Source organism: Nonomuraea sp. ZG12 (genome assembly GCF_052068115.1).
Lineage (GTDB): Bacteria > Actinomycetota > Actinomycetes > Streptosporangiales > Streptosporangiaceae > Nonomuraea.
The window spans coordinates 1-113,886 of sequence record NZ_JBQHCW010000002.1; the positions used below are offsets into that span (position 1 = coordinate 1).

Here is a 113,886-nt window from a genome sequence, read left to right on the forward strand (position 1 = left end):
CCGTCCTTGGTCGTATGGCTGACGGGGTTCAGGAAATCGTGTTCGCCGCCTACTGTCTGTGTCGAAATCCTCATGGCTCCAAGAATTCGGGTTCGAGTCTGACCCTGCTGGCCGGGCCCCGCCATCCGATCACCGCCCAGGCCCCGGACACCCTGCGCCTGCGTCGCCTGCTGCATGCGACGCACCCCACCGCCTGACCAGCCCTCAGCATCGCCGGACACCAGCGGCGTCACGGTCGGCGCCGCCCGTGTTCCGGTCACCACGACCTTCAACTGGAGATGGGTTCTCCCACACCACCGAGTGTCGGCGTACTTCTTGCAGTGCTGAGCCCGGGTGGTCTTCACTCTGGTGATCCTCCGGGCTATCAGGGCGATCGCCGCGACGGTCGGGGCCACCGCGGTCACTCGTCAATCAGCCCCATCTTTGCCTTCCGATCCTCAAGCGTGCCTGCAAAGGACTTCGGGAAATCGACACAGACGGTCTGTACGCCCGCAGCGTGCGGACCACTTCGCGCATCCGTGCGAACGACTTCGGAAACTGACACCCGTCCCGAGACATCATCTATGAATCTTGATTTTCGGGACCCTTTTCGGGACGCTCACGCGCCCGTGGACGGGCAGAGCGGAACACCATGGGGCCACCGGTTGCCCCGGGGCGGTGGTATCGACGCCAACCTTCACCGCCCGCGTCAAGCGATATCCGCTGGTCACATTTCTGGGCCACTCAGGCTCCGCGCAGGGGTGCCCCTCGCATGTTGTGATGGAAGGAGGCCGGCCTCACGCAGATGGACACCCACTGATTGCAAGGCGGCGGGTTCCCGGCCATCGCGAGCGGGGCCGATCAGATCCAGCCGCGCTCTTCCGCGAGGAGTACGGCCTGCTGGCGGGTGTCGACGGCGAGCTTGCCCAGCACAGTGGAGATGTGGTTGCGGACGGTGCCGGGGGCGAGGGACAGGGTGCGGGCGATCTGTCCGGTGGTCTCGCCGTGCCGGCCGGCGCGGAGTACGTCGAGCTCGCGGTCGGTCAGTGGTGAGCGTTCGTCGCTCAGCGCGTCGGCGGCGATCTCGGGGTCGACGTACCGACCGCCGGCGGCGACGCGGCGGATGACGGCCGCGACCTCGTCGGCGGAGCGGGACTTGGGCAGGAACCCGGCGGCTCCGGAGGCCAGTGCTCGGCGCAGGACGCCGGGTCGGGCGTGGCGGGTGACGATCACGCACCGGGTGGCCAGGGTGCGGTTGAGCTTCTCGGTGACCTGAACGCCGTCCAGGTGCGGCATCTCGAGGTCGAGCAGGCAGACGTCGGGCTTGAGGCGTTCGGCGGTGGTGACCGCTTCGGCGCCGTCGGCGCACTCGGCGACGACGTCGATGTCCGGTTCCAGGCGCAACAGCGCGGCCAGTGCGGAGCGGATCATGCCCTCGTCGTCGGCGAGCAGCACGCGGATCATCCGGCAACCTTTCCTTCGGCGGGGACTTCTTCGGCAGGGACTTCTTCGGCGGGGACCGTGACGACCACGGTGAATGTCTCGTCCTCGCGCCGTGCTTCGAGGTCGCCGCCTGCCCCGGCCGCGCGTCGCGCGAGTCCTTCCAGGCCGGAACCGCCGCCTGTGCTCTCCGGTGCGCTGTCAGCGACGTCGTTGGAGATCTCGTAGCGCCACGACCGGTCCGAGCGGGTGAGGGACAGGCGGGCCCACCGGCCGCCGCCGTGGCGCAGCACGTTCGTCGTGGTCTCCCGGATGACGGGTCCGAGGGCGGACGCCGGTGCCAGCGACGCGTCCGGATCGACGACGGCTTCGGCTTTCGTGCCCGCGGCGCGCAGCAGGTCGACGGCGTTGGCGAGCTCGTCGCTCAGCGGGACGGCGCGGAACCGGGTGGCCAGGTCGCGGGTGCCCTGCCGTGCGTCGTCGACGCTGGCGCGCGCGGCGCGTAGCTGTTCCATGCCCGCTTCGGGGTCGCGGGGCATGAGTCGTTCGGCGAGCTCGAGCTGGAGGGCGATGACCTGGAGGTGGTGCCCCTGGAGGTCGTGGACGTCCGTCGCCAGCCGTAGCCGCTCCTGGGTCGCGGCGAGCTTCGCCTCCGAGGCCCGGGCCCGGTCGAGGGCGACGAGCACGTCCCACCACCACAGCGAGGAGACGGTCATGGCCGGAAGGAATACGGACAGGGAGATCAGCTGGAACCAGTTCGTGTCGGCGCTCGGTCCCAAGGTGAGGCGGACGTCGATCACTGCCAGCGCGACGAGCAGGGCGGTCGCCGCCAGCACCACGCGAAGGCGTACCCCCGGCGGCCAGTTCAGCAGCACGAGCACCTGGGTCACGGGCAGGACGCCCACCACCCAGACGCCGGTGACGAGCCCGGCCGCGAGACCGTAGGCCGCCGCGATCAGGAGCGGCGCGAGGTGGCGCCGCCAGTTCACCAGCGGCGTGTCAACCGTCCGATGCCGGTAGTCGAGCAGCGGGCGCAGCGTCGCGAGCCACCACAGCAGCCCGCCGACGCCGACGGCAGCGGCCGTGAGGTCGCCGAACCCGCCCTCGACGAGGGCGGCCACCAGGAGCAGGACGACGACCGGCTCGAAGAGCAGGACCGCCAGCGCGACATACCACCAGGTCGCGCTGATGCTCCGGGTGAGCCGTAGCGCGGTGCGGGCTTCCGCTGCCGCCGATACGGCGGCCGCGGACTCGGGCTGGCTGCTCATCCGCCCAAGCTACCGGCATGACACATGTCATGGATGCGGCGTGCGAAGGTCCCGGAAGGCGGTGACAGCGAGGCACTTCTGAGCTGTGTTCCCGAGCGGTGGACTGGAGTCAGGACGGAGGAAACCCCGACGCCCACACCGACAGGAGCACACCATGAGCCTCATCGACACCCTCCAGGATCTCGTCGGGCAGGTGCCGGACGTCGTCCAGTCGCTCATCGTCGCGGCCGCCGGCGCCATCCCCTTCATCGAGGGAGAGGGCGGCGTCGTGATCGGCATCATCGGCGGCATCCCGCCGGTCGTCGCCGCGATCGCCGCGATGGCCGGCAACTTCCTCAGCGTGGCCGTGCTCGTACTGCTCAGCTCCAGTGCGCGCGACGCCGTCGTGACCCGCCGCCGCGAAAAGGTCCTGGCGCGCGACGGCATGCCGGCCGGCAGCGACTCCACCCCGGCAGCGGCGCCGGCCGAACGCTCCGACGGCTCTCGCAGCGCCGCGCGCCGCGCGAAGTTCCAGCACGCCTACGAGCGCTACGGCGTACCGGGCGTCAGCCTGCTCGGACCCCTGCTGTTGCCCACGCACTTCACGGCCACCATGCTCGCCGCCTCCGGCGTCGGCAAGACCCGCATCCTGATCTGGCAGGCACTCGCGATCATCGCCTGGACCACGCTCACCGCGCTGATCGCGAGTGGCGTCATGAACGCCGTCGGCTGAGAACCCGCTCTGTTCGGCGCCGTATCGCTCGATCCAGCAGGTGTTCCTACCCCGCGCACACCCCTGTTGACGCACGCCTTCTCGAGGAGACACACCATGCCCCACCTGTCCGAGACCTCGTCCGCCGCACCCTCGTCCGCCGGCGGCTCGGCGGGTCAGCCCGGATCGGTCCCTGAAGGGGCGCCGTATCACCGGGTGCTCGCGGGGGAGAAACGCCGCATCGGCCGCGGCATCCTCGCGATAGTGCTGCTGCACGCCGGCCTGGTGGGCTTCGGCGTTGCCTTCGCCCAGCTCGGGGGTCAGGTCGACCTCCTGCTCGGGCGGGACAGCGTCGTGACGGGCGGTACGGAGTTCACGCCGGTCACGATGGCCACCACTTATGCCTCCACCGCGCTGCTGATCCCCTGGAGCATGCTCATCCAGCGCTGGTTGTACGGCGTCGAGGGAGGTTCGCTCCACTCCGTCGTCGGGGCGTTCCGACCCGCGGTCCTCGGCCGCGCGATCCTCTTCCTTGCACCGGTCTGGGCGATCTACATGACGGTTTTCGCCGCCCTGGAGTCATCCCCGGCAGGGAGCTGGGCGGTTGCCGACCTGCTGTTGATGTTCGCGGTCACGAGCGTCATCGTTCCGCTGCAGAGCGCGGGCGAGGAGTACGGCTACCGCGGGCTGATCTTCCGGGTCGCCGGGAGCTGGGGCCGCGGACCGCGATCCGCTCTCGCCCTGGGCGTCGTCGTCTCCGCGGTCCTGTTCGCCACGATCCACCTGTCCACCGACGTCTGGCTGAACCTCCAGTTCCTGGCTGTCGGCGTAGCGTTCGCGCTCATCACGTGGCGCACCGGCGGCATCGAGACCGCAGTCGTACTGCACGCTGCCAACAACGTCTTCGGGCTCCTGCTGGCGCTGGCGCTGCACGCTGACCTCGGCGCCTCGACGGACCGCTCGTCCGGTGTCGGCTCCGTCGTCTACCTGACCCCGGTCGTTCTGCTGGCGGTCATCACCGCGGCGGTCTGGTACCGCACCCGCCGCGACGGGCCGGCAGTCACCCCCATGCGCGCGTCGAGCCAGGACGCCATACCCACCGCTGGAGCCCGCTGAATCACCCGAGGCGGGTACGTGCCGTATCGCCCTGTGGCCACGGCAGGTGTAGGACGGTGCTGGCGGCGGCCTGACCATCGTCGTGATCACCCTGACCGGGCCGGTGTGGCCCGGTCAGGGTGCACGCCACCGACAACGCGTACTCGCTGGTCGTCCCGGCGATGGTGAGCTCACGGGTGGGTGCAAGACCAGGACAACGATCACGAGCACGAGGATCACGGCGGTCAGGGTGACGGGGACGGGGAGCAACGGATCGCACAGGACGAGGACCGCCGCCAGCGGGACGACGGCGTTGACGAGCGGGTCGGCGTGGTCTCGGATCGCGATCCACCAGATGCCTGCCAGGAAGACCGCGATCGGTATGGTCACGGTGAAGGAGGCGGCCAGGTCGCTGAGCTCGCTGTGCCCGGTCAGAACGTCGATCTGGACCTCGATGCCCGCGGAGAACGCGCCGGCGGCGGCGAACACGAAGTAGTGGACGTAGCCGTAGCGCAGCGATCCGCGGAAGCTGGTGATGGACCGGTGGTGGGGCGGCCAGAAGTAGATCCACCACAGGGCGGCGGTCACGACGAACGTGAGCGCGGCGATCGCGATCAGCGGCCCGAGGGCATCGGTGTCGTGGACGGCCTTGATGATCGCGTTGGAGGAGGCGAGCAGGCTCTCGCCGAGCAGGATGAGCGTGAACAGGCCGTAGCGCTCGGTGATGTGATGGGGGTGCCACGGAGTGGTGCCGCGTCTCTGGGCGATGACCGGGATCGCGACCTCGACGACGATGAGCAGGACCAGCGTGATCCTGCCCGGTACGTCGGGCAGCGTGAGCTGCAGGAGCCAGAGGACCTGGACCGCCGCGATACCCCCTGCGTAGACCCGGGCGGTGCGGCGGATGGACGCGTCAGAGCGTGAAGCGCGCAGCCACTGGGCGACCATGGCCAGGCGCATGACCACGTAGCTGAGGATCGGCAGGGTGTAGTCCGCGTCGGTGAAGGCGGGCTCGATCCCGGTGGCGAGCACGAGCACGCCGGCCATCTGGACGATGGTCAGCACCCGGTAGAGCCAGTCATCGGTGTCGAAGGACGTGGCGAACCAGGTGAAGTTCATCCAGGCCCACCAGATCCCGAAGAACACCAGACCGTACGTGACCAGGCCGTCGAGCACGTGCCCCTCGGTCAGGGCGTGGTGGAGCTGGACGGAGGCGATGCTCACTGCGACGACGAAGACGAGGTCGAAGAACAGCTCGAGCACGCTGGCCGACCGGCCCGGTTCGTGAGGGTCGCGAGCTGCCATCGGGATGAGGCGGAACCTGCTCGCCGGGGGCGGGGGTGCGGGCATCGTCGCGGGGTCCTTCCTGTCGCAAGCGCGAGAGCGTCGTGGCGGATGGCTCTGGTGCGCGCTCGTGCACGGTTCAGCGCAGAGCGCGGAGATGCTCCCGGCTCACGGGGTCGGTGGCATCGTCGAAGTCGTGGTGCGTGGAGAGCCACTTCTTGACGTAGGGGCAGACCGCCACGATGCGATATCCGGCTTGGACGCTGGTCTTCAGTGCGGTGCGAGTGAGCGCGCCGGCGAGACCGCGGCCTTCGAATTCATCGAAGATCACCGTGTGGTAGAAGATGCGCTGTATCTCTCCGAAGTCCTTGTACACGGAGAACCCGGCGTGGGTGTCCTCGACGAGGACATCGAAGCGGCTCTTGTCGGGGTTGTCGCGGATGGTCACTTCTTGCTGGTTCTGATCGTTCATCGCTGTGGTCCTCTCGTTTCGGGAAGTGACGTATATGGGTTCACACCATGGGGTGACCGCTGGCCGTTGACTCAGTCGGGGTGAGGTCCTGTACGACGTCCCGATGCTCGACGATGCGACCCATCTGCATGGTCATGGAGTTCCCTCTCGTGATGCACGCGCTACGGCTCGAGGCCGAGATGTCGGCGTAGCGCCTGAGTGAACTCGTCGACCTGTACCAGCTGTTCCGGGGAGAGCGCGTCGACGAAGAGCTCACGCACGTCACGCAGGTGCGGCACCGAGCTGCGCCGGAACGACTCCGCTCCGAGGTCGGTCAGCAGCACGTCGATGCCGTGGACGTCGTCGGGGCACGGGGTTCGGCGTACGAGCCCGCGCTTCTCCATCCGCCCCAGGTGGTGTGACAGGCGGCTGCGTTGCCAGCCGATCAGTTGGGCCAGCTCGGAGGAACGCAACGTCCTCCGATCCGCCTCGCTCAGTACGAGCAGCACTCGATAGTCAGCGGAGGACAAGGACGACTCGCTCTGGAGCCGTCCCTCCAGGAGGGTGCGCAATGTTTCGGCGGTCTCGATGTAGTTGCGCCAGATGCGCAGCTCCTCGCGCGTGGGCATCACGCGACGCTTCTTCTGAACCATGGCACCTCCGGGAATTGACACGTCAACTCTGCACGTTACAGGATTGACACGTCAATCCCCATCACGGTGAGACCCGGATCCCACAAGGAGCGAACCCATGACCGACAGCACCGCCGTCCAGTTCGGTATCGACAGTTTCGGTGACCTACCTCGCGACGATCAGGGAAACGTCGTCTCCCATGGTCAGGCGATCCGCGCTGTCGTGGACGAGGCGGTGCTCGCCGACCAGGTCGGCGTGGATGTCATCGCCCTCGGTGAGCACCACCGCCCCGAGTACTCGATCTCCACTCCCGAGACGGTGCTGGCCGGCATCGCCACCAGGACCGAGCGCATCCACCTCGCCTCGGGTGTGACAGTCCTGTCCTCCGACGACCCGGTGCGCGTCTTCCAGCGTTTTGCCACGGTCGACGCGCTCTCGAACGGGCGCGCCGAGGTGATCCTGGGCCGCGGGTCGTTCACCGAGTCGTTCCCGCTGTTCGGGTATGACCTGGCTGACTACGAGATCCTCTTCGAGGAGAAGATCGACCTGTTCCACAAGCTGCTGGACGAGGGACCGGTCACGTGGGAGGGCACCACGCGCGCGGCGCTCAAGGACGCCGACGTGTTCCCCAAGACGGAGTCCGGGCGGCTGACGACCTGGGTCGGTGTGGGCGGGTCGCCCCAGTCCGTCATCCGTACCGCGCGGTACGGGTTCCGGCTCATGCTCGCGATCATCGGCGGCGCGCCCGACCGGTTCGCCCCGTACGTCGACCTGTACCGGCGCGCCACGGAACAACTGGAGACCACCGCCTACCCGGTCGGGATGCACTCGCCCGGCTTCGTCGCCCAGACCGACGAGGAGGCCAAGCGACTTTTCTGGCCCGGCTACAAGGAGGTACGCGACCGCATCGGCGCCCTGCGCGGCTGGCCCCCTGTGCGGCGTGCGGAGTTCGAGGCCGACGTCGAGCACGGCTCCCTCTACGTCGGTTCGCCCGAGACCGTCGCGCGCAGGATGGCCCGTGCCATCCGCACGCTCGACGTCGGGCGCTTCGACCTGATCTACTCCGCCGCCGGCGCCGTCTCGGCCGGCGACCGTCTGCGCGCCGTCGAGCTGTACGGCACCAAGGTGATCCCGATGGTGCGCGAGCTGCTCGCCGAGAAGCCCAGCACGCTGGAGGTGGCCCGATGACGGTGCGCACGGCCGTACGCACCATCGGCGTCCTCGGGGCCGGCAAGGTGGGCACGGTCCTGGCCCGCCTCGCTCTCGCCGCCGGGTATCGAGTACTCGTCGCGGGGTCGGGGGACCCCGCGAAGATCGCCCTCACCATCGACGTCCTGACGCCCGGCGCCACCGCCGTCTGGGCCGTCGAAGCCGTACGGGACGCCGACGTCGTGATTCTCGCCCTCCCGCTCAGCAAGTTTCGGGCGCTCCCGACCGACGAGCTGCGCCACAAGCTCGTCATCGACACCATGAACCACTGGTGGGAGGTCGACGGGCCCCGCGAGCGGTTCCTCGAGCCCGGCGTCTCCTCCAGCGAAGAGGTACAGCATTTCCTCGACGGTGCACGCGTCGTCAAGGCCTTCAACCACATGGGGTACCACGACCTGGAGGACGAGGGCCGGCCCGCCGGGACGCCGGGCCGCAAGGCGATCGCGGTCGCCGGTGACAGCGAGGCAGACGTCACCGAGGTCGCGGCGCTCGTCGACGACCTGGGCTTCGACCCCGTGCCTATCGGACCTCTCGCCGAGGGTGTCCGACTCGAGCCGGGCACCGCCGCCTTCGGCGCCAACGTCCAGGCCGCCGAGCTCCGACTTCTGACCCAGACAGCCGTGCACAACACGATCGTGGAGTGGTCCAAGTGAGCAATCAAGAAGCGGCCTCGGAAGTGATGCGATCCAGGACACAGGTCGGAAACACCACCGGGGTCGAGGTGCTCTCGGCCCGCGACGTGCCCCTGGGCGGACCGCGGGCCTTGCAGGTGCGGCGCACGATTCCCCAGCGGGCTCGGACACTGATCGGCGCCTGGTGCTTCGCCGACCATTACGGACCGGTCGAGGTGCCGGCGGGCGGCATGGACCTACCGCCGCATCCGCACACGGGGCTGCAGACGGTGAGCTGGCTCTTCAGTGGCACCATCGAGCACCGCGACAGCCTCGGCACCCACTCGCTCATCCGTCCAGGAGAGCTCAATCTCATGACCGGCGGCCACGGCATCGCCCACTCCGAGGTCTCCACTGCGGACACCACGGTCCTCCACGGCGTCCAGTTGTGGGTGGCCCTGCCCGACGCGGACCGGGAAGCCGGGCGTGACTTCCAGCACCACGTGCCGGAGCCCGTGCGGATCGACGGGGCCGAGCTGCGGGTCTTCCTCGGCTCGGTGGAAGGCGAGACCTCTCCGGTGCGGACGTTCACACCCCTGCTGGGTGCGCAGCTCGACCTCGAGCCGCAGGCCACGGTCACGCTGTCCATCGACCCCGAATTCGAGCACGGCCTGCTCGTCGATGCCGGTGACGTACGCCTGGACGGTACCGCGGTCCCCGCGGGGGAGCTCGGCTACGTGGCGCCGGGCATCGACGTCCTGACGGTGACGAACCGCTCGGACGGCCCGGCACGCACCATCCTGCTCGGTGGCCCGCCGTTCGAGGAGGAGATCGTCATGTGGTGGAACTTCGTCGTCCGCGACCACGAGGAGATCCTGCGAGCCCGCCAGGACTGGGAGGCCGCTTCGGACCGCTTCGGAAGCGTCGAGGGCTACCACGGGCACCGTCTGCCCGCGCCGCCGGTGCCGGACGTGATCATCAAACCACGGCGCAACCCGCCGGGGCGCACCGATCGGGCATGAGGAGCATCGCACCAACGACAGATCCTCCGACCCCGGTCATGCCCGGGGACCCGGGACCTCGTCCGCGTCCGACCCAGCCCGCGCGAGTTCTGCGGCTCGCCCCAGGACATCCAGCTGCGCAGGGTTGTAGCTCGCGCGCATGGCCTCGACCATGGTGACGGCGGTCGACATCGGCGTTCGCCGCAGATGCGTTTCTCGGCCAAGGTGCCATGCGCCCAGACCTCCCGGCCTGCGGCGGCAGGCCGGGTAGCCAGGACGATCAGTGGAAGTCGAACGGTTGGCGTGGGTGGGCGATCGGGACGGCGGGTCTCCGGTGATCAGCCGATGGCGGGTTCGAGGCCGAAGTCACGCCAGGCCGTACCGAAGTCCTGGTAGATCAGACGCTTTCCGCTGCCGCCGCTCACGATGCCCTTGGCGATCACCCGGGGATCGCCGGACTCGCCGGAGGCGAAGGTGAATACGGGGCCTCCACTGTCGCCGGGGCGTGAGGCCACCACGTTGGCGATGTTCTCGCCGAGGATCATGTCCGAGAGGCAGAGCCCGGGGATATTTGAGGGACAGTACGACATGGCGTAGGTATCGGTGTTGCGGGTGCCGCAGACGGTGCCGGAGGTGGCCCCGGACTGGCAAACGAGTTCACCGGGCCAGGCCCAGTCCCACCCGACCACGGCTTTGGACATCTCCACCGACTTGATCGCGTCCGCATCGCCGAAGTAGATCCGGCCTTCCGCGTTCGTGGGGATCAGCAGCAGGTCGTGGGCCGTGTGCTTGTTCCTGGCCCAGCCGAAGGTGACGGACAGGTCGCCGTTGGCGAACTCGTTCCCCCGTTGGCCGCAATGCCCGGCGGTCAGCATGCCCGCGCCGCCCGCCACCGCGAACCCCGCGCTGCAGCCCGAGCCGGCCGTCTTGTTGATGATCCTCCCGCCGCCCCAGAAGTCCATCGTGTCGCCCTGCCGCCAGGTGTGGGCCCGCCATTCGGGTGAAGTGATCACTTTGACCGGGAGCCGGCCGGCCAGCCGGACCAGCGTCGGGCGTATGTCGGCTTCCTTGGCGGTGGTCTCGACGGTGACGCCGCTGCCGTCCACGAGGTAGCGGATGGAGTGCAGAGAAGACTTCGGGTTGTCACGCATGTCCGCCTCGAGAGCCGCCGCAGCCTTGATGAGGTCGTTCTGTGAGTACGCGGCTCTGTGCACGCTGATCTTGACGTCCGTCACCGAGTCGGCGATCCTGCGGATCGAGTCGGGGAGCTTGCCCTTCCACCAGACGTCGAGCGCGGCTCCGTCGAGCGCGATGCCGGCGAGCCCGGTGCGACCTTCCTTCTCCACCGCCATTCTGATCTTGTGCGCCACCTCGGCGGCGGGCCGCTGCGCCAGCATCTCGGCGCGAATCGCCGCCGGGACGCCGAAGGACGCGTCGCCGGCGCGCCCCGCGGTCGAGGAAGCGGGCATGACCTGTGCGGAAACTGACTGCAGGACGGTGAGGACGGCGAGCGCGAGAACAGTGGCCGTCATGGTGATGCGTTTCATGCGTCGGTGATAATGGGGCGCTCTTACGAACGACTTGTTAAGTGCTTGACAATCCCATCGGGTGTTTCTAGCCCATATCACTCGTTTGGGTGCTGATCGACCGCCGCATTACCACTCACCTCCGCCCCGGGTGAGCAGGCCCGTTCAGGGACAGCAGTGGCGAGATGGAAACAGAAACAAACGAACACTCCGGAGAGTCTCGCGCCATCATGAAGAGATGGCTCGAATCATCGCGATTCACGGTGTGGCGAAGCAGTTCCTCGGCGCGGCCTCGCTCCACCGAACCTGGTATCCGGCGCTCGCGGACGGCGTCAGCCTGGCCGGCGGAGCGCTCACGCCAGGCGATCTCGCGTGCGTCGCGTACGGAGACATCTTCCGTAAACCAGAACGGACGCTCAGCGCCGGGCTCCCCGAACTGACCGCCGACGACGTCGAGAAAGGCTTCGAACTCGACCTGTTGTACCTCTGGTGGGAGGACGCGGCTCGCACCGACCCGGCGGTGAGACCTCCGGACGCACGGACGCTCAACGCTGCCACCCGGAGCGCACAGCGAGCACTCGCGGCACTGCTGTCGTCGCCGCGCTTCGCCGCCGTGGGCGAGAAGGCTCTGGTGTTCTCGCTGAAGCAGGTCCGGCGCTATTTCACCGAGCTCGACGTCCGCCCCACCGCCCGACACCGCCTGGAAGCCCTGGTGACCGAGGACACCCGGGTCGTCATCGCGCATTCACTCGGTTCGGTGGTCGCTTACGAGGCGCTGTGCGCGCACCCCGAATGGAAGATCACTACGCTGGTCACCCTCGGCTCGCCTCTCGGCATCCGCAATCTGATCTTCGACCGTCTCTGGCCGTCTCCCCGGCGAGATCCGGAGGACGGCAAGCTGACAGCGCACTGGCCGGGCGGTGTCACCTCCTGGACGAACATCTCCGACGAGAACGATCCGGTCGCTCTCGTCAAGGATCTGCGTCCACTGTTCGGCGACCGCATCACGAACGTCATCGTCGACAACGGGGGCAACATGCACGACGCCCATCGCTACCTCACCGCCAAGGCCACCGGGGTGGCCATCCTGCCCTGAGCCGCCCCTCAGTCGGGCAAGGGCAGATTGATGACGACTGTCCCCTGGTCGGTGCCGATCACCAGCGTCGAGGTGTCATGCAAGGCGATGCCGGTCACCGGTACGTTGAGATCGATCACGCGGCCGGCGCCGTCCAGAGGATCGAACTCCACTCTGGTCCCCCGCGCCGCGATGCGCGCCCTTGAGATCCGAGCTCTTCATGTCCGCCGAGAACCCGGCCGGCAACCGATGACCTAGATCATTGATGAAGAGATCCTGCATGATCTCGATCTCACGGAGCAGCTCGGGTCGATTCTCGATCTCATCGACCCCTGGGTATGCGGTGGTGGCCACCGGAATGAACCAGTGCCGGAACTTGGACATTCGACGAGTCACCCGAGAATGGAAGTTGCGATAAGGGCCCCTATTTTCACCGATCCTAGCCCGCGCGATCACGCGCCCAGGTAACGATCCGGCACTCAACATCTCCGAACCCGGAGGTCATCGGACTGCTCACCACTGCGGGGGCTTATCCGAAGAAGGAGCCTCTGCGCATTCATCTGCATATCTCACGACCGAATTGACCCTATTTAAGTTTTTTAGTCGATGGTTATAGCGTGCCCGCCACGGTGCCATGGAAATAGCCGCTCGTGAAGCCTCAGGCGGCCTGATGCCGCGCTCCTGGGTGGGCGGCAGCGACACCATCGCCGTCGAATCGGGCAACGCCATGTGTTACGGGTCCTGAGCTGCGGTTAAGCGGCGTGGTCGTACTCGCTGATCATGCCGGCGACTACCGGTTCTCGGTGGATGGATGCCGGTGATCCGCCGGGCGGCTGCCGCGGCTGCGGCGCCGAGCGCGATCCCGCCGGCCAGGGCGAGTACCCAGTCGCCCAGCCGAACGTACGGCGTCTCCTCGACGGACAGCGGCACGTCCACCACGAACGCGCCGCGGTACTCGGGCGGGAACCAGGCCAGCCGCCCGCCGCGCGCGTCGAACGCCGCCGAGGTGCCGTCCAACTCGATCAGCACCGCCGGCCGGCCCGACTCGACCGCCCGCAGCGCCTCGAAGCTCGCCTGCTGCGCGTGCGCCCAGCTCCCGTGGAAGGTCGTGAGCGACCCCTGCGTGATCGTCACGTCCACGCCCCTGCGGGCCAGGCCGCGCCGCAGGTCAGGAAAGGTCGACTCGTACGAGATCAGCGGCCCCACCCGGCGGCCGGCCACCTCGAACACGACCGGCCCGGTACCGGTGATCCGGTCCTTCTCCGCCGCCTCGGTGTGCCCCGCGATCCAGCCGAGCACCGGCCGCAGCGGGATGTACTCCCCGAACGGGGCCAGTCGCTGCTTGACGTAGGTGTTCACAACCCCGTCCGGCGTGTACTGGTAGGCCGACTTGGCGATCCGGCCGGAAGAATCCGTGGCATCCACGTTCACCAGCAGGTCGGCGCCCGCCTCGGCGGCTGCCCGGCGCAGCATGCGGTCCACGTCCGGGCGCCGGCCGGGGTCAAGGGCGACGCTGCTCTGGCCCCAGACCACCACATCGGGTTCACGGCCGGTGAGTTCGCCGGTCAGCCGGAGGTGCGCGGCCACACGCCGCTCCGCGCCGGGCACGGGGCCCGGCTGCACGCCCGCCACGCGCATGACACCCGTCACGACGGGATCGGGCCGTACCAGCCCGGAGCACACGGCGAGCGCGGCCAGCGCGACGGCGGCTCCCCCGCCGGCCAGCCGGGCCCGCCGGCCGGCGTCCGGCAGCACAGCGATCGCGAGTCCGACATTGACCGCGACCAGGGTGAAGCTGAGCAGCCATACCCCGCCGAGCGCGGCCAGCCCCAGCACCGGCCGCACCTGCCACTGGCTCGACCCGAGCAGTCCCCAGGCCCCGCCGAGGTGCTGCCATGAACGCAGCGCCTCAACGACCACCCACACCGAGGGCAGCACCAGCAGCGCCACCCCCACCCTGACGGGGGAAACGCGCCGCAGCAGCCCGTACGCGACCAGCCCGAACGGCACCCACACCAGCCCGATGACCAGCACCGCCAGCGGCCAGAACACGCCCAGGAACGGCAGCACCCAGTGCTGCAGCGTCCCGAAGAAGCCCGCCGAAGCCCACCAGCTCCGCCACCCCGCCTCACGGAACGTCCCCGCCGTGGCCACCAGGAGCAGGAACGGCACGAGGCCGAACCACGCCCACCACCAGGCGTTCACTGCGGGGAAGGCAAGGGCCAGGCACGCACCGGCCACCGCGGCCAGCAGGCGCGGCGCCCAGCGGCGCGCCAGGCCGGCGCGCTCGGCCGTGACGGCGGCGGACGCGGTTCGCACACTGCCCCGCTACCCCACCCGGCGCCTGTCACCGGCCCCCAGAAGTACGGCGAGACTCATCGCCTGGAGTCCGGCCGCCCCGGATACGGCCCCGGGACTTGGCCACGGCCAAGACGGTGGCGAAGACCAGCGTGGTCAGCAACTCCCAGCTGATCGTGGGACCGAAACGCGGGACGATCGAGACGAAGCCATCGCAGAACCGGCAGCCGGTCGGACGATCCCGGGGCACCTCGATGCCAGCCGCGAACCGTAGTCTGAACAGCCTCTGACCTGCCTCTTCGTAGCGTGGCAGGCATGGATGAGGCCGAATCTTCCCCAGCCGTGCACCGGACGGCCGACGTCTCCCACGGCGTGGCGAGCACCTGGCGGACCGGTCGGCCGCGGTCGTGGAACACCGTCCGTTCGTACGTGGCACTGGGACTGGTGGCCGCCTGCTACACGGCGGTTCAGCTGGCGTTGACGGTCAGGATCGGGCTCGGATGGGACGAGAGCGTGTACATCAGTCAGGTGGCCCGCGGCGTTCCCGCCGCCGAGTTCACAGCGCCACGCGCCCGCGGGGTTCAGCTCCTGGTGGCTCCCGTCGCGCTGGTCACCCCTTCGGTGACGGCCATCCGGGTCTATCTCAGCCTGCTGTCGGGAATCGCGTTGTTCCTGGCCTACCTGCCGTGGATCCGGTTGCGGGCCGGAGCGGTGGCACCGATGGCCGCCGCCTTGTTCGGCGGCCTGTGGCTGTCGCTGTTCTACGCCAACGAGGCCATGCCGAACATGTGGGTCGCCTATTGCGGCGTCGCCGGGGTGGGCCTGGCCTGCCTGGCGGAGGTGCGTCCGAGGGCGCGCCTGGCCACTGCCGGGATCGTCGCGGCATTCGCGATCGCCTCGCTCATGCGCCCCTCGGATGCGACCTGGCTGGCGTTTCCGCTGGTCGGGTATGGGGTCGTGCGCAGGAGCCCGCGGCTGCTCTTCGCCACGGTGGCCGGGCTCGCGATCGGGTGGGCGGAGTGGATGATCGAGGCGGTCATGCGGTTCGGGGGGCCGCTCGCGCGCCTGCACGCGGCGGGGGCGGAGAACGCGACGGGGCTGCGCTTCAGCCTCCCCGACCATCTGCGCGCGCTGGACGGGCCCCTGCTGTGCCGCTTCGGCGTCGAATGCGGGGGGCTGCCGCTGACGCAGGTCGCCTGGTTCGCGGCGGTGCCGGTCTTCGCGGTCCTGGGCGTCTGGATGGTCCGGCGTCGTGCTCTCGTGGCGGCCCTGGCCTGCGGTCTGTCACTCGCCCTGTCCTACGTCTTCACCGTCGGCTACGCCGCTCCGCGCTTCCTGCTGCCCGCCTACGCCCTGCTCGCTCTCCCCGTCTCGGCGGGCATCGGCTGGCTGTGCCTGCGGCGGGGCACCGCGGTGCTCGCCGTCGCCGGTGTCGCCTGCTACTTCGCTGTCCAGGCCAGGTCCGTCTACGTCTACGGCGAGCAGGTCTACGCCGTACGCGCCGCCGTGCCGGCGGTCGCCGCCCGGCTCCAGCAGGTGGGGACGCGCCCTCCGTGTTTCCTGTACGGCCACGACGCCGTGCAGATCGGATATCTGGCCAGATGTGCCTCACACGGCGTCTTCCGCCACTACGGGGGCACATCATCCGTACCGTCCTCGATCAGGGCCGCGATCGCACGGCGCGATTGGGTCGGTGTGATCACGACCTCCCGCAGACCTCCGGCCCCCTTCCTCACTTCCTGGACCCCGATCGACCTTCGCGTTGATGGGGAGAAGACCTGGTATGTGTTCGTGCCGCCCCGCGGGAACCCGTGACTGAAGCGACCACGACGTACGTGACGTTCGTCGGTTTGTGTGCGGGCGCGCTGGCGCCGGTGGCTGCGCCGGACTGGAGCCAGGTCTGCTGTCGGCGAGTGCCGGCGTCGCGGGCTCGGTTGGTGCGAACCTGCTGGCCGAGGTGTTCTAGGACGGGGCCGAGCCACGGCCCGGCTGGCGGCGATGATCGCCGAAGGAATGCACACAGAGCCCGGCCTGATCCTCATGACCGGGACGTCAGGAGCCGGGAAGTCCTCATTGCCGATTTCAGGCGGATGACACCAGGAGCAACCGACCCAGCCGTCGGCCGGCCCGTGACTTACCGTACGGGAATGCCGAGTTCGCGGCCGAGGTAGAAGTCTTCCCGCTCCTCCAGAACGTAAGGAGCCATGGTCGCACGCCGAGATGTCTCGGCCTCGGAAGCCCGCCAGGAGTCGCACGCCTCCTTGGTGTCCCAGAACGACACCCCGGTGATTTCCTGCCCGTCCTCGGTCCAGTACGCATAGGCGTGACTCAGGCCCTCCGGATACGGGTCCGGGCGCCATGCCCGTTCGAACTCTTCCAACGCGCCCGGCTTGATGCGACGCGTCGTCACCCAGACGAAGTGCTCTCTCATCGCAGCCTCCCCCGCGACACCGATGCGGCTTGATGGCACTCTCTCCATCCACCATAGGTCCGTGGCACTTGGCTTCCGTTACCCGGGGCATGCCGCTCGCCGTCGCACGGCCGGGCAGGTCAGGGGGACGCAGTACGGCGTGCCCGTCCGGCTCGCGCCAGTCGCCACCTGGCGGCGGTTCGCACACGAGAACCAACATCAACTCAGCACGGATCGGGAGTATGATGAACAAAAGTAAAGTGCCTGCGTCGATCTTACGGAAGAGAACGAAGTCAGGATGGAGGGGTTGATGAGCGCGGAACCGTCCTTGTCAGGCTGGGCCCGTGAGCGGTTCGGTGAGCGTGCCGACACCGTACGGCGGCAGCTTGCCGTCTCACTGCTGGAAGCGGTGGGCAACGCCCAGGACGCCCAGCGCTCCTCGCTCAGCGACAAGAACTTCGCCTACGGCAGCGCCCTGATGACCCGCCGCTACGAGGCGCTCGTCGAGGGCTTCCGCAACGAGCCCGACTTCCAGATGATCCGGCCGTACGGCTCCCCGCACCACCTGGTGATCCTGAACGGCAACCTGCTGCTGCCGTTCCGCTATGCCAAGGACGACCGCACACCGATCACCGAAGCCCGGGTCAGCGACGGTCGCGTCTCCGCGCTCGTGCGCGAGCTGTTCGATCGCTTCAGCCCTACGGTCTCCTACCACCAGGAAGAGCTGGACCTGTCGGCGCAGGAGGAGACCGAGCGGGCCTCGGTCCGGGTCGAGCTGGAGCGGCTGCCCGCCGATACCCGCCTGATCCCGGTGGCCTACGCCGGCAACGCCCAGGCGGGCCTCATCCGGCTGTACTGGGGTGAGGCCGAACTGATCGACGGGTTCGGCCGGATCCGGTGGCTGCACTGCGAGCCTGTCCCGCTGACGGGCCTGTCCGCCGGACCCGCTGCCTCGCTACGGCACGCCCCGCCGGCCACCGCGGCCCGCTTCGACCACGGCTCGCTGCCCGACCTGGCGTTGCACGCCAGATCGCGGATCGAGCGGAAGAATGACACGATCTTCCCCGTCAGCAGCGAGACACCCGAGGAAACCACGGTCACCGGCGACAATGAGCACCCCTGATCCCACCCGTTCCTTCACCTCCGTCGGCGCCGTACCCGCCGGGCCGAGCCCACAGGCCGTCGCCGACGCCTTCGACCCGGCCCGGCTCACCCAGGCGCGGCAGCTGGCGGCGCTGACCAAGAAGGACCTGGCCGAGCGCATCGGGGTGACCCCCGCGGCGGTCGGCCAGTACGAGACCGGCATGACCCGTCCTCGACCTGACCTCATCCCCCGCCTCGCCGACACTCTCGGCGTGCCGACGGCCTTCTTCCTCACCGGCCGCCCCCACGGCAAGCTCGACGGATCCACGGCGCACTTCCGCAGCCTGCGCTCCACCCGCGCCCACCAGCGCGCCAAAGCCGTCGCCTTCGTCGAACAGGTCTGGGAACTCACCTACGCGCTGGAGAAACAGGTCCGGCTGCCGCACGTGGAGCTTCCAGGGTTCTCCGGCGGCGAGGTCCACTCCGGCGTCGAGGTGCCGCGCGAGCCCGCCCTCGCCGCCCGCGCCCTGCGTCACCTCTGGGGGCTGGGCAGCGGGCCGGTCTCGCACATCGTGCGGCACATGGAGGCCCACGGCATCATCGTGGTCTTCCCGCCGCCCGACGAGGACGCCACGACCGTGGACGCCTTCTCCACCTCACAGCTGCCCCGGCCCATCGTGGTGCTGACCGCCAACCGGTTCGACGACATCCACCGATACCGCTTCACCGCAGCACACGAGCTGGGCCACCTGGTCCTGCACGGCGACGCCGCCTCCGGCGACTCCCAGCAGGAGCGGGAGGCCGACGTCTTCGCCGCCGAGTTCCTCACCCCCAGGGACAGCATCCTGCCCGAGCTGCCCACCCGCCTGGACCTACGCCGCCTGGTGGCGCTCAAGCACACCTGGGGCGTGTCGGTCGACTCCCTGCTGTACCGCTGCCGCGAGGTCGGTCTGATCTCCGACTCCGCCGCCGGCCGCGCCTACCAACGTCTCAAGACCCTGCGCGATCAGCCCGGCTTCGCCCCCGAGCCGATCAGCGACTACCCCGGCGAGCAACCCGTACTCCTGCGCCAAGCTTTCGATCTGGCCATCGCCGAGACCGGTTTGACCATGGCGAAACTGGCCACCCAGCTTGCCTGGCACGCCTCCCGGGTCCGCGAACTGCTGGGCGAATCGGACCAGCGTCCCACCCTGCGGGTCGTCTGACGATCCGTAGGTTCCGAGTTCGAGCCCCGGGCGCCCCGGGCGATGCCCTCGGCAAAGGCGGCGGCTCGATCGCAGCAGACGATCTCGACATTCGCCCCACCGGAGCGCCGTGATCGCAGCGCTCGCCATGATGCGTCCCTTGCGTGTCTCCAGCGGGAGCACGGGGCCTTGGACATGGTCCACTCACGAGCCGTTCACCCGGACGACCCTTTCTCGTACGCCGCCGTCCCTATTCTCTCGACCCGTGGCCGTGGATTTCGAGAATTTCGATCGGTTCCTGGACGAAGCCAGGCGCGGGCTCGACGCGCTGGGAAAGGAGCCGCCGCCGGAGAAGGAACTCTCCGGTGGCGAGGGGACGGCCGCGGACGGGCGGGTGTCAGCGAGGGTCTCCCCGGAGTGCCGGCTCACGTCGTTGAAGGTCGATCCGCGGGTCATGCGGATGGGCTCACAGGAGCTGTGCGACTTGATCATGGTCGCCGTCAACGCCGCGCTGGATGACCTGCGCGCGAACCTCGAGGCCAGGCACGAACACGTTGACGTGGCGGGACTGACCCAGGCGCTGGAGGGCGTCCAGGAGGAGTCCATGGGGAAGATGAACGCCTTCATGCAGGAGATCGGCGATCTCGCCCGCCGGACCGAGAATCGCGGATGAAACCCCTGGACGTCCGCCCGTCCACCCTGCGAACGGCGTCCGGCGGGCTCGGCGAGGTGCGGGACGATCTCGCGGCACGCAGTCGCGAAGTCGGCGGCTCGCCGGCCATGTTCGGCACCGGGCCCATCGGCGGGCTGGTCGGCGGGCTCTTCGTGCAGACGGTCGGTGCGATGCTGGAGTCGCTGGAGTCGGTCGTGGCCGACCTGGGGGACGCTGAGCAGGCGCTGAGCCAGATGGACGTCGAGTATCGCCGGGCCGACCAGCTCGGCGCGGAGGCCGTCAGCCAGGCCGCGCGTGCGGATTATCCAGCCAGTCGCCCACCGTCGTCTCCCCCTTCCGGGACGCCTCGTACGGACGGGCTCGCGTGATGTAATCCGGGGCGACGCCACCAGGAAAGACGACCTCGTCGTAACTCGAGTTCGGCAGCCGGAGGCCGGTGCCGCCGGGCGTGCTGATCTCGTACACCCACCCCTGTCGCCCGTACTCGTGCCACGCCTGGTGGATATTGGGGTCGTAGCTGGTGCTGACGAAGGGGGAGCTCCTCGCCCGCGCGTCCACGAAGTCGACGTACCCGTTCAGGTCGGTGTTGCGGTGATTCCTTGGCTGAAAGCCCTCGGAGAAGATCTCGTCGGGGTGGCGGGTGTCGGACCGGTAGACGGGTCGGTTGTCCTGGCGCCACACCGGCCGCGCGCTGGGGAAGAGCGAACCGCGAAAGCGCGGCCGGGGCCGAATCGCCGAAATGTCGACGTGGCGGTTCGCGGCGACCTTGAGGGGGTCCCAGTCCGCCGGGCGACCACGCAGCCGGCCGACGCCGGCGCGCAGGAGCATGACCGCGCGCTTCAGCGGGTCGACCACACCGCGCGAGAAGAAGCGGGCGATGTCGTCCAGCAGCTTGCGCAGGGCGGTACGGGTCGCGGCCGTACGCGCGGCGACGGCCGCCAGCGAGGCCGCCGGGGAGACCACCACCGTGGCCATGGCGCGGGCGATGGCGATCAGCAGCGCGACGAGCTGGGCGATCACCCCGAGCTTCCACAGCAGCACGATCAGCGCCGCGGTCAGCAGGGCCAGGCCGACCAGCTCGAGGGCGTCGGCCAGCCGGTTCGCCCGGTCGGCCGGCGCGCTTCGCTCCGCCCACGAGCGGTAGGCGTCCACGCCCTCGCCGGAATTCTGCTCCAACACGTGGCTCTGGTGAGCCACCGTGTCCTGCGCGGACTGCCTCAGCCGCGCCGAGAGCAGCACGTACCGCGCGCCCTCCGCACGGATCGCATCTTCGTCGGAGTCCGGCCAGACGGCCAAGCCGATCCAGGCGAGCGGGGCGGCCAGCTCCTGCGGCAGCTGAAGGGACATGGCCGATCAGCGGCCGTCCGGGCGGGGGACGCGGATGCCCGCGGGACCCTCTGCGTTGAGCACGAGATCGACACTTTCCGGCATAAGGCCCACCAGGTCAGAGCCGCGCAGCACCTGCCAGTCCGACATCTCGGCTGGCAGGCTCTCCGGCAGGTGGGCCTGCGAGGTGTAGGCCATGACGACTCCCGTGTCGTACACCGGGATCTTCCCCTTGACGCCTGCGCCCACGTAGACCCCCGCCTCCAGCAGGAGCGGTATGAGGTCTCCGCCGTCCGAATAGCCGGTTGCCGTCAGCTGGACGGCGGCTTCGAGCGGGTCGGCCGGCTCCTCGAAGCCCAGCGACACGGGCGAGGGCCGGTAGTTCGGGTTGGGGGTGAACTCCTCGCTCGCCTCGCCGCGCTCGTCGACCCGCCACGCGCCGATCACTCCGTACGGGGGGACCGCGCCGTCCGGATCGAAGAACGCGTCAATGGCGTACAGCCACTGACCGGGCATCGAACGCGCCTCGGCACGCATGCGGTCGGTGAGCGGGGGAGGCGCGGACACGATCGGCAGCCTACTCGATCAGTACGTCCCGCTGTAGCGGAGCTCGGCCTGCCCTCTGCCGTTCGGCCCCAGGTCACCTGCCGGTCACGCCGGCGTCTCCCCCGGGCAGCGGGGCCTGCCGATCCGATGCGCGCTGGTCTTGTCGCCCCAATTCCCGGTGCTCATGTGTAGGACGAATTCATGACCTTCTGCGTGGGTGCCGGTATGGGCGGAGTGTTCAGAGGACATCTTCCAATCGGATCGGCAGCCGATGCATGCGCCGGCCGGTCGCGTGGTGCACGGCGTTGGCGACCGCCGCCGCCACCCCGACCATGCCGACCTCGCCGACCCCCTTCACGCCGAGTGGATTGAACAGCAGGTCGGGCTCGTCGATGAACCCGACCTCGATCTGGTGGATGTCGGCGTTGACCGGGACCGGGTACTCCTCCAGCGTGTTGTTGAGGAATCCGCCGAAGCGGTCGTCCACGTCGCTCTCCTCGCGCAGTGCGGCGCTGATCCCCCACACCACGGCCCCTCGGACCTGGCTGGTCGCGGTGACCGGGCTGGCCACCCGGCCGCAGTCGGCCACGCTGACCACACGCGGCACCCGGATGCGTCGCGTGGTGGGTTCGATCCGCACCTCAACGAAGTGCGCGATCCAGCTGAACGTGACGAACTCGGGGTAGACCGGCCCGGCGTAGGCGAGCAGGCCGTTGTCGAGCTGCTGGAGGATCTGCGGCGTCTGGCCGGGCGCGAGCGTGGTGGCCTCGGCCGTCACCACCGGCTCGCCCGTGCCGCGGACAGCGGCAGGGATGTCCACGTCGCCGGGTTCGGTGTTGTCCAGGGCCTTGCGCAGTTCGCCGATGGCGGCCTGCACGGCGGACAGCGCGGTCGCGGTGCCCCAGGAGCCTGCGGTGAGATGCTGCGGCGCCAGTCGGGTGTCGCCGACCTCCACGATCACCTTGTTCACCGGTATGCCGAGGTCCTGTGCGACGAGCAGCGCGATGGCCGAGCGGATGCCCTGGCCCATCTCGTGCCCGCCGACGGCCACGGTGACGGTGCCGTCCTCCGCCGCCGCGATGTGCGCGATGGCGGGCACCATGCCGCCCGGATAGCAGCCGGCCGCCACCCCCCAGCCGATGATCGAACCGTCCTCGGCGATCATCGATCCCGGCTCCGGATCGCGTTCGTCCCAGCCGAATCTGGCCGCGCCGCGGCGCAGGCACTCGGCCAGGTGCCGGCCGGAGAACGGCAGACCGGTCACCGGGTCTGCCACGGCGTCGTTGGCCAGCCGCAGCTCCACCGGGTCGAGACCGGTCGCGTAGGCGAGTTCGTCCATCGCGGACTCGTACGCGAACATGGACGGGCTCTCCCATGGGGCCCGCATGAAACCGGGAGTCTGCACGTCGGTCCGCACCAGGCGCTGCCGGCCGCGGAACGCGGGCACCGCGTACAGCCGGGACGAGACCGTGGTGATCTCGCACGGGAACAGGTCGTGCCGTGAGGTCTGCTGGTCGACCTCGTGGATCGCGGCGAGCAGCCTTCCGTTCTCATCCGCGCCGAAGCGCACGGTGTGCAGTGAGTTCGGCCGGAAGCTGCCGGTGTGGAAGGTCTGCGGCCTGGGCTGCGCCATCTTGACCGGCCTGCCGAGCCGGCGGGACGCGATGGCGATCGGCCCGATATGCCCGTACAGGGAGTTCTTGTTGCCGAACCCGCCGCCGATGTAGGGCGTGGTGACCTCGACGTCGGCCGGATCCAGGCCGAGCTGCGTGGCCAGGCCGTACCGTGTCGCGTCCGCGTTCTGGGTGCTGTCGTTGACGATGAGTCTGTCGCCGTCCCAGCGTACGACGGTCGTGAACGGTTCCATCGGCACCGGGTGCTGTGGGGGGTGTTCGTAGGTGCCGATGATCCGCACCGGGCTGGCGTCGAACGCCGCGTCCGCGTCGCCGACCTTGATGTCGGCCAGTCCGGGCAGCGGGATCGCCTGCTCCTGCACCACGGTCTCGGCGCCCTCGGCGTCGATCTTCACCGTGAACGGCTCCGGCCGGTACTCGGCCGTGATCAGCTGCGCCGCCTCGGTGGCGGCGACCAGGTTGTCGGCGACGATCAGGGCGATCGGCTGGCCTCGGTAGGCGACGTGGTCGTCGCGTAGCGGCTGCAGGCTCTGCACAGCGTGCCCGCCGGCCATGATGAAGCCGACGTCGCGCAGTTCGTCCGGACCGAACGTGGTCTCCACCAGCAGCACGCCGGGCACGGCGGCGGCGGCCGAGGTGTCGATCCGCACGATGCGGCCCTTGCCGATCCGCGCGGTGGCGAACGCGGCGTAGGCGACGCCCTCGGGTACGCGATCCGCGCTGTAACGAGCCTTGCCGGTGACCTTCTCGTAGGCATCGACGCGACGGGTGTCCGGCGGCGGTGTGGTGGAAGTGTTCGTGACAGTCATAGGGTGGCTCGCTCTCCTGCGATACGCAGCGCGTCGGCGACCGTGCGGATGCCCAGTTCCACGCGGAAGCCGTTGTACCTGCCGGGCCGGGCCGCCGCGAAGGCGACCTCGCCGGCGTGGCGGGCGGTCTGCGGAGTCAGCCGCTGACCGAGCAGGCTCCGTTCGGCCTCGGCGGCCCGCCACGGCCGGGTGGCGACGCCGCCGAGCCCGATCCGGCACTCGTTGACAACGCCGTCGCCGTCGAAGGTCAGTCCGACGGCGGCTGCGGCGAGGGCGAACGCGTAGGACTCGCGGTCACGGATCTTCAGATAGATGGATCCGCGTCCGGCCGGAGTGGCGGGCACGCGGATGCGGACGATGAGTTCGTCCGGGGCGAGCACGTGTTCGCGGGTCGGGTCGTCGCCGGGTTCGACGTGCAGCTCCGCGATCGGCACGCTGCGTTCCCCGGCGGGTCCGACGACGTCCACGACGGCGTCGAACGCGATCAGCGCGACGGGGAGGTCGCCGGCGTAGGTGGCGATGCACGAGTCACTGCCGCCGAACAGGGCGTGGCCACGATCGTGACCGCCGATGGCGGCGCAGCCGCTGCCCGGTTCGCGCTTGTTGCACGGGAATTCCGAACCGCCACGGAAGTAGGCGCAGCGGGTGCGCTGCAACAGGTTCCCACCGAGGGTCGCCATGTTGCGCAGTTGCTGCGACGCGGCGCGCCACAGCGACTCGGACAGGACCGGGTAGCCGGCCTTGACCGCCGGGTGGTCGGCCACGTCGGCCATGCGCGCGCCGGACCCGAGGACCAGCTCCCGCTCGCCGACATGGATGGTGTTCAGCTCGGCGAGCCGGTGCACGTCGATGACCGCAGGGGGTGTCTCGATGTCGAGTTTCATCAGGTCGAACAGGGTGGTGCCGCCAGCGAGGATCTTGGTGCCGGGCCGGGCCGTGCGCAGCGCGTCCAGGGCGTCGTCCACCGTTTCCGGCGCCACGTAGGTGAAGGCGCGCATGACATCACGCCCCGTTCCGTGTCGCGTCCGCGGTCTGTCGCACCGCCGCGACGATGCCCACGTACGCGCCGCAGCGGCAGATGTTGCCGCTGAGGTATTCGCGGATCTCATCGTCGGTCTCGGTGTGGCCCTCGGCGATGCAGGCGATGCCGGACATGATCTGGCCAGGCGTGCAGAAACCGCACTGCAACGCGTCGTTGTCGATGAACGCCTGCTGGAGCAGGTGCGGACGGCCGTCCTCTCCCATGACGCCCTCGATGGTGGTGACGGCCTGACCGGCGACCTGGACAGCGGGCGTCAGGCAGGACAGCACCCGCCGGCCGTCCACGTGCACCGTACAGGCGCCGCAGTGGCCCTGGTCGCAGCCCTTCTTGGTGCCGGTCAGCGCGAGCCGCTCACGCAGCACGTCGAGCAGCGACTCTCTCGGGTCCACCTCGAGAGTGACCTCTCGCCCGTTGACCGTGCAGGCAAACTCCCAGGTGGCGTGCTGTGTGGACATATCGCAACCCCTTCGTAGGTCCCAGCACGAGCGGCGTCAACCGAGGTCGAGCCCGATGACCTCGGGATGACGGCGCTCGCCGGCGGTGCGCTCCGGGGGGCCTAGACCGCGGGTGCGGTGTGAGCGGCGACGGGTGTCATGAACTGTCGCTCCTCGGTCGGGTGGCCCCGGACGATTTCTCCGGTGAGCCAACAGGTTGCTCCGACCGTGCGGCGTTTATCCAGCTCTTCACTTTGCGTACGTTCGGCCAGGCTACCATCGGCAGGGTCAGGCCGACGGGTTCCGGCCCCGATGACCTGGGGCGATACTGAAGGGCATGGCCATCCATGCACTTCGACCCGCACACGGAACTGAGCGAGTTCCTGCGCACCCGGAGGGCCCGTCTGAAGCCGACGCGGAGCACGCTGGTCGGGGAACTCTCCATGAGAAGCGAGGACTTCCGGACGCTCTTCCTCCGACGCCGAACCGGGCTCGGCATGGTAAGTCGCCAGACGTTGTGGGCCGCCCACGCACTGCGTCTGCTGGCGAGCCGGGGCACGGACGCCTCCCGGGACTGGTCGGCTGCCACGCGCGACTGAGTCCGACCCTCGGTCCTTACACCACGACCCACCAGGGATCATTTCGGTCTCACCGTCTTCGTCGCCGAACTTTTCGACCGCCGGCGGCAGGGAAGCACCGGTCCAGCACCTCGATGGCCGCGTGTTCGGGTACGCCGGGCCGCGATGGGCTTCGCCCCCGGCTGCGAGCACGGCTCAGCCCCCGGTCGTGGACCGGGGGCTGAGCCGTGGCTTGAGGGTCAGGGCTGAGGACCGTCGCAGACGAGGTCCTTGGCCGGCAGGGTTCCCTTCGTCAGGAACGCGACGGTGGCCTTGTCGGCGCAGGTCGAGCCGGTGCCGTAGGCGAAGTGGCCGCCGTGGTCGACACCGACGAAGCCGGCGCGGCCACCCAGTGCCTTGCGCATTCCCCGGCCCGCGGCCCACGGTGTGGCGTTGTCGCGGCGGTTCTGCAGGATCAGGACGTTACGCGGACCGTGCGAGGTGACCTTGACCAGCGGCTCGATCGGCTTCTTCGACCAGAACGCGCACGGCGTGATGTTGTTGGGCATGCCGGCGCTCAGCGGGTACTTCGCGCGGGCGGCCGCGGTGGCCTTGGCGTAGGAGTCCACGTCGTGCGACCAGGTGGTGTCCCCGCAGATCATGGCCAGGGCCATGGTGACCTGGTTGTCCGCCGGCACGCCCGGCGTGGCCGGGGTGTCGGCGAGAACCTGCCGGAGCACGGCGACGTTCGCGTCCGCCGGGGCCTTACCGGCGGACAGGTCGGCCGCCGCCTTCCAGAACCGGGTGAGCGGGGCGAGCGTTTCGTTGTGCTGCAACATCTGGTAGGTGACGCCGCGCAGCAGCGCACCGCTGATGGCCACCGGTGTGCCCGGCACCGTGGCCGGTTTCCGGTCGAGACGGTCGGCCAGCGTGAGGAAGGCGTCGGTGACCTCGTCGACGGTGTCGCCCAGCCCGAGGCCGGCGTCGTCCGCCGCGGCGACGCGGGCGGCGTCCGGGAACCGGTCGTTCATGCCCTGGTTCCAGTTGTCCAGCATCTTCGCCCATGCCTTGCTGGGGTCGACGTTGCCCTCCAGCACCATCCGGTCGGTGTTGCGGGGGAACAGCGAGGTGTAGACCGCGCCGAGGTAGGTGCCGAAGGACTGGCCCCAGTAGGAGATCTTCCGCGCGCCGAGCGCCTGGCGGATGCGATCCATGTCGCGCGCTGTGTTCGCGCTGGTGAAGAACCGGAGCGTGTCACCGACCGTGGCGCACTGCTTGGCGACGGTGCGCGCGTTGGTGATGTTGCCCTTGATCGAGCCGCCGGCGCCGGGGTAGGGGAACAGGGTAAGGAGGCCGGCGTCGGGCACACCGCAGCTCATCGGGGTGCTGTGGCCGACGCCGCGTGCGTCGAACCCGATCAGGTCGTAGGAGTCCAGCACTGACTTCGGCAGCGTGAGGGCCATCTGGCCGGGCATGTCCAGGCCCTGCAGTCCCGGGCCGCCCGGGTTGAACAGCAGGTCGCCGCGCTTCTTGCCGTGCTTGGCGGTGGCGATCCTGGAGACCGCGACGATGATGGTCTCTCCGTTGGGGCGGCGGTAGTCCAGAGGCACCTTGACCGTGCCGCAGGTTTGCCTGGGGTCCCGTTTGGCACCCGGCGCGAGTTCCGGACAGTCGCCCCACTTGATCGAGGTCTGGACGTGGCCGGCGGTCGCTTCGGCCCTGGCGCTTTGCGGCTGCACGCCGATCAACGCCCCCGTCACCGCACTCGCGGCCAGGGTGCCGGCGACGACGTTTCGTACGCGGATGGTGCTTCCCATGGTGCTGCTCTCCCAATTCCCGTTGTGCCGCGATCCGGCTTCGTGGTTGACCGTGGTTCCGGCCGCTGGCAAGAAATGTAGGAGTTGCGAGCCCTGTCCCGAATCACCGCGCTGTGGACATTCCGTGTAGCTCGCATGAGGGACAAACGCGGCGACATCGATGATCAGAGATCGCTAGGCTCTGAGCCATGTCGGGGACCTGGGTCAGCGACCGCTCGCGAAGGTTGCGGGACGTGTGGCGCGTCTACGACGCCGCGGTGTGGGATCGGTGGCTGGCCATTGTGTTCACCGGGCTGGCGTTCGTGCCGGCGCTTTCGATCATGAGCGTCCAGTTCGGTGACCTGCCAGGACGCCCGGCCGACGCGTTCACGATCGTCCTGGTCCTGGTACAGACGCTGCCCCTCGTCGTACGTACCCGGTGGCCTGCCGCGTGTCTGGCGATCAACGGCGCGGCTTTCGTGGTCCACGAGACGCTCGGCTATCCGATGCAGTTCGGCACCGTGACGGTATACGTCGCGCTGTACTCGGTGGGCGCGCACCAGGAGCGGTACCGGCGCGTCATCGCCGTCGTGGCGTCGGCCGCGTACGTCGTGCTGTGCGTGGCCATGCTCCTGCTCGGCTCACCGGCTGTGCTGAGCGAGTTCCTGGTGTTCTACCTGCTTTTCGCCGCGTGCTGGGTGGGCGGCGCCTTCGTACGCGGGCAACGGCTCCAGGAGGCTGAGCGACGGCGGCTCGCCGCCGTGGCCGCGACCGCCGCCGAGCGGGCGCGCATCGCGCGGGAGCTGCACGACGTGGTGACCCACCACGTCACCGGCATCGTCGTGCAGGCCGACGCCACGCAGTTCGTGGTCACGTCGCCGGACCGCGTGGTCACGGCACTGTCCACGATCGGCGGCGCCGGCCGCCGAGCCCTGGCCGAACTGCGGTACCTGCTGGACGTGCTGGAGGCGACCGGAGAGTCGGCCACGCCCGTCGTAGGAAGCGTGCGAGATCTGGTCGAACAGACCCGAAGCGGCGGCCAACCGGTCAAACTGGTGGAGGACGGCGACCAGCCCGCGCTCCCGGTCGGCGTAGGACTGGCCGTGTACCGGGTGGTGCAGGAGGGCCTGACGAACGCCGTCAAGTACGCCGAAGGCCGCCCGACCACGGTGCGGGTCGGCTACCGGGACGATCGCGTGGAGGTCGAGGTGACGAACGCCGCCGCCGCGGTTTCCGTCGGAGCCAGAAGCGGCCTCTCCGGCGGCCGCGGCCTGGCCGGACTGCGCGACCGGATAGGCGCGCTGGGCGGCGAGCTGGTCGCGGGCGAGCAACCGGACGGCGGTTTCCGGCTACACGCGTCGATCCCCGTAGGTGCCGAATGACCATCCGCGTCATGATCTGCGAGGACCAGGAGATCGTCCGCACCGGCTACGTGACGGCGTTCGACGCGCAACCGGACATGGCGGTGGTCGGCGTGGCCGCCGACGGCCCGGCCGCGGTCGAGGCGGTCACCGGCCTGAAGCCCGACGTGGTGATCATGGACATCCACATGCCGCTGATGGACGGCATCGAGGTGACGAGGCGCATCGCCGGCCCCGGTGTCGTCGCGCCGCCGAAGGTGCTGGTGGTGACCACGTTCAACGTGGACGAGTACGTCTACGAAGCCCTGCGCGCCGGAGCCAGCGGCTTCCTTTTGAAGGACGCTCCCCTGCTGGAGCTGGTGAACGGCGTCCGCACCGTCGCCCGCGGCGAGTCCCTGCTGTCCCCCACCGTGACCCGCACCCTCATAGGTCGTTTCGCCGACCGCCTCCGCCCGGCGACCTCGACCCCCGCCGAGGATCCGCTGGCCGTCCTGGCCCCCCGCGAACGCGAGGTACTGCGCCTGATCGCGCGTGGCCTGTCCAACGCCGAGATAGCCGCAGAACTGGTAATAAGCTTCGAGACCGTCCGAACCTACGTCTCCCGGATCCTCACCAAACTGGACCTACGCGACCGCGTCCAAGCCGTGGTCTTCGCCTACCGCACAGGCTTCGCCGACCGCCGCTGAAAGTCGGCGAGCCACTCTGGTCGGGACCGGTCCCCGGCCCGGTCGCCCAGGGCCGTCCGCCACGCCGGTCAGCCGCCGAGCGCGGACAGGACGGGGCCCAGGTCCCAGTAGGCGCGCAGCGAGGCGATCCGCCCGTCGCCATCGATCCGGTAGACGAAGACGCCGTCGTAGCCGACGGAGGCGCCGGTGGGGAAACGGACGGAGACCGAGGCCACGACCGCCGCCTCATCCCCCGCGGGGTGCACCGCGGTGGCCTCGAAGCGCGCACCTCGTTGGGGGCGACGGTGAGCTCCCAGAAGCGTTCGAGTGCGGCCCTCCCCCGTAGCCCAGTGGCGTCGGGATCCAGCGGGGAGCCGCCGACCGGGTCGTGGAGCACGGCGTCCGGCGCGTAGCAGGCGAGCCAGGCGTCCCGGTCTCCGACACCGATCGCGCTCATCGCGGTGAGCGCGGCGACGGCCGCCGGGTGGGTGGTGTCCATCGGGTGCCTCCTCGGGAGCCTCTGCTTGACGCGTGTCAAGCTAGAGCTATGCTTGACACATGTCAAGAACGCGATCGGGCATCCTGGAGACCGCCCGGCGGCTCATCACCGAGCAGGGCCCCCAGGTCTCGATGGCTGAGGTGGCCCGCGCGGCGGGGATCTCCCGGCAGGCGGTCTACCTCCACTTCAGCTCCCGGGCGAGCCTGCTGGTGGCCATCGTGCGGAACATGGACGAGCAGAACGGGATCCGCTCGCGCTGCGAGAAGGCGCTGACCGGAGAGGAGCCCGTCGAGGCGTTCCGTGCCTTCCTGCGCATCTGGTTGCGGTACGTGGCGACGATCCACCCGGTGGCCTCGGTGCTGCTGGCCTCCCGCCGCGACGACCCCGACGCCGCCGCGGCCTGGAAGGACCGGATGGGCGAACTCCACGAGGGCTTCCTCGTCGCCGCCCACCGACTGGGAGCCGCCGGGCGGCTGCGGCCCGGCCTGGCTCCGGACGTCGCCGCCGACCTGGCGTGGGCGATGACCTCCATCCCCGTCTGGGAGCAGCTGACGGCCGACCGGGGCAGGAGCGCCGGTGACGTCGAGGAGCACCTGATCGGCGCCGTGACCGCCGCTCTCACCGGCGACCCGACGCCGCAGTCCGGCCGTGGGCCTGCCGGGCCCACTGTGCGTTGACACAATGTCCCGGAGAGCGGGAGGCGCCCGAAGCGCCCCGAACCGGTCAACGGGCCGACGCACTATGGGCGGAATACGCGCGTCATCCCAGCATTCGATCCTCATCGAAGCCGAGTTCCTCTTCTATCTCCAGCTCGAATGCGGCGTGCCATCGGACAACGTCGGGCCATGACGGCGCCGTCATCTCCCGAACGCGGTCGAGCGCCTCCACCGTGCCGATCGCACCCAACGAGAAAATCACCTTCTGGCACAGCCAGTACGCGGGCGCATCCGTCTGCACCGAACGTTCGGCCACTCTGAAGAGGCACGCGACCGCGTCCGTCGCCTGGATATCACCCAGGATGTCGACGAGGTCTTCGTTGTTGAGTCCAGGGACATCCGCATCAAGGATTTCCCGGAGAACCTCGCCGAGCCCTGGTGCCTGGAGAGGGGCAGCGAGATTGGCGAGCCGCTCCACTCTGCGCCAGTCGCGCGCACGAGCTGCTTCCCGGATCCAGGCGGCGATGGATTCCGCCGTCTCGGGATATTCGGCCGCGACAGACTGGGCGTACTGCTTGGTGATGAATCCCGCCGCAAGGGGATTCACCATATCGACCGAGGAATTGCCGTCGCTCGGGATGTTCACCAGTCATCCACCCTTCCAGATCCGACGATCCTCGAATTGAACCCGCCGCGACAGTGGTCCGGATTCCCGCGTAGCGCGTAAGGGCGTCTTCACCACTCTCCCACTGGGAAACAGGCGAGAATCCTCGTCCACGCCCGTCTCCCCCTCCGGCGTACCGGGTTCACCCGTCCGGCCGGACGGAAGCACGAAGGGCCGCCGCCATCCACGCCGAGACCCCTGCGAACTCCTCGCCCGTATCGGGCGGGGTCTCATTGATCACGGCCACCAGGGACAGGTACCTGCCATGAGTCGCGTCGTACCGGGTCGTCTCCTCGCGTTCTTCTCGTTGGAACTGCTCGGCCATGAGGTAGGCCGTGGCCAGTCGTTCACGTGACTCGGCCGTGGCCTGCCTGCCGGCGACCCCGGCGGCCGCGTCCGCCATGCGTACGACCAGCTCCTGTGCCCGTGGAGAGTCCGCCGGCAGCCCGGAACGATACTCCGCCATGATCTCCTCCATGATCGCCGTCCCCGTCCCGTAGATGAAGTCCTGGACCGGCGTGGCGGCCATGTCCCGCCCCGGGAAGGTGGAATAGGTGTCCTGGAGGTAGGAGCGGACCGCATTCCGGAACTCCTCGCCCTGGACCAGATCGGCCAGCTCGATCCAGGCTTCGAGCTGGGTGAGCGTGGGGTCCTCCGGCAGACGCGGCCGCATCGTCCGCAACCGCTCGACGAAGCCGGCCGGCACGTCGAGACCTTCGCCGACCTCGTTCCAGAAGTCGTCGATGAGCCGCTCGCGCTCCTCATCGGGCATCGAGACGAGCTTGCGCATCAGTGCCGCCTGATCGGCCGTGCCGCCTTGCTTGACCAGGGTCCTCAGCACGGCCCGCCTGGCCCGCAGGCCGCGCTCTTGACGCTCGACGATCTCCAGGTGCGCCGCGAGGAGATCGTGCAGCGACGTCTCACCGTCGAGCAGCCGGCGGATGTCGTCCAGGCCGGCGTCCAGGTCCCGGAGGGTGCGGATGAGCTCCAGCCGCGCGATGGCGCGGATGTCGTACAGTCGGTGGCCCGCGTCGGTCACGCGGGTGGGCGCGACGATTTCGGCGTCGGAGTAGTACCGGATGGCACTGACATTCAGACCGGTGCGGCGCGCCACGTCTCCTATTGGATACAGCTCGTTGTCGTCCATACGGCCACTATGAAATCTCAAGCCACTTGAGATTCAAGCCCCTGTCAGGCCGGTCCCCCACGCCCTCCACCCGGTTGCGCACGTTGAGCTCGGTCCGGGGGCCCAGGTGCCGCGCGCAGGTGACGGTCGCCGTAGATCAGCAGGCGGCCCGCTTCCCGTAACCGGGCGGTGATCTTGTTGTGGCGTGCACGCGGTGCTTGCGGGACAGCCCCCGGTCGTTCGGGCCCGGCCCCGTCGGGAAGTAGACCTTCGTGGCGAGAACGTAGTCGTCGCGGCGCGCGAAGAGCTTGGCGAGCAGCCGCCCGGTGATCTCCTCGCCGGCGCCGTCCGAGTACATGTCGGCGGTGTCGAAGAACGTCACACCGGCCTCGACCGCGCGCCGCACGATCGGGCTGTGCTCCAGGTAGCGGATGAGGGCAGGGTCAGGGCACCCGGCTCGGCGGCCAGTCGGGGCGGTCCTCAACCGGCTGCCCGCGAGAGGGGTCGGGCGGCCGCGACGGCCGCGCCCACAGCACCGCGGCGGTCACGAGCGCGGAGAGGATCAGCAGGACGCCCAGCAGGATTTCCAGGAACACGACGATCGGCATGCGGACTCTCCCTCGGCCTCACCTGGACGCATGGCCATGAGGACGAAGGTCTTCCCGCACCCTGCCCGCCGGAGCGCGAGGGCCGTCCCGCCGGGCCTTCCCAGGCGCGAAAGCCGTGATGACGGCTGGAACGTCGGACGGCGGGTACTCCCCTCCGTGCTCCCTCCACTATCGGCTCGCCCTGCACGGGCGTCAAACCCCGGGCTGGAGCCCCACCGGTGTGTCGCCTACTCTGGAAGATCGAGGGGAGTACTTCCCAAGCGCCGGCCCGGTCAATACGGACGAATCCTCGGCCCCGGGCGGCCGCCCCCGGTGGGTGAAGGAGACCTCGGACGACTGTCGCGTTCGAGGAGGTTCGATGCCCGCACCCACCGGCCTGCTGTCGGCTGCCCAGATCGAGACGATCGGCACGGCGCCGCTGTGGACGATCACTGTCGCCGGTCTCGTTTTGCTGCTGGTCCTGGATTTCGTCATGACCCGCCGCCCGCACACGGTCCGCATGCGCGAGGCCGTCGCCTGGTCGGTCTTCTACCTGGCCCTTCCTCTGCTCTTCGGCCTGTACGCGTGGTACGCGTTCGGGGCCGGCGTCGCGGTCGAGTTCTACACCGGGTACGTGGTGGAGAAGTCGCTGTCGGTCGACAACCTCTTCGTGTTCATGCTGCTGCTGTCAGCCTTCGCGGTGCCCCACGAGCTGGCCCAGCGGGTGCTGCTGTACGGGATCGTCGGGGCGCTGGTGCTGCGAGCGATCTTCATCGCGCTCGGCGCGGCCGTGCTGCAGAGCGGCACATGGGCGTTCCTGCTGTTCGGCGGCATCCTCATCGTCACCGCGTGGCGAATCCTGCGCGATGCGATGCGCGGCGAGGAGCAGGAGGTCGACATCTCCTCCATGCGGTCGATCCGGCTACTGCGCCGGTTCATGCCCGTCACCGGCGACTACCACGGCTCCCGCCTGACGGTCCTTGAGGGCGGCCGACGCGCGCTGACGCCGCTGGCACTCGCGATCGTTGCCGTGTTCGCCACCGACATCGTGTTCGCCGTCGACTCCGTCCCCGCCGTGTACGGCGTCACCGAGGACCCGTTCCTCGTCTTCGTCACCAACGCTTTCGCCCTGCTCGGCCTGCGCGCGCTGTACTTCGTGCTGCAGGGCGTCCTGGCCAAGCTGCGCCACCTGAACCACGGGCTCGGCATCATCCTCGGCTTCATCGGGGTCAAGCTCGTCCTGCACTGGGCACACGGCATCTGGCCGGCCGTGCCAGAGATCCCCACGCTGGTCTCGCTCGGCGCCATCGTCGCGACCCTGGCCACGGTCACGATCACCAGCGTGCACGCCAACCAGCGCGACGCCCGCCGCGTCCCCGCCACGCCCCCACGATGATCACGGCCGACACTGTGACGCGCTGATCGACGACTGCTGGTGTGGACGCCGCGCGGGGCCGACGCCTGTCTGCCCCGCGCGGCCCGTGGATGCCCGAAACTCCGCCGTTAGGGCTGACCTGGTGTTCGGAGTCCTGTTCTTACGGGCATGATCGCTCACAGAGGGCGGAGGACACGGCCTATCCCGGTGTGGTCGTCGGCGTGGCCGTGCGGGGCTGTGCCGCGGCGGGTAGCGGGCCGATCCCCGCCGGGATGTCCAGGGCCGGGGGGCGTGACCACGTGCACCCGTGCGGATGAGATGTCGAAGTACAGACCTACCAGCTTCAGCGTCCCGGCATCGACCTGCTCGTTCACCCTGCGGTAGGTCTTCAGGTTGTCGAGCTGCTGCTGGACGTTCAGCCGGCACAGCCTGTCGAGCGCGTCCTCCGGGCGCTCGTCACCGAGCCTGCTCAAACTCGCGTCACCGTGCCGGAGCCAGCGCTGCAACGGGGGCAGGTCGGCCGTGGTCGCGGGGCCGCCGAGCAGGGCGGCCATCGCGCCGCAGCCGGAGTGGCCGCAGACCGTAATGGTGTGGACGTCGAGGACGCGGGTGGCGTACTCGATGGCGGCGGCCACCGAGTCGTCTCCGGGGTCCGCGCCCGCGCACGGCACCAGGTTGCCGACGTTGCGCACGGTGAACAGGTCGCCGGGTCCGCTGGAGGTGATCAGGCTGGGCATGATCCTGGAGTCGGCGCAGGTGATGAACAGGTGAGTGGGCTGCTGCCCGGCGGCCAGCTCGGCGAAGATAGGCCGCACCAGCGGCGCCGTGCGGCGGTGGAACTCATCAGCGCCCTGGGCGAGCCGGCACTCGACGACGGTCGCGGCGGCGTCCTGGTGCCCGCGGTAGGTCCACGGCAGCCACCAGCGTCCGGCCGGCTTGGGCGGGCTCTTGGCCGGGGACATGCGGGCACCGCTGGCGGCCAGCGCGTACCACTCGTCGTGGAGCTCGTCGATGGTGACCGTACCGCCCAGCTGCTCGTGGTCCTGCCGCCAGTTGTGCAGGGCCTCGAAGGCGGCGTTGTCCATGAAATCGATGTTCAGGTCGAGGTCCACGGTGGCTCCGGCCGGGATGGCGCGCAGTTCCTGGGTCAGGCGGGGCACGCCGAGGAAGGTGAGCGAGCCGGAGACCGTGGTGTGCAGGCGTCCGTCGGGCTCCTCGCGCTTGTCGACGGTCACCCGGGTCAGCCGTCTCAGGGCCAGCAGCGCGGCCAGGGCGAGCCCGGCCAGCACGCCCTCGGCCAGGCCGATGAGGATCACGCCGGCCATGGTCACCGCGTAGACGGGGACCTCGTTGTGGCCGTGTACCTTCCTGATGTGGCCGAGGCTGATCGTCCGGATGCCGATGAAGACCAGCAGGGCCGCCAGCGCCTCCATCGGGATGTAGTGGATCGTTCCGCCCAGGAAGAGCGCGAACAGCAGGACCCAGACGCCGTGCAGGACGGCCGACCAGTGGCTGCGCGCGCCCGCGCGGATGTTGGTGGTGCTGCGGACGATCACGCCGGCCACGGGAAGCCCGCCGAGGAAGCCGCTGACCACGTTGGCCACGCCCTGCCCGGACAGCTCGCGGTCCAGGTCGGCGCGGCGGCCGGGGTGCATGCTGTCAGTGGCCACGCAGCACAGCAGCGATTCCGCCCCGGCCAGCAGTGCGATCAGCAGCGCCGCACCGGCGACGTGGTGCCAGTCGCCCTGCGGCAGCTGCGGCGGCGCCCACGCGGTGATCGCGCCGGACAGGTCGATGCGGGTGACGTTCCAGCCGAACACCCATGCGGTGCCGGCGGCCACGAGCAGCGCCGCCAGAGGCGCCGGAACTGCTTTGACGTGCCTGGGCAGCCGGCCCCAGAGCAGCAGGACCGTGACGGTGAGCACGCCGACCATGACTTTGTGGCCGTGCAGGTCGAGGATCTGGCCGGGCAGCTGGGTCAGGTTGGCCAGTGCCGAGTGCTGAGGGCGGCCGCCCAGCACCACGTGCAGCTGGGCGAGCGCGATGATGATGCCGACGCCGGCCAGCATGCCGTGGACGACCGCGGGCGAGACGGCCAGCGCGGCGCGCGCTGCCTTGAACACGCCGAGCAGCACCTGCACGGCCCCGGCCAGGATGGTGATGGCGCAGGTGGCGCGCCAGCCGTAGGTGTGCACCAGGCCGGCGATGACCACGGTCAGGCTCGCCGTCGGACCGCTCACCTGGACGGGCGAGCCGCCCAGCCAACCGGCGACGATGCCGCCCACGGCGGCGGCGACCAGGCCCGCCGCCAGCGGGGCCCCGGCGGCCAGGGCGATGCCCAGCGACAGGGGCACCGCGATGAGGACCACGACCAGCGAAGCCGGCAAGTCATACCTGAGAGTGCTCATAATACTACTCTGAGTAGTTCTTTTCATGTGGCACACCCTAAGGCCCGCTTCGGTATGGGAGTGCGCTGCGGCGTCGCCGGTCGGCAGGGTGGTGGTGGACCGGAGTGATGGCGTAGCGGTGAGTCGTTCAACTCGTGGGAGCTCGAAGGCCGAGGGAGCGGTGTGGCCTGTGCCGATTGTGATGATCGGCGTATCGTCCAGCACGGTGCGAAGGTGCCGTTCGCCGAAGATCGGCAGTCGGTCGGTGCATTCCGTGCGTGCGGTGCGGACCCATCGCTCGCGATGGGTGACGCTTCACTGGCCGACCAGACCCCGGCGATGCTTGAGCGGTACTGCAGAGATGGCGTCCCGAATTGGCGCGAACACGGCGGTCAGACCCGCCGCCGAAGCACCCACGACAACGATTCGAGATGGCAGGTTCACGACGGGGTCAGTGTGATCGCCAGGGCCGGGCAGATGCGGGCGGCCTCCCGGACGTCCTCCTGCAGCCCGGGTTCCGGGCTGTCGTGCAGGAGCACGACGATGCCGTCGGCGTCGCGTTGGTCGAATACCTCAGGTGCGCCGAGTACGCATTGCCCGGAGCCGATGCAGGCGTCTTGGTCGATAGTGATCTTCATGAGTTTCTCCTTGGGTGATCTACCAGGTGACGGGTAGTTCGCGGACCCCGTAGAAGACCGCGTTCTCCTTGAATGTCAGCTGTTCCAGCGGTACGGCCAGGGCCAGTGTGGGGATGCGTCGATACAGGGTGCTGTAGACGACTTGCAGTTCCACTCGGGCGAGTGGCTGGCCCAGACACTGGTGGGCGCCGAAACCGAAGGCGACATGGTGGCGGGCCTTGCGGTGGACATCGAGGGTGTCGGGGTCGGGGAAGGCCGAGGGGTCTCGGTTGGCGATGCTCTTCACCGCGATGATGCCGTCGCCTTTGCGGATGAGCCGGCCGCCGATCTCGAGATCTTCCCGCGCGACGCGGCGGGCTTCGGTGTGGGTGATGGACAGGTAGCGCAGGAGCTCTTCGACGGCGCCTGCCACCCGTGCGGGGTCGCCGCCATCGCGGACCGCGCTCAACTGGTCCGGGTGCGCCAGCAATGCGGTCGTGCCCAGCGCGATCATGGTCGCGGTGGTGTCGTGCCCGGCCACCAGAAGGAGTTGACCGGCCGTGGCGATCTCACGCCGGGTCATCGCGCCGGTCCGGTACTGCTCGACGGCCAGCCTGCTGAACACGTCGTCGCCCGGCTCGGCATTCTTCTCGTCCACCAACTCCTCCAGGTAGACGTTCAGTTCCTCGCTGGCGGACATGGCCTGTTCAGGGTCGGGTTCGTCCATGACGAGCGTGCGGGACACTCGATGGAAGAGGTCGCGGGCGGTATAGGGCGCGCCCAGCAGTTCGCAGATCACCAGCGAGGGAACCGGTAGCGCGAACGCCTCCACCAGGTCGACCGGATTCGGGCCGGCGAGCATCTCATCGATGAGATCATCAACGATCCGCTGGATCCGGGGCCGCAACGCCTCCATCCTTCTGACCGTGAAGTCCGAGGTCAGGAGCCGTCGCTGGGCGATGTGCTCCGGGGCATCCATCTGCATCAGCGTCTTCATGTGTGCGTCGCGTGCCTTGCTCACCGCGTTGGTGTGCGGGAATCCGGGTTGCGACACGTCGACGCTGACCCGCGGATCGGCGAGCAGCGCACGCACATCCGCATGGCGGGTGACCATCCACGGGGTGCTGCCGTCCCACAGTCTCACTCGCGAAACCGGCGCCTCTTCGAGTCGTCGGCTCAACTCCGGCGACGGGTCGAAGGGACAGCCCGTCGCGCGGGCCATCGGGAAGGTCGGCATCTCTGGCAGTGCGTCAGTCATGGAAATCTCCTCGCATCGATACGGGTCATCGGGTGATCTCGGGCACGTGGTGACCAGGCGATCCGAAACCCGGGCTGCTCGAACGGTTCGCCGCGCGTGCGGTGACGGCGCCGATCGCACAGATGATCGCGAAACCGAACAGGACGTACCGTGCCGAGTCGAGCATCGACGGGTCGCCGAGGTTGACCAGGGCTCCGGCCACGGCCGTACCGAACGCGATCGACAGACTCGTCACGGTGGCGATCGCCGCGGCGGCCCTGCGTCCTTCCTCCGGATCCTGGGTGCTGGACATGGCGGCCACGGACAGGTGCGGGTAGGCCAGGCCGATGCCGGAACCCGCGACGAACAACACCGGCACCCAGATGACCACCAGCCAGATCGGCGTGTCCTCGCGCTGCAGCAGCCCCTGGAGGAGGAAGCCGGCCGCCAGGAGCAGCGGGCCGACGATGCGCAAACGGCGTACCGTGCGCTCCCTGGTGGCCGATGAGCTGCCGAGCTGGGTCAGCGACCAGCCGAGCGAGATGGCCGCCCCGAACAGGCCGGCCGCGAGCGGGGGCAGCCCGCCCAACTGCTGGCCGAACAGCGGGACGAACGACTCGACCGCGACGCCGAAGGCCAGGAGCCCGAGCGTCAGGTAGATCCACTTCAGTGGTGAGCCGGCCTGGTAGGTCGTGCGCGGGAGAACCCGCAGCTCGCTACGCCGCTCGTAGGCGACGAAGACAGCCACCAGGAGCAGTGCCACCACGATGCCGCCCACCATCGCCAGGGTGCCGGGCAGCACTCCGGCCAGGCTGACAGCCACGGTGGCCGCCGTGACCAGCAGCAACGACACGGCCGGGACCGGCGCCCGCGCGTCGCTGCGTTCGCCGCGCGGCAGCACCCGGGGCACGACCGCGAAGCACACCGCCGCGATCACCGCCATCGCCACGAACGCCAGGCGCCACGAGCCGAACTGGGCGAACAGGCCGCCGAGCGTCGGGCCGACGAAGTTGCCGACGCCGTACATCGCCGACATCAAGGCGTTGCCGCGGGTCCACAGTCGGCGCGGCAGGGCCGAGCGGATGACGGCGAACCCCAGCCCGGACAGCACCCCCGCCCCGAATCCCTGGACGCCGCGGCCGGCCAGCAGTACCGGCATCGCCGGGCTCACCGCACAGGCCAGCGAGCCCACCAGGAAGACGGCGAAGCCGAGGCGGTAGGCGCCGACGTTCCCCCACCGGGCCAGGAGCCGGCTGACCAGCATCGTCGCGATCACCATGGCGACGAGGTAGATCGTCATATTCCACGCGTAGAAGCCGGCGCCGCCGATGTCGGCCACCGCGGTCGGCAGCAGGCTCGAGGCCAGATAGATATTGACCGCACCGACGAGCACGCCGCCCGCCAGCACGATCGCCGCTCCGAGATGTTCGGGGCCCAGCAGTTCCCGCCAGGCAGGCGGGGCGGGGGTTGAATCGGGAATCACGCGGTCAGCTCCCTCAGTTCGTCGGAGGCTGCGGTGGGCCTTCCGGGTTCGGACTCACTGGCCCCGGCCATGGAGGCGTTCCGCGCATCGATCCGTCCGCGGCGTGGCCGCCGGCCGCGGGTCTCGACGGCAGGCTCCGCGCCGGGCTGCTCGTTGTCACCAGCACTCATGACTTCAAGGCTGTCGTTGAACCCAGCCCGGAGACTTTTCACCGCCTTTCGCGGACGGTTCTGGGCCGGTAGCCGGGAAGTCTCAAGCCCTGGTCGAACCATGCCGCTCTGCTCGCGTGGTCGGGGACCCGATTCACCGATATCAACATCCAGACGCTTGCTACGCACTCAGTTCCGGCCTACATTCGCTACATGACGTAGCGCTACGCCAGGTAGCGAATCGAGGGAGTAGGGAAGACCCGCCTGGTCGCCGGCACCCTGGCCGCACACCTGCCGCCGGTGTCGGACGTCGACACCGGCTCGCTCCTCTCCGACATCCGGGTGTACGTCGACGACCTCGCCCGGTCGTGGTCGGCACCCTGGATGGACAGCCTGGTCGGCCGGCTTGCCGACCTGGCCGAGGACGCCGACGCCGAGGCCGTCTTCCGCACCATGAGCCTGGATCGAGGACGCTCGCTACGGTTGGCCCTGGGCCGGGCCGTCGAACGTGGCGAGATCGCGGAGCTGCCGGACCCCCAGCTGGTCAGCGGTCTGCTCGAAGGACCGCTGATGCACTGCCGGATCATCGGGCGTCGTCCCCCGTCAGCCGGCTTCCTCGACGCCGTGGCGAGCTCGGCATACCGGGTCATCGTGGCCCCGGCGGCAGCGCGATGAGCCGGCTGCACGACCTGTCCGCCGCCGAACAGCTGCGCACCCTGCGCAGCCACGACATCACAGCGCGGGAGCTGACTCCACGCGACCGCCGGCCTCGCCACGTCCTACGGTTCCGCGCCCCTGGCCGGGCACGTGCCCACCGAAGACGCCTGGACAGTCGGGCTGATCCGGCGCGCGGGGGCCGTCGTACTCGGGAAGACGAACGCGCCGGAGTTCGGCGTGGCCTGCTACACCGAGAACGCCGTCACTCCCCTGCCCTCGGTCACCCCCTTCGACACTGATCGCTACTCGAGCGGTTCCAGCGGTGGTGCGGCGACCGCGGTCGCGGCCGGTCTCCTCCCGGTGGCCCACGCGAGCGACGGGGTCGTGCTGATCCACTGGGACGAACGCCGGAGGCACCGCGACGCGAGAGCGATCGAGAGCCGCTCTCCTTGAACGGCTCTCGACCGGCGCCGGTTCATCGCGTCAGGGCGCCCAGGGCGTGGCCAGGTTCCAGGTGCTGTCCGCCGTGAGCATCTGGGGACGGTTCCACGTGCCCCCGGTGCCGTTCGCCGACCACACCTGGCTGTCGTAGTGCCGCAGGTACGAGCCGGGGAAGTTGATCGATTCCAGCGTGATACCGCCGCCCTGCAGGCCGGGCCGGGCGCACCACGTCGCGTCCTGGGCGAACAGCGGGCTCCCGTCGTCCGGGTCCATGCGGACGCGTGAGGCGGCGTGGCGGAGGTATCGTTCCGGGAAGTTGACCGACTCGAAGCTGTAGCAGCCGGAGTCCGCCAGGCCGCGGCGGACGGTCCACGTGGCGTCGTTCTTCAGCAGCCCGGCGCTGCCGGCGTCGACGACCTCCGTGCCGGCCAGGCTGTTGGCGTGCCGCAGGTACCGGTTGGTGAAGCCCCAGGTCTGCACCTGCAGCGACCGGCGAACGTCCACGGGCAGGACGACACCGCTGCGCCACAACGCGGCGCCGCTCACGTCCCAGGTGGCGTCGGCGTCGAAGGTGGCGCCGCCGTCGAACGGGTTGGGGCCGCTGGGCCGGGCCAGGTAGACGTTGTCGGAGTGGTGCCGCAGGAAGGCGCCGGGGAAGTTGGCCGACTCGAACGACGTGCCGCTCCCGGACCGTCCGGGACGGGCGCACCAGGTGGCGTCCGCCGCGAACGGGCCTCCGGCGTCGGCGTCGATACGCACCACCGAGTTGGCATGCCGCAGGTAGCGGCCCGGGAGGTTGACCGACTCGAACGAGTAGCAGCGCGGGTCCGCCAGGCCGGGTACCGTGCGGAACGACGCGTCCTGGCGGGCGAGGTCCGGGCTCGTCGTGCCGATCACGTCCGTACGGGCGACGGAGTTCGCGTGGCGCAGGTACCGGTCGGTCGAGCCGGGGGTCGTCGAGCGGAACGACCGGACGTGGCCGGGCGTCAGGTTCGGTGCCGCGTTCTGGTTCCTGGCCGTGGCCAGCAGATTCTGATGCGCGGCGCGCACCTGGTTCGTGTCGACCTTCTGCACCCGGCGGTCGTAGGTCATGAGGCCGTTGTACTCACCCTCCAGGTCGGTGATCTCGGTGTACACCGATCCGCTCAGGCCCTTCTTGGCGACCAGTTGCTGCAGATCACGCACCATGCCGGTGTAGCGGTCGTTGAGCTGGGCGGCGCTGGCCTGTTGCTCGTAGGCGAAGAAGCCGCCGTGCGGGCTGTATTCGTGACCCGGCGTACGCAGGCCAAGCCCGCCGAACTCGCCCAGGATCGAGATCCGGGTCGCGGACGGCGACGGCGCGTCGGGACCGGGGTACACATGCCAGTCGGCCATGTCGCCGTTGCCCGGGTCGCCCAGGGAGTCGCAGCAGTTGAAGCCGCTGTGCCCGTTGACCAGCCGGGTCGGGTCCTGGCTCTTGATGTTCTGGATGACACGGCGGGTGTCGGTGAGGTTCCACTCGCCCCACCCCTCGTTGAACGGGACGTAGGCCACGACCGCCGGCGAACTGCGGTGCTCGTCCACGATCTCCCGCGCCTCGGTCTCGAACTGCTGGGCGTGGGCAGCCGAGATGTCGCGGCTGAAGGCCTGCATCGACGGCACGTCCTGCCACACGAGCAGGCCGAGCCGGTCGGCGTGGTAGTACCACCGCTGGGGCTCCACCTTGATGTGCTTGCGCACCATGTTGAAGCCGAGCTCCTTGTGCTTCTGCAGGTCGAAGGCGAGCGCGGTGTCGGTGGGCGCGGTGTAGAGGCCGTCGGGCCAGTAGCCCTGGTCGAGGGTGCCGAGGTGGTAGACGAACTCGCCGTTGAGGGTCGGCCGCAGGACTCCGTTGACGACGCGGGTGCCGACCTCGCGCATGCCGAAGTAGTGCGTGGTCTGGTCGACTGTCTGACCGGAGCCGTTGCGCAGCGAGACGCGCAGGTTGTACAGGAACGGGTCGTCCGGGGTCCAGCGGCGGGCGTTCGGCACCGGCACGCTGAAGTCGGTGAACCCGCCGGTCGCGGTGCCGACGACGGTCGTGCCGTTCATCGCTTCGGCCAGGACGGAGTGGCCGCTGACGTTGCCACGGGTGAAGACGCGTACCCGCAGGGTGTTGTCGCTCAGGTTCGGGTACGTGTCCACGCTGTAGATCGAGGACGTGGGCGTCGGTTCCAGCCACACCGTCTGCCAGATCCCGGACACGGGGGTGTAGAAGATGGCCGACGGGCTGCGGGTCTGCTTGCCGATGGCCGGGTGGCTGCCGTTGTGGCCGGAGTCGGTGGGGTCGTAGACCTTGACGATCAGCTCGTTCGTGCCGCCGTTGAGCGCGTCGGTGACGTCGTACTCGAAGCGGTCGTACCCACCGCGGTGGGTGCCCATCAGGCGGCCGTTGACGTACACGGCCGCCTCCCAGTCGACGGCGCCGAAGTGCAGCTGCATGCGGCGGCCGGCCCAGTTCTGGGGCACCGTGAACGTCCGGCGGTAGAAGAGGTAGTAGCGGTTGTCGTTGATGGGGCGCATGACGCCCGACAGCGCCGACTCGACGGGGAACGGCACGTTGACGCGTTCCGGCAGCGTGACGCCGAACTGCGGCGCGTCGTTCGTCGCCGACTGCCGCAGCTGCCATTCGCCGTTGAGGTTCATCCAGTCGGGGCGGGTCATCTGGGGCCGGGGGTACTCGGGGAGGGGAGTTCCGTCGAGTGCCTGGCTCGTCCACGGCGTCGACAGGGGCGGGGTCTTCGCCGGCGCCGCGTGCGCGGGCGGCACGACGAATAACGCCGAGACGAGGATGGCCACGAGCACCGATGCTGCGGCGCGTATCGGACTGAGTGTCTGCATGGACCTCTCCGTTGGGGGGGTGGAAGCGCATGGCCGACGTGGTGGCAATCGCGAGGTGCCGCGAGCGGCACTTTTCGCCACTGAAACTCCAGGCACGGAATCACGGTGGTGCTCGGGCGCCGGACGACGGTGTCGTCGCGGGCACATCGGCGTGATGTCAGCTGACGGTCGACGTCGAGGCGGGAAGTGCCGTCGGCGTTCGGAAAGTTCTTCCTTTGCCGATGTGAGCGTGGTGCCGGGGCCTGGTTCGGTGGAGCGTTGGCAGGGCCGAGACGCCGATCGCGTCAGGTGCCTGCTTCTTTGCCGGTGCGCGCCGTGGCGGTCAGGCCGGCGTGACCAGTGCGGCCGCTCGCATGGAGCGGCTGATGGAAAGGGGCATCTGTTCTCCTGAGGTGAACCAGGACAATCTGAAGGTGATCAAAGAGTGATACGACTACATAACAAGCCGGTAACACTACTGTCGCGCACCGATCACATTCCACACTAGAACGATCGAAAGTGGTCCCATACCGATCTGTATTAGTCAAGTAGGGGTCACATCACATGCGGCTTCGCCGCTCCTATCGAGGTCACGTGCATAGACGTCATGGAGCGCCGTCCCGCCGCCGCTTTTCCATGCGGGTCCGTCGCGACCGAATCTGATCGGCCCTGCCCTGAAGGGCTGCAGCAGTGCGGTACGACGGTCCGCATGCGCTCGGTGCACTCGGCTCGTACGGTGCGCACCCATCGCTCGGCGGCGGTGCCGGCTCGGCAGGGTGCCCGGCGTCATGATCGGCAGGTGCACCGCTCGATCCAGCCGTTCAGGGAGCTCTCGGGCGTCGATCCGGTCCAGGAGCCAGGTGCCGGGGTCGAAGTCGGGCCGCCGCGCGTCGGGGGCGCTCATGTCCACCGCCAGGATGGGACGGGGCCACAGGTGAGACGGCGGGACATCCGGCATCGCCCCATGCACCCGCGATGCGGAACTGGCCGGCAGGAGCTCGCAGTCGCGGACCAGACGGCGATGGAAAATGCCGGACGATCCATCGCCTGGGTGGGGAAACGAACCCCTTGTCCGGACGCATGAAGTGCTCCGCCGCCCAGACATGCTGCCCGGGTGGCACTCGCGGACCCGCCCCGCCTCGGCGCGACGGGACGAACCGGCGACCGGACCGAAGGGAACCGGGCGGCGGAATAACAACGGGCGCCCCGAAAGCTGGGGCGATCCTTTTCCACCGGTCGGCGAGGGAGACCTGCTGACCGCCGCAGGCTTCTTACCCGACCATAAGTGAGCCTTTCGGATGATTTCCGACCTATTAGGCCGATATTTCGGCATAGTAAAACGAAGTTGTTTCGATCGTCAAGCAAAAGCCCCTACCTGTATCGCCGTATCTCTCTTCCGGTGATCATGGAAATGGGGGCGGTCACGTGTCTTGACGGCCGCCGATCCGCGTGACACGTTGACGTCACCTCAGCTGACGGCGGTGGCACGCCGGGACATAGCACATCCATCGACGCGGTCGGCGCACGCGTCCCCCTGACCCACCCCCCTCGGCCCGAGCGTTTGCGCCCCCACTGCGCTTCCGCCTGGCGCCACACCGTCAGGAAGGGACATCTCCTCCATGCCAGTCTCGAAGCCCTCAGGCTTACGCATGCGAGTCGCCGCCGTGCTCACGCTGGTGGCCGCCTCGCTCACCGTGATCGCCGGCCCCGCCCAGGCCCATCCCATCAACGCGGCCGACTTCCAGCAGGTGACCCTCGCCAAGGGGGTCGCCGAGATGGGCGAGCCGATGTCGCTCGCGGTGCTCCCCGACCGGTCGGTGCTGCACACCGCCCGCGACGGCACGCTGCGGCGCACCGACACCGCCGGCAACACCTCCGTCATCGCCACCATTCCCGTGTACACCCACGATGAGGAGGGCCTGCAGGGCGTCGGCGTCGATCCCGGATTCGCCTCGAACCGGCACATCTACCTCTACTACGCCCCTCCGCTGTCCACGCCGGCAGGCGACGCCCCCACCACGGGCACGGACTGGACCGCGTGGAAGGGCGTCAACCGGCTGGCCAGGTTCACGCTCAACGCCGATCACACCGTGAACATGGCCAGCCAGGTGACCGTGCTCGACGTGCCCGCCGACCGGGGCATCTGCTGCCACGTCGGCGGTGACATCGACTTCGACGCGGCGGGCAACCTCTACCTGTCCACCGGGGACGACACCAACCCGTTCGCCTCCGCCGGGTACTCGCCCATCGACGAGCGCACGAACCAGAACCCGGCCTACGACGCGCAGCGCAGCTCGGCCAACACCAACGACCTGCGGGGCAAGATCCTCAGAATCAAGGTGAACGCGAACGGCACCTACGCGATCCCGTCCGGCAACCTCTTCGCGCCCGGAACCGCGGGAACCCGCCCGGAGATCTACGCGATGGGCTTCCGCAACCCGTTCCGCATGAGCGTGGACAAGGCCACGGGCGCCGTGTACGTCGGCGACTACGGTCCGGACGCCGGCTCGTCCAGCGCCACCCGGGGCCCGAGCGGCCAGGTGGAGTTCGACCGGATCACCGCGCCGGGCAACTACGGCTGGCCGTACTGCACGGGGACCAACACTTCGGCGGAGACCTACAACGAGTGGGACTTCGCGACGAACACCAGCGGGGCCAAGTACAACTGCGCGGGCGGGCCGACGAACAACTCCTTCCGCAACACCGGCCTGACGACCCTTCCGTCGGCCAAGCCCGCCTGGATCCGGTACGCGGGTGACGCGGGCAGCCCGCCGGAGTTCGGCGGCGGCTCCGAGTCGCCGATGGCCGGCCCGGTCTACCGCTACGACGCCGCGAACCCATCGGCCACCAAGTTCCCGCAGAGCTTCGAAGGGCACTTCTTCGCCGGCGAGTTCGGCCGCGGCTGGATCAAGCCGATCCACGTCGCCGCCGACGGCTCGCCCGGCGAGATCAACACCTTCCCATGGACAGGCAAACAGGTCATGGACCAGGCCTTCGGCCCGGACGGCTCCCTGTATGTCCTGGACTACGGCACCGGCTACTTCAACGGCGACGTCAACTCGGCCCTCTACAGGTTCGACTACATCGCGGGCGGCAACCGCGCTCCCGTCGCGGTCGCGAGCGCCACGCCGACCTCCGGTCAGGCGCCCCTGACGGTGGCGTTCTCCTCGGCGGGCACGAGCGATCCCGACGGTGACGCGATCACGTACGCGTGGACGTTCGGCGACGGCGGCACCTCGACGGCGGCCAACCCGACGCACACCTACACCGCGAACGGCACCTACACGGCAACCCTGACGGTACGCGACTCCGCGGGGGCCACGGGCAGCGCGAACGCGATGGTGGGCGTGGGCAACACCGCCCCGGCCGTCACCGTGACCAATCCCGCGAACGGGCAGCTGTTCGCCTTCGGCGACGTGGTCCCGTTCCAGATCTCGGCCTCCGACCCGGAGGACGGCGCGGCCGACTGCGCCCGCGCGAAGATGACCTACGTGCTCGGGCACGACAGCCACGGCCATCAGATCACCTCGCAGAACGGCTGCTCGGGGGCGATCCTCGTCCCCGTGGACGGCGAGCACGACGAGGCCGCCAACATCTTCGCGGTCTTCGACGCCGAGTACGCCGACAGTGCCGGCCTCACCACCCACAAGCAGGTCATTCTCCAGCCCAAGCACCGGCAGGCCGAGCACTACAAGACGTCCTCCGGCGTCTCGCTGATCACCAAGTCCGGCGCGGAGGGCGGCGCGACCGTCGGTGACATCCACAACGGCGACTGGATCTCCTTCGACCCTTACAAGATCAGCAATGTGAAGACGTTCTCCGCCCGCGTCTCCTCCGGCGGCCTGGGCGGCACGCTGCAGATCCGGGCGGGTTCCGCGACCGGCACGGTGCTCGGCTCGGCGACGGTGCCGGTGACCGGCGGCTGGGCGAACTTCGTCCAGGTGACCGGCGCGATCTCCAGCCTTCCCGCGGGGACCACCTCCCTCTACCTCACCTTCGCCGGTGGGACCGGCGGAGCGCTGTTCGACGTGGACGCCTTCACCCTCACCACGGGCGGCCCCGTGGTGGGGCTGGCGGGCAAGTGCCTGGACGTGCGCGGCGGCGCGAGCGCCGACGGCACACAGGTGCAGCTCTACACCTGCAACGCGAGCGCGGCCCAGAGCTGGACCCGGGACGGCGGCACCCTGCGAGCCCTGGGCAAGTGCCTGGACGTGGCCGGAGCCGGCACCACCGACGGCACCAAGATCCAGCTCTACACATGCAACGGAAGCGGCGCCCAGACATGGACCCCGCAGACCGACGGAACCATCCTCAACCCCAGCTCCGGCAAGTGCCTGGACGTCAGCGGCGTCAACCCGGCCGACAGCACACCCGTCCACCTGTGGACCTGCCACACCGGCGCCAACCAGAAATGGACCCTCAGCTAGCGACCCCGGCGGGGACGCGTCAGGCGTCCCCGCTCCCCCAAGGGAGCGTGACATGGGCAGAATTCTCCGCACAGCCGTCGTCGCCGCAGTAGTGCTCGGGTGCTCCGTACCCGCGGGCCCGGCAATCGCCGCCGACACCCCCTTCGACGTGCTCGTCTTCTCCAAGACGGCGGGCTTCAGACACGACGCCATCCCGGCGGGCGTCCAGGCGATCCGCGACCTGGGCGCGGCGAACGGCTTCTCGGTCACCGCGACCGAGGACGCCGGGGCCTTCACCGCCTCGAACCTCGCCGGGTTCGAGGCGGTGGTCTTCCTCAACACCACCGGAGACGTGCTCGACAACACCCAGCAGGGTGCCTTCGAGAGCTACATCCGCGCGGGCGGCGGCTTCGCCGGGGTGCACGCCGCCGCCGACACCGAGTACGACTGGCCTTTCTACGGCGAGCTCGTCGGCGCCTACTTCGCCTCCCACCCCGCCATCCAGCAGGCCGCCGTCAAGGTGGAGAACCGGGGGCACGCGGCCACCGCCGCACTGCCGCAGACCTGGACCCGCACCGACGAGTGGTACAACTACCGCACCAACCCGCGCGCCACCGCACGCGTGCTCGCCACCCTCGACGAGTCGTCGTACTCGGGCGGCGGCATGGGAGCCGACCATCCGCACATCTGGTGCAAGACCTACCAGGGCGGGCGCTCGTTCTACACCGGCGGCGGGCACACCGCTGCCTCCTACACCGACCCCGCCTTCCGCGGCCATCTTCTCGGCGGCATCCGGTACGCCGCCGGCCAAGCCAAGGCCGACTGCCGGCCGGAGTCCGGGTACACCTCCCTCTACAACGGCTCCACCTCCGGCTGGTCGCAGGCCGGACCGGGCTCCTTCGGCAACGCCGACGCCACACTGACCTCGACCGGCGGCCTCGGCCTGCTCTGGTACAGCGCGAAGCAGTTCTCGTCGTACTCGCTGAAGTTCGACTGGCGGATGGCGGGCGACGACAACTCCGGCGTCTTCGTCGGCTTCCCGCCGTCAAGCGACCCCTGGTCGGCCGTGGACAACGGCTACGAGATCCAGATCGACGCGACCGACACCCCCGACCGCACCACCGGCTCCGTCTACGGCTTCAAGGGGCCCGACGCCGCCGCCAGGGACGCGGCGCTGAACCCGCCGCCGGAGTGGAACGCCTACGAGGTCCTCGTCGAGGGCGAACGGCTCCAGGTCTTCCTCAACGGAACCAAGATCAACGACTTCACCAACACCGACCCGGCGCGCGGCCTGGCCGGACACATCGGCATCCAGAACCACGGTGACGGCGACGAGGTGTCGTTCCGCAACATCAGGATCAAGGAGCTGGTCGCCACCGGCGCGGTGCAGGCGGAGTCGTACTCTGCGCAGAGCGGGGTGGCGCCGTTCACCAAGGCGGGGGCGCACAACGGGCAGACGCTCGGCCACATCGACCCCGGTGACTGGGCCGCCTACAACGAGATTCCGCTGAACGGCGCGACCACGTTCAGGGCCCGCGTGGTCTCGGGCGGGCCGGGCGGCACGATCCAGATCCGCACGGGATCGCCGACCGGCCCGGTCCTGGGCTCGGTGGCGGTGCCGAACACCGGAAGCTGGACGACCTTCGCGGACGTCTCGACGAGTCTGTCGAACGTCCCGGCCGGCACCGCCAACGTCTATCTGACGTTCACGGGGACCGGCTCCGGGCTGTTCGACGTCGACGACTTCACCTTCGCCAGGTCCTCAGGCTCCGGTCCGGTGGTGGGGCTGGCGGGCAAGTGCCTGGACGTGCGCGGCGGCGCGAGCGCCGACGGCACACAGGTGCAGCTCTACACCTGCAACGCGAGCGCGGCCCAGAGCTGGACCCGGGACGGCGGCACCCTGCGAGCCCTGGGCAAGTGCCTGGACGTGGCCGGAGCCGGCACCACCGACGGCACCAAGATCCAGCTCTACACATGCAACGGAAGCGGCGCCCAGACATGGACCCCGCAGACCGACGGAACCATCCTCAACCCCAGCTCCGGCAAGTGCCTGGACGTCAGCGGCGTCAACCCGGCCGACAGCACACCCGTCCACCTGTGGACCTGCCACACCGGCGCCAACCAGAAATGGACCCTCACCTAGCCCCGTGCTGATCCGCTGGGGGAACGCCGGAGGCGCCGCGGCGCGGGAGTGGTCGAGAGCCGTTCGTCCTGAGCGGCTCTCGACCGCTGCCGGCTCATCGCGTCATGGCGTCCAAGCCGGGGGTCGTGATCAGTCGCCCATCGCCTTGGACAGCAGGGTGCGCAACGAACGCTGATCGTCGGGAGTGAGCCGGGCGAGAGGGGAGCCTGCGGTCATGGCCTCGACGAGGCGGCGCCTGGCTCGGTGGCCGCTGTCGGTCAGGGCGAGGATCTTGACGCGGCGGTTGGTGGGGTCGACGGTCCTGGTGACCAGGCCGCGTTGTTCCAGCCGGTCGGCCAGAAAGGTGACGGTGGAGGGGTCGCAGCGTAGGCCCCGAGCCAATTCGCGCATCGAGGGCGGGGTGCGGGTGCCGCCGAGTTGCCAGATGGCGTTGGCCAGGGCATGGGTCAGGTCGAGCTCGGCGAGGACTTCGGTGATGAGCGCATGGGTGCGCTCGGCCAGGCTCAGGGTGAGATCGATGAGGTCATAGATCGGCGATTCGGCTTCCTCCATGCCTCCAGAATAATAGGAATCTCCAATGGTTGACACATTCAATCATTGTCTCTGATGATTGGAGTGTCCAACCTTCAGGAGTGAGGAGAAGCCATGAAGATCGCCGTGTTCGGCGCGACGGGTGCCACCGGCCGCCTGGTCCTGGCACAGGCCCTGGAAGCGGGGCACGAGGTGAGGGCCATGGTCCGGGACAGCAGCCGCCTGCCGATCTCGCACGAGCACCTGCACGTCGTCGTCGGCGAGCTGGCCGACCAGGATGCCGTCGACGCCACGGTAGAGGGCTGCAACGTGGTGATCAGCACGCTGGCGGGCTCGGCCGGGACACCGGCATGCACCGACGGGGTCCGTGCGATCCTGGCCGCCATGCGTACGAAGGCCACCTCACGGCTGCTCGTGGTGAGCGCTCATGGGGCGGCCGAAAGCCGCGACTGCTCGCCGTACGTCATCACGCTGCGAACCCTGCTGGGCGGCAGGATGCGCGACAAAGACGCGATGGAGACACTGATCCGCCAAGCGGGCGACATCCGCTGGACGATCGCACGCCCGCCCGCGCTCACCGACGGCCCGCGCACCGGCCGGTATCGCATCGGCACCGAGCTGAAGATCACGCTGACCTCGCGGCTCTCCCGTGCCGACCTGGCCGACTTCCTGGTGCGGGCCGCCGCCGAGGACACCCATGTCGGCCAGGCCCTCAAGGTCGCGGCATGACCGGCCCGTCCCTCGACTCCATGGCGGGCAGGGTCTGCCTGGTCACCGGCGCCGGAGGCGGGATGGGGCAGGTGATCGTCACCGAGCTGGCCCGCCGCGGCGCCACCGTCGTTCTCGTCTGCCGCCGCATGCAGGCGGCCCGCCTGCTGCGCGACCAGGTCACCGCGGCCACCGGCAACACCGATGTGCACGCCATGGCAGCCGACCTGTCCGACCAGCGAGCCATCCGCGAGCTGGCTGCGGCCTTCAGCGAACGCCACGCCCACCTGCATGTGCTCATCAACAACGCCGGAGCGCACTTCCACGACCGCCGGCTCAGCGTCGACGGCATCGAGCTGCACCTGGCGGTCAACCACTTGTCGTGGTTCATGCTGACGAACCTGCTCCTGGACCGGCTGATCGCCGGTGCCCCCGCGCGCGTGGTGAATGTGGCCTCCGACGCCATCTCCGACACCAGGGCCTACCGGATCGGGCCGCGCCGCATGGCCACCATCGATCTGGACGACCTGCAGTCCGAGCGCGCCTACCGGCCCATGCACGCCTACGGCAGTGCCAAGCTCGCCATGGTCATGTGCGGATACGCCCTGGCCAGGCGGCTGAGCGGCACCGGAGTCACCGTCAACGCCCTGCACCCGGGCATCGTGGCCACCGGCATCATCGCCGACAGCGTGCCCCGCGCGCTCAGACCGATCGCCGCACTGGCCCGGCCGTTCCTGCTCACCCCCGCCCAGGGCGCGCGCACCGCCGTACACCTGGCGACCTCGCCCGAGGTCGCGCACGTGAGCGGCGCGTTCTTCGCTGACCTGCGCCCACGCCGCACGCCCGAGCCGTCCTACGACACCGCCGTGCAAGAGCGACTCTGGCAGGCCAGCGCGGTCCTGACCGGCCTTGCCGACCAGGACCGCGCCGACACGACCCCATGACGCATCCGCGCGAGGTCACGAGGGCGAACTCCGATATCACGGAATCTGTCGTACCCGATCGAGCTGCCGAAGGGCCGGGCGGGCATGCAGCCGTCGCCGGCCGTCGCCTATTCCTCCGCCACGGATCCGCGATCGGGTCCGGGACACTACGCAGCGGGGCCGCTTGATCCAGGCTTCTCCAGACTCGCGCCCGCTTCGGGCAAGTCTGATGCGGCAGGTCGGGGGCCCGTTCTGACCCCGGCGAACGGTCGGGACTCATCCGGTGAAACGGATCGTGGCCCCTTGGCTGGTGATGGCCAGTACGCGGAAAGAGAGGGTGTTCTTGCCGTTTCTGCGCATGTCCCCTCGAGCGCCTTCGCCCAGGGAGGAGGTCATGCCAGGTGCCCGCACCACGACCATGTCCGTGTTGAACATGCCGCCGACGTACTCCTTCGACACGTACACCCTCGAAAAGCCGTAGCGCTTCTTGGAGATGCGAAAGCTGACGGGGTCGGAGAAGGTGAACTTACACTTCCCGTCGTAGCAGCCGCGGTAGGCGGACTGGGCTGTGGCGGTTGCCGGGGCAGCGGCCGCCACAGGCGTCACGACCACGGCGCACGCAAGGGTCAGGGCGGTGATGGTCATCCTAGGCATGGTCTTCCCCTTCGAGAGATGTGCGGCCTTTCTATCGACATCGCGCCGGGAGGGGTCCCGAAGCCTCGGCACGATACTGGGTGGCCGACGTGTCGAGCGAGCAAGGGAGACGCGATGCCGGGCAGATCGATCAAGCAGGTGACATTGATCGGCGCAGTGGCCTTCACCGGATTCATCACCGGCTGCGACTCCCCTGTCACGGGCGACACCACTCCCGAGGGCCAAGAACGGCACAAAGCTCCGGGCCTGCCGGGATGCGCATTGTGAGGTGCTCGTTTCGGACGGCCAGACCATCAAGCTGAACGACAAGTGGGGCCTGTGGCCGGTCGAGGTCACCGTCGAAGACGACTCGGTCACCTTCAGCACCGGCACGGCGTCCGGCATGCAGGTGACCATGTCCGAGCAGACGCCGGACCAAGGAGGCCCCAGCACGGTCGACGACCTCGACTTCGAGGTCCCGGCGGTCCAGGGGAAGAAGGCCGTCATCAGGATCACGCACTAGAAAGACGGTCCGGGCATCACGAAGGGGCGGGGTTGATCGTGAAGTAAGGGGCGACCTCGAGCTTGTCCGCCGCCTCCAGCAGCCTGTGCACCAGCTTGCCGTCGAAGGCCACGACGCGAACCTCGTCATCGGCGCCGTTGTCGTACTCCCAGCAGTACAGGTGCGATTCGTCGTACCAGCCGAGCACCTTGTCGCAGTCGGAGGAGAAGGTGTCCAGCCGCTTGCCGGTGCCCGCGTCCCAGAGGCAGTGATCGCTGTCGTCCTTGCCGGGGCAGTCGGTCACGAACATCTTGCCTGAGGGTGAGAAGACGTCTACGGTGCCGGACGCCAGCGGTCCGACATCGGGTATGTCTCGCGTACGGTCGCCGGAAGTGTCGAAGAAGCGCAGCACCTCGTCCTTCCCAGAGACAGCGATCACTCCTTCTTCATTGCCGTCCCAGCCGAAGTCGCCGTCCCGGATCGAGTCGTCGGCCACCTCGACCACCCGGACCTGGCCGAGGGCCACATCCAGGACGGCGAAGCCCAAGGTGGTCCAGACGTCCTTGCCCTGCTTGTCCTCGGTCTTCTTGTTGAGGTTGAGGAGGATCTTCGAGCTGTCCTTCGACCAGGCGCGGATGCTGGTGTCCATCGGTTCGCGTACGGTCTTGACCCGGAAACTCGAGCCGGCCTGCCGGTCGGTGATGAGGATCGAGTCGTAGTCGTCGGAGGTGTAGTCCTCCGGCCGGCCTGCGAGATAGCGGCCGTTGGGAGAGACCAGCGAATCCACGTTATCCGGATACTTGTGGAATGCGCCCCGTAACGACTGCCTGGCATAGTCGACGTCGTCGTCAAGCTTGTCGTCGTGGACCTCGTACGCGGTCAGCGTGATCGGGTCGGACGGGCGCTCGTAGAGGGTGATCGCACCACCGGGAAGCGGGATCTTGACGGGGGTGATCCGCGGGGCCGCGGTCGCCTCCCGCGACGGCGTGGCCGCCGGCTTGGCGGCGGCCTGCGTGGGCGGTCGCAGCCAGCCGGGCACGGCCATCGCGGCCACCACGACCGCCACGGTGATCGTCGTCCCGGCGAGGACGAGCAACGACGTGCGTGACGGCCTTGCGCGGCCGACATGCGGAGCGCTGTCCGGCGTGGCCTGCCTGGCTCCCTCCACGAGGGGATCCGTGCCTGACTCCGGGTTCCGCAGCAGCCGCGTGATGACCTCGATGGCTGTCGGCCGGTTCTTCGGTTCCTTGTCCAGGCACTGCTGCACCAGGTCGCTCAGCCGTCCGTCGAGCAGGCCCAGATCGGGTGGATCATTGAGCACCCGGTGCATCACGGCGGGTGTCCCGTCGGTGCCGAACGGCGCCCGTCCGCAGGATGCGAAGACCATGGTGCCGGCCCAGGAGAACATGTCGGCCCCGGGGCCCAGGCCGTGGCCCATGATCTGCTCGGGAGACATGTACGCCGGCGTCCCGATCTGCGTGCTGCTGGTCATGGTGGCCGGGCCGAGCGTGCGGGCGATGCCGAAGTCGATCACGCGCGGACCGCCGGCGCCCATGATGACGTTGCCGGGCTTGAAATCCCGGTGCACCACGTCGGCCTCGTGGATGGCGGCAAGCGCGGTGACGGTGCCGATGGCCAGCCGCTCCAGGTCCCCGCCCGCGAGGGGGCCGTCCTCCCTGACGACCCGCTGCAACGAGCGGCCCTCGACGTACTCGCTGACGATGTACGGCCGACCCTGCTCGACGCCCGTGCTCAGTACGGCCGCGGTGCAGAACGGCGCCACCCGCCGGGCGACCTCCGCCTCCCGCAGGAAGCGCTCGACGCTCTCATCGTCCTCGGACGGATGCAGCCACTTGACGGCCACGCGCACGTCCATGGGGGTCCTGGCAAGGTAGACGACGCCCTGGCCCCCTTGGCCCAACCGGCCGAGGAGTGCCAAGCCACCCATCTGCTCAGGGTCACCGGGCCGGAGCGGTGCGAAGTCAGCCATGCGTCATTGTGATGCCATGCAGGAGATCTTCCACAAGCCTACTGGGGAGTAACTGGTGCATAACTTCTCTTGTCAGGGGCTGCCGGCCGTCTGACGTGCGGAGGAGTGCTCAGCCCTCTTTCCAGGACCGCGTCCACGGTTGACTCTCCCGAGGCGGGTGGAGAAGATCGCGGCATGGCGGTGACGAGGCGCAGAAGTGCGAGCAAGGTGGACTTCTTGCCGAAGGACTCCGGCGACCTCTCCGACGGGCTCCCCCCGGCCGTTCCGGGCACACTGTACGTCCAGGGAACCAACGGCGGGATACGCGTCGCGCCCGACGCCGGGTTCGATGTGGTGTTCGGGCGTTGCGAGCCGGACGTCCACGTCTGCGTCGCCCCCGACGACCCCTACGTCAGCCGGCAGCAAGGATCTATCACCCGCCAGGACGGGCGGTGGGTGCTGCACAACCTCGGCAACCTGCCCATCCGCCTTCCAGGAGGGCAGCTGGTGCTCACCCGGCACCACGTGGCGTTGCCCGTGGCGTACACACCGCTGTTCATCGTCGCCCCCGAACAAGAACACCTGCTCGAAGTACGGATCGTCATGAGGCCACCGGCTCCGGTCGTGCAGAGCCGGCAAGAGGCTGACACCCGCGAACCGGCGGGATACCCCCTGAGCCCCACCGAACGGCTGGTCCTGGTCTGCCTGGGCCAGCGCTACCTCCGGCCCGAGCCCTGGCCGCAGCCGCTGAGCTGGGACCAGGTCTTCCGCGAGCTCCGCCGCATCCGTCCGGAAGAACGGTGGACCGCCAAACGGGCGGCCCACATCGTCACCGGGACACGCCTGCGGCTCAGCTCCCACGTGCCCGGACTTCTGGAGGAGGAGATCCCACCGCCGCTGGGCAACATGCTCAACCACAACCTGATCACCGCGCTGCTGGCCACCGCCACCATCAGCCCATCCGATCTCCGGCTCCTCGACGAACCCGGCCCGCCACCGTGACGATGCCCCGGTAGGCGTCGACGGTGACCCGGTCGCCGGTGTGGATGATCTCCACGGGGTCCTTGTCGAGCTGGGAGACGGACGGAACCCGGGTGACGACCGCGCCCAGCGCCGATTTGGTGGAGAGCGTGGTGAACACCATCGCGAGCGGAGCGGTGCCGAGCAGGCGGGTGCTCTGGAAGAAGGCGGACCATCCCGAGGAGCCCTTGGCGCCCGGGAAGACCAGCACCTTCCCGGTGAAGCAGACTCCGTACAGTTCGTGGCGGCGCTCGATGATGGTGCCGGTGGCGGGGTCGATGCCGCCCCAGCCTGAGATGGTCTCGTGCGAGACCAGGGCCTCTCCCTCGACATGGCCGGGCACGATGCCGCGCCCTCGGAGCTCGATGATCACTGCAGTTCCCCTCGCCAGGTTCCGGTGACGGCCGCGTCGACACAGTCCTCCAGAGTGCCGAACCAGGCCTCGATGCCAAGGATCGCGGGCAGGTAGTGCGCCTGCTTGGCCGAGTCGGTGGCGAACACTCGGGTGCCCTCGGGCGCGGACTTGGACATGGCCGGGCACGAGTCGGTCAGCAGCCGGCCGCCCGCCTTGTGGATGATCTCGGTATATCCGTTGCGGTCCGCGACGCTGCGCAGCGCACGCGGGGTCATCATCCACAGCTCGGTGCCCGGGTTGAGCTTCTTGCCGTCGAGTGCGCGAGCCGCCCTGGCGATCTGGTCGAGCGAGGCGTGCGGGCAGCCGAGCAGGATGAAGTCGACGTCGGTGGACTGGCCCTGGTCGTTCAGCCTCTGGTAGACCGCACGACGCTCGCGCTCGCCGTACACGATCTTCTCCGGTATCGCCCGCCCGCCGAACGCGGCCTCCAGTGTCGCCGCCTCGGGCGTGATGCCGGGAATGTGATAGATCTCCACGCCGCCCGACGAGGCCGTGGCCGCGCCGAAGTGCTTGAGGTCGGCCAGGTCGGGCTGCCGGAGGTGGCCGGTGACGACCGGCCGGTTCTCCTGCACGATGTCACCGACGAAGTAGCCGAACATGCCCCAGTCGAGGAATCCGTCGACGGGTACGGCGGACTCGATCAGGTGGGTGCCGTGGCGGTTCTCCGGCAGGTGGTTGCCCCAGCAGGGGATCTTTCCCGTCAGGCTCGCCGCCCCCGTCGAGGCCGTGCCTTCGCAGTTGGTGCGGGCACCGAGCACGGAGTTGCAGTACACCACCGCCGACGACTCCATCCAGGCGCAGTGCTCGCCGCGCACCGGGAGGTTGCCCACCTGGTACGGCGTGCAGGTGGCGAGGATGTTGACCCCGTGCGCCCCGTAGAACGACTCGGCGTCCCCCTGGAGCTCGATCATGCTCGGCGGGTACGGCGCCACTCCCAGCGCGTCCTCGCCGAACCCCTGCTGCAGTTGGCAGGTGGGCACTCGCATCTGCGGGATCTCGACGTCGTCGTCGCTGTCGAGGTTGAGCACCGAGAACGCCTTGTTCCAGCCGCCCTCGCGGACCAGCTTGGCCTTCACCGGCGACGGCTGCGTCATGGTCCCGGCGACGTTGCGGATGTCGCAGAGACGTTCGGCGCCGAGCGCCTCGCCGTACCGGACCAACAGGTCCATCGCGGCGGCGACCGCCGGCCCTTCGGCGCCGTCCAGCATCGCCTTCTCATCGTCCGCCAGTCTCACGGTGCGCTCCTAACCGTCGAGGTTGTCGTGCAGTCGTCCGCGCAGCTCGGCCCGGTCGATCTCCTGGACGCTGCCGTCACGGGCGAGGTCGAGCACGTGCGCCGCGGCGTGTCCCGTCGCCGCGCAGGGGCCCATCACCCGGACGCTCGACAGGGCGGCGGCGTCGCCGTCCACACAGCGGCCCACGGCGACGAGGTTGTGCGCGCCCAGGGGGATCAGGCTGCGCAACGGGACGTAATGGACGTGATCGGAGTCGAACACCTCCCACACGTATCCTTCGACCCGGTCGTGCAACTCGATGGGCCAGGCCGTACGGGCGACCGCGTCCTCGAAGCGGAAGCCGGTGCGGACCTCGTCCGCCGAGAGCTGGTGGAGGGCGGCGATCCACCGGGTCTGCCGACGGCCGGGGAAGCCGTAGGTGCGCACCTTCGCCGCGCCGAACGCCTTCGGGAACTCCTTGCGCAAGAACTCCACGACGCGGTCGGCCTGGGCCCGTCCCTCGATCTGCGCACTGGACGCCCGGACAGCCTCCAGCGGCGCCTCGACGTGCGTCATGTTCATCACCGCCGTGTTCCGGCCGGGGAAGAAGAACGCCAGGCCGTCCCGCCGGACCAGGCCGTACTCCGCCGCCTTCTCCTCGACCCGGGCGACCAGTTCGGCGGGGTCGGGCTTGAACTCCTCGCGCAGGTTCTCCAGCCGGATCTGCTGCGAACCCCAGACGGTACGCTCGGGGACCCGGCAGGCCAGGCCGGCCTCCCAGGTGAGCGAGGCGTCGCCGCTGGCGTCGACGAAGCCGCCCGCCCGTACGCGAACCAGGCCGTGCCGGGTGGCGAAGGTGGTGGCATCGATCCGGCCGTCACTCGCGTCGACGTTGAGCACCGACGCGCCGAGGACGACCTGGATGCCCAGCGAGTGCACCAGATTCTCGACCCACCGGCCGAGCACCACCTCGTCGTACGCCACGGTGATCGTGTGGCCCTTGTTGAAGTGGATGTCGTCGGTCCTGGCCAGGTCCGCGAACATGGGGTCGAAGATCCCGTGGGTGAGCCGGCGGTACTCCGGTCCGTTGCCGTACACGCCGCAGAACAGCCCGATGAGCGAGTTCACGCACTGGCCGCCGAGAACCGGCAGGGCGTCGGCGAGTACGACGGATCGGCCGAGCCGCCGCGCCTCCACGGCGGCGGACAGGCCTGAGATGCCGGCCCCGACGACGCAGATGTCGGCGGTCAGCTCCTCGGCCGGATCACCGCCCGGCTTGGTGACAGTGTTGATCTTAAGCTCGGTGAGCTCGTGCGGCATTCCTTCTCCTGAAGGTTTCGACGCTGAAGGTTTCGACGCGGCGTGGACAGGTCAGGGGCGGGTCGTGGGGTGGTCGTTGCCGCGGAGCGTCGCGCCGCGGGGAAGCGGCTCGACCGAACGCGCGTAGACGGGAAGCCATCCGGATTTCCCGCCGGGTACCTGATGCCGGGTCCGTTTCGCGTGGCGCCGTGCCAGTTCCGCGTCGTCGACGAGTAGGTCGGCGCGGCGGGCGTGCAGGTCGATCGAGATCCTGTCGCCGTCCGCCACCACGCCGAGCGGACCGGGCAGTACGCCCTCGGGCGAGACCTCGCCGACGACGATGCCCTTGTTGACCAGCCCGGACAGTTGCCCGTCGGTCACCACGGCGACCTGTTCGGTCAGGCCGGCCCCGTTGAGCGCGAAGACGGTCTGGGAGGCCATGCCCATGCCGGGTGTACCCACCGGGCCGACCCCGCGCAGGACCAGGACGTCACCGGGCCGTACCACACCGCCCTCGATGGCGGCGATCGCCGACGGGGCGTCGTCGAAGACGCGGGCGGCGCCCTCGAACGTCGGGGGCCGGTCCTCGGTGACCGACAGCTTCACGATGGCCGTGTCGGGTGCGAGCGAGCCGCGTACCACCACCACGGTCGGATGGCCGGCGCGCGGATCGCTCAGCGGCCGGATGATCCGCTCGTCCTTCACCACCGCACGGGCGACCCTGTCCCCCATCGTCTCCCCGGTGACGGTGACCGCCCGACCGACGAGGGCGTCGCCGAGCTGCTTGAAGACCGCGAGGGCGCCGCCGGCGTCCTCGAACTCCTCGATGGTGTCCTCGCCGTTCGGCCGGACGGCGGACAGCGGCCGGATCGTGTCGGCATATTCCTCGAAAAGTCGGTATACGTCGACCTCGGAGTCCGCCTCGCGGGCGATCGCCTGCAAGTGCTTGACGCAGTTGATCGAGCCGCTGACCGCGAGCACCGACATCACCGCGTTCGCGAACGCGGCCGGCGTCAGGATCGAACGCGGCCGACGGTCCGCGAGGACCGCCCCGATGATCGCCTCGCCGCTCGCCTCGACGGCCCGCCACATCGGCTCGCTGTTCGCCCGTACCGGCGCCGAGCCCGGCAGGGTCATGCCGAGCGCCTCGGCGACGACGTGCATGGAGTTCGCGGTGCCCATGCCGGTGCACACGCCGGGCCCGGTGATCGCGCGTGCGCTCAGGTCGCACAGGCCGTCGAACGTGATCCCGCCGAACTTGAGCCCGCCCGCGCGCAGGAAGACCTCCTCGATGTCCACCCGCTCACCCGTGTCGAGCACCCCGCAGCTCTGGTAGCCGCAGGAGAGGATCAGGGCCGGTACGTCGAGCCGGGCCGCGGCCATCAACTGGCCGGGGGTCGTCTTGTCGCACGAGGCCAGGCAGACCATGCCGTCCAGCTGGGCGCCCTCGACCACGGCCTCGATGTCGTTGGCGAGCAGGTCGCGGCTGGACAGGACATAACCGCCGCCCGCGCCCGCGCTCATGATGAAGTCCGTCGGCGCGACCGTACGGATCTCGAACGCCACACCGCCCGCCGCCTCGACCGATCGCTTGACCGCGGCGGCGATGGGATCCAGGTGGCTGAAGCACGGAGCCAGCCCGGACGAGGAGTTCACGATCGCGATCTTGGGCTTGGTGAGATCGTCGTCGGTCAGCCCGAGCGCGCGCCATTGCGCACGTCTGGTGGCCCAGCGCGGGCTGCCGACCGGGACTTCGCTGCGCAGCCGCCGCGTCATCGGCCGATCCCGATCAGGTCGGGTTCGGCCGCCGGGGACGGCTCGGCTGAGGGCTGTGTCTCCGCACCACGGGTGGCGGAGCGAAGCCGTGGGGGAAATGCACACTGGGTGGACATCCGGTTCCTCCAGGTCTGGGTCGGTCCGGCTCAGGTCTTGGGCAGGAGGCTGTTGTCGAACCAGGTGGCGGCGGTGCCGCCGGCCTTGACGACTCCGGCGTCCGTGAGCTCCTTGTAGCCGGATGTCCAGACCGTCTCGTCGGTGACGAGCAATGGCTTGCTCGCGTCCTCGCCGGTCCAGGCGTTCCGCAGCATGGTCAGGCTCGCCTTGGCGATTTTGTCGTCGTCGAGGGTGGAGAAGGAGTACATGCCGCGCAGTTGCTTGACGGTCTCGTCGAGTGAGTCGTCGGCCACGATCGCCGCCAGCGCGTCGCGGATGCCCGCCATGAACGCCCTGAGGACCTCCGCGTCCTTCTTCGCGGCGTCCTTGGTCGTGACGTAGACCTGCGAGTCGCAGGTGACGTACTCGCCGGGCTCGAAGACGCCGACGTCGGCGTTCTGGGCGGCCAGGATGTTGGCGGTGTCGAGGCTGACCACGTAGCCGACGATGCGGCCCTGCTCTACCAGGTTGAACGTCCCCGGGGTGAGCCCGACGACCTGACGTTTGGTCTTCTCGGGGTCGAGTCCGGCGCCGGCCAGCACGAGGGAGACCACCTTGTCGCTGGTCCCGCCCTCGGACGGGACACCCATCGTCTGGCCGACGAAGTCCTCGGGCTTCTCCAGCGGGTGTTTCTTCTTGCTGTACACGAAGCGCAGGGTCGAAGCCCGGGTGAGCGTGCCAATGTTGACCATCGGCTGGCCGGTGTCCGCGATCGCGGACATGACGTCGATCTGCCCCAGGCGGGTGATCGGCGCGGTGCCCGCCAGCAACGTCTGCATGGCCTGCGGCGATCCCTTGACCGGCTGCAGCGTCACCTCCAGCCCGTGCTTGGCGAAGTGGCCGCCCGAGACCGCGAGCAACTCGGGCGTGAGCGACAGGGTTTCCAGCGGCAGGTAGCTCAGGAACGTGGTCTTCTTGCCGCCGCCGCTCGTACTGGCGGCATCCGAGCCGCACCCGGCCAGCAGGGAAGAGCCTGCCGCGGCAGCGGTCAACATGAACAAGGACCTACGGGTGAGGGAGGACGAGGTGAACGCGGTGACGGGCACGATCCACTCCTAGATCTGATCCGGCCGGCTCACAGCCCCCAGCCGGCCAAAATGAGACTCCCGTCACATCGTCGCAACGACTACCCGTCTTTCCGCATATCGGAAGGTATCTGCGAGCGATTTTGCCTCGGAGGCGCTCCGAGAGCGCGTGAGATCCCGCGCGCGGTGGCCTGGACCAAGTGCGCGATGCTGGGCCCATGCGGCTCGACGTACGGCACGATGAGGGAGAGCGCCGCGACGACGCTGTTGTCGGGGCCGTAGATGGGCGCGGCGACCGAGGCGTACTTCGGGCTGATCTGCCGGTCGCTGATCGCGTATTCGGACCGCCGGACGTCGGCGAGCACCTGCCGCAGTTCGCGCCCGCTCGTGTAGGTCCGTGACGTGAACGCCACCAGCGGCCCGCTGATGATCTCCTCCTGCAGTTCGGGCGGCGCGTGCGCGAGCAGCACCAGCCCGACCGCGGTGGCGTGGAGGGCATAACGTCCGCCCACCCGAGGGCGATCACTGGCCACTTCCGGGCTGACGAATCGCTCGACGAACACGACCTGGTCCTGCTCCCGGACGGCGAGGTGCACGCCGCGGTGCACCGTCTCGAAGAGATCCTGCATGAACGGCAGAGCGATGCGCTGCAGCCCCACGGACCGGGGTGAGAGGGCGGCCACCTCCCACAGCCGCAGCCCGATCCGGTAGTCACCGGAGTCATCGCGTTCGAGCGCGCCCCACTCCTGCAACTCCCCGACGATGCGATGGGTCGTGGTGAGCGGTACGCCGGACCGGCGGCTGATCTCGGAGAGGCTCAGGCCATCCGCGGCGTCCTGGAAGATGTCCAGAATGCGCAGGGCACGGCGAAGAACCGACCGACGCTCGTTCGCCATCTCCACCGCCTCGTCCCGGCACTCAGCTCGCAGCCGGCCTCCCCGCGATCTGGGCAGGTCAAAGGACCCGCTCCAGGCTACCGGCCGGGCGACCGCATGCGTAGACACCGATCACCGGACCTGGGAAGTCGCGCCACCCCGTGCAACGTCCCGTCAGGCCTCGGGACTCACCGCCCGCGGATCCTGGAGCCCTGCGGCGGGAGCGAGGGCCGTCGCCGGCTGAGGCAGGGTCTCCTCCAGGCGCTGATATGCGGCTTCGATCACGCTGTCGGCGTCGATGGACGCCTCCAGCAGCGTCATGCCCCGGTCGGTGCGTCTGGTCACGGCTCGCCGCCAGCGATCGAGGTTCTCCCTGCTGAGTTCGAGGAATCTGCGGGCCGGTATCGACAGCGGGGAGGTCGAGGTGATGGCGTAGATCGCCCGTACCGTCAGCGGTTCGATCATGCGCAGGCTCGCTCCCCTGCGTCGAGCGTCCAGGGCCTGGCGCATCGGCAGGACAGCGGCTCCAGCCCCGGCGATGATCAGCGGCACCAGTCCGGCGGGTTCGCTGACATCGACGACGACGGTGGGTTCGACGCCGATGGAGTCGAGGTACGCACGCCCGAATCCCCGATCGACGATCATGGGCAGGCCGTCGAGCAGGGTGGCCGGGATCGGGTCGGGGAACTCAGCCCGCCAACTGGGCGGCAGCGCCAGCACGACCTCGCCCTCGCCGATGCGGAAGCAGTCGATTCCCTGCCGGGACACGGGCGCGACCGCATAGGCGAGCTCGGCCTCGCCCGACCTGATCAGGTGGACGAGCTCGTCGGTGTCGCCGTCGTGCTGCTTGAGCCGGACCGTGAACCCAGGATGCTCGCGGCGGAAGTGGCCTACCCACGCGGCCAGGAAGTTGGACGTGAGGGAGGTGGAGATCGCCAGGTCGACCCGTCCGCGCTCGAGCCCCCGGTAGCCCTCGGCGACCTGGCGGACATGGTGCAGGTCACGGACGACCTGGCGGGCCGGCCCGACGAGCGCCTCACCGGCCGGGGCGAGCACCAGGCCGCGCCCGACCCGGCGGAACAGTTCCACGCCGAGGTCGCCTTCCAGGCGGCGGATGATCTGTGACAGGGACGGCTGTGCCAGGTAGAGCGCGGAAGCGGCCCGGGTGATGCTGCCCTGGTCGACGACGGCGAGGAAGCATTCGAGCTCGCGGACGTTCATGGTGCGATCCAATGTAGGCCCTGCTCACCAGGTCAAGCGCCGCGCCAGCCGGGCGCACCTGAGTCGGCCCCGGCGCGGGGCACCGCTTGGTCCGCCTCGACGGTGACGCCGTCGAGGGTGAAGGGCAGCGATGGAACGGTGTAGCGGTCACCGTCCGGCCCGACCCCCGTGGTCAGGACTCCGCTGGCGAGCACGTCCGGCGCCTCGGCCACGTCGTGGTAGGTGCGCACCTCCGCCGCGACGATGCCGTGGCCGGCCAGCATCGCGAGGCACTCCTCGGTCCGCAGGACGCCGATGGCCCCCGAGATCTCCGCCAGGAGCGCCTCCCGATTGGCGACCCGGGCGGGGTTGTCGGCGAAGCGGGGGTCGTCGAGCATCCACTTCCTGTCGATGAGCCGGCACAGCCGCGCGAAGTGGTCGGCGGTGTAGGCCGACAGGACGATGGTCCCGTCGGCGGTGCGGACGAGGTCGGCGGCGGGGGCCACGGTGGCCTGGCCGTTTCCCTTGCGCCGCGGCTCCTGGCCGGAGGCGTGCCATTCGCCCCACATCGCCGACTGAAGGTGGATCGCGGCATCCAGCAGCGAGACCTCGGCGACCCCGCCCTCGCCGGTGCGCTCCCTGCGCAGGAGCGCGGCGAGCACGACCTGGACGACCGCGTAGCTGGCGGCGACGTCGGCGACGGGGAAGCCGACCCGGAGCGGATCACCGTCGAGCTCGCCGGTGATCGACATCAGGCCGCTCTCGGCCTGCGCGGCGATGTCGAGGCCGGCCCGGTCCGCCGAGGGGCCTCGGGAGCTGAACCCGCGGATCGAGACGTGAACGAGCCTGGGGTTGGCCGGCCGCAGGTCGTCGGGCCCGAGACCGAGGCGGGCCAGCGCGTCGGCCCGCAGGTTCTGCACGACGACGTCCGCCTCCGCGATCAGGCTCAGGGCGGTCTCCCTGTCGCCGGCCTGCTTGAGGTCGAGCACGATCGAGCGCTTGCCGCGGTTGTAGGCCAGCACGATGCCCTCGCCGTAGGCGCCGATGCCGCGTGCCTGGTCGCCGGTGGGCGGCTCGATCTTGATGACGTCGGCGCCGAGGTCGGACAGCATCTGGGTCGCCGCGGGCGCGGCGATGTAGTGGCCGAACTCGACGACGCGTACTCCCGCGAGAGGGGGGATCATGCCGCTCCTACTCTCCGGTGAACACCGGTTTGCGCTTTTCCAGGAAGGCTTGGGCGGCCCGCCGCGCATCGCCGCTGCGGGCACAGTCGACCATACGGGGCACCTCCCGCCGCAGGTAATCGGGCAGCGTCGCCGATCCGGCGTCGGCCAGGTTCTGCTTGGCGTACCGCATCGCCTTGGGCGCCTGTGCGGCGAGCTTGCCGGCCAGGGAGCCGACCCGTGCCGCCAGATCGGTCGTGGTCTCGGTCACGAGTCCCAGGTCGGCCGCCTCGGCGGCGGTGAGCTTGGCCGGGTCGAGCAGCAGCGCCCGCGCGCGGGCGCCACCCACCGCGCGGGTCAGCAGCCAGGCGCTGCCCAGGTCACCGGACACCCCGGCGCTGACGAACGCGGTGTTGAACACAGCCCCCCGCGCCGCGAGCCGGAAGTCGGCGGCCAGCGCGAGGCAGAGCCCTGCGCCGGCGCAGGCGCCGTTGATGGCGGCGATCGTCGGCGTCGGGAAGTGCACGAGCGTCTCCACGATGGCCGAGGCCCGGCTCAGCCGTTCGCGGTCGTCGGCCACCGAACGTCCGCGCAGTGTGCGCGTCTCCTGGTCATGAGCGCTGTCGGACCCGACCCGCGCGAGGTCGGCGCCGACGCAGAAGTCGTCACCGGCGCCCGTGACGACGAGGACGCGCAGGTCCTGTTCGGAGCCGGCCCGCTCGATGGCGGCGAGCAGATCCTGCACGAGCTGCCAGGAGATCGCGTTGCGGCGCTCGGGCCGGTTGAGTGTCACCGTGCCGATCCCGTCGCGAAGCTGGAACAGCACGGTTCCCGAGCCGATCGCCGTCCCGCTCACAGGGGAAGGCCCAGCAGGTCGCGGGCGATGATCGTACGCTGGATCTGCGCGGTGCCGCCGGCGATCCGCTGGCCGCGTACGTGCAGGTGGCGCCAGCGGAGATGGCCGAGACGCCCGCCGTCAGGATCGGCGCCCAGCTGGCCGTCCACACCGAGGATGTCGGCGCCCAGATCGGCGATCGCCAACCTGGTCCGTGACCACAGCAGCTTGGTGACCGAGGCGTCGGCGCCCAGGTCCTGTCCCTGGGCCACGCGGGTCATCGCGTCGTAGCCGCGAACGCGGAGCAGCTCCAGGTCGGCCCGGCAGCGTGCGATCCGTGTCCGGATCTGAGGATGTTCGATGGCCGGGCGGCCGTCCTTCCGGATGTGCCGGGCCGCGGCGATCACGTCGTCGAGCTCGTGGCCGAACTCCACGTACTGGCTGATCGGCGAGGCGTTCCGCTCGACGGAGAGCAGGTACCGGGCCACGGCCCAGCCGTCGTCGATCCGGCCGACCACGTTGCCGTCGACGGGCACGCGTACCTCGTCGAAGAACTCCTCCCCGAACTCGTGCGAGCCGGACATCTGACGGATCGGGCGCACGTGCACCCCCGGCAGCGTCAGGTCGATCAGCAGGAAGGTGATGCCGCGCCGTCGTGCCGCCGCCGGATCGGTGCGGACCAGGGCGAACATCGCGTCGGCGTGGCGCGCCAGCGAGGTCCAGGTCTTCTGGCCGGAGACCACCAGGACGTCGCCGTCGCGCCGGGCGCTGGTGGAGAGGCCGGCGAGGTCGCTGCCGCTCTCCGGCTCGGAGAACCCCTGGCACCAGATCGTGTCGCCGGACAGGATCCGCGGCAGGATCGTGCGTTTCTGCACGTCGCTGCCGTAGCGCAGCAGCGTGGGGCCGAGCAGTGCCGTGCCGAGGTAGGTCAGGCCGAGGAAGGGACCGATCGGCGCCCGGGCCCGTGCCATCTCCTCGTCGTGCACCGCCCGGATCTCGTGATCGGCCCCGCGCCCGCCGAACTCGGCGGGCCAGTCGACACCGGCGAAGCCGTTGTCGAACCGGTCCTTCTCCCAGCGGCGCCGCAGTTCCAGGGACTCCTCGCTTCCGTCCCGGTCGATCCAGAAACGCGGCTGGCGCCACTGCGCCGGCACGGACTCCTCCAGCCATCGACGGATCTCCCGCCGGAACCTCTCCGCCGACGACGAGTATCGAAGATCCATGCCGTGCACCACTCCTTGTCCGATTCGGCCCTGCGCGCACGCCCATCCTGAGCACCGTCGTCCTGGAGCGTCAAAGAGCAAAACCCATGACCGACTCATTGCGTAACGCAATGAGTCGGGGTGAGTTCACGTCTTTGACGTACTTCACACAGGCGATGTGAACTGTGTGCCATTCCCGAAAGTGGACCGGTGACATGGACTTTGGGCTCAGTGAGGATCAGGTGGCGATGGGCGGCGCCGTACGGCGCTGGCTCGATCGCCACCTGGACCTGGCGCGCGTGGCGACGTACGCCGACACGCCCTCGGCGGGGCTCGACGCCGGCCTGCGACGCGCGGCGGCAGACCTCAACTGGCTCGGGGTGACGGCCGCGCCGTCGGACGGCGGTCTCGGACTCGGGCTGCTCGACCTTGCCGTGGTCGCCGAGGCGCTGGGGGCCGGCCTCGCGCCGGCGGGCGTCGGAACGGCCATGGCCGCCTGCGACGTCCTCGCGACCTCGATCGACCCGGAGCAGCGGCGCCGCTGGCTCGCGCCGATGGTCGCGGGCGAGCTCATCGGCGCGACCGCCCTGCGCGCCCCGGGCGGCTCGTGGGACCGCGACGGCATCGCCGTCACCGCCACCGGCGACGGCCTGCTCAACGGTGACGCGGGAATCGTCGGCCATGCCGAGGACGCCGACATCGTGCTGGTCGCCGCCACGCCGGCGACCGGCCCCGCCGTGTTCGTCGTGGCGGCCGGACATCCCGGGGTGTCGATCCGCGCGGTCGAGCCCGTCGACCGGACCATGCGTGCGGCCCGGGTGACCTTGGCCGACGTGCCCGGTGAGCCGCTGAGCTGGGCGCGCGACGACGTCTTCGAGCACATCGTCCGGCGGTTGACCGTGCTGGTGAGCGCGGACCTCGTCGGCGCCGCGGGCACGGCGATGCGGATCACTCTTGATCATCTTCGCGGGCGGCGGCAGTTCGGCCGGGCGATCGGCAGCTTCCAGGCGATCCAGCACGAGCTGGCCGAGCTGTACGTCGCATGGACGACGATCACCCAGGCGTTGTGGTACACCGCCCACGCCCACGACACCGGGCGCGACGACGCGGTGCTGATGACGTCGGTGGTCAAGAGCCGCGCCGCCGACCTGGCCCGGCGGATGTCCGCCGCGATGGTGCAGTTCCACGGCGCGATCGGCTTCACCTGGGAGCACAGCGCGCACCTGTTCTTCAAACGGCTCCACCGAGACGCCTACGACTTCGGCGACGACGGCTGGCACGATCCGATCATCGCCACGGCCGCCATCGGACCGGGAACCCATCCTCCCCTGTCCCTCCCAGGAGGTGCCCCATGAGTGTTCTTTCGGCCGGCAGGCGCGGCCGTGCCGCGTTGCCCACGATCCTCGCGGCCGTCGTACTCCTCACCGCGGGATGCGGTGCGCCCGCTTCCCAGGGCGGCTATCCAACACGGAACGTCCAGCTCATCGTGCCCTATCCGGCCGGCAGCGCCATCGACGCCACGTCCCGTGCGCTGGTCGAGATCGTCAACGACGAGGGCAAGCTCGGCCGGCGCGTCCAGGTGGTGAACAGGGAGGGCGGCGCGGGCTCGGTCGGCACCACGGCGACGCTCGGCGCCAAACCGGACGGGCACACGATCGGCCTCGTGCCGGACGGCCCGCTGACCTTGCTCCCGCGTACCGAGAAGGTCTCCTACGACCCGGCGGCGATCTCGGTGATCAGCGAGGTCACCACGTCGCCGGTGCTGTTCGTGGTTCCCGGCGATTCGCCGTACAAGAGCATCGGTGATCTGGTCGCAGCCGCCAAGGCCCGCCCCGGAGCCATCACGATCGCCGAGGGTCCGCTCAATTACGCCATCCCGGCCGGGAAGTTCGAGCAGCTGACGGGCACGCGCTTCAAGCACGTCAAGTTCAACGGCGACCAGGCGACCGTCACGGCCCTGCTCGGCGACAACGTCGAGGTGGGCGTCATGCAACTGGCCGGCGGGATGGCGCAGCTGAAGGCCGGCAAGCTGCGCGCGCTGGCGATCGCCTCCGCCGAGCCCATCGAGCTCGCCCCCGAGATCCAGACCTTCGCCCAGCAGGACGTCGCTCTGGAGTGGGAGGCCTACAACGTGGTGATCGCGCCGCAGGGGCTGCCCGGCGACGTCCAGCGGAAGCTGAGCGAGGTGTTCGGCTCGGCCGTCAAGAGTCCGAAGTTCGCCGAGGCGGCGCGGAAGCTGGGGCTGGTCGTCAGCGGGGCCGACGGTGAGACGGCCAAGGCGCGGCTGGCCAAGAAGACCGCGGAGGCGGCGACCCTGATCGCGCCGAAATGAGAAGAACGGGTCTTGTGCGAGTGAGCGCCAAGCCGGATGTGATCGCCGCCGGGTCGCTGCTGGTGCTGGGCCTGCTGTACGGCGCGCTGGCCCTCGGTGAGGGCCTGGGGACGATGGCGGACAGTGGGGCGGGCTTCTTCCCCTTCGTCGTCGCGCTCGTGCTGGTCGCCGCCAGTGTCACCGTTCTTCTGCAGAGCCATCCACGGACGCCGGGCGGCGTCACCCCACCGGAAGACGACGCGGAAGACGTCGCGGACGGCGAGGCCGCCGGTGAGGGCGACGGCGATGTGCGCTGGTGGCGGATCGCCGGCGTGCTGGCCGCCGCCCTGCTGGTGCCGGCGGTGGGCGACACCGTGGGGATGGTCGTGACGTTGGCGATCTCCTTGGTCCTGATGGCCAAGATCATGGGGGTCTCCCGGTGGATCAACGCCGTGATCTTCGGCCTCGCCTTCGGCGCGGCCACCTGGTTGATCTTCGTGCGCTGGCTGTCGGTCCCTCTGCCGAGCGGCACGCTCGGCCTGTTCTGAACGGAAGGACGCCCCGTGGGTGACACGATCGACAACCTCGGCGCGGGCTTCGCCACCTTCGCCGATCCGACCTACGTCATCCTCGCGCTGGTCGGCGTGGTTCTCGGCACGGTGGTCGGCGTGCTGCCCGGCATCGGGCCGATCGGCGCGATGTCGGTCCTGCTCGGGATGACCACGCAGCTGGGCCCGACGGGATCGCTGATCCTGTTCGCCGGCATCTATTTCGGCTCGACGTACGGCGGGTCGACGACCTCGATCCTGCTCAACGTACCCGGTGAAGCGTCGTCGGTGGTCACAGCGCTCGATGGCCACGAGATGACAAAACGGGGCAGAGCGGGGCCCGCACTGACCATCGCGGCGGTCTCGTCGTTCCTGGCGGGCACCATCGCCATCTTCGGTCTCATGATGTCGGCGCCGTGGCTGAGCGGGATGGCGGTCAAGCTCGGTCCGCCCGAGTACCTGGCGCTGTGCGTCGCCGGGCTCCTGCTGCTGGCGGCGCTCGCCGACGGCTCCGCCGCGAAAGCGGTCGTCATGATCTGCGCCGGCCTGGCGATCGGCACGGTCGGGATCGACCCGGCCGGCGGTCAGCTGAGGTTCGCCATGGGATCCGACGCCCTGGCTGAGGGCTTCAGCTTCATCGCCCTGGTCATGGGGGCCTTCGGCGTGGCGGAGGCGCTCACGATGGTCGGCCGGCGCTGGCGCCCGGAGCCCGTCAAGGCCCCACGGCTCAGGGAGCTCCTGCCCAGCCGGCAGGAGTCCCGCCAGGCGGCTCCCGCGGCGGTGCGTGGCTCGGTGATCGGCTTCCTGCTGGGGCTGGTGCCCGGCCCCGCCGCCGTGCTGTCCACGTTCGCCTCCTATGTCGTCGAGCGGAAGATCTCCAAGAACCCCGGCAGCTTCGGCAAGGGCGCCGTCGAGGGGGTGGCCGGCCCGGAGGCGGCCAACAACGCGGCGGCAGGCGCCGCGTTCGTCCCGTTGCTGGCGCTCGGGATCCCGTTCGCGCCGACCATGGCACTCGTGCTCGCCGCGCTGCTGCTCAACGGCATCGTGCCCGGCCCGACCTTCGTCGAGGATCAGCCCGAGCTGTTCTGGACCGTGATCGCCGCGATGTACATCGCCAACCTGATGCTGCTGGTGCTCAACCTTCCGCTGGTCGGACTCTTCACCCGCCTGCTGTCCATCCCGCCGCAGGCGTTGATGCCGTTCGTGATCGGCCTGTGCATCGTGGGCGTGTACGCCGAGAACAACTCGATGTTCGACGTCGTGGTCATGCTGGTCGCGGGACTGCTCGGATTCGTGCTGCGCCGGGCCGGGTTCAGCATGGCCCCCTTCGTGCTGGCAGTGGTCCTCCAGCCCACGCTCGAAGTCTCGCTGCGCCAGACCCTGGCCTTCTCCGACGGGAATCCCGGGTACGTCCTCGGACGGCCCGTCACGATGGCGATCCTCGGTCTCGTCGTCCTGGCCGTGGCCGTGTCGGCGCGGCGAGCGCTTCTCACGCGAAGAGGCATGAGGCAACGCCCCGATCGGATCACGGACCAGCGCACGCCCACACCCAGCGGGTGACCTCGTCCGATGACACCCCGTCTCCCGTCGGAGGTCGCGTTCCGCCAACCCAAGGAGCCGCTTCTCCTCGAGACGGAAACGGAACCACAACTCAGAGCCACGACAGATTTCACATACCCCCTCCACACAGCCGAATGCTGTAGACTGCATACTGAATACATGAACAAGAAGATCGTCGACCGTCGCACCGTTCTGAGTATCGCCAGTCTGATGGCAGGCGGAATGCTGTTAGACGCCGGAGCGGCGTATGCGCGCCCCAGGTCCGCCGAGCCGGCCACGAGGCTGCCCTCCCCTGACGAGGCCTGGGCCAGGATGAGGACGGGCAACCGGCGCTGGGTCTCCGACACCGCCATCCATCCCCATCAGGACCGCGCCCGCCGGGCCGAGGCCGCCCGCAAACAGGAGCCCTACGCTGTCGTCGTCTCGTGCATCGACTCCCGGGTGGCGCCGGAGCTCGTCTTCGACACGGGAGTCGGCGATCTGCTCAGTGTGCGCAGCGCCGCCCAGACGATAGACCCGCTCGTGTCCGGAGCCATCGAGTACGGTCCCGCCGAGCTGGACACCCCCTTGATCGTGGTGCTGGGCCATCAGCGCTGCGGAGCGGTGGCAGCCGCGGCGCACGCGTTGCACGAGGGGACCACGCTCCCCGGCAATCTGCAGGACATCGTCGAGGCCCTCCGCCCCGCCTACCGGCGCGCCCACGGAAACGTGGACAAAATGATCAGAATCAACACCGCCGACGTCGTGTCCAAGCTGAAGTCCGACAAGCTGCTCGCCAAACGCATCGCCCGCAAACAACTCAAGATCGTGGGCGGCTACTACTCCCTCGACACCGGCCAGGTCACCCGAGTCGTCTAGTGAACCGACTTTGAGCACGGCGGTCGCCACATCAGACGCAATCTCGTACGCGGCGGGCGGCTCCTCACGCTCCGGGCCGGCGACCTGGGCGCGGCCGAGGAGCATGTTCCGGTGCGGCGTGGTGACCTGGCGGTGCGGCGCGGCGGGGAATCGGGCGGAGCCTTGATCCGTCGAAATCGAGAAGTGGGCGTCTCACGGCAGCGCGCGAGAATCCGCTCTCGTTCCCCCGCCGCCGGCCGTCACGCCGTCATCGTCCTGCGTACGTCTCAGCGACCAGCGCACCAGGGGCGCGGTGACCGCCGTCGTGATCACCCCGACGAGGACCAGAATCGTGTACGCCAGCTGGTTGATCAGGTTGGCCTGATAGCCGATGGTCAGCACCACGAGCTCGGTCACGCCACGGCAGTTCATCAAGAACCCGAGCCGCCACGCCTCCGCAGACGGCATCCCGGCCAGCCGGACGGCCCCGCCCGCGCCGACCACCTTGGTCACCACGGCCGCCACGGACAGTCCGACCAGCACCAGCCAAGCCGACGGATCCACGCCCAGCAGCCCCACCGCCATCTTCAGACCGACCCCGGCGAAGAACAGCGGCAGCAAGACGGTCAGCGTGAAGCCCTCCAACTGCCGGCTGATGCGTTCCACCGCCGGCGCGTCACGCGGCACCGCGACCCCGAACAGGAAAGCACCCACGACCGGGTGCAACTGGATCGAATGGGTCAGCACCGCATAACCGATCGCCCCTGAGATCAGCACCACCGTCAACGACTGGCTCGACCCCAGCCGGCGCACCAGCGTCGCCAGCAACGGACGCACGCACAACGCCGTCACCAGCACCAGCGCGGTGGCGAGGAGCAGGTTCCGCAGCCCCTGACCGCCCGCGTCCTGACCGGCCAGCAGGAACGCCAAGGTCATCCAGGCCAGCCCGTCGCCGATCGCCGCCGCCGACATCGACAACGCGCCGACACTCGTCCTCTCCAGCCCCAAGTCGGCGAGGATCCGCGCCAGCACGGGCAGCGCCGTCACCGCCATGGCCAGCCCGACGAACATCATCGTCTCCAGCGGCGTCGCACTCGTGCCCGCGAACACCCCACCGCTGGCCAGCACGATCGCCATGCCCGCCAGACAGGGCAGGGCCATGCCCCCGACCACCGTCGCGACCACCATGCCCTTGCGCTCGATCCGGTCCGTGCTTAACTCACACCCCAGCAGGAAGACGAAGACCACCAAGCCGAGCTGTGCCGTCTTGTCCAGCCCTTCGATCACCGACTGCGGGAACAAGAACGCCTCCGCCTCCGGCCATATCGCGCCGAGCATGGACGGCCCCAGCACCAACCCGCCGACCATCTCCCCCAGCACCGGCGGCTGACCGAACCGGCGCGCCAGCGCAGCCAGCGCCTGACACACCGCCAGAATCACCGCAACCGCGATCAGGAAGTGAGTGAGCGAATCCACGGCCTGCGACCCCGACGCCACCCACAAGGGCACCATGCCCGCCAGCAGAACCAGCCCCGCGGTCACCCCGATCGCCGTCGCGGCCCGGCGCGGCACGGAGATCATGACGCCGACACGCCCTCGTTCGTGGCCATTGCCTCCCGCAGCGAACACTGCTCCACGTCATTGCACAGCGCCAGACAGTCCCGGCCAACGTCCTCGAACGGATTGGACATGCGGACAACCCTCTCAATGAACAGAAACGAGGCCCAGATGCTGGCCGAGAATGGGCAGCGCCACGAATTCCGATCGGAGCTCTCCTGAATGCTGGGGCGGAATGAATTCGGTGGCATTCGCGGTCCGGTTGGCTGTGCGCATGCCGTCACGTGGTCGATCCGCCGCGGCCTTCTGCTCGGCACCCGTCCGATGCTTGTTGCGACGTCGCCGTACGGCGGCCGGTGGCGTGCCGGGAAGGCCGTGCTCCTCCGCCACCTGGAAGGCGAGCAGTATGTGACCCTCGGGCCGGCTCGACGCCCCGGACGAGGTCTGTCGCTGTGACATCAGCCGCCGCGGACCTCCCGACAGCGTCCACGACGGAATTCACAACCGACCGACCGGCGATAGGTTGCCGCTCCCGGATCGGCTCGGCCGTCCTGCAGAGGCGAACGTCGCAAGCCGACCTGACCGAGCGTAAAAGACACGCTCGATAACTGCGCGTGCCGATAAACAGGAGCCGGGAACGGTCCGACACATGGCAACCCCTATTTTCCAGTAGATGGCAGGCCCAGGTTAGGCACAGGCGCTTTTCATGCGCTATCGATGTGCTTTCCTTTTGGGCTCGGCAAGCGGCCACCGCGCTCCGCGATGGCGGCCCACAGGTCGGTCTGGTGTCGACGGCGATCATCCACCGCACGGACCGGTCACCTCTGCAGGGTCACGCGGAACCGGTGCACCGAGGGGTCGTTGACGCGGAATGCCGGCCTGCCGGAGAGAGCGTTGACGAGCTCGACGGCGGCCTCTCGTCCAGCGGCGTCGCGCGCCTCCACCGTCTGGCCGGCCATGTGTGAGTACACCGTGATGCCCTCGATGCCGCGCAGCACGCTGTCCTCCGGGAGCGGCTCGACCTCGCACACGTCGAGGGCGGCACCGGCGATGGTCCCGTTGCGGACGGCTGCGGCCAGGGCGTTCTCGTCGACGATCGCACCGCGTGCGGTGTTGACGAGCAGCGCGGTCGGCTTCATCAGACTCAGTGCTCGGGCATCGATCAGGTGGCGAGTGGCGGGAGTCAGGGCGGTGTGGATGGACACGATGTCCGAGCGGGAGAGCAGGGTGTCGAGGTCGACGAACTCCACTTCAGGTGCTGGTGAGCTGTGGTCCGGTTCGATCGCGGTGCGGCACAGCACGGTCATCCCGAATGCGCGTGCCAGCGGCACCACGGCGCGTGCCGCTGCGCCGAACCCGACCAGGCCGAGTGTGGATCCCCGCAGCTCGTGTCCGTCCGTACGCGGCCATCTGCCTTCGGCGACGCCCACGGCCAGCTCGACCAGACGCCTTGATGCCGCCAGGATCGCACCCATCGTGAATTCCGCGACGGCGTTCGCGTTGATGCCCGGCAGGTTGCTGACCAGGATCCCCAGCTCTGAGGCAGCAGCAACGTCGACGGAGTCGTAACCCACACCCGACCGCACGACGGCCTTCAAGGTCGGTGCCGAGGCGAGGACGTCAGCCGTCATCGGCTCGTTGGCGATGAGCGCGCCGTCGACGCCGTCGAGCAGTCCGACCAGCTCGTCGCGATCACGACGCCCATGCAGCGGCGCGTGCACCGTCTCATGACCATGTTCTCTCAAGTACACGTCGACCGGATCGCCCGGCTCGAGGTAGTCGGTGGTGATGAGGATGCGGGACATCGGTCGAGCACTCACTTTCGGCGGCATTCGTAGCAACGTAATGGCGGGACCTCGACGGGGTAACCCCCGCCGGCGAAAGGTCACCTTTCACCGATCGAGCAGTCGCTCAGGCAGTCGTTCACTCATGAAGTCCAGGACCGCCGTCACCCGTGCGGGGACATGATCGGTGTCGGCGTGGAGTGCGTACACGTCCGCAGCAGGTGTGGGCACGTCCGCCAGCACCTGCACGAGCCGCCCGTCCTTCAGCAAGGGGGCCACCTGCCAGGTGGAGCGCATGATGAGCCCGCGGCCCTCAAGTGCCCATCCGGTCACGATGTCGCCGTCGTCACTGGACAACGTGCCGTCGACCCGAACGCGGAACTCATCCGGACCCTGACCGAAGCGCCACAGTGCGTAGTCACCGTAGTTCTCGCGAAGCAGAATGCAGTTGTGGCCGGCGAGTTCGTCCACCGTTCTGGGCTCTCCGTGCTCATGCACGTAGGCCGGGGACGCGCACACCACCCGCCGATTCTCCGCGAGGCGCCTCATCCGCAGTGTCGAGTCGTGCATCGGACCCACGTGAATCGCTACGTCGAACTCCCGTCGATGAGGGCTGACAGGAAGGGGCGTCGTGGTCAGCTGAGCGTCGAGATGCGGATGATGCGCTCCGAACTCGCCCAGCAGCGGGCCGACATGCGCCCGCCCGATCCCGAGAGTCGACTCCACGACCAACGACCCGCGGAGGTCCCCGGAGCCGCCGGAGATCTCCTCCTCCAGCCGCTGAACGTCAGTGAGGATCGGGCCGATCCCCTTCGCGAGAACGGCTCCCTCGGACGTGAGCACCAGTTTCCGGGTCCCGCGACGAACCAGTTGCACACCGAGGCGCTGCTCCATCGCTGCGAGACGCTTGCTCACCACAGGAAGGGAACATCCAAGCCCGCGTGCAGCAGCCGTCAGCGTCTCACTCGCAGCGACGACCGTGAAGAATCTCAGGTCGTCGACAGACTCCGGCACAGCCGACCTCCGCCACGCATCTTTCCCACCGCGAAAGCCTACCTTGCTCGAATGACGCTAGGTCCCAGGTGACGACCTGCGTACGTTGATGATTCCGGCCGGTCGGACAACCGGCGGCGGCCCAGTTAGCGAAGAAGGTACGGATCCATGTCTCGCAGTTATCGCATCGCTGTCATCCCGGGCGACGGGATCGGAGTCGAAGTCGTGCCGGAGGGCCTGCGCGTCCTGCGCCGGACAGCAGAACTCTACGGTTTCACCGTCGAAACCGAGCAGTTCGACTTCGCCAGCGCCGCGTATTACCAGGCGCACGGCGAGATGCTTCCGCCGGATTGGCACGAGACCCTCATGGCATTCGACGCGCTCTTCTTCGGCGCGGTCGGCTGGCCCGAGGTGGTGCCGGATCACGTCTCGCTGTGGGGAAGTCTGCTGAAGTTCCGGCGTGAGTTCGACCAATACGTCAATCTCCGACCTGTACGCCTGCTTGACGGGGTGGTCAGTCCGTTGCGAGATCGAACGCCGGAGGACGTCGACTTCTACGTCGTGCGGGAGAACACCGAGGGTGAATACTCCAGTATCGGAGGACGGATCTTCGAAGGAACCGACCGTGAGACCGTGCTCCAGGAGACCGTGATGACGCGAGTAGGCGTGGATCGCGTCCTTCGATACGCCTTCGAGCTCGCACAACGGCGAGAAAAGAAGCATCTCACCTGGGCGACGAAGAGCAACGGGATCTCGATCTCGATGCCCTACTGGGACGAACGCGCCGAGGCGATGGCCAGGCAGTACCCGGAAATTCGTGCAGACAAATACCACATCGACATCCTCACGGCGAACTTCGTCCTCCACCCCGACCTGTTCGACGTCGTCGTGGCCAGCAATCTGTTCGGCGACATCCTCTCCGACCTCGGCCCGGCCTGTGCCGGCACGATCGGCATCGCGCCCAGTGCCAACATCAACCCCGAGAGGACCTTCCCGAGCCTCTTCGAACCCGTACACGGCTCGGCGCCTGACATCGCAGGTCGCGGCATCGCGAATCCGATCGGTCAGATCTGGAGCGCCGCGATGATGCTCGACCACCTCGGGGAGCGCGCCGCCGGCGAAGCCGTCGTCGCCGCGATCGAGGACGTTCTCGTGGACGCGTCGGCGGCGAAGACACCGGACCTCGGCGGCATCGCCACCACCGTCCAACTCGGAACCGCGATCGCGGAACGGCTCCAGGCCCCGGAGGTCGTCGAGTAACGGCCTGACCGAGCAGCCGTTCCTCCTCAGCGCCGAACCTGAGCCATATCACTTATCACCACTGCGGCCGAATACGAGTCCCCCGATCAGGGGAGGAGCCTCCCCGGTCGGCGTGATGAGCGCCACTCATCTGAGCCCTAGCCTGAGACAAGGCGAAAGCCCACCGAGGTCCGTTCAAGACATCGACTCGGCGACATTCAGGGCAGGTAGGGCCCGAGCGGAGTTCGCCGAATGGAATTCGTACTCAACCGTGCTCATAGAACTATTCCCGGAATTCTCTCGGGCATCGGTTGACCGGTCGCGAAGCCGAGCGGCTCCGTAAAAGCTGAGAGGAAGCGTACATGCTGGCTGCATTGGGCTTTGGGTCCATCAGCGTTTTCACCTTACTGGTGATGACCAAGAGGATATCGGCTGTCGCCGGCCTGATCCTCATCCCCACGGTGTTCGGCCTGCTCGGGGGTTTCGGCGCGGACCTGGGGAACATGATGGTGTCCGGAGTCGTCGATACCGCGCCCACGGCGGTGCTGTTGACCTTCGCTCTCCTCTACTTCCTCGTGATGACCGAGTGCGGCCTGTTCGAGCCGCTCATTCGCAAGATCCTTTCGATCGTCGGCGAAGATCCCGTCAGGATCGTGGTGGGCACCGCCATCCTCATCATGTGCATCGGCCTTGATGGCGACGGCTCCACGGCAGCCTTCGTCGTCATCACGTCGATGTATCCGATCTATCGTCAGGTCGGGATCAATCCGCTGATCATCGCGATGCTGCTCGCCATCATCTGTCCGACTCTCAACTGGATGCCGTGGGGTGGCCCGGCCGCGCGGATGGCCGTCTCGCTCGAGATCGATGTCGCTGACGTGGTTCTCCCGATGTTGCCGGCGCTCGTCCTCACCCTCGCGGCCGCCCTCGTCTTCGCGTATTTCGTGGGACGCGGCGAAAGGCGCAAGCTCGGCGCGCGGAAGGCCCAGGCGGCCCTCGTGGAAGAAGACGGGGAAGCGAGCATCGGTGAGCCTCGCACGCCGATCCCGACGAAGAACGTCTGGTTCAACTTCGCGCTGACGATCGCCTTCATCGTCAGCATGGGCATCGAACTGTTGCCCCTGCCGGCGCTGGCCATGATCGCGTTCTCCATCGCCGTCACGGTCAACTGGCCCAACCTGCGCACGCAGAACGAGAAGCTGAAGCCGCACGCCGGGACCGTGGTCATGGTGATCTCGCTCATCCTCGCGGCAGGCGCCTTCTCCGGCATCCTCAATGACAGCGGGATGGTCAAGGCGATGTCCGACGCCCTCGTCACCCATCTGCCGGAGGCTTGGGGCGGCGGCTTCGCCTTCGTCACCGCTCTGATCTCGGGGCCGCTGCTGTTCATCCTGTCCAACGACAGCTTCTACTTCGGCGTGGTCCCGGTCCTCGCGGAGACGGGGTCGGCGTACGGCATTCCGCCTGAGGTGATCGCTCACTCCGTGCTGCCCGGAATCTACCTTCACACGCTGAGCCCGCTGAGTGCGCCGATCTACCTCGTTGCCTCGCTCCTGCGCACAGACTTCGGTACCTTGCAGCGCTTCTCCCTCCGGTGGGCCATCGGCATCACCCTGACGGCGATCGCCGCAGCCACGATCACCGGCGCGATCTACGCCACCTGAGCCTGCGCCCACCGATGCCATCAACCAGTCGAATTCCAGGAGTAGACAGTGCGCTTCATCAGTTACGCCATCGGAGACGCGCAGGGCGTCGGGATCAAGTCCGCAGGAGGGTATCGCGGACTTCCGGTCTCTGAGCTCGGTGGCGATCTGCAGTCGTTCCTCGGCGGCGAATCCGGTCTCGCGGACCTGGCGAAGCTTCTCCAGGGTGCACCTGAATTCGCACTGTCGGACGTGACCCTGCTGCCGCCGATCCCGCGGCCCGAAAAAATCTTGTGCATCGGACTGAACTACCGATCGCACTCGGAGGAGAGCGGGTTCGACGTTCCGGAATATCCGGCGGTGTTCGCCAGGTTCGCGAACGGCCTCGTCGCGCATGGAGCCCCGTTGGTTCGACCCAACGCATCCGGCCTACTCGACTATGAGTGTGAACTCGCCGTGGTGATCGGGAAGGGCGGACGTCATATCGCCGAGCACGAGGCACTCGACCACATCGCCGGCTATTCCCTCTTCAACGACGGATCGGTCCGAGACTTCCAGATGAAGTCGCAGCAATGGACGATGGGGAAGGCGTTCGACGCCACCGGCGCGTTCGGGCCCGAGCTGGTGACAGGCGACGAACTGCCTGACGGCTGCAGCGGGCTGCGCATCCGGACCATCCTCAACGGCGAGGTCCTGCAGGATGCCAACACCGAAGACATGATCTTCGACGTGCCCCGATTGATCGCCATCCTTTCCGAGGCGATGACATTGGCGCCGGGGGACGTCATCGTCACCGGCACCCCCAACGGCATCGGTGCCTTCCGGAACCCGCAGGTCTGGTTGCAGCCGGGCGACGAATGCACGATCGAGATCGAGCGGATCGGCACCCTGACCAATCCGGTCGTCCAGGAGCCGACGCAGTGAGGCCGAGCCCCGCAGCAGGCGACACCGCCAGAGCGCCCAGGAGCCGCTCCGGCTCCGATGACCACAGATCCGATGGCGACAGAGAGGAAGGGTCGTTGGTGAGCGACGTTGCCGAGCGGTTCGCGGAGATCGTGGGGGACGCGAATCTCCTCACAGGCGAGAGGATCTCGGAGGATTACGCGCATGACGAAGCCCTGACCGCCGCCCCGCAGAAGCCCGCCTTCGTAGCGCGGCCGAAGACCGCGGAGGAGGTCGCGGCTTTACTCCTGAGCGCGGGCGAGCACGGCGTTCCGGTCACCCCACGGGGCTCGGCCACGGGCCTTTCGGGCGCGGCCAGGCCCCGGCCGGGCGGGTTGGTGATCTCCTTCGAGCGCATGAACGCCGTACTGGAGATCGACACCGAGAACCACGTCGCGGTGGTGCAGCCGGGCATCACCCTCGCCGACCTGGACGAGCGGACTGCCGCGGCCGGGCTCAGCTACACCGTGTATCCGGGCGAGTTGAGCGCGACCGTCGGCGGGAACGTCGGGACGAACGCGGGCGGGATGCGGGCCGTCAAGTACGGGGTGACGCGGCACAACGTCGTGGGACTGCAGGCGGTGCTGCCGACCGGCGAGATCATCCGGACCGGTGGCAAGATCGCGAAGGTCTCGTCCGGGTACGACCTGACCCAGTTGATCGTCGGCTCCGAGGGCAGCCTCGCCGTCGTCACCGAGGTCACCGTGAAGCTCTACCCGCGACTGCCGCACGGAGCGACGGTGCTGGCCCCCTTCAGGACCGTGGACGAGGTCTTGAAGAGCGTTATCAAGATCATCGCCAGCGGACTCGCCCCGCACATCCTCGAGTACATCGACGACCGGACCCTTGGCGCGATCAGCGACCATCTGAACCTCGACCTCGGCGTTCAGGACGCCGTCCGGGATTCCGCGGCGGCCTACCTGATGGTGGCGCTGGAGAGCCGCGACAAGGACCGCTTGCAGGCCGACGTCATGGAGCTCGGTGGCCTGCTGCTCGATTGCGGCGCGATGGACGCGTACGTGCTCGAAGGCGCCGCTGCCGGCAAGCTCGTCGAGGCACGTGAGAAGTCCTTCTGGACGGCCAAGACGATCGGTGTCGACGACATCATCGATGTCGTGGTGCCGCGGGCTGCGATGCCGGAGTTCCTGCGCCGGACCGAGGAACTCGTGCTCTCGCGCGACGCCGCCGTGGCAGGGTGCGGCCACGCCGGTGACGGCAACGTCCACCTCGGCCTCTTCTGCCCGGACGCCGACAAGCGGAAGAAGCTCCTGACCGAGATCTTCGCGCTGGGCATGGAACTGGGCGGCGCGATCTCCGGTGAGCACGGCATCGGACAGACCAGGTCCGGGTACTTCCTCGAGCTTGAGGACCCGGCGAAGATCGCGCTGATGCGCCGGATCAAGGCGAGCTTCGACCCCGCCGGAATCCTCAACCCGGGCATTCTCCCTGCTGCGGAGGTGTGAGCGCTGATGAAGATCAATGGTGCGCAGTCGCTGATCCGCACGCTCGCCGGCGCCGGGGTGGACGTCTGCTTCGCCAACCCGGGCACGTCGGAGATGCACTTCGTGGCCGCGCTCGACGGCGTTCCCGAGATGCGGGCCGTGCTCGGACTGTTCGAAGGCGTCGCCACCGGCGCCGCGGACGGCTACGCCAGGATCGCGGGCAAGCCGGCCGCGACCCTCCTGCACCTCGGACCGGGTCTCGGGAACGGGCTGGCCAACCTGCACAACGCGCGTCGCGCGCACTCGGCGATCGTCAACGTGATCGGCGACCACGCGACCCACCACAAGCGGTACGACGCCCCGCTCGAGTCGGACATCGAAGCCGTCGCCGGGACCCTCAACGGCTGGGTCCGGCGATCCGAGCACACCGAGGACATCGGCGCCGACGCCGCCGGCGCGGTCGCGGCCTCCCAGGACCCACCCGGCCGGATCGCGACGCTGATCCTGCCGGCCGATGTCTCCTGGGGCGAAGGCGGCGTGATCGCCGCTCCCGTCCCGCCCAGGGAGCCGCAGCCCGTCGACGCGGCCACCCTTCGGCAGCTCGCCGAGGTGCTGACCAGCGGCGAGCCGGTGGCCCTGCTCATCGGAGGCAGCGCCTGCCGCGAGGCCGGTCTACGCGCGACCAGCCGGATCGCCGCCGCGACCGGGGCGAAGACGTTCGTCGAGACGTTCCCCGCGCGCCTGGAGCGCGGTGCCGGCCTGCCGGCCGTGGAGCGGCTCGCCTACCTCACCGAATCGGTCGTCCAGCAGCTCGACGGGATCAGGCACCTGATCCTTGCCGGAACGAGACCGCCGGTGTCGTTCTTCGCCTACCCGGACAGGCCGAGCGACCTGGTTCCTGAGGGCGCCCAGGTCCACTTCCTGGCCGACGGTGGGCACGACGTCCCGCGAGCGCTGGAAGACCTGGCGGACCTGGTCGCGGCGGAGACCCGGCCCGTGCTCCAAGAGGCCATCCGGCCCGAGCTACCGTCCGGGCCACTGACCCTGCGGAGCTGGGCCGACGTGATCGGCGCACTGCTGCCCGACCGCGCGATCATCGCGGACGAGTCGAACACCTCCGGTCTGCTGCTGCCGCTCGCCACCGCCGGCGCCCCACGGCACGATCTGCTGACCCTGACCGGCGGTGCGATCGGCTACGGCATGCCGGTCGCCACCGGTGCCGCCGTCGCCGCACCGGACCGGCCGGTCATCAACCTCCAGTCCGACGGCAGCGCGCTGTACACGATCTCGGCGCTGTGGACGCAAGCTCGCGAAAACCTCGACGTCACCACGGTGCTGCTGAACAACCGTGCCTACGCGATCCTGCGCCTGGAGCTGCAGCGCGTCGGCGTCCAGGGTCCTGGCCCCAAGGCCGGCGAGCTGCTCGACCTCTCCCGGCCCGACATCGACTTCGTCAAGATCGCCGAGGGAATGGGCGTGCCCGCGACCCGGGCGACGACCGCCGAGGAGCTGGCAGAACAGTTCCGGCTCGCACTGGCCGAGCCCGGCCCCCACCTGATCGATGCGATCGTGCCGCCCCTGATGTAAGGCCGGCTCGACCGAGATGATTCAACCTAGGAGATCGACAGACCATGCAATACCCCACGCGTGTGCGCCCGGTGGATTTCGGCAGCCTCTCCGAAAGACAGGAAGCGGTCCGGATCAAGATGGGTCCGTATGGCGAGGAGGCGCAGGAGGGCGCCTCCGCCATGATGAAGACCTTCCTCAACTACCCCGAATTCGCCCGCTCCATCGGCAGGATCGGCACCAGGGTCACGTTGACCAGCGACCTTCCGAAGCGTCTGGCCGTCATGGCGTCACTGCGCACGGCCTGGCTGTGCGGTTGCGAATATCTCTGGGCGCATGTTCGCGAGGAGGGCGTCGCGATCGGGATCACCGACTCCGAAGTCCGCGCGATTGCCACGGGTGAATATCAGGACGCTCTGAACAGCATCGAAAAACATGTCGTCGAGGCGGTGGACGAGATGCATGACACGCATTATCTGAGCGACGAAAAATGGTACCGGGTAGGCCGGCTCGGACCGAATGCGGTCATGGACGTCATGACGACCTACGGCTTCTTCGTCACGCTCTCGGCCGCGGTCAACAGCATGGGTGTCGAGGTGGAGGACGGCCTCGCCGGGTGGGGAATGCCCAGGGACGCGAGCACCACGGCCGGCACGGATCTGACGGCTCCGCGCCAGGTGCCCAAGCGGGTCTTCGAAGCCGACTACGCGCTGCTGAGCCCCCAGCAGATCGAGCAGGCGAACCGGATGGGACGGCGCGGCAAGCCGACCACCTCGAAGCTCCAGAAGGCCATGATCAACTACCCCGAGTTCCTCAGGTCGATCGCACCGTTCGGCAAGCGCGCGATCGACGACACATGCCTCCCCCCTCGGGTGTGGCAGCTCGCGGCCATGCGCACGGTCTGGCTGTGCGACAGCGAGTATCTGTGGTCACAGCACCGTAAGGCCTGCTTGGCGCTGGGCGTGACCGACGACGACCTCGCCGGTGTGGCCGAGGGCCCGCAGAGCGCGTCGCTGAAGGACTTCGACCGGGTCGTCGTCAGCGCCGTGGATGAGATGTACCACCAGAACCGCATCTCGGATGCGAACTGGAACAAGTTCGACCAGTTCGGCTCGGAGGCAATCACCGACCTGATGCTGGTGTACGGACTCTACGTTCTCCAGTCCTGCCTGGCGCGCAACTTCGGGACGACCCTGGAGGAGAACTCGATCGGCTACCTGCCCGAACTCGAGCGATTCCGTGATGGACAGCAGAGGGGAAACCGTGGCTGATCTCCGATCACAGGATTGGTTCGGCGGCGAAGGGGCCCAGGGTTTCACCCACAGGAGCTGGGTGCGGAGCCGTGGCGTGCCGAAAGACCATTTCGACGGTCGCCCGGTCATCGGCATCTGCAACACCTGGTCCGACCTCACCTCGTGCAACTCGCACTTCCGCGAGCTGGCCCAACACGTTCGCGAGGGCATCTTGGAGGCCGGCGGCGTCCCCATGGAATTCCCCGTCATCTCGACAGGAGAGACGCTGACCCGTCCCACCGCCATGTTGCTGCGCAACCTCGCCAGCATGGATGTCGAGGAGACGTTGCGAGCCAATCCGCTTGACGGCGTCGTGCTGATGATGGGCTGCGACAAGACCACGCCGGGGCTGCTGATGGGCGCCGCCAGCGTGAACCTCCCGACGATCGGCCTGTCGGCCGGGCCGATGCTCAACGGTAGTTTCCGCGGCCGGCCCTTCGGCATCAAGGACGCCTGGAACCTGGGGGCCGACCTGCGGGCCGGCCGCGCGAGCATCGACGACGTGGAAGAAGCGGAGTCCTGCCTCAACCGCACCGTCGGTGTGTGCAACGTGATGGGCACGGGCTCGACCATGGCAGCGATGGTGGAGGCGTTGGGCGTCGGGCTTCCCGACAACGCGGCGATCCCCGCCGTCGATGCGCGCCGCCGGGTACTCGCCCGGATGGTGGGACGCCGCATCGTCGACATGGTGCTCGAGGACCTCACGCTGGACAAGGTGCTGACCCGGGAGGCCTTCGAGAACGCGATCAAGGTCAACGCGGCGATCGGAGGATCCACCAATGCCGTGATCCATCTGACCGCGATCGCCCGGCGCATGGAAGTCCCGCTGGACATCGAGGACTGGCACGCGATCGGCCAGGACATCCCGACGCTGGTCGATATCCAGCCATCCGGCACGTACCTGATGCAGGACTTCCATGAGGCCGGGGGGCTGCCGGCGGTCATCCGGGAGATGTGCGAAGGCGGGCTGCTCAACGGTGACGCCTTGACCGTGACCGGCAAGAGTCTCGCGGAGAACAACGACCAGGCGAAGTGCCACAACCGCGACGTCATCTTCAGGCTCGATGACCCTTTCAAGGCACATTCCGGGATTGCGGTCCTTCGCGGAAACCTCTGCCCCGAGGGTGCGGTCATCAAGCCGTCCGCGGCAGAACCGCGCCTGCTCAAGCACCGCGGTAAGGCCGTCGTGTTCGAGAACCAGGACGATCTCAACGCCCGCATCGACCACCCTGATCTCGAGGTAGATGCCGACTCGATCCTGGTCCTCAAGAACTGCGGGCCCAGGGGCTTCCCCGGTATGCCCGAACTGGGCATGATCCCGATTCCGGCCAAGCTCCTGGCTCAGGGGGTCAAGGACATGGTCCGGATCTCCGACGCGCGCATGAGTGGCACCGCCTTCGGTGCGGTCGTCCTCCACGTCTCGCCAGAAGCGGCGGTCGGCGGTCTGCTGGGCGTCGTGCGTGACGGTGACGTCATCGAACTCGATGTCGCCGGTCGCCGGCTCGAACTCCTGGTCTCCGGCGAGGAACTGACGCGGCGCTCCGGGGAACGGCCGGCGCCTGAACCGAAGGCGACGCGGGGCTACGCGAAGCTCTACATCGACACCGTCAACCAGGCCCACGACGGCTGCGATCTCGACTTCCTGGTCGGCAAGACCGGCAGCGACGTCCCACCCAACCAGCACTGACCCGCTGCGGCGGTAAGAAAGGATCAGCATTGGAATCGATCAGGATCTACGTGCCCCAGGGCTCCCTCGGTGTCGGGATCTTCCCGGAGGAGATCGGCTACGCGCTGGCACGCAACCCCCACGCGATCGCTCTGGACGCCGGCTCGACCGACGCCGGTGCGGCCTATCTGGCCACCGGGATGTCCAAGAACGACCGGGGCTCGGTCAAGAAGGACCTCCAGCTGTTGATGGGTGCCCAGCAGCAGGCGGACATTCCCATTCTCATCGGCACGTCCGGCCAGGCCGGAGGCGATCTGAACGTCGACTGGACCCGCGACATCGTCCTGGAGATCGCCCGCGAGAAGGGATACACGCCGAGGATCGCGCTGCTCTACTCCGAGCAGGAACCGCAGCTGATCAAGCAGAAGCTCGCCGAGGGCAAGATCTCCAACCTGCCCCCGCTGGGCGACCTCGATGAGGCCACCATCGATCAGTGCCTGCACATCGTCGCGCTGATGGGGCCGGAGCCCTACTTCGCGGCGCTGGAGGCGGGCGCCGACATCATCATCGGCGGCCGGACCTCCGATCCGGCGGTGATCGGGGCGTTCGCACTGTGGAAGGGCGCACCGGCCGGGCCGAGCTGGCACGCGGGCAAGATCGCCGAGTGTGGCGGCCAGGCAACCACGGCCAACACCGGACAGCGTGGTGTGCTCCTTGAGATCGATGCCGACGGGTTCGCGGTCGAGCCGGTCGATCCGCAGTTCAGGGCGCTGGTCGAGGGCATCGCGGGGCACCTGCTGTACGAGAACAAGAACCCGTGGCGGCTGACCGAGCCGGGTGGCGAGCTCGATGTCACCGAGTGTGAGTATGTCCAGCTGACCGAATCGAAGGTGCGGGTGACGGGATCGAAGTGGGTTCCGCGGCCGTACACGATGAAACTGGAAGGCGCCTCCGGGGACCTGTTCCAGACGATCATGATCGTCGGGATCGTCGACCCCGACGTGCTCGCCGAGCCTGCGGTGTTCCACGACATGATGCTGACGACGCTGACCAAGCGTGCCATCTCGGCCACGGGCCTGAGCCGGGATGACTTCGACATCTCGCTGCGCATGTACGGCTGGAACGGGGTGAGCGGAATGGCGCCGCCTCCCGGTTCGGTCCCGCTCGAGATCGGCATGATGTGCGTCATCACCGCCCAGACGCAGGAGCTGGCAAGCCACATCGCCAAGGCATGCAACCCGTACTTCTTCCACATGCCGCTTCGCCTGGGCATGGAGTTGCCCAGCTACGGCTGGCCGTTCACGCCGGGCGACATCGATCGCGGCCGCGTCTTCCAGTTCGTGCTCAACCACGTGGTCAGCGTCGATGACCCCCTGGAACTGGTTCGCATCCAGATGCTTGATGAGCTGAAAGTGAAGGTGGCAGCCAATGCCTAAGGTCCGTGAAGTCTGTCATCACGTCAGGTCGAAGGTGGCGGGCCCGTTCTGGGTCACCATCGACCTGATGTTCGACGGCCAGGAGAACTACGATCGCTATGCCCAGAGCCCCTCGCTGAGCGCCGAGTCGATCGCGGCGATCTATGGGGTCGAGGCGGACACGATCTCTCTCTACCCGATTCCGCAGATGAAGGTCTTGAAGATCTCCTACCCCAGGCGATCTCCTCAGGGTGGCATCGAGGAGCGGGACCTGCACTCCGGGCAGCAGTACGCCTACCTCCTCGATGTCGAGCTCACGTGATGTGTCGACGACCGGGTGAGGGGCGAATGACATGAGTCAGGCGTTCGGTGACTATCAGCTGGAAATCTACTTCAACGCTCTGAGCGGGCGCGTCTCTGATTTCCCGATGGACTACGCCGCCCTCGAACGTCGAGCGGTCGCCGCGCTCGACCCGTCGTTGCTGTCCTACATCGCCGGCGGTGCGGGGGACGAGGCGACCCAACGTCGCAATGTCGACGCTTTCGCGCAGTGGGGACTTGTGCCCCGGATGCTGGTCGGTGCGAGCGACCGGGACCTGTCGGTGACCGCCTGGGGACATACCTTCCCCACCCCGGTCTTCATGGCGCCGGTCGGGGTCGCCGGTCTGGTGACCCCTGATCGGCACGGTGACATCGCCATCGCCCAGGCGGCGGCCGCCACCGGTGTGCCGGCGATGTTCTCCACGCTCATGGAGGATCCGCTGGAGGACGTCATCCCGCATGCCGGCGAAACCCCGAGCTTCTTCCAGCTCTACACGCCCAAGGATCGTGATCTCGCGGCCAGCCTGATCGAGCGCGCGGTCCAGGCCGGCTATCGCGGGATCACGGTGACCCTTGATACGTGGCTCCCGGGCTGGCGGCCGAGGGACCTGGCTTCGGGCAACTTCCCGCAGCTGCGCGGGCACGTGCTGAAGAACTACACCAGCGATCCGGTCTTCCGCCGGCTCGTCGGTTTCAGCGAGGATCCGCAGGTGATCGTGAGCACCTGGGCACAGATCTTCGGCAACCCGCTGACCTGGGCCGACCTCGCGTGGCTGCGCTCCCTGACCGATCTGCCGCTCATCCTCAAGGGCATCGCGCACCCGGACGACGCTCGTCGCGCCATCGACGCCGGCGTGGACGGCATCTACTGCTCCAACCACGGTGGCCGCCAGGCCAACGGCGGCCTCAGCGCCCTGGAGCTCCTGCCGGCGGTCGCCGCGGCGTGCGAGGGCCGGGTCCCGGTGCTGTTCGACTCCGGCGTGCGCAGCGGGACCGATGTGGTCAAGGCGCTCGCCCTCGGCGCGACCATGGTGGGCATAGGTCGCCCTTACGTCTACGGACTCGCGCTCGGTGGCGTGCCCGGCCTGATTCATCTGCTCCGGATGTTCCTGGCCGAGGCGGACCTGCTGATGGCCGTGAACGGATACCCGAATCTCGCCGAAGTGCGGGCGAACGTCCAGCGCGCGCTGGCCGGACGGGCATGACCACCACCGACATCGCCCTGGTCACGGGCGCGAACAAGGGCCTGGGCCGCGAGATCGCGCGGCAACTGGCGGGCCGAGGTATGCGGGTCTATCTCGGCGCCCGGGACGAGGCCCGTGGCCGGGAGGCGGCCGATGAGCTGGCTGCCGGCGGCGGCGATGTTCGATTCGTCCAGCTCGATGTCACCGACGTGGGCTCCGTCGCGGCCGCGGTCGCGACGATCGACGCTGAGTCCGGCCGCCTTGACGTCCTGGTCAACAACGCGGGCATCTCAAGCGAGATCGGCACCGCGGTCCCCGACATCACCGCGGACCAGATGCGCGCCACCTTCGAGGTCAACGTTTTCGGCGTCGTCACCGTGACCTCGGCCTGCATCCCGCTGCTGCGAAAGTCGGCGAACGGGCGGATCGTCAACATGTCCAGTCGCCTCGGGTCGCTGACCGCCTTGAGCGCCCCGGACAGCCGGCAGCGCACGACCGGAGCACTCACCTACAGCTCGTCCAAGGCCGCGCTCAACGTGCTCACGCTCCTGTACGCCGAGGCCTTGCGAGCTGACGGTATCCAGGTCAACGCGGTCACTCCCGGCCGGGTACCGACCGACATCAACGCGTCCACCGACCGGCGCGGTGAACGCACACTGGCCGACGGTGCGGCGACCCCCGTCCACATGGCCACGCTCCTGCCCGGGACCATGACGGCAACGTTCCGCGGTGCCGCGGTCGATGAGTCGCCGGGGTGGTGACCGCAGCGCCCTGCGCCGTGGACGCGCGCGACACCTGCCAGGTTCTCCGCGAGCAGAACCTGGCAGGTCGATGACGTCAGCTGTCCAGTTCGTCGGCGACTCGGACGATGCCATACCGGTAGGCGTAACGCACCGCGTGCACCCGATCGCGCAGCTTCAGTTTCGTGAGGATCCGTGAGACGTGGGTTTTGACCGTCTCGTCGCCGATGTAGAGGGTCGCGGCGATCTCTTGATTGGTCAACCCCTCAGCGAGCAGCAGAAACACCTCGTGTTCGCGCGCGGTCAGCTGGGCCATCCCTGGTGGCAGCGTCTGGACCGACTGCTCGACCGGAGCGATCGCGTCGGCGATGCGTGAGGTGAGCCGCCGAACGACGGACGGGTCGACGTAGGCGTCGCCGCGACCCGCGGCTTTGACCGCGGCGATGAGCTCCTCGGCGGGCAGGCTCTTGAGCACGAAGCCCTGCACTCCCGCGGTCAGGGCACGATGGAGGTATTCGTCGCTGTCGTAGGTGGTGAGCATGAGAATGCGGACGCTGGTCAGTCCCGACGCCCTGATCTCGGCTGCTGCTGCGAGGCCGTCGAACTTGGGCATTCGGACGTCGAGGATCGCCAGATCCGGTCGCAGTCGGAGCGTTTCCGAGACCGCGGCGCGCCCGTCCGCGACCTCGGCCACGCACTCCAGGTCCGGCTGAGTACTGAGGATGGCGCGCAACCCGGAGCGGAAGGTCGCGTGGTCATCGGCGATGAGGATGCGAGATGTCACAGTGCTTCTCCTGACGATGACGCGTCAAAGCATACGTTCACCCTGGTCTCCCAAGTCTTTCCGCTGCCGTCGGGTCCGTGTGAGACGGTGCCGCCGAACAGGGCCACCCGGCTCCGGATGCCCACCAGCCCACGCCCGGTCGAGGGACGGTCGGCTCGCTCCTGGCGTGGGCCGATGCCGTTGCGCACGCTCAGCACCACGTGGTTCTCGCCGAAGTCGAGATCGACGTCCACCGTGGTCCCGTCTCCGTAGCGCAGTGCGTTGGTCAGCATTTCCTGGGCGATCCGGTACAGCGCGATGTCGACCGAGCCGGGCAGCTCGCGCGGCATGCCCGTCACCTGGAACCGGATGGCCAAGCCCGAGCGCCGGACACCGTCGAACAGTTCGTCCAGATTGCCGAGGCCGATCTGGCTGGTCGAATCGGAGGTCCTGTGCAAGATGTCGAGCACCCGGCGGAGGTCGAGCATCGCCGATCGGCTGGACGCCTCGACGGCTGTGAGCGAGTCGATGATGTCCGGATCAGCGAACTCGGGCCGAGCGGCGAGCTTGAGACGTGCCGCACCCGCGTGCACACCGATCGCGCTCACGTGGTGGGAGATGACATCGTGCAGGTCACGCGCGATCGACGTCCTCAATCTCTCCGCAGCCCTCTCCATCTCGGCGGTGGCGTCGCGCACCTCCATCTCACGGTTGTGGTGCAGCTCCGCGATGTAGCCACGGCGCGCTGAGGTATACCGGCCGACCAGCCAAGGAATGAACGCATCCTTCACCACTCCTGTGACGGCCGCGAGCATGTCGCCGGGACCGGCCACCGACTCCGCGATCGCGATGCCGGCCGCCAGCACGATGACGGCGCCGATGCTCGACCTGTCACGCAGCCAGGCGCCGGTGCGGTACGCCGCGATCACGCTGCCGATCAGATCCCAATCCGCGCCGGGCGTCGCCTGGAGCAGAAGGGCCAAGCCGACAGCGGTGGCCGCGTGCGCGACGGCCACTTGCCCCGAGTATCGGGGAGGGAGCGCAAGTGCGGCATCCACGCACACAATGGTGATCAACCCGCCGATCCGGAGCGCGCCGGGCAGGTCGGGCGTCGCCACGGCGAACATCACGACGTCGACCAGTAGGCAAGCAAGGGCGATGAGCCGAGCCTGCCGGGCGAGCGACTGCATCACACCGGGCACTTCCCTTCGTCGCGCGGACAAGCGCGCTACGGGCGTACGGGCATCCTCCACATCGGCCATCTGCAACCATCTACCACTGGTACGCCGACGGTTGAATCCCCCGATCAGGGGGCATGCCTCCCCGAATGGTGTGACGATCGCCACGCGTTGAACTCTATAGGTTGGCGAAAACCCGGTCTTGTGATGGAGGGCCCGTGCCGTCGTACAACCTGTCCTCGCTGCTCGAATCAAGCGCAGCCAAGTATCCCGACCGTGCTGCGATCGTTCTCGGCAAGACTCGTCTGAACTACGCCCAGGTCAACGGTGCGGCCAACCAGGTCGCCAACCTGCTGGTCTCCCGCGGCGTGAAGCCGGGCGACAAGATCGCCCTGATGATCCCCAACCTGCCGTTCTTCACCATCGTCTACAACGGCATCCTCAAGGCCGGCGCCACCGTCGTACCGCTCAACGTGCTGCTCAAGGGTCGCGAGGTCGCCTACCATCTCGGCGACTCGGACGCCGTCGCGCTGTTCGCCTTCCAGGGCACCCCCAAGCTGCCCATCGGCCGAGACGCGTACGCCGGCTTCCAGGCCACCGAGAGCACCAAGGACTTCTTCGTGGTGACCGTCGACCCGGCCGCGCCGAGCCCGATCGAGGGCACCGAGACCTTCGGCGCCGCCATCGCCGCGCAGCCGGCCACGTTCGACACGGTCGCCACCGACGAGGACGACACCGCCGTCATCCTCTACACCTCCGGCACCACCGGCCGGCCCAAGGGCGCCGAGCTGCGCCACCGCAACATGCGCGACAACGCGCTGGTCTCCGACCAGCTCTTCGGCGCCGACGGGACCAGCCCGGACACCTACCTGTGCGTGCTGCCGCTGTTCCACTCCTTCGGCCAGACCGTCATCCAGAACGGCGCGGCCGCCTTCGGCGGCACCGTGGTGATGCTGCCGCGGTTCGACCCGCAGGCCGCGCTCGGGCTGCTGCACAAGGAGCAGGTCACCTTCTTCGCGGGCGTGCCGACCATGTACTGGGGCCTGCTGGGCGCGCTCGACGAGAGCGTCGACGTGGCCGCCATCGCCAAGAACCTGCGCACCGCCGTGGCCGGCGGCTCGGCGCTGCCGGTGGAGATCCACCACGAGTTCGAGAAGCGGTTCGGCGTCGTCATCGCCGAGGGCTACGGCCTCTCGGAGACCTCGCCGGTGGCGGCCTTCAAGCCGCGCGGCGCCCCCGCCCGGGCCGGCTCCATCGGCACCGCGATCCCGGGCGTCGAGCTCAAGCTCATCAAGCCGTCGAGCTGGGAGGAGGTCGGCTGGACGCCCGACGCCATCGGCGAGATCGCGATCAGGGGCCACAACGTCTTCAAGGGCTACTACGACCGCCCCGAGGCCACCGCCGAGGTGCTCACCGAGGACGGCTGGTTCCGCTCCGGCGACCTGGCCAAGCGTGACGGGGACGGCTGGTACTACATCGTCGACCGGGCCAAGGAGATGATCATCCGCGGCGGCTTCAACGTCTACCCGCGCGAGATCGAAGAGGTACTGCTCACTCACCCGGCGATCTCGCTGGCCGCCGTCATCGGCGTGCCGCACGAGTCCCACGGCGAGGAGATCAAGGCCGTGGTCGTGCTCAAGCCCGGCGCCACCGCCACGCCCGGCGAGCTGGTGGAGTGGTCGAAGGAGCAGATGGCCGCCTACAAGTACCCCCGCGTCTTCGAGATCGCCGACGCCCTCCCCATGACCGCCACCGGCAAGATCCTCAAGCGCGAACTCTCGTAGCTGAACGCCCCCTCGACTCAGGCCTCTTCGTCGAGCCGATCAGCCACTCGCCCTATGATCCGCGCAGCGCCGCCCCCGACGCGGCATCCTGGACCGAACCGGATGCCCTGATCAGCGAACGTGCCCGCTGGTCCGGCCCGGCCGACACAGCCCTCGCCGACCTTCCCGACGAGGGCTACGCGTTTCCGGGACCCTGATCAGCCGCAGGTGGTGACCCAGGCGTGGGAGCTGATCTTGTTGTCGGCGCTTTCGCCAGTGTGGAAGACTTCCCGTCCCAGGGTGAAATCCTGCCAATAGTCGCCGTGCCCCAGGCACATCCACGGACCCACGAAACCAGGGTCTCTCCACATCACCACGTCGTCGTACTGATGGACGTAGCCGCGGTTGTAAACCGACGTCGCGATGTTGTCCATGTTCCCGCAATTGAGGCCGGAATACTGATAGTTATTCCAGTCGCCGCCGTATCCACAGCCGCGGCCCTGCTCGTAGGCGTGCTCGTAGATCCAGAATCTGCCGTCGACCACGCCCGCGGCGCCCGCCTCTCTGGGCTCGGCGTTGTAGGCCGCCACCGGGGCCTCTTGCGCCGTTTTGCGGTCGGGGGTGTCCGCGGAGGCGGCGGGCATCCCGATGAGAAGTGCGCCGACGGTCGCCATGCTCAGGAGCACGGCACGAATGGTGTTCATTCTGTCCCTTCCTTTCGAATATCGCGCTCAGCGATGATTGCGGCCGCCCGGGGCAGGGCGGCGAGTTCCAGGTCGCGTTTCGCCTTGATGTCGGAGCGGTACCGCGCGACGAGGTCCCGCTCGTACCGGGCGTCCAGCCGCCGTACCGTGTCGGTCAGGCCGGTGTCTCTCGCGCAGGTCGCCTCGGCCACCGCGGTGCGGATCTCTTCAGCACGGTCATGCCTGTCAGCGCCGCCCAGCATCGCCCCGCGCGCGGCCGCCGGGCGGGCATAGTCGTGGCCACGGCCGCGCATGCACGCGGACCACTCGGCCAGACCCGCCTTGTACCCTGCGTCTTCCAGCACCTTTCCGGCCCGGAGCGGCCTCAGCTGCTCGGTGACCTTCGTCACCCGGTACCACGTGCGCAGGTCGCCGTAGAGCAGCCGCTCGGCCTCGGAGACGCAACCGCGGTCGCTTCTCCGCATGGTGCCGCCCAGAGGCACCTTCGCCTCCAGGCCGACCGGCGCCGGGCCGTTGAGCGCGGCGCGGGCGGCGGCGCGGGCCTGCTTCGACAGCCCCTGGAAATAGCGTTTGTTGGGGTCCGCCTCCGCCAGCGCGGCGGCCCGCTCCTGAAGGTCGCCGCCGTATCCGTGCTTCTTTGCCCAGTCAATGTCCGTGAGCACGTAGGGGAATTGCAAACTCTGCGGCATCGTATTATCCGGTGGTGTCATCCAGACCTTGAAGCCGTGTTTCCTCATGCAGTCGCGTAAAAGCAGCTGCTCGGCCCTGTCGAGCATGTCCCTTTCGGTTTGGGTTTTGGTTTGAGTGAACGAATCGGGCGGTTCACGGACGGTGGCACCGTCCGAGCAGGCACTGATTGCCAGCAGAACTGCCAGCGCGGATATCGTGCGCCACATATTCCGATGGTGACATTCGGCCGCCGCTTCCCGACACCGGAAAAGCTGCCAATAAAGATGTCTTTCCTGCCAGCGGCCCAGCCGGCCGGGAGCGGCGTGGCAGTCCGTGAGTGCCGGTGGATGTATTCGACCTTGCGGGTGGAGTCGAACGATTCGGCGGCATTGTCGAGGCCGGAGCCGGCCCTGCGCTGGTGGGCCGCGCTCTATCATGCCGATCAGACCCAGCCGTACAAGGCGGACGGCGAACGTATCCCTTGGGTGTGGCCGCCGGCCCGCAGTGACCGGTGATGCTCACCGGAGGGCGCGCGCCCTCGCCGACCTGATCCGCGGTTTCGGCGGCGACGCGGCCACCGCCCACCCGGCCACCTGGGCGGACGCCGAAGGCGAAGCTTATGACGACCTGGCCGAGGGCGCCGACGGCATCATGCTGGCCGGCCGGCACGGAGCGTGGACGGTTGTCATGGAGCTCTTCAACGCGCGGGGCATGCCCGGGACACGACACCGAGCACGGTCGCCTGCTGCTGAAGGAACGGGCCGTGCAGGCGCTGATCTAGGCTCTGCTGCCCGGTGCCGACCTCGCCGGCATCGCGCGGGAGACGGTCGAGGCCGCCGGAGAGACCCACCTTCGCGAAGAGAACGGCGACCGCGAGCGGGAGCGCATCCTGAGCGTCGTCACCTACTCCCTCCGCACCGGGATGAGCCCGTGGTGACCGGTCCCGCCGGAGGATCGGCGGGCCCGCCTGGGCTCGGTGGGATCATCGCCGACCGGGGGCGTAGGGACGGAGCATGTTCCCGGGCCGGTGTTCGGCGAAGCCGGGCGTGCCGAGGTCGAGCGGGGAGGCGGCGTCCAGGGCCGCGCCGAGACGGTTGAGCGTGGCGGCCCGGGTCTCGGGCCAGGCCCGGCCGGTGATCCGGCGTTCCAGCGTCAGCGCCGAGACGATGATCTCCGACGGCCGGTAGCCGCAGTGCCCGGGGCGGTCGACGAACGCCTGCCGCAGCAGCCTCCCGGCGCCCATGCCGCGCACGGCGTCGGCGTACGCCTCGGCCTGCACGACGGTGGGCGCGTTGTCGCCGGTCTCGTGCAGCGTGAAGACCGGGTCACGCAGCTCGCCTGTCGGGGTGACGTTGGCGGCCATATAGGCCACGGCGGCGGGGTCGGCGGTGATCCGCGGCGCGCCGGCCAGCGTCGCCAGGTCGTCGGCCAGGCTCAGCCCGGCCTCCCGGTACAGGGCCTTGACCTGCCGTGCGGTGCCGGAGCGGGCCAGGAGCGAGCGGTAGTCGACCCCGTCGTTCCAGGAGAAGTTACCGCCCGCACGTTGCTCCAGGGGCTGGCGAGGTGAGAAGGCGGCCCACATGAACGCCTGGTATTGCTGCTCCTGCTGGGCCGCGTGATCTCCAGGGGCCGGCTTGGGCGTACCGGCCACCGACCAGGTGGACAGCTGAGCGAATGACGCGGCCAGAGCGATACGCGCGCGTCCCTGCGAGGTGGCCTGGGCGGCGTCCAGGATCTCCTTGCCCTTACGCTGGCGGGCCGCCTCGTCGGTGACCCGGACGAGTTCCAGGTCCGCGCCGGGGGCGGTGAGCTGCTTGAGCGCCCAGGTGGCGTCCAGGCCGGCGTTCAGCATGGCGACCGGGCCGGCGACGGACCCGCACAGGGGAAGCGCGCCGTCGAAGCGTTCAGGATAATTCTGTACGAGGCCGGCGGCGACCTGCCCGCCCATGGACGAGCCCCAGGCCATCGTGCGGGCGGGCCGCCCGAACCGGGCGCGTACCTCGTCCAGCACCGCAACGGCATCCGGCATGATCTCGGCCACCGCCCAGCCGCTGCCCGCGGGTTGAGTGCCGGCCAGGGCGTAGCCGTGGGACAGGAACCACTCCCGGGTGACGGCGTCGGGGGAGTTCGCGGCGGGCCGGCCGGCGGTGGAGACGTAGCCGGGGCTCCACACCAGGAGAGCTCCCCGCCAGTTCTCGGGGACCTCGATGAGATAGCGGCCTCCGCTGGGCAGGAGGCCCTCGACGCGGGAGACCGGCGGGGCGGAGGCGCAGGCGGGCTGACCGGCGAGCGCGATGGCGACGGTGGCCAACAGGGCTGTGGCGGCTGTTCTGACCGATGCGAGCACGATGCACCTCCATGTGTTGGGTGTTGAGCACTCCTGATAGTCGGGGGTACCTGTATTGATCGTCAAGATAACTGTTATTTATAATGGGCAGACGTCGCAGCTGAACCGGTCACGGGATGAAGGACTCTTCCCAGGCGTTCTTGCCTGGTGCCATCGCGCCCTGGGCGCGATCGGCGCCCTCGCTCCGCACATCACCGGGCAACGAGGAGCAGCCACGGGGATTGACATTGACGACAGAAAGCTGAACGATCGTCACTATCAACGTCGACGATGGACGTCACAGCAGCTGACCAAGCGTCCCGCTGGCCATTCGCGGACCTCGTCGGGGCCTAGCCAACACCCCCTGCCTTGCCCATCTACCGTGGAGGAAACGCGACATGTCTGCCCGCTCCATGACCGCGCGGACCCTGCTGGCGGCGACCGTGGGCGCGGTCGTCCTCGCCGGCTCCGGTGCCGCCGTAGCGGCGCCCACCCAGGATCCGCCACCATCACGAACCCCCTCGGACGCCTCGACGCAGACCGTGCTGCCCACGGTCCGGGAGGCCGCCGACGGGCTGCCCGGGCACACCGTCTACCGCCCAGCCGACCTCAAGGCACTGCCGAAGGGCAGCCTGCCGGTGATCGTCTACGGCAACGGCGCCTGCGCGACGAGCAACCTCGAAGCGATCACCTTCCTCACCGGCCTGGCCTCCCAGGGATACGTCGTCGTGGCCAACGGCGCGGTGGATGAGTTCCCCGTCCCCAACACCCCCGGGAACACGACGGCGCACCCCGAGGCGCTCCTCGCGGCCGCCCACTGGGCCACCGAGTCGAAGGCGGCCCGGAAGCAGTTCGACGGGCGGGAGGACAACACACGGATCGGCGTGCTCGGCCACAGCTGCGGCGGCATCGAGGCTCTCGCCGCCGGGACCGACCCCTTGGTCGACGCGGTCGCCGGGTTCAACACCGGCTACTTCCCGGAGCCGAGCTTCGGCGGCTACGGACGCGACCGTCTCGCCGACCTGCACAGTCCGACGCTGCTGGTCAACGGCGGTCCGGATGACGTCGCCCACCAGAACAGCATCGACAACTACGCCCTGCTCGACGTCCCCGCCGTCCTGGCCGGTGACACGACGGCCGGCCACAGCAACCTGATCTCCGGCACCAGGGCCACCACGGGCTGGCAGGTGGCCGCGGACTGGTTCGACTACGTCCTGCGCGGGGACCGAGCCGCCGGGACACGCTTTGTCGGCCCCGACTGCGGACTGTGCGCCGAGGCCGGCTGGAAGATCGAGTCGAAGGGGCTGTCGCTGTGATCCGCCGTGGAGTGAGCATGTTCCTGGCCATCGCGCTGGCGACCGTCGTCGGCGGCGGAACCGCCGCCGCTGCCCCGCCCCGGCCTCCCGGCGGGGCACCGTGTCTGGCGGGCTCCCCCGCCGACCCCACCTGCATCAGCGGCACCCTCGACGACGGCACACCCTACGAGTTCGTCGTCCCGGCCGGCTGGAACGGCACCGTGGTGGTCGCCCTCGACTTCGCCGGCTCGGGCCTGAACGACTCCCTCACCGCGCGATTGCTGGCCAAGGGCGTGGCCCGCGGCGGTACCAGCCGGGCGATCACCGGCTGGGACATCCGGTCCGCCATCGACAACCAGGCCGCAGCGCTCGCCCGCTTCGAGCACGCCTACGGCCGGGCACGGTACGCGATCGATTCCGGGACCTCGATGGGCGGTTTCGTCGCCGCCGGCGTCGCCCAGATCCACCCCGACGCCTTCGACGCCGCCGTCCCGATGTGCGGCGGCCTCGGCGGGTCCGTCGGCCAGTGGAATCAGAAGCTCGACACGCTCTTCGTGCTCGAGCGCCTGGTCGCCCCGGGGCTGCCGGTCATCGACATCCCGGAGAACGTCGACTCGGCCCGGAAATCATGGATCGACGCCCTGGCCGCGGCGCAGCGGACTCCCGAGGGCCGAGCCCGGATCGCACTGGCCGCCGCGATCGGCCAGCTGCCGGCCTGGGGCCGGAACCCCGACGGGTCCGCGCCGCCGCCACCGGACAGCAGGGACGCCAACGCGCTGGAGCAGGGCGCTTACCTCGCGCTCGCCGGTGGGCCCCTGCCCTACGTCGGGCAGGCCATGAGCAGCCGGCGCCAGATCATGGCGGTGGTCGGCGGGAACCCGTCCTGGAACACCGGCGTGGACTACGCGAAGCAGCTGCGCCAGACCGATCCCGCCCTCCGGCGTGCCGTCGGCGCCCTGTACAAGGCGGCAAACCTGGACCTCCGTGCAGACCTCAAGAACCTGGCCGCCGCACCCCGCATCGCCGCAGACCCCGACGCCGTCGAGCGGTTCTCCCAGGGCATCGTCCTGGACGGCGACCTGCGGATCCCCGTGCTGACCGTGTCCGGAATCGGCGACCAGATCTCCACCGTCGCCCAGCAGCAGTCGTACGGAGAGAAGGCGCACCGGGCGGGAGCAGGCTCCCTGCTGCGCCAGACGTACACCAGGACCGTCGGCCACTGCGACTTCTCACCAGCGGAGCAGGAGGCGGCTCTGATGACGGTGCTCCACCGGCTGCGGACCGGTCACTGGCCCGCGACGTCCGCCCCGGCGATGAACGCCCGCGCGGCGGGACTGGCAGCCGATCCCGCGCCCCGGTACGTCCCGTTCACCCCGCCCCGCTTCAACCGCCCCTATCCCGGCTGAGCCGCATGGGCCGCTGCCCGGCACCGCGTCAGGGTGTCGACGCGGTGTTCGGCACCCCGATCGCGATCGGGGTGACAGAGGTGGTCATACCGTTCATGGCGAGCCTGAGCATCGGGGCGATGGTGCCGCCGAAACCGGTCCGTGCCTGCGCGGCTCCCCCTGAACGGGGATCCGTGCCGTGCTGGGAGCGGTAATTGGCGAAGCTGACCACGCGGAGGTCCGGCAGCACCAACCAGGCGTAGGCCTGGTCAGGTTCGGTGGAAGGGTTCTGCAGGACGAGTCCGGATCCGTTGAGCGGTTCGTACGGTCCGGTCAGACTGGGCGCGGCGAAGCCGTACAGCCCGGTGGGTGCACGGTCGGCCGGGTGAAAGTTGTGACGCTGGGTGGAGAAGAAGAGGTAGTACCAGGAATCGTGGACGATGACGTGCGGCCGTTCGAGCTCGTGGTTGACGCCTTCGGCGACGAGCAGGGGCGGTAGCAGGGACCAGGCGCCGGCCTGTGCGGTGGCCAGGGCGATCGCGCCGGTGAAGCCGTCCTCCCAGGCGGTGGACGCGGCGACGAGCAGATGGCCGCGCCCGTCGGCCGGATCGCGGAACCAGCCGGGATCGCGGAAGGCCCTGATCCGGCCCGCCGCCCCGTCGGACTCGTCGGCCGGCAGATACATCCGGCCGTCGGAGCGCAGGACCTCCCGGTGCTCGGCGTCCTGCCGCAGCAGGATGCGACCGCCGTCGGCGATCAGGGCGGGGCGGGTCTCGATGACGCTCTGCCGGTACGTCGGCCGTGCTTCGCCACGCCGTCCGGCGGCCGTGTAGAACACGGAGACGCTGCCGTCGGGCCGGCGGACCGCTGACCCTGACCATTCACGGCTGCCGGGCGAGGCGCCGTCGGCGAAGGCGTTCCCCAGGTCCTCCCACTGATCGCCGATCTTACCGAGCAGGCGGATCCGGGCCTGGTCATGGCGCTCTTCGGGATGGCCGAGGGCGGGAGCCGACAGGGCCATCCACAGCTCCTTGCCGCCGATCACGCTCGTTGAGCCGTCCTCCTCCTGGATCGGCCACAGGTCCCACAGATCGTGGTCGGGCAGGATCCGTGGCAGGGCCGGCGGATCGATGACCGGCGCCGTGACCGCGCCGGTCCCGGCGAGCAGATCGAGGTGCCGGCGGGTCCAGTACGCCGGTCGGCCTTCGCTCACGCGGCACCCTGCCGGCGGTGGTTGCCGGAGCGTCCCTGGAGCACGGTGGGTTCGATCGCCGTTCTCCGTGGGGTGCCTGACCGTCCTCGGGGGCGCATGGATGACCTCTTCTTTCACGGGCGGGATGTGATCCTGCTGTCGATGCACAGGCTTCGGGGCCTGAACCGGTCAGGTGCGGCAGTGCATGGCGAGTTCGGCGGCTCCTGCGGCGCCACTCCCCCAGCGCGGCGCGCTCATCGCCGTCACCCCTTCAGGGAGCCCTGGAGCAGGGCCTTGACGAAGTGACGCTGGAAGATGAGGAAGATCACGAGCGTGGGGGTCAGGATCAGCAGCGATCCGGCGCAGAGCAGCGGGATGTCGGTGCCCCACTGGCCCTGGAAGGCCCCCAGGGCGCCGGACATCGTTCGCTTGGTCGGGTCGTCGACCAGGACGATGGCCAGCAGGAACTGGTTCCAGGTCCACAGGAACAGCAGGATGCCCAGCGACGAGATCGCCGGCATGGCCAGGGGGACGTGGATGCGGCGGAACAACTGCCACACATCGGCTCCGTCCATGCGCGCGCTCTCGGACAGCTCCCCGGGCATGTTGACGAAGTGGGCGCGCATCCAGAAGACGCTGAACGGCATGAACAGCCCGATGAGCGGCAGGATGATGGCCCACCGCGTGTTGAGGAGTCCCATGTCGCGGATCTGGTAGTACAACGGCGTGATGATGCCCTCGAACGGGAGGGTCAGGCCGAGCACGAACAGCAGGAAGATCGCCCGTCCGCCGTACACGCGCAGGTGGCCGATGGCGAAGCCGGCCATCGTACCCAGCAGGATCGAGATCGGAACCACACCCAGCACGATGAGGGCGCTCGACTTCAGCAGCTCGCTCATGTTCGCCGCCTCGAAGGCCCGCAGGAAGTTGCCCCACTGCGGGTCGTCCGGCCAGGCCAGTCCGGCCGGATAGCTGCCCGAGGGGTGCAGGGCGGTGACGAACAGGCTGAGGAACGGCAGGAGCGTGACCGCCATCATGAGGATGAGCAGGAGACGGCCGGTCCAGGCCTCCCGCCACCCGAGGATCATCGGTCGCCGTCCTTCGCGAACCACTGGATGGGCAGGGCCCAGGCGATCACGAGGACCATGAGCACCACGGCCAGCGCCGAGGCCATGCCGACCTCGCGTTCGGAGAAGGCCAGGTAGAAGATCTGCAGGCCGGGAACCATGGTCGTGTTGCCGGGGCCGCCCTGGGTGGAGATGTAGATGATGTCGAAGCTCGCCAGTGCCGCGATCACGGTCACGGTGACGCAGACCGCGATCTCCTGGCGCAGGCTCGGGACCGTGATGGAGATGAACTCCCGCCACGGCCCGGCGCCGTCGAGGCGGGCGGCCTCGTACAACGCCGGGTCGATCTTGCTCATGCCCGCCAGGAGCAGCAGCGTGCACAGGCCGAGCAGCACCCACGCGCCGATCATGCCGACCGCCGGAAGGGCGGTGGCGAAATCGCCCAGCCAGGCCCGGGTCACCCCGCCGAGGCCGATGAGCGTGAGCAACTGGTTGACCACTCCGGTGGACGACAGCAACCAGCTCCACGCGATGCCGGCGGCCACCAGCGGGATGACCTGCGGCAGGAAGAGCACGGTCCGCGCCACGACGGCGAGCCTGGTCGCGGCGATACGCCTGATCGTCGCCGCGATCGCCAGCCCGAGCACGACCGGGATCGCGCTGAAGAACACGATCAGCTGGAAGGCGTTGACCAGCGAGTCGAACAGGTCCGGATCGGTGAAGACCTTGCCGTAGTTGGCCAGCCCCACCCAGGTGGAGGCGCCGATGCCGTTCCAGTCGTACAGCGAGTACTGAAGCGTCAGGGTGATCGGGCGCAGGACGAACACCGCGTAGAAGGCGAGCGCCGGGGCGACGAACAGCCAGCCGACCAAGCCACGCGTGCCGCGCAGCTTGGTCACCACCGGCCGCCGGGGCGAGGATCGGGCGCCGGCAGGGCGGGTCATCACCTTCTCAGTTCCCTTCGAGCTGGCTGGCGTAGTCCTCCTGGACCGTCTTCAGCAGCTCTTGCGGCGTCTGCTGTCCGGCGACCAGCTTCTGCAACTGCGGCGTCCAGCTCTTGGCGTAGATGGCGCCGGTGGCGTTGGCGATGAAATCCATCGCGCCGTCGTCCCTCGCGATGTCCGCCCCGGCTGCCAGCGTGCTCGCGGTGACCTTGTCCGGCGCCACCGTCGGCATGTACGCGTCGGCCGGGCCCATCGGACGCGATCCGCCGATCTCGACGCCGATCTCGCGGGCCCGCTTGTCGGTGGCCACCCAGTTGAGGAAGAAGGCGGCGCAGTCGGCGTTCTTGGCGTTCGCGGCGATGCCGAAGGTGAGGGGGGCCGACATCGCGGCCAGTTTGCCGCCCTGCTGCGCTGACGGCATCAGATAGAAGCCGACGTTGCCCGGCATCTGCTTGTCGAGGTTGCCCGACTCCCAGTCGCCGTTGAACATGAACAGGCCCTGGCCGTCGATGAAGCGGCTCATCATGGTCGCGTAGTCGACCGCGTTGACGTCCTTCTGGAAGAATCCTGCCTTGGTCCACCGCTCCAGGTGTTGGGCGGCCTGCAGGTTCGACGGGGTATCGATGGTGGCACCGGGCTTCTGGAAGATCCAGTCGTTGATGGGCCCGGTCGGGCCGTAGGAGGCCATGAGGTTTTGCAAGGGGAATGCCAGGCCACCGGTGGCGCCGCCGTTGAACTGCAGGATGGGCGTGATGCCCGCCTTCTTGGCCTTGTCCAGCACTTCGTCGAGCTCCGCCAGCGTGGTGGGCGGCGCGGACATCCCGATCTGCGCGGCGAGCTTCTTGTTGTAGAAGACACCGGTCATGCTGACGTTCAGCCCCAGGGCGTACAGCGAGCCCTCGCCGCGCGGCCGCCCGCCCTGGCCCAGGCGCAGCTGCTCGAGCTGCGAGGCCGGCCACTTGTCCCAGCCGAACGCCGTCGCGTAGCCGTCCAGGTTCTTCAGCAGGTTGTCCTTGACCAGCTCGGAGACCTGGGGCAGGCGCATCAGGTCGGGCGGATTGTCCGCCAGCACACGCGGCGCGTTCTGTGTGATCACCGCGAACTGGTCCTCACGGATGTCCCACGTGACGTTCGGGTGCTGCTTGGTGAACTCGGTGGTCAGCGCTTTGGGCAGCGGGAAGCCGGTCTCGAAGTAGCCGTCGAGCTGGGTCGGCGCCGTGCCACAGGTGGGTGTCGCGGACGCCGGCGACGCGCTGGTGGCCTGAGGTTGCGCGCTGTTGCCGCCGGGAGCCGCGCAGGCGGCGGCCAGCGTCCCCATGGCGATCACAAGCGCGGCCCCGGACCTGCCGGGGCGACCTCGACGAGCCATGTGCATCTCCTCTGCTGCTGGGGACAATCGGCACCCGGCTGATGTCCGCCTTCTTTGCTAAATCGGGTTAGCGCCGATAGTCTCACCATGCGCCGCGCAAGATGTCAACCCCCCGTAACACACTCTTGACGATCGGAGGTTCTGGGTGAGCCCACGACGGGTCACGCTGGCCGATGTGGCCAAGGCCGCAGGTGTCTCCCGCCCGACCGCCTCGCTGGTGCTGTCCGGCCGCGGCCGTGAGCTGCGCATCTCTCAGGACGTCGAGCAGCGAGTGCTGAAAGCGGCCGACGAGTTGCAGTACCGGCCCAACATCGTCTCCGTGGGCCTGCGTACGGGCAGCTCCCGGACGATCGGCTTCATCTCCGACACCGTCGCCACCTCGCGGCTCGCCGGCGACATGATCAAGGGAGCACTCGAAGCCGCCCGTGACCGCGGCTTCATGTTGTTCATCGGTGAGACAGAAGGCGACGCCGAGCTCGAACGCCTCCTGCTGCAGGCCATGCACGATCGCCAGGTGGACGGGCTCATCCTGGCCTCGATGTTCACCAGGACCATTAAGGTTCCCCAAGGCATGACGGCCTCACCCGCCGTGCTGCTCAACGCGCTGCCCAAGGAGCCCACCCCCCTGCCCGCCGTCCTTCCCGACGAGGTCGAGGCCGGTCGCCTCGCCGCCCGCGTCCTGCTCGACGCCGGCCACCGCGACGGCATCTACCTGATCGGCGCCGGTCCGGGCCTGCGTAACGTGCCCTCGGGGAGCGTCGCGGCGGTGGAACGGCTCGTCGGCATCCGCGAGGCGCTCAGCGAGGCGGGAGTCAAGGTGGCGGGCGGTCGCAGGTGCCCCGACTGGCAGCCGGAGCATGGCCTCACCGCGACCCGGGACCTCCTCGCCACCGCCCGGCCGCGTGCGTTGATCTGCTTCAACGACCGGATCGCCATGGGCGCCTACCAGGCACTCGACGACTTCGGGCTCAAGGTGCCCGCGGACGTCTCCGTCGTTTCCTTCGACGACCACCCCATCGCCTCATGGATGCGCCCCAAGCTGACCACCGTGGCACTGCCCCACTACGAGCTGGGCCGTAAGGCCGTCGACGTGCTGTTCGCCGAAATCGACCGCGACCGCGCGGACACCGGACGGGCCGGCGAGGTGCACCGGGTTCCGATGCCCGTCCGCAGCCGCGAATCCGTTACGCCGTCACCCACCGGGGAGCCCCCCGGCTGAGACCCGACAGGCACATCGGGAAGGGCAGGGGATCAGCTCGCGACTCTTCCGGCCTGTCGTCGATCGTTCGCCTGCTCCTGCCGGTCCGGGACGTGACTCATCGCGTCATGCGGAGGCCGCGTCGGAGTGGGCTCCCTGGTCCAGCAGGGCGTTGATCATCTCCTGGAGCCGGGCGCGTCCGACGGCGCCGAGCGCTCCGGTCAGAGCCTGGGCGAGCTTGTCGAACGGGTCGTCCATCGGCAGCTCCTTCACCTTCTCGGCCAGCTCCGCCACGCTCCACAGCCCGTCCTTGTGGATGTGGCCGCCGGGTGACCAGCCGTGGTTGACCGTGACCGTTCCGCCCCGCACCGACAGCACCTGGCCGGTGAGCGGGCAGGTCGCGCCGGCCAGGTAGGCGGCAACAGGCGCGTTGACGGCCGGGTGCAGCGGGTCGAACCGGCCCGCCGACGGTTCCTGGCTCATGCCGGGAACGGCGTGAGTGAGGCGGGTGCGGGCCATCGAGGGCGAGATGCAGTTGACCCGCACGCCGTAGCGGCCGAGTTCGAGGGCTGCCACGGTGGTCAGCGCCGCGACCCCGGCGTTGCCTGCCGCGTAGGAGACCTGCGCGGGCAGCGGGTTGAGCAGCCCGGAGCCGGAGGAGGTGTTGACCACGGCGCGGTCGGCGTGGACCCCTGCCTGGTACCTGTCGCGCCAGTGGCGGGCCGCCCAGCGCGTTACCGCGAAGGTGCCCTTCAGCTTGACGGCCACGACGTCGTCGAAGTCCTCCTCCGACAGGTCGGTCAGGCCCGCGTTCCGTTCGATGGTCGCGTTGTTGACCACGACGTGGAGGTCGCCGAAGGACTCCAGGGCCGTCTCCACCATGCGGCGGGCGCCGTCCCAGTCGGCGACGCTGTCGGTGTTGGCCACGGCCTGTCCACCGCGGGCAGTGATCTCTTCGACGACCTTCGCGGCCACGCCGGCGTCGCCGCTCGTGCCGTCGATGGCGACGCCGGGGTCGTTGACGACGACCTTGGCGCCTTCTGCGGCGAAGAACAGCGCCTCTTCCCGCCCGATGCCGCGCCCTGCTCCGGTGATGAGGACGACGCGTCGATCCAGACTTCCCATGAATGATCACCCTTCAAGTGGCTGCAGTCTATGTAGCGATACACAGTATGCATCAATTCGGCGGATGAACTAAGCTGCCCTGCGTGGAGGAGAAACGCGGACTGCGGGAGCTCAAGAAGCAGCGCACCCGGCAGGCGCTGATCGAGGCGGCGGTGCGCCTGTTCGAGGACAAGGGGTACGACCGCGTGACCGTGGCCGAGATCGCCGACGCCGCGGAGGTGTCGCCCCGCACCTTCTTCCTCCACTTCCAGGCCAAGGAGGATGTGCTCCTGGCCAATGCCGACGTGCGCGTCGACCTGGCGCTGCAGGCGATCGCCGAGCGCAGCGCCGGGGAACGGCTGCCCGAAGTGCTGGTGCGGGCGATGGACCTGATGATCGCCGACGCCTGGGACAGCGACCTCCCCAGCGGGCTCGCGGAACTTCGCGCACGGCTGGCGGCCTCGGTGCCGGCGCTGCAGGCCCGGCTGCTGCAGCGTTACCTCACCGCGCAGTCCGAACTGGCCCAAGCGCTGCAGCGGGCATTCCCCGACAGACTCGACACGATCACCGCCGCCGCCCTGGTCGGCGCGATGGTGGGCGCGATCAGCACATCCGCACTGACCGCGCTGCGGCGCGGCGACGCACCCAACGAGGTACGCAACGCCATGCGGCAGGCCATGGCCCTGGTGGCGCAATCCGTCACCTGACGTTCAGCGATGAGCCGCCCGATCTCTGTGAGCCGGTGATCTTGGCCGGTCGTTCGTGCTCGGTGCCGGGGTCAGGCCGAGGAAACGCAGAAGGGGTGGCCGGCCGGGCTGGCGTACACCCGGGAGCCAGGCCGAGTGGAGGCGACGACATCGTCGTCAGCCGGTCGCAGCCGTCGACCGCCGGCGTCGAGCACCCGCTGGGCCGCGGTCGCCGCGTCGTCCGTGGCGAGGTCGACGTGCATCTGCTGCGAGACGCCGTCGGGCCACTGCGGCGGCACATGCCCCGGAGCGTGCTGGATCACGATCACGGGGAAGCCGTCGATCCGCAGGAAGTGGTGCGTCGCCGTCCTCGTGATCGAGCCGCCGAGCAGCCGGTGCCAGAACGAGCTCTCGCTTTCCAGGTCCGCGGCGTCCACGATCAATGACGTCAGGCTGAAGGTCATGGTGTTCTCTCCTCGAATCGCGTACAGGGGGCGGTTCAGACCACGGGGATGATGCCGCCGTCGACCCGGAACTGAGCACCGGTGAGCCATTTGGCGCGGCCGGAAGCGAGGAACGCGATCATCTCCGCGACGTCCGCGGGCTCGCCGGGGCGGCCCATCGGCACCTTCAGGTGGTCCACGATCTGCTGCTTGACCTCGTCGACACCCACGCCCTGGCTGTCGGCCATCTGCTGAAGATGCTCGACCGCTCCCTCGGTGACGACGAAGCCCGGCAGAACGCACACCACGCGTACGCCGTGCTCGCCCACCGCCGTCGCCAACTCGCGGCTGTAGGCGTTGAGCGCCGCCTTCGAGGCCGCGTACGACGCTTCGGCCGGCTGGGGCAGGTGGCTGGCGATGGAGGAGACGTGCACCACGACGCCGGAGCCACGCTCGACCATCCCGGGAACCAGGGCCCGGTCGAGCCGGACCGCGCTGAGCAGGTTCATCTCCAGGTCGGCGAGCCAGGACGCGTCCGGCCGCTTCAGGGTCGGCATCGGCCCGGTCGCGGCTCCGGCGTTGTTGACCAGGACGTCGATGCCTCCGACGCTGTCCACCACTCGTCGGCCGAGTTCCGTCGCCCCCTCCTCGGAGCGCAGGTCGGCGGGAATGAAGGTGGCGGGCAGGTCTTCCGGGGGCGCGGTTCGCGAGGCTGTCAGCACGGTGGCGCCGGCCGCGGCGAAGCGACGGGCCGTCGCCTCCCCGAGCCCTCGGCTGCCACCGGTCACCAGCACTCGCAGGCCGGCGAGCGTTTCGTACTCGATCGTCATGGGCGTACTCCTCCAGTAAAGTGAACCCGACTCCGGAAACTGTGCACACAAACGGAATTGGACTCACCTTATGGAGGACCGTTGCCGTCATCACGTCCGCTGCGCGCCGATGCCCGACGCAACCGCGAAGCTCTCCTGGTAGCGGCGCGTGAGGCGTTCCTCGCCGACGACCACGCCCATGTGGAGGAGATCGCCCGCCGAGCCGATGTGGCCGTCGGCACGCTGTACCGCCACTTCGAAACGCGCGAGGCGCTCGTCGCGGAGGTGTACCGCCAGGAGGTCGCCGAGCTCTGCGCGACCCCCGCCCGGCTGCTCGCGCGACATCCTCCGGACGAGGCGCTGCGCACCTTCCTGCTGCTGCTCGTGGAGCACGCGGCAGTGGGCAGGGGGATGGGTGAGGCCCTGGAGAGCATCATGGCGACCGATTCGCCGGTCTTCGACGACGCGCGCGACGAGATGGCCCGCGCCCTCGACGAGCTTCTCACCGCAGGTGTCGTGGCCGGCCTCGTCCGCAGCGGCATCAGCGGGCGCGTCGTGCTGCGCGCCCTCGGCGGCATCTGCGGGATGCGCGCCGAAGGCTGGAAGGACGATGCGGTACGGATCGCCACGATCCTGTATGACGGGTTGCGCTACGGCGCGGCGAACCACGGCTAGATCGTGCCTTGCCGGCCTGCTTCTTCGTAGCGCCAGAAGGGCCGGACGGCGATGGCCGAGACGAGGACGATCACGAGGCCGAGGATCGCCGCTCCCGACCACGCGATGGTCAGGCCCATGGTCGTGGCCATGACCCCGGCTCGGAGGTCGCCCAGGCCGGGGCCGCCCGCGACGACGACGGTGTAGACGCCCTGCATACGCCCGCGCATGTGGTCGGGCACGTACGTCTGCAGGATGGTCTGCCGGTAGACGGCACTGACGAGGTCGGCTCCGCCGGCGAGGACGAGCAGCGGGACGGTGAGCCAGAGGGTGTGGCTGAGTCCGGCGACGGCGATGGCGGCGGACCACATGGCCACGGCGATGGTGAGGGCGACGCCCTGGCGGCGCACTCGGCCGATCCATCCGCTGACGAGCCCGGCGAGTACAGAGCCGGTGGCGATCGACGCGTACAGGAGGCCGACGCCGCCAGGGAATCGCGTGGCGGCGGCCTCGGGGAAGAGCCCCTCCGGCATGGCGAACAGCATGGCGATGACGTCGGCCATCAACGCCATCAGCAGGACGGGCCTGCCGCCGAGGAAGCGCAGGCCGTCCATGACGGCGCGGATGCCGGCTCGCCCCGCGGGCGCGGCTCGTGGTAGCGGTGGCAGCCGGAAGACGGCGTAGAGCGCTGCGGTGAACAGCAGCGCGTCGATGCCGTAGGCGTACACGAAGCCGTTCGGAAGCATGATCAGCGCACCGGAGACGAGCGGGCCGAAGACCTGCCCGACGTTGCCGGCGGTGTAGGTGAGCGCGTTGGCCGCCGGGATCAGCTCGACGGGCACGAGCGCGGGGATGATGGCGCCGCGAACGGCCGCGGAGACCGCGAAACCGGCGGATTGGCCGGCGACCAGCACGAGGATCGTACCCACGGACCGCGCGCCGAGAGCGGCCTGCGTCAGGAGGGCGAGTGTGCCGGCCCAGGTCAGGACGGACGAGACGAGGTAGAGAAGCCGCCTGTCGGCCAGGTCGGCGAGAGCGCCGCCGTAGAGACCGAAGACGACCATCGGGACGAGCGTCGCCAACCCCACGAGGCCGACGTCCAGGGACGAACCCGAGATCGAATAGACCTGGACGGGGACGGCGACCCGCGTCACCGTCGTTCCGACCAGGGCCGCCGCCTGCCCGAGGAAGGTGCGGCGGTAGGCCGGGAAGGCCAGAGGGCGCGTGTCGACGATCGCATGCCGAAGGCGCCGGAAACGGTTCATGTATTGACGTTCTCGCCGGCGGGCAGGGATGCGCTTTCGATAATCTGACTAGATATGTTGCAAAGCCGCCATCATCATGCGCCCGGGGAGGTGATCCGCGGGCATCGGCATGACGACCACCAGCTCATCTACGTCGCCCGCGGGGTTCTCGCCGTGCAGACCGAACACGGGGCGTGGGTGGCTTGCGCGGATCGCGCGATATGGGTCCCCGCCTCCGCCTGGCATGAGCACCAGGCCTACGGAGACACCATCGTGCACACGCTGATGTTCCCGGCCGAGGATCCCCCGCTCGCCGGAGATTCGCCGACCGTCGTCGCCGTCTCGGCCCTGCTGCGTGAGCTCCTCATCGCCTGCACCGATCCGGAGCTCACGGCTGGGGAGACCCACCGCATTCGCGCTGTGCTCGGCGATCGGTTACGCCGAGCCGATGTCCGCGCCCTCACCCTGCCGACCGCACGCGATCCGCGCCTCGCGCACGCCTGCCGCCTCGTCACCGACGACCTCAGCCTGCCCCGGACCATCGCCTGGCTGGCACGGCAGGTCAACGCCGGCGAACGCACCCTCGCGCGCCTGTTCCGCACCGAATTCGGAACCACCTACCCGCAGTGGCGCACGAACGTGCGCATCATCCACGCGATGATCCGCCTCGCCGAGGGCGCCACCGTCACCGAGACAGCGCACCTCTGCGGATGGGCCACGACCAGCGCCTTCGTCGACGTCTTCGCCCGCACCATGGGCCAGACTCCCGGCTCCTACCGCTCCACCTCGAACAGCGCGGTCTGCGAAGGAACGCGGGACGCGCTGAGCGAGCCGGGCTTCCCGAACCCAGTTGTTTGTACTACAAAGCATGACGAGTAACGTGGGCACATGACTTCCGACGCCCTCGTGGATGCCCTCGTCCGCAACACCTTCCAGGTGGCGAGCGTGCTCACCCGCATCGGAGCCGAGCGCGACCTCTCACTCACCCAGCTGCGGGTTCTGGGCATCCTCCGCGACCGCCGCCCGCGCATGACCGAGCTCGCCGCGTTCCTCGGCCTGGACAAATCGACCCTGTCGGGCCTCATCGACCGCGCCGAACGCCGAGGGCTGGTGGCCAGGGGCAAAGACCCCCAAGACCGCCGCGTCGTCGACGTGTTCCTCACCCGCGCCGGCCAGGAGCTGGCGGAGCAGGTGTACGTCGAGGTCCGACACGCACTCGCACCCGCGACGGATCGGCTCAACCCGCAGGACCGCGACCGAC

At 69.0% G+C, this 113,886-nt stretch carries 102 protein-coding genes and 2 pseudogenes (1 of these 104 only partly in view); 50 read left to right on the plus strand and 54 right to left on the minus strand.

All coding sequences use genetic code 11. From position 1 onward, the window contains the following. The coding region (locus ACTMTF_RS07175; RefSeq protein ID WP_441109835.1) for a hypothetical protein at nt 1-197 on the plus strand (197 nt) is incomplete at its 5' end. Nucleotides 198-840: 643 nt separating this feature from the next. On the opposite strand, the gene ACTMTF_RS07180 is transcribed toward ACTMTF_RS07175, so the two are convergent. Together ACTMTF_RS07180 and ACTMTF_RS07185 are read right to left on the minus strand one after the other, a co-directional pair. Next, a complete protein-coding gene (locus ACTMTF_RS07180) occupies nt 841-1,443 on the minus strand; it encodes a response regulator transcription factor (RefSeq protein ID WP_195902550.1) in 603 nt (200 codons plus the stop codon). Next, entirely contained in the window at nt 1,440-2,687 is a 1,248-nt protein-coding gene (locus tag ACTMTF_RS07185; RefSeq protein ID WP_441109836.1) for a sensor histidine kinase, read from the minus strand. Before ACTMTF_RS07185 ends, ACTMTF_RS07180 begins: the two co-directional genes overlap by 4 nt. 154 nt (nt 2,688-2,841) lie before the next feature. Here ACTMTF_RS07185 and ACTMTF_RS07190 point away from each other — a divergent pair, with 154 nt between their 5' ends. Beyond that, nucleotides 2,842-3,399: a hypothetical protein gene (locus ACTMTF_RS07190; protein ID WP_441109837.1), complete on the plus strand. Its 558-nt coding sequence runs from the start codon at nt 2,842-2,844 to the stop codon at nt 3,397-3,399. Between the two features lie 96 nt (nt 3,400-3,495). Then, a complete protein-coding gene (locus ACTMTF_RS07195; RefSeq protein ID WP_441109838.1) occupies nt 3,496-4,494 on the plus strand; it encodes a lysostaphin resistance A-like protein in 999 nt (332 codons plus the stop codon). A 114-nt stretch (nt 4,495-4,608) separates the two neighbouring features. Here ACTMTF_RS07195 and ACTMTF_RS07200 read toward each other — a convergent pair whose 3' ends face one another. The 3 genes from ACTMTF_RS07200 to ACTMTF_RS07210 all read right to left on the minus strand — a co-directional run bounded on the left by ACTMTF_RS07200 (nt 4,609) and on the right by ACTMTF_RS07210 (nt 6,837). Continuing rightward, complete coding sequence (locus tag ACTMTF_RS07200) at nt 4,609-5,823, minus strand: low temperature requirement protein A (protein WP_441109839.1); 1,215 nt, start codon at nt 5,821-5,823, stop codon at nt 4,609-4,611. Nucleotides 5,824-5,896: 73 nt separating this feature from the next. Continuing rightward, nucleotides 5,897-6,229 (minus strand): GNAT family N-acetyltransferase, encoded by a 333-nt coding sequence (locus ACTMTF_RS07205; protein ID WP_441109840.1) that lies wholly within the window; start codon nt 6,227-6,229, stop codon nt 5,897-5,899. A 161-nt stretch (nt 6,230-6,390) separates the two neighbouring features. Beyond that, nucleotides 6,391-6,837, minus strand: coding sequence for a MarR family winged helix-turn-helix transcriptional regulator (locus tag ACTMTF_RS07210; RefSeq protein ID WP_441110628.1), 447 nt, complete (start codon nt 6,835-6,837; stop codon nt 6,391-6,393). Nucleotides 6,838-6,958: 121 nt separating this feature from the next. Here ACTMTF_RS07210 and ACTMTF_RS07215 point away from each other — a divergent pair, with 121 nt between their 5' ends. Genes ACTMTF_RS07215 through ACTMTF_RS07225 form a run of 3 tightly spaced genes read left to right on the plus strand, consistent with a single transcriptional unit; the run spans nt 6,959 to nt 9,683 of the window. Further along, complete coding sequence (locus tag ACTMTF_RS07215; RefSeq protein WP_441109841.1) at nt 6,959-8,029, plus strand: LLM class flavin-dependent oxidoreductase; 1,071 nt, start codon at nt 6,959-6,961, stop codon at nt 8,027-8,029. Then, nucleotides 8,026-8,703, plus strand: a complete 678-nt coding sequence (locus tag ACTMTF_RS07220; RefSeq protein WP_441109842.1) for an NADPH-dependent F420 reductase — start codon at nt 8,026-8,028, stop codon at nt 8,701-8,703. The genes ACTMTF_RS07215 and ACTMTF_RS07220 overlap by 4 nt, the downstream gene beginning before the upstream one ends. A gap of 26 nt (nt 8,704-8,729) precedes the next feature. Continuing rightward, complete coding sequence (locus tag ACTMTF_RS07225; RefSeq protein ID WP_441109843.1) at nt 8,730-9,683, plus strand: pirin family protein; 954 nt, start codon at nt 8,730-8,732, stop codon at nt 9,681-9,683. 317 nt (nt 9,684-10,000) lie between these two features. On the opposite strand, the gene ACTMTF_RS07230 is transcribed toward ACTMTF_RS07225, so the two are convergent. Beyond that, nucleotides 10,001-11,209: a hypothetical protein gene (locus tag ACTMTF_RS07230; RefSeq protein WP_441109844.1), complete on the minus strand. Its 1,209-nt coding sequence runs from the start codon at nt 11,207-11,209 to the stop codon at nt 10,001-10,003. Between the two features lie 217 nt (nt 11,210-11,426). On the opposite strand from ACTMTF_RS07230, the gene ACTMTF_RS07235 reads away from it, so the two are divergent. After that, a complete protein-coding gene (locus ACTMTF_RS07235) occupies nt 11,427-12,284 on the plus strand; it encodes a hypothetical protein (protein ID WP_441109845.1) in 858 nt (285 codons plus the stop codon). Nucleotides 12,285-12,292: 8 nt separating this feature from the next. Here the strand turns inward: ACTMTF_RS07235 and ACTMTF_RS07240 are convergent, their stop codons facing one another. Further along, entirely contained in the window at nt 12,293-12,436 is a 144-nt protein-coding gene (locus tag ACTMTF_RS07240) for a hypothetical protein (RefSeq protein ID WP_441109846.1), read from the minus strand. Nucleotides 12,437-12,995: 559 nt separating this feature from the next. Next, nucleotides 12,996-14,582, minus strand: a complete 1,587-nt coding sequence (lnt, locus tag ACTMTF_RS07245; protein ID WP_441109847.1) for an apolipoprotein N-acyltransferase — start codon at nt 14,580-14,582, stop codon at nt 12,996-12,998. Between the two features lie 294 nt (nt 14,583-14,876). Between lnt and ACTMTF_RS07250 the strand changes: the two genes are divergently transcribed. Continuing rightward, nucleotides 14,877-16,376: a hypothetical protein gene (locus tag ACTMTF_RS07250; RefSeq protein WP_441109848.1), complete on the plus strand. Its 1,500-nt coding sequence runs from the start codon at nt 14,877-14,879 to the stop codon at nt 16,374-16,376. 319 nt (nt 16,377-16,695) lie between these two features. On the opposite strand, the gene ACTMTF_RS07255 is transcribed toward ACTMTF_RS07250, so the two are convergent. After that, nucleotides 16,696-16,992: a hypothetical protein gene (locus ACTMTF_RS07255; protein ID WP_397012464.1), complete on the minus strand. Its 297-nt coding sequence runs from the start codon at nt 16,990-16,992 to the stop codon at nt 16,696-16,698. 289 nt (nt 16,993-17,281) lie between these two features. Between ACTMTF_RS07255 and ACTMTF_RS07260 the strand changes: the two genes are divergently transcribed. From ACTMTF_RS07260 to ACTMTF_RS07275, 4 genes are all read left to right on the plus strand, one after another. After that, complete coding sequence (locus tag ACTMTF_RS07260) at nt 17,282-18,094, plus strand: hypothetical protein (protein ID WP_441109849.1); 813 nt, start codon at nt 17,282-17,284, stop codon at nt 18,092-18,094. Then, entirely contained in the window at nt 18,081-19,259 is a 1,179-nt protein-coding gene (locus tag ACTMTF_RS07265) for a helix-turn-helix domain-containing protein (RefSeq protein ID WP_441109850.1), read from the plus strand. Before ACTMTF_RS07260 ends, ACTMTF_RS07265 begins: the two co-directional genes overlap by 14 nt. Nucleotides 19,260-19,503: 244 nt before the next feature. Then, complete coding sequence (locus ACTMTF_RS07270) at nt 19,504-19,911, plus strand: YbaB/EbfC family nucleoid-associated protein (RefSeq protein WP_441109851.1); 408 nt, start codon at nt 19,504-19,506, stop codon at nt 19,909-19,911. Then, nucleotides 19,908-20,279: a hypothetical protein gene (locus tag ACTMTF_RS07275; RefSeq protein ID WP_441109852.1), complete on the plus strand. Its 372-nt coding sequence runs from the start codon at nt 19,908-19,910 to the stop codon at nt 20,277-20,279. The genes ACTMTF_RS07270 and ACTMTF_RS07275 overlap by 4 nt, the downstream gene beginning before the upstream one ends. Here the strand turns inward: ACTMTF_RS07275 and ACTMTF_RS07280 are convergent. From ACTMTF_RS07280 to ACTMTF_RS07305, 6 genes are all read right to left on the minus strand, one after another. Next, nucleotides 20,191-21,258 (minus strand): scabin-related ADP-ribosyltransferase, encoded by a 1,068-nt coding sequence (locus ACTMTF_RS07280; RefSeq protein ID WP_441109853.1) that lies wholly within the window; start codon nt 21,256-21,258, stop codon nt 20,191-20,193. The genes ACTMTF_RS07275 and ACTMTF_RS07280 overlap by 89 nt on opposite strands. A 6-nt stretch (nt 21,259-21,264) precedes the next feature. After that, nucleotides 21,265-21,804, minus strand: a complete 540-nt coding sequence (locus tag ACTMTF_RS07285; RefSeq protein WP_441109854.1) for a type VII secretion system-associated protein — start codon at nt 21,802-21,804, stop codon at nt 21,265-21,267. Nucleotides 21,805-22,021: 217 nt separating this feature from the next. Beyond that, entirely contained in the window at nt 22,022-24,226 is a 2,205-nt protein-coding gene (locus ACTMTF_RS07290; protein WP_441109855.1) for a xanthine dehydrogenase family protein molybdopterin-binding subunit, read from the minus strand. Then, nucleotides 24,223-25,224, minus strand: a complete 1,002-nt coding sequence (locus tag ACTMTF_RS07295) for an FAD binding domain-containing protein (protein WP_441109856.1) — start codon at nt 25,222-25,224, stop codon at nt 24,223-24,225. The genes ACTMTF_RS07290 and ACTMTF_RS07295 overlap by 4 nt, the downstream gene beginning before the upstream one ends. Before the next feature lie 4 nt (nt 25,225-25,228). Continuing rightward, entirely contained in the window at nt 25,229-25,723 is a 495-nt protein-coding gene (locus ACTMTF_RS07300) for a (2Fe-2S)-binding protein (RefSeq protein WP_441109857.1), read from the minus strand. Nucleotides 25,724-26,519: 796 nt separating this feature from the next. After that, nucleotides 26,520-28,076: an alpha/beta hydrolase gene (locus ACTMTF_RS07305; RefSeq protein ID WP_441109858.1), complete on the minus strand. Its 1,557-nt coding sequence runs from the start codon at nt 28,074-28,076 to the stop codon at nt 26,520-26,522. Between the two features lie 188 nt (nt 28,077-28,264). Between ACTMTF_RS07305 and ACTMTF_RS07310 the strand changes: the two genes are divergently transcribed. Both ACTMTF_RS07310 and ACTMTF_RS07315 read left to right on the plus strand, forming a co-directional pair. Further along, a complete protein-coding gene (locus tag ACTMTF_RS07310; protein WP_441109859.1) occupies nt 28,265-29,437 on the plus strand; it encodes a sensor histidine kinase in 1,173 nt (390 codons plus the stop codon). Then, on the plus strand, nt 29,434-30,102 hold the full coding sequence (locus ACTMTF_RS07315; RefSeq protein WP_441109860.1) for a response regulator: 669 nt from the start codon (nt 29,434-29,436) through the stop codon (nt 30,100-30,102). The genes ACTMTF_RS07310 and ACTMTF_RS07315 overlap by 4 nt, the downstream gene beginning before the upstream one ends. 68 nt (nt 30,103-30,170) lie before the next feature. On the opposite strand, the pseudogene ACTMTF_RS07320 reads toward ACTMTF_RS07315, so the two are convergent. Beyond that, nucleotides 30,171-30,580: pseudogene (locus ACTMTF_RS07320) on the minus strand (nuclear transport factor 2 family protein). 59 nt (nt 30,581-30,639) lie between these two features. On the opposite strand from ACTMTF_RS07320, the gene ACTMTF_RS07325 reads away from it, so the two are divergent. Continuing rightward, nucleotides 30,640-31,257 (plus strand): TetR/AcrR family transcriptional regulator, encoded by a 618-nt coding sequence (locus ACTMTF_RS07325; RefSeq protein WP_441109861.1) that lies wholly within the window; start codon nt 30,640-30,642, stop codon nt 31,255-31,257. Between the two features lie 82 nt (nt 31,258-31,339). Here ACTMTF_RS07325 and ACTMTF_RS07330 read toward each other — a convergent pair whose 3' ends face one another. The 4 genes from ACTMTF_RS07330 to ACTMTF_RS07345 all read right to left on the minus strand — a co-directional run bounded on the left by ACTMTF_RS07330 (nt 31,340) and on the right by ACTMTF_RS07345 (nt 33,634). Further along, complete coding sequence (locus ACTMTF_RS07330) at nt 31,340-31,882, minus strand: hypothetical protein (RefSeq protein WP_441109862.1); 543 nt, start codon at nt 31,880-31,882, stop codon at nt 31,340-31,342. Between the two features lie 160 nt (nt 31,883-32,042). Next, the gene (locus ACTMTF_RS07335; protein ID WP_441109863.1) at nt 32,043-33,047 is read right to left on the minus strand and encodes a MerR family transcriptional regulator; all 1,005 of its coding nucleotides are present in this window, start codon (nt 33,045-33,047) and stop codon (nt 32,043-32,045) included. Nucleotides 33,048-33,183: 136 nt separating this feature from the next. After that, nucleotides 33,184-33,432: an aldo/keto reductase gene (locus tag ACTMTF_RS07340; protein ID WP_441109864.1), complete on the minus strand. Its 249-nt coding sequence runs from the start codon at nt 33,430-33,432 to the stop codon at nt 33,184-33,186. Nucleotides 33,433-33,469: 37 nt separating this feature from the next. Continuing rightward, the gene (locus ACTMTF_RS07345) at nt 33,470-33,634 is read right to left on the minus strand and encodes a hypothetical protein (protein ID WP_441109865.1); all 165 of its coding nucleotides are present in this window, start codon (nt 33,632-33,634) and stop codon (nt 33,470-33,472) included. Nucleotides 33,635-33,992: 358 nt separating this feature from the next. Here ACTMTF_RS07345 and ACTMTF_RS07350 point away from each other — a divergent pair, with 358 nt between their 5' ends. Then, nucleotides 33,993-35,009, plus strand: a complete 1,017-nt coding sequence (locus ACTMTF_RS07350; protein WP_441109866.1) for a TerC/Alx family metal homeostasis membrane protein — start codon at nt 33,993-33,995, stop codon at nt 35,007-35,009. A gap of 155 nt (nt 35,010-35,164) precedes the next feature. Here ACTMTF_RS07350 and ACTMTF_RS07355 read toward each other — a convergent pair whose 3' ends face one another. The 4 genes from ACTMTF_RS07355 to ACTMTF_RS07370 all read right to left on the minus strand — a co-directional run bounded on the left by ACTMTF_RS07355 (nt 35,165) and on the right by ACTMTF_RS07370 (nt 40,712). Then, nucleotides 35,165-37,396 carry a SulP family inorganic anion transporter gene (locus tag ACTMTF_RS07355; protein ID WP_441109867.1) on the minus strand — a complete coding sequence of 744 codons (2,232 nt, stop codon included), beginning with the start codon at nt 37,394-37,396 and terminating at the stop codon, nt 35,165-35,167. A gap of 419 nt (nt 37,397-37,815) precedes the next feature. Continuing rightward, nucleotides 37,816-38,013 carry a ferredoxin gene (locus tag ACTMTF_RS07360; RefSeq protein ID WP_441109868.1) on the minus strand — a complete coding sequence of 66 codons (198 nt, stop codon included), beginning with the start codon at nt 38,011-38,013 and terminating at the stop codon, nt 37,816-37,818. A gap of 19 nt (nt 38,014-38,032) precedes the next feature. Beyond that, the gene (locus tag ACTMTF_RS07365; RefSeq protein ID WP_441109869.1) at nt 38,033-39,250 is read right to left on the minus strand and encodes a cytochrome P450; all 1,218 of its coding nucleotides are present in this window, start codon (nt 39,248-39,250) and stop codon (nt 38,033-38,035) included. Nucleotides 39,251-39,275: 25 nt separating this feature from the next. Beyond that, nucleotides 39,276-40,712, minus strand: coding sequence for an MFS transporter (locus tag ACTMTF_RS07370; protein ID WP_441109870.1), 1,437 nt, complete (start codon nt 40,710-40,712; stop codon nt 39,276-39,278). A 449-nt stretch (nt 40,713-41,161) separates the two neighbouring features. On the opposite strand from ACTMTF_RS07370, the gene ACTMTF_RS07375 reads away from it, so the two are divergent. Together ACTMTF_RS07375 and ACTMTF_RS07380 are read left to right on the plus strand one after the other, a co-directional pair. Further along, a complete protein-coding gene (locus ACTMTF_RS07375) occupies nt 41,162-41,536 on the plus strand; it encodes a TetR-like C-terminal domain-containing protein (protein WP_441109871.1) in 375 nt (124 codons plus the stop codon). Nucleotides 41,537-41,629: 93 nt separating this feature from the next. After that, a pseudogene (locus ACTMTF_RS07380) lies at nt 41,630-41,971 on the plus strand (amidase family protein); the annotation flags it as partial. A gap of 30 nt (nt 41,972-42,001) precedes the next feature. On the opposite strand, the gene ACTMTF_RS07385 reads toward ACTMTF_RS07380, so the two are convergent. Beyond that, nucleotides 42,002-44,818: an AbfB domain-containing protein gene (locus ACTMTF_RS07385; RefSeq protein WP_441109872.1), complete on the minus strand. Its 2,817-nt coding sequence runs from the start codon at nt 44,816-44,818 to the stop codon at nt 42,002-42,004. Nucleotides 44,819-46,446: 1,628 nt separating this feature from the next. Here ACTMTF_RS07385 and ACTMTF_RS07390 point away from each other — a divergent pair. After that, nucleotides 46,447-49,224 carry a PQQ-dependent sugar dehydrogenase gene (locus ACTMTF_RS07390; protein WP_441109873.1) on the plus strand — a complete coding sequence of 926 codons (2,778 nt, stop codon included), beginning with the start codon at nt 46,447-46,449 and terminating at the stop codon, nt 49,222-49,224. A gap of 52 nt (nt 49,225-49,276) precedes the next feature. Beyond that, on the plus strand, nt 49,277-51,346 hold the full coding sequence (locus tag ACTMTF_RS07395) for a ThuA domain-containing protein (protein ID WP_441109874.1): 2,070 nt from the start codon (nt 49,277-49,279) through the stop codon (nt 51,344-51,346). A 129-nt stretch (nt 51,347-51,475) separates the two neighbouring features. Here the strand turns inward: ACTMTF_RS07395 and ACTMTF_RS07400 are convergent, their stop codons facing one another. Beyond that, nucleotides 51,476-51,898, minus strand: a complete 423-nt coding sequence (locus ACTMTF_RS07400; protein WP_441109875.1) for a MarR family winged helix-turn-helix transcriptional regulator — start codon at nt 51,896-51,898, stop codon at nt 51,476-51,478. 93 nt (nt 51,899-51,991) lie between these two features. Here ACTMTF_RS07400 and ACTMTF_RS07405 point away from each other — a divergent pair, with 93 nt between their 5' ends. Together ACTMTF_RS07405 and ACTMTF_RS07410 are read left to right on the plus strand one after the other, a co-directional pair. Beyond that, nucleotides 51,992-52,606, plus strand: a complete 615-nt coding sequence (locus ACTMTF_RS07405) for an NAD(P)-dependent oxidoreductase (RefSeq protein ID WP_441109876.1) — start codon at nt 51,992-51,994, stop codon at nt 52,604-52,606. Next, complete coding sequence (locus ACTMTF_RS07410; protein ID WP_441109877.1) at nt 52,603-53,529, plus strand: SDR family oxidoreductase; 927 nt, start codon at nt 52,603-52,605, stop codon at nt 53,527-53,529. Before ACTMTF_RS07405 ends, ACTMTF_RS07410 begins: the two co-directional genes overlap by 4 nt. Before the next feature lie 255 nt (nt 53,530-53,784). On the opposite strand, the gene ACTMTF_RS07415 is transcribed toward ACTMTF_RS07410, so the two are convergent. Then, entirely contained in the window at nt 53,785-54,153 is a 369-nt protein-coding gene (locus ACTMTF_RS07415) for a hypothetical protein (protein ID WP_441109878.1), read from the minus strand. A 123-nt stretch (nt 54,154-54,276) separates the two neighbouring features. Between ACTMTF_RS07415 and ACTMTF_RS07420 the strand changes: the two genes are divergently transcribed. Further along, nucleotides 54,277-54,429 (plus strand): hypothetical protein, encoded by a 153-nt coding sequence (locus tag ACTMTF_RS07420; RefSeq protein WP_441109879.1) that lies wholly within the window; start codon nt 54,277-54,279, stop codon nt 54,427-54,429. A 1-nt stretch (nt 54,430) separates the two neighbouring features. Then, a complete protein-coding gene (locus tag ACTMTF_RS07425; RefSeq protein ID WP_441109880.1) occupies nt 54,431-54,664 on the plus strand; it encodes a hypothetical protein in 234 nt (77 codons plus the stop codon). A gap of 16 nt (nt 54,665-54,680) precedes the next feature. On the opposite strand, the gene ACTMTF_RS07430 is transcribed toward ACTMTF_RS07425, so the two are convergent. Continuing rightward, on the minus strand, nt 54,681-56,633 hold the full coding sequence (locus ACTMTF_RS07430; RefSeq protein WP_441109881.1) for a protein kinase domain-containing protein: 1,953 nt from the start codon (nt 56,631-56,633) through the stop codon (nt 54,681-54,683). A gap of 216 nt (nt 56,634-56,849) precedes the next feature. Here ACTMTF_RS07430 and ACTMTF_RS07435 point away from each other — a divergent pair, with 216 nt between their 5' ends. Next, entirely contained in the window at nt 56,850-57,614 is a 765-nt protein-coding gene (locus tag ACTMTF_RS07435; protein ID WP_441109882.1) for a hypothetical protein, read from the plus strand. Here the strand turns inward: ACTMTF_RS07435 and ACTMTF_RS07440 are convergent. The 10 genes from ACTMTF_RS07440 to ACTMTF_RS07485 all read right to left on the minus strand — a co-directional run bounded on the left by ACTMTF_RS07440 (nt 57,565) and on the right by ACTMTF_RS07485 (nt 68,813). Next, nucleotides 57,565-58,005: an aconitase X swivel domain-containing protein gene (locus tag ACTMTF_RS07440; protein ID WP_441109883.1), complete on the minus strand. Its 441-nt coding sequence runs from the start codon at nt 58,003-58,005 to the stop codon at nt 57,565-57,567. The genes ACTMTF_RS07435 and ACTMTF_RS07440 overlap by 50 nt on opposite strands. Continuing rightward, nucleotides 58,002-59,282 carry an aconitase X gene (locus tag ACTMTF_RS07445; protein WP_441109884.1) on the minus strand — a complete coding sequence of 427 codons (1,281 nt, stop codon included), beginning with the start codon at nt 59,280-59,282 and terminating at the stop codon, nt 58,002-58,004. Before ACTMTF_RS07445 ends, ACTMTF_RS07440 begins: the two co-directional genes overlap by 4 nt. Nucleotides 59,283-59,291: 9 nt before the next feature. Then, nucleotides 59,292-60,581 (minus strand): FAD-dependent oxidoreductase, encoded by a 1,290-nt coding sequence (locus tag ACTMTF_RS07450; RefSeq protein WP_441109885.1) that lies wholly within the window; start codon nt 60,579-60,581, stop codon nt 59,292-59,294. Between the two features lie 51 nt (nt 60,582-60,632). Continuing rightward, nucleotides 60,633-62,336 (minus strand): dihydroxy-acid dehydratase domain-containing protein, encoded by a 1,704-nt coding sequence (locus tag ACTMTF_RS07455; protein WP_441109886.1) that lies wholly within the window; start codon nt 62,334-62,336, stop codon nt 60,633-60,635. 146 nt (nt 62,337-62,482) lie between these two features. Then, nucleotides 62,483-63,538, minus strand: coding sequence for an ABC transporter substrate-binding protein (locus ACTMTF_RS07460; RefSeq protein ID WP_441109887.1), 1,056 nt, complete (start codon nt 63,536-63,538; stop codon nt 62,483-62,485). Between the two features lie 80 nt (nt 63,539-63,618). Further along, a complete protein-coding gene (locus ACTMTF_RS07465) occupies nt 63,619-64,413 on the minus strand; it encodes an IclR family transcriptional regulator (RefSeq protein ID WP_441109888.1) in 795 nt (264 codons plus the stop codon). Between the two features lie 153 nt (nt 64,414-64,566). Further along, nucleotides 64,567-65,613, minus strand: coding sequence for a LysR family transcriptional regulator (locus ACTMTF_RS07470; RefSeq protein ID WP_441109889.1), 1,047 nt, complete (start codon nt 65,611-65,613; stop codon nt 64,567-64,569). A gap of 32 nt (nt 65,614-65,645) precedes the next feature. Continuing rightward, nucleotides 65,646-66,776, minus strand: coding sequence for a CaiB/BaiF CoA transferase family protein (locus tag ACTMTF_RS07475; RefSeq protein WP_441109890.1), 1,131 nt, complete (start codon nt 66,774-66,776; stop codon nt 65,646-65,648). A gap of 7 nt (nt 66,777-66,783) precedes the next feature. Further along, nucleotides 66,784-67,611: an enoyl-CoA hydratase/isomerase family protein gene (locus ACTMTF_RS07480; RefSeq protein WP_441109891.1), complete on the minus strand. Its 828-nt coding sequence runs from the start codon at nt 67,609-67,611 to the stop codon at nt 66,784-66,786. Further along, complete coding sequence (locus ACTMTF_RS07485; RefSeq protein ID WP_441109892.1) at nt 67,608-68,813, minus strand: acyl-CoA dehydrogenase family protein; 1,206 nt, start codon at nt 68,811-68,813, stop codon at nt 67,608-67,610. Before ACTMTF_RS07485 ends, ACTMTF_RS07480 begins: the two co-directional genes overlap by 4 nt. Nucleotides 68,814-69,007: 194 nt before the next feature. On the opposite strand from ACTMTF_RS07485, the gene ACTMTF_RS07490 reads away from it, so the two are divergent. The 5 genes from ACTMTF_RS07490 to ACTMTF_RS07510 all read left to right on the plus strand — a co-directional run bounded on the left by ACTMTF_RS07490 (nt 69,008) and on the right by ACTMTF_RS07510 (nt 74,069). Then, complete coding sequence (locus ACTMTF_RS07490) at nt 69,008-70,147, plus strand: acyl-CoA dehydrogenase family protein (protein WP_441109893.1); 1,140 nt, start codon at nt 69,008-69,010, stop codon at nt 70,145-70,147. Then, nucleotides 70,144-71,124 carry a tripartite tricarboxylate transporter substrate binding protein gene (locus ACTMTF_RS07495; protein ID WP_441109894.1) on the plus strand — a complete coding sequence of 327 codons (981 nt, stop codon included), beginning with the start codon at nt 70,144-70,146 and terminating at the stop codon, nt 71,122-71,124. The genes ACTMTF_RS07490 and ACTMTF_RS07495 overlap by 4 nt, the downstream gene beginning before the upstream one ends. A gap of 20 nt (nt 71,125-71,144) precedes the next feature. Beyond that, nucleotides 71,145-71,651 carry a tripartite tricarboxylate transporter TctB family protein gene (locus ACTMTF_RS07500; RefSeq protein ID WP_441109895.1) on the plus strand — a complete coding sequence of 169 codons (507 nt, stop codon included), beginning with the start codon at nt 71,145-71,147 and terminating at the stop codon, nt 71,649-71,651. A gap of 15 nt (nt 71,652-71,666) precedes the next feature. Further along, nucleotides 71,667-73,211, plus strand: coding sequence for a tripartite tricarboxylate transporter permease (locus tag ACTMTF_RS07505; RefSeq protein ID WP_441109896.1), 1,545 nt, complete (start codon nt 71,667-71,669; stop codon nt 73,209-73,211). Between the two features lie 159 nt (nt 73,212-73,370). After that, the gene (locus ACTMTF_RS07510) at nt 73,371-74,069 is read left to right on the plus strand and encodes a carbonic anhydrase (RefSeq protein WP_441109897.1); all 699 of its coding nucleotides are present in this window, start codon (nt 73,371-73,373) and stop codon (nt 74,067-74,069) included. 192 nt (nt 74,070-74,261) lie between these two features. Here ACTMTF_RS07510 and ACTMTF_RS07515 read toward each other — a convergent pair whose 3' ends face one another. The 3 genes from ACTMTF_RS07515 to ACTMTF_RS07525 form a co-directional block, all read right to left on the minus strand. After that, nucleotides 74,262-75,629, minus strand: a complete 1,368-nt coding sequence (locus ACTMTF_RS07515; protein WP_441109898.1) for a cation:proton antiporter domain-containing protein — start codon at nt 75,627-75,629, stop codon at nt 74,262-74,264. Between the two features lie 794 nt (nt 75,630-76,423). After that, the gene (locus tag ACTMTF_RS07520; protein ID WP_441109899.1) at nt 76,424-77,410 is read right to left on the minus strand and encodes a phosphoglycerate dehydrogenase; all 987 of its coding nucleotides are present in this window, start codon (nt 77,408-77,410) and stop codon (nt 76,424-76,426) included. 87 nt (nt 77,411-77,497) lie between these two features. After that, nucleotides 77,498-78,403, minus strand: coding sequence for a LysR family transcriptional regulator (locus ACTMTF_RS07525; RefSeq protein WP_441109900.1), 906 nt, complete (start codon nt 78,401-78,403; stop codon nt 77,498-77,500). A 147-nt stretch (nt 78,404-78,550) separates the two neighbouring features. On the opposite strand from ACTMTF_RS07525, the gene ACTMTF_RS07530 reads away from it, so the two are divergent. The 11 genes from ACTMTF_RS07530 to ACTMTF_RS07580 all read left to right on the plus strand — a co-directional run bounded on the left by ACTMTF_RS07530 (nt 78,551) and on the right by ACTMTF_RS07580 (nt 91,853). Beyond that, nucleotides 78,551-79,642 carry a tartrate dehydrogenase gene (locus tag ACTMTF_RS07530; protein WP_441109901.1) on the plus strand — a complete coding sequence of 364 codons (1,092 nt, stop codon included), beginning with the start codon at nt 78,551-78,553 and terminating at the stop codon, nt 79,640-79,642. 341 nt (nt 79,643-79,983) lie between these two features. Then, nucleotides 79,984-81,285 (plus strand): CitMHS family transporter, encoded by a 1,302-nt coding sequence (locus tag ACTMTF_RS07535; protein WP_441109902.1) that lies wholly within the window; start codon nt 79,984-79,986, stop codon nt 81,283-81,285. Between the two features lie 48 nt (nt 81,286-81,333). Continuing rightward, a complete protein-coding gene (locus ACTMTF_RS07540) occupies nt 81,334-82,188 on the plus strand; it encodes a fumarylacetoacetate hydrolase family protein (protein WP_441109903.1) in 855 nt (284 codons plus the stop codon). Nucleotides 82,189-82,286: 98 nt separating this feature from the next. Continuing rightward, nucleotides 82,287-83,669, plus strand: a complete 1,383-nt coding sequence (locus ACTMTF_RS07545; protein WP_441109904.1) for an FAD-binding oxidoreductase — start codon at nt 82,287-82,289, stop codon at nt 83,667-83,669. 6 nt (nt 83,670-83,675) lie between these two features. Beyond that, nucleotides 83,676-85,235, plus strand: coding sequence for an acetolactate synthase large subunit (locus ACTMTF_RS07550; RefSeq protein ID WP_441109905.1), 1,560 nt, complete (start codon nt 83,676-83,678; stop codon nt 85,233-85,235). 44 nt (nt 85,236-85,279) lie between these two features. Further along, nucleotides 85,280-86,485: a carboxymuconolactone decarboxylase family protein gene (locus ACTMTF_RS07555; RefSeq protein WP_441109906.1), complete on the plus strand. Its 1,206-nt coding sequence runs from the start codon at nt 85,280-85,282 to the stop codon at nt 86,483-86,485. Continuing rightward, complete coding sequence (locus ACTMTF_RS07560) at nt 86,478-88,193, plus strand: IlvD/Edd family dehydratase (RefSeq protein WP_441109907.1); 1,716 nt, start codon at nt 86,478-86,480, stop codon at nt 88,191-88,193. The genes ACTMTF_RS07555 and ACTMTF_RS07560 overlap by 8 nt, the downstream gene beginning before the upstream one ends. Nucleotides 88,194-88,222: 29 nt before the next feature. After that, entirely contained in the window at nt 88,223-89,608 is a 1,386-nt protein-coding gene (locus tag ACTMTF_RS07565; protein ID WP_441109908.1) for an acyclic terpene utilization AtuA family protein, read from the plus strand. Then, nucleotides 89,601-89,909 (plus strand): DUF4387 domain-containing protein, encoded by a 309-nt coding sequence (locus tag ACTMTF_RS07570; RefSeq protein WP_441109909.1) that lies wholly within the window; start codon nt 89,601-89,603, stop codon nt 89,907-89,909. The genes ACTMTF_RS07565 and ACTMTF_RS07570 overlap by 8 nt, the downstream gene beginning before the upstream one ends. Nucleotides 89,910-89,940: 31 nt before the next feature. Continuing rightward, on the plus strand, nt 89,941-91,113 hold the full coding sequence (locus ACTMTF_RS07575) for an alpha-hydroxy-acid oxidizing protein (RefSeq protein WP_441109910.1): 1,173 nt from the start codon (nt 89,941-89,943) through the stop codon (nt 91,111-91,113). Continuing rightward, nucleotides 91,110-91,853: an SDR family oxidoreductase gene (locus ACTMTF_RS07580; protein ID WP_441109911.1), complete on the plus strand. Its 744-nt coding sequence runs from the start codon at nt 91,110-91,112 to the stop codon at nt 91,851-91,853. The genes ACTMTF_RS07575 and ACTMTF_RS07580 overlap by 4 nt, the downstream gene beginning before the upstream one ends. A gap of 76 nt (nt 91,854-91,929) precedes the next feature. On the opposite strand, the gene ACTMTF_RS07585 is transcribed toward ACTMTF_RS07580, so the two are convergent. Then, nucleotides 91,930-92,616: a response regulator gene (locus tag ACTMTF_RS07585; RefSeq protein WP_441109912.1), complete on the minus strand. Its 687-nt coding sequence runs from the start codon at nt 92,614-92,616 to the stop codon at nt 91,930-91,932. Continuing rightward, a complete protein-coding gene (locus ACTMTF_RS07590) occupies nt 92,613-93,941 on the minus strand; it encodes a sensor histidine kinase (protein WP_441109913.1) in 1,329 nt (442 codons plus the stop codon). The genes ACTMTF_RS07585 and ACTMTF_RS07590 overlap by 4 nt, the downstream gene beginning before the upstream one ends. Before the next feature lie 50 nt (nt 93,942-93,991). Between ACTMTF_RS07590 and ACTMTF_RS07595 the strand changes: the two genes are divergently transcribed. After that, complete coding sequence (locus tag ACTMTF_RS07595; RefSeq protein WP_441109914.1) at nt 93,992-95,557, plus strand: long-chain-fatty-acid--CoA ligase; 1,566 nt, start codon at nt 93,992-93,994, stop codon at nt 95,555-95,557. A gap of 197 nt (nt 95,558-95,754) precedes the next feature. Here ACTMTF_RS07595 and ACTMTF_RS07600 read toward each other — a convergent pair whose 3' ends face one another. Together ACTMTF_RS07600 and ACTMTF_RS07605 are read right to left on the minus strand one after the other, a co-directional pair. Continuing rightward, nucleotides 95,755-96,240 carry a hypothetical protein gene (locus ACTMTF_RS07600; protein ID WP_441109915.1) on the minus strand — a complete coding sequence of 162 codons (486 nt, stop codon included), beginning with the start codon at nt 96,238-96,240 and terminating at the stop codon, nt 95,755-95,757. Further along, a complete protein-coding gene (locus ACTMTF_RS07605) occupies nt 96,237-97,136 on the minus strand; it encodes a hypothetical protein (RefSeq protein ID WP_441109916.1) in 900 nt (299 codons plus the stop codon). Before ACTMTF_RS07605 ends, ACTMTF_RS07600 begins: the two co-directional genes overlap by 4 nt. A 6-nt stretch (nt 97,137-97,142) precedes the next feature. Between ACTMTF_RS07605 and ACTMTF_RS07610 the strand changes: the two genes are divergently transcribed. Continuing rightward, entirely contained in the window at nt 97,143-97,424 is a 282-nt protein-coding gene (locus ACTMTF_RS07610; protein ID WP_441109917.1) for a hypothetical protein, read from the plus strand. Between the two features lie 467 nt (nt 97,425-97,891). Here the strand turns inward: ACTMTF_RS07610 and ACTMTF_RS07615 are convergent, their stop codons facing one another. After that, nucleotides 97,892-99,256, minus strand: a complete 1,365-nt coding sequence (locus ACTMTF_RS07615; RefSeq protein ID WP_441109918.1) for a hypothetical protein — start codon at nt 99,254-99,256, stop codon at nt 97,892-97,894. Between the two features lie 377 nt (nt 99,257-99,633). Between ACTMTF_RS07615 and ACTMTF_RS07620 the strand changes: the two genes are divergently transcribed. Beyond that, nucleotides 99,634-100,551, plus strand: a complete 918-nt coding sequence (locus ACTMTF_RS07620) for an alpha/beta hydrolase family protein (protein WP_441109919.1) — start codon at nt 99,634-99,636, stop codon at nt 100,549-100,551. A gap of 17 nt (nt 100,552-100,568) precedes the next feature. Continuing rightward, nucleotides 100,569-101,936: a hypothetical protein gene (locus tag ACTMTF_RS07625; RefSeq protein ID WP_441109920.1), complete on the plus strand. Its 1,368-nt coding sequence runs from the start codon at nt 100,569-100,571 to the stop codon at nt 101,934-101,936. A 28-nt stretch (nt 101,937-101,964) separates the two neighbouring features. Here ACTMTF_RS07625 and ACTMTF_RS07630 read toward each other — a convergent pair whose 3' ends face one another. The 4 genes from ACTMTF_RS07630 to ACTMTF_RS07645 form a co-directional block, all read right to left on the minus strand. Continuing rightward, complete coding sequence (locus ACTMTF_RS07630; protein WP_441109921.1) at nt 101,965-103,128, minus strand: glycoside hydrolase family 68 protein; 1,164 nt, start codon at nt 103,126-103,128, stop codon at nt 101,965-101,967. Nucleotides 103,129-103,370: 242 nt separating this feature from the next. Further along, entirely contained in the window at nt 103,371-104,195 is an 825-nt protein-coding gene (locus ACTMTF_RS07635) for a carbohydrate ABC transporter permease (RefSeq protein WP_397012617.1), read from the minus strand. Then, nucleotides 104,192-105,118, minus strand: a complete 927-nt coding sequence (locus tag ACTMTF_RS07640; protein WP_397012619.1) for a carbohydrate ABC transporter permease — start codon at nt 105,116-105,118, stop codon at nt 104,192-104,194. The genes ACTMTF_RS07635 and ACTMTF_RS07640 overlap by 4 nt, the downstream gene beginning before the upstream one ends. Before the next feature lie 7 nt (nt 105,119-105,125). After that, a complete protein-coding gene (locus ACTMTF_RS07645) occupies nt 105,126-106,487 on the minus strand; it encodes an ABC transporter substrate-binding protein (RefSeq protein ID WP_441109922.1) in 1,362 nt (453 codons plus the stop codon). 145 nt (nt 106,488-106,632) lie between these two features. Here ACTMTF_RS07645 and ACTMTF_RS07650 point away from each other — a divergent pair, with 145 nt between their 5' ends. Continuing rightward, a complete protein-coding gene (locus ACTMTF_RS07650; RefSeq protein WP_441109923.1) occupies nt 106,633-107,706 on the plus strand; it encodes a LacI family DNA-binding transcriptional regulator in 1,074 nt (357 codons plus the stop codon). A gap of 105 nt (nt 107,707-107,811) precedes the next feature. Here the strand turns inward: ACTMTF_RS07650 and ACTMTF_RS07655 are convergent, their stop codons facing one another. Continuing rightward, entirely contained in the window at nt 107,812-108,810 is a 999-nt protein-coding gene (locus tag ACTMTF_RS07655; protein ID WP_441109924.1) for an SDR family NAD(P)-dependent oxidoreductase, read from the minus strand. 83 nt (nt 108,811-108,893) lie between these two features. Here ACTMTF_RS07655 and ACTMTF_RS07660 point away from each other — a divergent pair, with 83 nt between their 5' ends. Further along, nucleotides 108,894-109,496 carry a TetR/AcrR family transcriptional regulator gene (locus ACTMTF_RS07660; protein ID WP_441109925.1) on the plus strand — a complete coding sequence of 201 codons (603 nt, stop codon included), beginning with the start codon at nt 108,894-108,896 and terminating at the stop codon, nt 109,494-109,496. A gap of 71 nt (nt 109,497-109,567) precedes the next feature. On the opposite strand, the gene ACTMTF_RS07665 is transcribed toward ACTMTF_RS07660, so the two are convergent. Further along, nucleotides 109,568-109,939 (minus strand): VOC family protein, encoded by a 372-nt coding sequence (locus tag ACTMTF_RS07665; RefSeq protein WP_441109926.1) that lies wholly within the window; start codon nt 109,937-109,939, stop codon nt 109,568-109,570. A 35-nt stretch (nt 109,940-109,974) separates the two neighbouring features. After that, the gene (locus ACTMTF_RS07670; RefSeq protein WP_441109927.1) at nt 109,975-110,748 is read right to left on the minus strand and encodes an oxidoreductase; all 774 of its coding nucleotides are present in this window, start codon (nt 110,746-110,748) and stop codon (nt 109,975-109,977) included. Nucleotides 110,749-110,829: 81 nt separating this feature from the next. Here ACTMTF_RS07670 and ACTMTF_RS07675 point away from each other — a divergent pair, with 81 nt between their 5' ends. Then, nucleotides 110,830-111,402, plus strand: a complete 573-nt coding sequence (locus ACTMTF_RS07675; RefSeq protein WP_441109928.1) for a TetR/AcrR family transcriptional regulator — start codon at nt 110,830-110,832, stop codon at nt 111,400-111,402. On the opposite strand, the gene ACTMTF_RS07680 is transcribed toward ACTMTF_RS07675, so the two are convergent. Next, on the minus strand, nt 111,399-112,646 hold the full coding sequence (locus ACTMTF_RS07680; RefSeq protein ID WP_441109929.1) for an MFS transporter: 1,248 nt from the start codon (nt 112,644-112,646) through the stop codon (nt 111,399-111,401). The two genes, ACTMTF_RS07675 and ACTMTF_RS07680, sit on opposite strands and share 4 nt — an antisense overlap. Nucleotides 112,647-112,736: 90 nt before the next feature. On the opposite strand from ACTMTF_RS07680, the gene ACTMTF_RS07685 reads away from it, so the two are divergent. Together ACTMTF_RS07685 and ACTMTF_RS07690 are read left to right on the plus strand one after the other, a co-directional pair. Continuing rightward, a complete protein-coding gene (locus ACTMTF_RS07685) occupies nt 112,737-113,504 on the plus strand; it encodes an AraC family transcriptional regulator (protein ID WP_441109930.1) in 768 nt (255 codons plus the stop codon). Between the two features lie 9 nt (nt 113,505-113,513). After that, a protein-coding gene (locus ACTMTF_RS07690) for a MarR family winged helix-turn-helix transcriptional regulator (RefSeq protein ID WP_441109931.1) crosses the window boundary here: on the plus strand, nt 113,514-113,886 show its 5' portion. 41 nt of this gene lie beyond the right edge of the window; only the first 373 of its 414 coding nucleotides appear in the window; the start codon lies at nt 113,514-113,516; the stop codon falls past the right edge of the window.

Excerpts from the sequence above, each read along its gene's own strand:
- ACTMTF_RS07180 (WP_195902550.1), bottom strand. The coding sequence starts at position 1,443 with ATGATCCGCGTGCTGCTCGCCGACGACGAGGGCATGATCCGCTCCGCA.
- ACTMTF_RS07185 (WP_441109836.1), bottom strand. The coding sequence starts at position 2,687 with ATGAGCAGCCAGCCCGAGTCCGCGGCCGCCGTATCGGCGGCAGCGGAA.
- ACTMTF_RS07190 (WP_441109837.1), top strand. The coding sequence starts at position 2,842 with ATGAGCCTCATCGACACCCTCCAGGATCTCGTCGGGCAGGTGCCGGAC.
- ACTMTF_RS07195 (WP_441109838.1), top strand. The coding sequence starts at position 3,496 with ATGCCCCACCTGTCCGAGACCTCGTCCGCCGCACCCTCGTCCGCCGGC.
- ACTMTF_RS07200 (WP_441109839.1), bottom strand. The coding sequence starts at position 5,823 with ATGCCCGCACCCCCGCCCCCGGCGAGCAGGTTCCGCCTCATCCCGATG.
- ACTMTF_RS07205 (WP_441109840.1), bottom strand. The coding sequence starts at position 6,229 with ATGAACGATCAGAACCAGCAAGAAGTGACCATCCGCGACAACCCCGAC.
- ACTMTF_RS07210 (WP_441110628.1), bottom strand. The coding sequence starts at position 6,837 with ATGCCCACGCGCGAGGAGCTGCGCATCTGGCGCAACTACATCGAGACC.
- ACTMTF_RS07215 (WP_441109841.1), top strand. The coding sequence starts at position 6,959 with ATGACCGACAGCACCGCCGTCCAGTTCGGTATCGACAGTTTCGGTGAC.
- ACTMTF_RS07220 (WP_441109842.1), top strand. The coding sequence starts at position 8,026 with ATGACGGTGCGCACGGCCGTACGCACCATCGGCGTCCTCGGGGCCGGC.
- ACTMTF_RS07225 (WP_441109843.1), top strand. The coding sequence starts at position 8,730 with ATGCGATCCAGGACACAGGTCGGAAACACCACCGGGGTCGAGGTGCTC.
- ACTMTF_RS07230 (WP_441109844.1), bottom strand. The coding sequence starts at position 11,209 with ATGAAACGCATCACCATGACGGCCACTGTTCTCGCGCTCGCCGTCCTC.
- ACTMTF_RS07235 (WP_441109845.1), top strand. The coding sequence starts at position 11,427 with ATGGCTCGAATCATCGCGATTCACGGTGTGGCGAAGCAGTTCCTCGGC.
- ACTMTF_RS07250 (WP_441109848.1), top strand. The coding sequence starts at position 14,877 with ATGGATGAGGCCGAATCTTCCCCAGCCGTGCACCGGACGGCCGACGTC.
- ACTMTF_RS07255 (WP_397012464.1), bottom strand. The coding sequence starts at position 16,992 with ATGAGAGAGCACTTCGTCTGGGTGACGACGCGTCGCATCAAGCCGGGC.
- ACTMTF_RS07260 (WP_441109849.1), top strand. The coding sequence starts at position 17,282 with ATGAGCGCGGAACCGTCCTTGTCAGGCTGGGCCCGTGAGCGGTTCGGT.
- ACTMTF_RS07265 (WP_441109850.1), top strand. The coding sequence starts at position 18,081 with ATGAGCACCCCTGATCCCACCCGTTCCTTCACCTCCGTCGGCGCCGTA.
- ACTMTF_RS07275 (WP_441109852.1), top strand. The coding sequence starts at position 19,908 with ATGAAACCCCTGGACGTCCGCCCGTCCACCCTGCGAACGGCGTCCGGC.
- ACTMTF_RS07280 (WP_441109853.1), bottom strand. The coding sequence starts at position 21,258 with ATGTCCCTTCAGCTGCCGCAGGAGCTGGCCGCCCCGCTCGCCTGGATC.
- ACTMTF_RS07290 (WP_441109855.1), bottom strand. The coding sequence starts at position 24,226 with ATGACTGTCACGAACACTTCCACCACACCGCCGCCGGACACCCGTCGC.
- ACTMTF_RS07295 (WP_441109856.1), bottom strand. The coding sequence starts at position 25,224 with ATGCGCGCCTTCACCTACGTGGCGCCGGAAACGGTGGACGACGCCCTG.
- ACTMTF_RS07300 (WP_441109857.1), bottom strand. The coding sequence starts at position 25,723 with ATGTCCACACAGCACGCCACCTGGGAGTTTGCCTGCACGGTCAACGGG.
- ACTMTF_RS07305 (WP_441109858.1), bottom strand. The coding sequence starts at position 28,076 with ATGGGAAGCACCATCCGCGTACGAAACGTCGTCGCCGGCACCCTGGCC.
- ACTMTF_RS07310 (WP_441109859.1), top strand. The coding sequence starts at position 28,265 with ATGTCGGGGACCTGGGTCAGCGACCGCTCGCGAAGGTTGCGGGACGTG.
- ACTMTF_RS07315 (WP_441109860.1), top strand. The coding sequence starts at position 29,434 with ATGACCATCCGCGTCATGATCTGCGAGGACCAGGAGATCGTCCGCACC.
- ACTMTF_RS07325 (WP_441109861.1), top strand. The coding sequence starts at position 30,640 with ATGTCAAGAACGCGATCGGGCATCCTGGAGACCGCCCGGCGGCTCATC.
- ACTMTF_RS07335 (WP_441109863.1), bottom strand. The coding sequence starts at position 33,047 with ATGGACGACAACGAGCTGTATCCAATAGGAGACGTGGCGCGCCGCACC.
- ACTMTF_RS07345 (WP_441109865.1), bottom strand. The coding sequence starts at position 33,634 with ATGCCGATCGTCGTGTTCCTGGAAATCCTGCTGGGCGTCCTGCTGATC.
- ACTMTF_RS07350 (WP_441109866.1), top strand. The coding sequence starts at position 33,993 with ATGCCCGCACCCACCGGCCTGCTGTCGGCTGCCCAGATCGAGACGATC.
- ACTMTF_RS07355 (WP_441109867.1), bottom strand. The coding sequence starts at position 37,396 with ATGAGCACTCTCAGGTATGACTTGCCGGCTTCGCTGGTCGTGGTCCTC.
- ACTMTF_RS07360 (WP_441109868.1), bottom strand. The coding sequence starts at position 38,013 with ATGAAGATCACTATCGACCAAGACGCCTGCATCGGCTCCGGGCAATGC.
- ACTMTF_RS07365 (WP_441109869.1), bottom strand. The coding sequence starts at position 39,250 with ATGACTGACGCACTGCCAGAGATGCCGACCTTCCCGATGGCCCGCGCG.
- ACTMTF_RS07385 (WP_441109872.1), bottom strand. The coding sequence starts at position 44,818 with ATGCAGACACTCAGTCCGATACGCGCCGCAGCATCGGTGCTCGTGGCC.
- ACTMTF_RS07390 (WP_441109873.1), top strand. The coding sequence starts at position 46,447 with ATGCGAGTCGCCGCCGTGCTCACGCTGGTGGCCGCCTCGCTCACCGTG.
- ACTMTF_RS07395 (WP_441109874.1), top strand. The coding sequence starts at position 49,277 with ATGGGCAGAATTCTCCGCACAGCCGTCGTCGCCGCAGTAGTGCTCGGG.
- ACTMTF_RS07400 (WP_441109875.1), bottom strand. The coding sequence starts at position 51,898 with ATGGAGGAAGCCGAATCGCCGATCTATGACCTCATCGATCTCACCCTG.
- ACTMTF_RS07405 (WP_441109876.1), top strand. The coding sequence starts at position 51,992 with ATGAAGATCGCCGTGTTCGGCGCGACGGGTGCCACCGGCCGCCTGGTC.
- ACTMTF_RS07410 (WP_441109877.1), top strand. The coding sequence starts at position 52,603 with ATGACCGGCCCGTCCCTCGACTCCATGGCGGGCAGGGTCTGCCTGGTC.
- ACTMTF_RS07415 (WP_441109878.1), bottom strand. The coding sequence starts at position 54,153 with ATGACCATCACCGCCCTGACCCTTGCGTGCGCCGTGGTCGTGACGCCT.
- ACTMTF_RS07420 (WP_441109879.1), top strand. The coding sequence starts at position 54,277 with ATGCCGGGCAGATCGATCAAGCAGGTGACATTGATCGGCGCAGTGGCC.
- ACTMTF_RS07430 (WP_441109881.1), bottom strand. The coding sequence starts at position 56,633 with ATGGCTGACTTCGCACCGCTCCGGCCCGGTGACCCTGAGCAGATGGGT.
- ACTMTF_RS07450 (WP_441109885.1), bottom strand. The coding sequence starts at position 60,581 with ATGCCGCACGAGCTCACCGAGCTTAAGATCAACACTGTCACCAAGCCG.
- ACTMTF_RS07455 (WP_441109886.1), bottom strand. The coding sequence starts at position 62,336 with ATGACGCGGCGGCTGCGCAGCGAAGTCCCGGTCGGCAGCCCGCGCTGG.
- ACTMTF_RS07465 (WP_441109888.1), bottom strand. The coding sequence starts at position 64,413 with ATGGCGAACGAGCGTCGGTCGGTTCTTCGCCGTGCCCTGCGCATTCTG.
- ACTMTF_RS07470 (WP_441109889.1), bottom strand. The coding sequence starts at position 65,613 with ATGAACGTCCGCGAGCTCGAATGCTTCCTCGCCGTCGTCGACCAGGGC.
- ACTMTF_RS07475 (WP_441109890.1), bottom strand. The coding sequence starts at position 66,776 with ATGATCCCCCCTCTCGCGGGAGTACGCGTCGTCGAGTTCGGCCACTAC.
- ACTMTF_RS07485 (WP_441109892.1), bottom strand. The coding sequence starts at position 68,813 with ATGGATCTTCGATACTCGTCGTCGGCGGAGAGGTTCCGGCGGGAGATC.
- ACTMTF_RS07490 (WP_441109893.1), top strand. The coding sequence starts at position 69,008 with ATGGACTTTGGGCTCAGTGAGGATCAGGTGGCGATGGGCGGCGCCGTA.
- ACTMTF_RS07495 (WP_441109894.1), top strand. The coding sequence starts at position 70,144 with ATGAGTGTTCTTTCGGCCGGCAGGCGCGGCCGTGCCGCGTTGCCCACG.
- ACTMTF_RS07510 (WP_441109897.1), top strand. The coding sequence starts at position 73,371 with ATGAACAAGAAGATCGTCGACCGTCGCACCGTTCTGAGTATCGCCAGT.
- ACTMTF_RS07515 (WP_441109898.1), bottom strand. The coding sequence starts at position 75,629 with ATGATCTCCGTGCCGCGCCGGGCCGCGACGGCGATCGGGGTGACCGCG.
- ACTMTF_RS07520 (WP_441109899.1), bottom strand. The coding sequence starts at position 77,410 with ATGTCCCGCATCCTCATCACCACCGACTACCTCGAGCCGGGCGATCCG.
- ACTMTF_RS07530 (WP_441109901.1), top strand. The coding sequence starts at position 78,551 with ATGTCTCGCAGTTATCGCATCGCTGTCATCCCGGGCGACGGGATCGGA.
- ACTMTF_RS07535 (WP_441109902.1), top strand. The coding sequence starts at position 79,984 with ATGCTGGCTGCATTGGGCTTTGGGTCCATCAGCGTTTTCACCTTACTG.
- ACTMTF_RS07550 (WP_441109905.1), top strand. The coding sequence starts at position 83,676 with ATGAAGATCAATGGTGCGCAGTCGCTGATCCGCACGCTCGCCGGCGCC.
- ACTMTF_RS07555 (WP_441109906.1), top strand. The coding sequence starts at position 85,280 with ATGCAATACCCCACGCGTGTGCGCCCGGTGGATTTCGGCAGCCTCTCC.
- ACTMTF_RS07570 (WP_441109909.1), top strand. The coding sequence starts at position 89,601 with ATGCCTAAGGTCCGTGAAGTCTGTCATCACGTCAGGTCGAAGGTGGCG.
- ACTMTF_RS07575 (WP_441109910.1), top strand. The coding sequence starts at position 89,941 with ATGAGTCAGGCGTTCGGTGACTATCAGCTGGAAATCTACTTCAACGCT.
- ACTMTF_RS07580 (WP_441109911.1), top strand. The coding sequence starts at position 91,110 with ATGACCACCACCGACATCGCCCTGGTCACGGGCGCGAACAAGGGCCTG.
- ACTMTF_RS07600 (WP_441109915.1), bottom strand. The coding sequence starts at position 96,240 with ATGAACACCATTCGTGCCGTGCTCCTGAGCATGGCGACCGTCGGCGCA.
- ACTMTF_RS07605 (WP_441109916.1), bottom strand. The coding sequence starts at position 97,136 with ATGTGGCGCACGATATCCGCGCTGGCAGTTCTGCTGGCAATCAGTGCC.
- ACTMTF_RS07610 (WP_441109917.1), top strand. The coding sequence starts at position 97,143 with ATGGTGACATTCGGCCGCCGCTTCCCGACACCGGAAAAGCTGCCAATA.
- ACTMTF_RS07620 (WP_441109919.1), top strand. The coding sequence starts at position 99,634 with ATGTCTGCCCGCTCCATGACCGCGCGGACCCTGCTGGCGGCGACCGTG.
- ACTMTF_RS07625 (WP_441109920.1), top strand. The coding sequence starts at position 100,569 with ATGTTCCTGGCCATCGCGCTGGCGACCGTCGTCGGCGGCGGAACCGCC.
- ACTMTF_RS07635 (WP_397012617.1), bottom strand. The coding sequence starts at position 104,195 with ATGATCCTCGGGTGGCGGGAGGCCTGGACCGGCCGTCTCCTGCTCATC.
- ACTMTF_RS07640 (WP_397012619.1), bottom strand. The coding sequence starts at position 105,118 with ATGACCCGCCCTGCCGGCGCCCGATCCTCGCCCCGGCGGCCGGTGGTG.
- ACTMTF_RS07645 (WP_441109922.1), bottom strand. The coding sequence starts at position 106,487 with ATGGCTCGTCGAGGTCGCCCCGGCAGGTCCGGGGCCGCGCTTGTGATC.
- ACTMTF_RS07655 (WP_441109924.1), bottom strand. The coding sequence starts at position 108,810 with ATGGGAAGTCTGGATCGACGCGTCGTCCTCATCACCGGAGCAGGGCGC.
- ACTMTF_RS07665 (WP_441109926.1), bottom strand. The coding sequence starts at position 109,939 with ATGACCTTCAGCCTGACGTCATTGATCGTGGACGCCGCGGACCTGGAA.
- ACTMTF_RS07670 (WP_441109927.1), bottom strand. The coding sequence starts at position 110,748 with ATGACGATCGAGTACGAAACGCTCGCCGGCCTGCGAGTGCTGGTGACC.
- ACTMTF_RS07680 (WP_441109929.1), bottom strand. The coding sequence starts at position 112,646 with ATGAACCGTTTCCGGCGCCTTCGGCATGCGATCGTCGACACGCGCCCT.